Below are 110,018 nucleotides of genomic sequence, written 5' to 3'. Positions count from 1 at the left end.
GCTCACCCTGAGCATCTGCCTGGTGATCGCGATCCTGCCGGTGATCATCCTCAGTATCTTGCTGGTTCAAGAAGGGGCCGCGCTGTACAAGAGCATCGAAAGCGGCGAACTGGACATCGCCGGGTATGTGACGCATTTCAAACACAGCCTGCCGCCGTACTTTCAGCACGTGCTCGATCGGGCCGGGGTTGGCGAGCTGGACGGGTTGCGGGAGAAAATCATCAAGAGTGCAGTGTCGGGCAATGAGTTCATCGCCAACAAAGCCTTCAGTTTTGGTCAGGGTACGTTCGAATTCGTGGTGGGGTTTTTCATCATGCTGTACCTGCTGTTCTTCTTTCTGCGGGACGGCGCCGAACTGGCGCGAAAAGTTCGTGCCGCTGTGCCGCTGCAGGAGCACCAGAAACGTCGCTTGCAACTCAAGTTCAATCGCGTGGTGCGGGCGACAGTGAAGGGCAACCTGCTGGTGGCAATCACGCAAGGCGCGTTGGGCGGTTTGATTTTTTGGTTTCTGGACGTCCCAAGCGCGTTGCTCTGGGCGGTATTGATGGCGTTTCTATCCCTGTTGCCAGCGGTGGGGGCGGGGATCGTCTGGGCACCGGTGGCGGCCATTTTCCTGTTCGCCGGGGCGATCTGGCAGGGCGTGGTGCTGGGGCTGTTCGGGATTTTTGTGATCGGTCTGGTGGATAACGTGCTGCGACCGATCCTGGTGGGCAAGGATACAAAGATGCCGGACTATCTGATCCTCATCTCGACCCTTGGCGGTCTGGCGGTCTTCGGCCTCAATGGCTTTGTGATCGGGCCGCTGATCGCCGCGCTGTTTATGTCGAGCTGGTCAATCTTCATTGAAACCAAGCCGCGGGTGCAGCTGCCTTAAGCGCTGAGTTGGCCTTGGCCGATACGTTGCGACAATGCCTGGGCGGCCGGCAGCGAGGTGAGCGGGCCGCTGATCGGTTCGCCGTCCTGCACCAGGTACCAACAGGCGAGCAATCCCAGCTCTCTGAGCGGTGCGGGAACGGCACTGCCGATAACGGACATGATCTGAACCTGGGACATAAGTACCTCCATCAATCTGTGGAGCTACCTTACGGACCGGACGCTTGAACGGACAATCAACGCTTTCGATAGTCGTCATTGATGCCAGTGAGGCTTCGCTTCAGTCGACCACCAGATCCAGCATATGGACCACTTCCTGCTCGTTGAGCAGGCCTTTTCGCACCAGGTTTTCTGCCAGCAGCGAAAGAAACTTGGCGCTGCGATGGCCTTCCAGGTGCTTGAGTTCGGTCAGTGCGTTGTACACCTTGCTGGAAGTGCACAAGCCGACAATGCGGTGCGGGTTTTGCGTGGGCATGAGGTCGTCCTTGTTTTTATCAACCTGTTGTTTACGGACAGATCCAAGATTGCGGACCCGACATGACATAAATATGACCGTTTTCCCCAGCGCGGGGGAAGGATGGCGAGTCAATCTTGCCAACTTGCCCCGCAAAGACTGTCCCGACAGCGACCTTGGCGAGATTTATCCAGACCTCTGCCGACGGACGGTCACAAAAAAGGCCCCGCTGTTGAGGCGGGGCCTGATGATTCCGTTACCAGCGACCATAGCCGTGGGGAGGGCCGTAGTAACCGCGCGGTGGACCGTAATAACCACGTGGCGGGCCATAGTAAACTGGCGGCGGGCCGTAATAGACCGGTTGCTGCACGTAGACCGGTGCCGGCTGGTAATAAACCGGGGGCGGGCCGTAGTAAACCGGTTGTGGCTGAGCGTAAACCGGTTGCTGTACATAGACCGGCCGGTTGCTGTTGATGATGGCCGAACCGACGATGGCCGAGCCAACGATCGCGCCAAATACCGCCGGCCCTTCCCAACCGTGACCGCCGTGACCGCCGTGACCGCCGCCAGCCTCTGCCTGCCCTGCGATAGCAAGAGCACCGATCAGCAAGGCTACTGTGGGGATTTTACGGATCATGATAGTTCCTCGGTTCTTCGCCCCGGCGCTTGTGTCTGCAATAGACCCAAGGATTGTCGCGGGAATACTTCTAGGACAGCGTTTTTCTCAAAATCAGCACAGCCGTTGGGTAAATGTTGTGTAAGGTCTGTACTGGCTTCTTTACGGTTCAGTGAGGCCGCGTGCAGACACGCCGTTATGATCGATCAGACCCGATGGAATGGCTAATCCCGTCCATCTGAAAGTGCTATTCAAGGAGATTTTTCATGCAGATGAACCCCAACAGAGACACCCAGCTGTGCATGTCGCTTTCCGCACGTCCCGGGAACTTCGGCCTGCGGTTTCACAATCATCTGTATGAGCAACTGGACCTGAATTTTTACTACAAGGCCTTCAGCAGCCAGGATCTGCCAGGCGCCGTTGGCGGTATTCGCGCCTTGGGGATTCGTGGTTGCGGCGTGTCGATGCCGTTCAAGGAGGCCTGCATAGCCCTGGTCGATGAACTGGACGCCTCCGCCGCGGCCATTCAATCGATCAACACCATCGTCAACACTAACGGCCATCTCAAGGCTTACAACACCGACTACATCGCGATCGCCCAGTTGCTTGACACCCACCAGGTGCCGAAGGAATTGACCTTTGCCCTGCGCGGCAGCGGCGGCATGGCCAAGGCTGTGGCCAGTGCCTTGCGCGATGGTGGCTACAAAAATGGCCTGATCGTTGCCCGTAACGAGCGTTCCGGACGTGCGTTGGCCGAATCGCTGGGCTATCGATGGCAAGCGGAGCTGGGCTCGGAGCGGCCGCAGTTGCTGATCAACGTCACACCGATTGGCATGTCCGGCCCCGAGGCCGATCAGCTGGCGTTCGATGTTGAAACCATCGCTGCTGCCGAGACTGTCTTCGATGTAGTGGCAGTCCCCTCGGAAACACCGTTGATTGTGCGCGCTCGTGCTGAAGGCAAGCGAGTGATCACCGGACTGGAGGTGATCGCGATCCAGGCGCTGGAGCAGTTCGTGCTGTACACCGGCGTGCGGCCGACCGATGAGCAGTTTCACAAAGCCGTGGATTTTGCCCGCAGTGGCCTTGGCTATCCTGCTGCCCAGCAAGCGAAACCGTGACTGAGGTGACTCATGCATCCTGCCATTCTTAATCTGGATCAGGCCGAGCTTGAACCGCTGCCCGAAGCGTTTGCCCCGACGGGAGACACCGCCGACCGCTATCAGCAACGGCAGGCGCGCATCGGCCAGCAACTTGGCGCGCAGAAGCTGGGTTATCGCCTGTACGCATTGGAACCAGGGATGCGTGGCAGCCCGTTTCACAGTCATCGGGTCAACGAGGAGATGTTTTACATCGTGGCCGGGGAAGGGGAGATTCGCTTGGGCGCCGAGCGCTTTCCCGTTCGCGCCGGTGATGTCATTGCCTGCCCGCCGGGCGGCCCTGAAACCGCGCACCAGATCATCAACACCAGCAACGCTGAACTGCGGTACCTGGCGGTCAGCACCCAACAATCACCCGAGATTTGCGAGTACCCCGATTCCGGCAAGTACGCGGTGATGGACGACTTCAAGGTCGATGCCGAGGGCAATACCTCGGGCTTCGTCGCCGTCGCCAGACCGGCGGATGGCGTGGATTACTGGGACGGTGAATAACCGCAGCCTGTGTAGCAGCTGCCGAGCCTGCGAGGCTGCGTCCGGCTGCGCAGCAGTCGTAAACCCTATATGTAAGGTTTTCCTGAAACACCGCATCGCTTATTTAACGACTGCTGCGCAGCCGGACGCAGCCTCGCAGGCTCGGCAGCTGCTACACAGGTCGCGTTGTTTATTCGAGGCGGGCCAGACGCTCTTCCAGCGCCGCAATTCGCGCCTCAAGCTCTTCGATCCGCTCAACCGATACGCCCCCACCCGCGCCACGCTCGGTCGGGTTCTGCCGTGCCGCCAGGATCACCTCGATGTCCGCCGGGTCGCCCAAGGCGTGCATGTATCGGTCTTCACGCTGACCGGCCTGGCGCGGAATCAACAGCGCCAGACCGCGAGCGATCAAGCGTTCCAGTTGATGCACCACCTGTTCGGCATCTTCGAAGTCATGCATGCGGCCGCTGCGGGTCAGCAGTTCATTGACTGTTTGCGGGCCGCGCAGGAACAGCAGCCCCGCAAGAATAACCTGAGCCGGCACCAGTTCCAGTGCCTTGTCGACTTTGTGTTCCCAGCGATCCGCACGACTGCCCATCACCAGTTTGGTAAAGCCGCGTCCTTCGAGGGCGCGCAGGCTTTGGCCGACCTGACCCTGGGTGAGGCTCGTCACCGGCTCGCGGCTGGTTTTCTGGTTGCAGGCAATCACCAGCGCATTGAGGGTCAGCGGATAGGTTTCCGGGCTGGTGGCCTGTTTTTCGATCAACGAACCCAGAATGCGGATTTCGGTGCTGTTGAGTCGCGGCTCGTCGAAGGTCGTTTCTTGCTCAGTGCTCATGATTATGCATTCCTTCCCGGGGTCATGATTTTCTCCTGCTGGCATGCACTTTAAATTGACGTGTGCCAATGGCAACTGAATTCGTCGCCGTACTTTGGCAATGGTCACAAAACTTAAATCAACCTGTTACGCCATCTTAACAATCAGACGTGCACCGTATGCATGGCTGCAGAGGACTGCGGTTCATCACGGGTACGGCGAAAACTCCCATCGACGACGTCACCGGCCTTATTAATTGTGCAGTGGAGCAAGGCATGAAGCTGACGTGGGTATCGACCCGCAATAATGCGCTGATTGGCGCGCGCCCGCTATGACCGTACTGGTCACCGGCGCCGCCGGTTTCATCGGGTATCACACGGTCAAGCGCTTGTGTCAGGAAGGTCTTGAGGTGGTCGGTATCGATAATCTCAACGACTACTACAGCGTGGAACTCAAACACGCACGGCTCAAAGAACTGAAGCCCTTGTCGGGTTTTCATTTCCAGATACTGGATATCGTCGACAAACCGGCCTTGATGGCATTGTTCAAGGATCACGGCTTCACAGAGGTTATTCATCTGGCTGCCCAGGCGGGCGTTCGCTACTCGCTGGACAACCCGGACGTTTATGCGCAATCGAACCTGGTGGGTTTTCTGAATGTGCTCGAAACCTGCCGGCACTATCGACCCGAGCATCTGATTTATGCATCGAGCAGCTCAGTGTACGGCACCAACAGCAAAATGCCGTTCAGCGTCGAAGACGCCGTCGATCATCCGATTTCGTTGTATGCCGCCAGTAAGCGTGCCAACGAGCTGATGGCCCACAGCTATTGCCATCTGTATGGACTGAAGGCCAGCGGCCTGCGTTTTTTTACCGTTTACGGACCTTGGGGGCGCCCCGACATGGCGCTGTTCAAATTTACCGAAGCGATCCTTAACGAAAGGCCGATTGACCTCTACAACCAAGGCCAGATGTCGCGCGACTTCACCTACATCGACGACATCGTCGAAAGCATTGCGCGCCTGCGCCCAAGACCGCCGTTATCGGACGGGCCTGGCGATGGCGCCCACCGGATCTTCAACATCGGGCGCGGCACGCCGGTGGCGCTGCTGGATTTCGTCGAGTGTCTGGAGTCGGCACTGGATAGGGAAGCCCGGCGCAACTTCCTGCCGCTGCAGGCTGGCGATGTGGTCAAGACCTGGGCGGATGTGTCGGCATTGGCGCAGTGGGTCAATTTCCGTCCTCAAGTGACGGTCGAAGCCGGCGTAGCGGAATTTGTGAAGTGGTACCGCCACTTTTATCAGAGATGAAACGTTGGCCCTTGATCATAAAAATCCAGGGTAATAGGGGCCTCTATGAGCCAAGACATATTTGTATCCGTCCTGATTCCGGCAAAGAACGAGGCGAGCAATCTCAAATCACTGCTCGAAGAAATCCGTATCGCACTGGCCGATGAGGCGTATGAAATCATCGTCGTGGACGATGGCAGTACTGACGCTTCCTTGCAGGAACTGCGGCAGACCCGGCACAGCGGCCTGAGCACGTTGCGCATCCTGCGCCATGAGCGTTCGCTGGGGCAGAGCACTTCGCTCTACCATGCGGCGCTCGCTGCCCGGGGCCAATGGCTGGCCACGCTCGATGGCGACGGTCAGAACGACCCGGCGGATATCCCCGGCATGCTGGCATTAGTGCGCAGTGAGCAAGGTCCCGCCGACCTTCAGTTGGTGGCTGGACACCGGATTAACCGGCGCGATACCGCGAGCAAGCGCTGGGCCTCGCGTTTTGCCAACGGGTTGCGCAGCCGGATGCTCAAGGACCAGACGCCGGACACCGGCTGCGGGCTGAAACTGATCGAGCGGGCGGCGTTTCTGCGCTTGCCTTACTTTGACCACATGCACCGGTTCATCCCTGCGCTGATCCAGCGTCATAACGGCCGAATGATCACCCATCCGGTCAACCATCGGCCTCGCACGGCCGGGGTATCCAAATACGGAAACATCGACCGCGCCCTGGTGGGCATTCTCGATCTGATCGGCGTTTGGTGGCTGATCAGGCGCACGCGTCTGCATACCCATGCGCAGGAGATCGAAGGATGAACCTCTCCCGCGAAACCCTGTGGCTGGTGGTCGGTTTCAGCGGCCAGATCGCCTTCACCGGTCGCTTTGTCCTGCAGTGGCTGTACAGCGAATACAAGAAACGCAGCGTGATTCCGGTGAGCTTCTGGTACCTGAGCATCGTCGGCAGTGCGCTGCTGTTCGCTTACGCCGTTTACCGACAGGACCCGGTTTTCATCGCCGGTCAGGCGTTCGGCTCCATCGTCTATTTGCGCAACCTGCAATTGATTGCCCGCAGCAGAACCTTGAAGGACTGAACCGTGCGCCGAACCCTGTCACCCAGCGTCGAATGCCTGGGGCTGATGTTGCTTGCTCTTTTATTGGTTGGCGCCGGGTTCGGGCTGCGTCAGCCGCAGAATGTCGACGAGGAGCGATTCCTCGGCGTTGCGCTGGAGATGCTGCACAACGGTTCCTGGCTGATTCCGCACCGAGCCGCCGAGATATACGGCGATAAACCCCCGATTTTCATGTGGACGGTTGCATTTTTCACCTGGCTCACCGGGATGCCCGCCCTTGCCCTTTATATTCCGGGGCTTTTGTCTGCCACATCGGTCACGGCCATGCTCTACGACCTGGGTCGCCGGTTGTGGAATCCGCGGGCCGGACGAACAGCAGCGCTGTTGTACCTGGCCACGTATCAGACGTACAGCATTCTGCGGACCGGTCAGATCGACAGTTTTCTGATTTTGTTCACCTCTCTGGGTATGTACGGCCTGGCTCGTCACCTGCTGCTCGGGCCCGCGTGGCGGTGGTTTTACGCGGGATGCGCGGCCATGGGCATTGGCGTGATCACCAAAGGGGTCGGCTTCGTCCCTGCGTTGATGCTGATTCCGTATGCCTACGCGGTGCGCAAAGGCTGGCCTGGCGTGGTGGCCATGCCGGGCGAGGCGCGCAAGTGGTGCCTGGGCTTTTTGGTGGTGCTTGGCGCCGTCGCGATCTGGCTGCTGCCCTTGGCGGTGTCCATCGCATTCAATGGCGCCGCTGACGAAATCGCCTACGCACGGGAAATCCTGCTGCGCCAGACAGCGGGGCGCTATGCCGCCGCGTGGGATCACCGAGAACCGTTCTGGTACTTCTTCGTCAACGTCATCCCGCAATACTGGTTGCCGTTGGTGCTGGCCTTGCCGTGGCTCGTGCCCGCCTGGCGCAGGCAGCTGCAAAAGCGCGACGGTCGAGTGCTGGTGCTGCTGGGGTGGGTCGTACTGGTGGTACTGTTCTTTTGCCTGAGCAGCGGCAAACGCAAGTTGTACATCTATCCGGCGTTGCCGGGGCTGGTGCTGGTTGCAGCGCCGTTGATTCCGTGGCTGCTCAAGCGCTGGTTCGGCAAGCGTCCGCGCGGTCGGCGGGTATTCCAGGTGTTGGCCGTCACGTGGTTCACGCTGTGGTTCGCTCGCGGTTTCATCGACCCGGTCAAGGACGGACCCAATCCCCACGAGGCGCTGATGGCGCAAGCAGCGGCAATGACCCAGGGCGCAGACCTGGTGCTGGTCAACTGGCGTGAGGGCCATTGGTTGTTCGCCCGACAGCCGATCGTGCATTTCGGGATGATCGGCTCCACGGTCGAGCAGGCCGCTCAATGGCTGCGCGAACACCGTCAGGCGTACGCCTTGGTACCGGATGAACTGTTGAGCCGGTGTTTTAACCCTCAGGCCGCCCATGAGCTGGGCGAAACCTCGCGCGCTCAATGGTCGATTGTCGGTGCCGATGCCGATAACGGCCGTTGTCATCCCGGACAGCCAGCCAATATCTATCGCTTCACCTGGGACCGTGCATGGCTATAATCGCCCCACGTTTCCCTCCTGTCACAACACGAGACTGCCATGACTATTTCCCTGTACGCCGCTTCCGTTCCGGTTTTCAAACAAATGCTCAACGCCCTGAGCGATGTTTTGAACAAGGCCGAAGCCCACGCCACCGCCAAGAACATCGACCCGAATGCTTTCTTGCAAGCCCGTCTGTACCCGGACATGTTCCCGCTGGTCCGCCAAGTGCAGATCGCCGTTGATTTCGCCAAGGGCGTTTCCGCGCGTCTGGCCGAAGTTGAACTGCCGAAATACGACGACACCGAAACCACCTTCGCCGAGCTGCAAGCGCTGATTGCCAAGGTGCTGGCCTTCATCGGCGAGATCAAACCGGAACAGATCGACGGCAAGGAAGGCATCGAAATCATCACCCGTCAGGGCACGCCGAAAGAGAAGCGCTTCACCGGCCAGGCTTACCTGCTGAGCTACGGCCTGCCGCAATTCTTCTTCCACGTCACCACCACCTACGCGCTGCTGCGTCACAACGGTGTGGAAGTAGGCAAGCGCGATTACATGGGCGCGTTCTAAACCTCCCTGCCAATAAAAAGCCCGCCAAGGTGTGAACCTTGGCGGGCTTTTTAATGCGCCGGATTTAAGCCAGGCGTTGTGCTTTCTCGTCTTCGCCCAGGCACGCCGCCGCGGTGAACAGCACGTCGGTGGAGGAGTTCAGCGCGGTCTCCGCCGAGTCCTGCAGCACACCGATGATGAACCCGACCGCCACCACCTGCATGGCGATTTCACTGGGGATGCCAAACAGGCTGCACGCCAGTGGAATCAGCAGCAACGAACCGCCCGCCACACCCGAAGCGCCACAGGCACAGATCGCCGCGACGACGCTCAGCAGGATGGCGGTCGGAATGTCCACGGCGATGCCCAGCGTATGCACGGCGGCCAGGGTCAGCACGGTAATGGTGATCGCCGCGCCCGCCATGTTGATGGTCGCGCCGAGCGGAATCGAAACCGAGTAGGTGTCTTCGTGCAGGCCCAGGCGCTTGCTCAATTCCAGGTTGACCGGAATGTTCGCCGCCGAGCTGCGGGTGAAAAAAGCAGTGATGCCGCTTTCGCGCAAGCACATGATCACCAGCGGATACGGGTTGCGCCGCAGCTTCCAGAACACGATGACCGGGTTCATCACCAGCGCTACAAACAGCATGCAGCCCAACAACACCGCCAGCAGATGCACATAGCCGATCAAGGCACCGAAACCGGAGGTGGCGAGGGTCGAAGCCACCAGGCCGAAGATGCCCAGCGGCGCGAAACGAATCACCAAACGTACGATCAGGGTCACGCCGTTAGACAAGTCGCCGAGCACCTCGCGAGTGGTGTCACCGGCATGGCGAATGGCAACGCCCATACCAATCGCCCACGCCAGAATGCCGATGAAATTGGCATTCATCAGCGCGCTGACCGGGTTGTCGACCACGCTCAACAGCAGACTTTGCAGCACTTCACTGATCCCGCCCGGCGCGGTGACCGCAACGTCTTGAGTTGCCAATACCAGGCTCGAGGGGAACAACGTACTGGCGACAACGGCCACCACCGCCGCCGCAAACGTTCCCAGCAGATACAGAAACAGAATCGGCCGGATGTGGGTTTCCTGGCCGTGCTTATGGTTGGCAATCGAGGCCATGACCAGCACGAACACCAGAATCGGCGCGACAGCTTTAAGCGCCGATACGAAGACTTTGCCGATGAACGCGGTGGACTTCGCCACCTCCGGCGCGAACAGGGCCAGGGCAATCCCGGCGATCAGGCCAATGATGATTTGTGTGACCAGGCTTAAGCGTTTCAGGCGTAACCATAGCGAAGGGGATGAAGCGGTCATAAAACGGCATCTCTGATTTTTTTAGGTGCGGGGTATCGCGACATCAATGCCAATCAATGGCCGATGAATAGGGTGTACGTATCGCAGGGCGCGGACTTTATCACAGCGAGGTCTTCATCCTTCAGACCTGTGACGATCTGCCGCCCGAAGGGGCAACGAGATCGGCAGGTTCGTGCAACCCTGATCGGAAACACTCTGTTAAGATTCGCCATCCTCATTTTCAAGTCATGCCAGTGGGCCTTCGGGCTATCGCTGGTGTCGTCGTTTTCTGGAGTTCTGCATGCTGTTGCCCATCCTTCTGTTGTCTGCCGCCGGTTTCACGGTGCTGACCACGGAATTCATCATCGTCGGCCTGTTGCCGGCGATCGCTCGAGACCTTGAAGTCACCATCCCGCAAGCGGGTTTGCTGGTGACCTTGTTCGCCTTCACGGTCGCCGCATTCGGGCCGTTCCTGACCGCCTATTTCGCAAGGTTCGAGCGCCGCAAATTGTTCATCTCGGTGCTGATCATGTTCGGCCTGGCCAACACCCTTGCGGCGTTTGCCCCGAACATCGGGGTGATGGCCATTGCCCGGTTGATTCCGGCGCTGGGCTTGCCAGTGTTCTGGGCGCTGGCCAGTGAAACCGCGGTGGACATTGTCGGCCCGGACTACGCCGGTCGCGCCATCGCCAAGATCGGATTCGGGATTGTCTGCGCCACCGTGTTCGGCATTCCGGTGGGCACACTGATCTCCGATGCGTTCGGCTGGCGCAGTGCCTTCGGCATTCTGGCGGTGATCGCGTTTGCCAAGGCGTTGCTGCTGTTTATCTACCTGCCGAAAACCAATCTGCATCAGCATCAGGTCAGCTTTCGCTCGCAGTTCATGATCTTGCGCAGCCCGCTGATGCTGGGCCATGTGCTGCTGTCGATCCTGGTGTTTAGCGGCATGTTTACCGCTTACACCTATCTGGCGGACATTCTTGAGCGACTGGCCGGTTTCAGCGGCACGGTCGTCGGCTGGTGCCTGATGGGCTTCGGCGCGGTCGGGTTGATCGGCAACTCACTGGGCGGCCGCGCGGTGGATCGTCATCCGTTGATCGCCTCGATGATGTTCTGCGCGTTCATGATCGCCGGCCTGGTGGCGTTGGTGCCGAACATTCATTCGCCGCTGGGTCTGGCAGCGGCGATGGCGATTTGGGGCGTGACTCAGGCGGCGTTGTTCCTGGTCAGCCATGTGCGATTGATGAAGGCTGCACCCGAAGCGCCGGCGTTCGCGGCATCGCTGAACATTGCCGGGGCTAACCTCGGAATCGGCCTGGGCGCCATGATCGGCGGTAGGGTCATCGACGGTGTAGGCCTGCAAGGTCTTGGTTTTGCGGCGGCCGCTTTTATCCTCGCCTCGATCCTCTTGGCCATCGCGCTGATGACCTTCAAGCCCCGCGAAGTCTGCGCCTGACACCTCACATCTCGGTGAACAGCTCGCGTCGGGCACCTTCGGTAATGGCGACAATGCCGGGGTGCTTGACCTTGCGTTCCACCGAAATGGCGTAGAACGACTCGGACACCGCGTCGGTCTGACCAATCAATTCCACGCCGTATTGGCGTATTACCTCATCGGCAATCACGCTCGGGCCGATGAAGATCCCGCTGCCGGATTGGCCGAAAGCCTGCATCAAGGCGCTGTCGTCGAACTCGCCGACGATGCGCGGCTGGACCTGCTGCTCGGCAAACCAGCGCTGCAAGCGACTGCGCACCACGGTCTCCGGCCCTGGAATCAGCAGCGGTGCGCCGTGCAGGCTGCGGGGGAAATCCTGACCGTATTGCGCCGCCAGTTCAGCAGTGGCGAAGAAGCTGATCCCGCATTCTCCGAGTTTCTGGCTGTAGCCCTTGATGTCCAGGTGCGAGGGCATCGGGCTGTCGGAAATCACCAGGTCGAGCCGCTGGATCGCCAGGTCGGCGAGCAGGCGTTCGAGTTTGTCTTCACGACAGGTGATGCGCAGCGGCTCGCTCAATTCCATGGTCGGCGCAATCAGGCGATAGACGATGGATTTGGGCACCACATCTGCCACGCCAACCCGAAACAGAATCTGCTGTTCATTGGGCTGTGCTCGCAGCATCAGCTCCAGTTCGCCGCCCAGCTGAAACATTTGCTCGGCGTAGGGCAGGGTCTGACGCCCGGCTTCGGTGAGTTCCAGCTGCCGGCCGACCCGGCGAAACAGCTCGATGCCATAGGTGTGTTCGAGCAGGGAAATCTGCCCGCTGATGGTCTGTGGCGTCAGGTTCAGCTGCTCGCAGGCGCGCACGATGCTGCCGGTTTTGGCCACTACCCAGAAGTAATGCAATTGCCGATAATTGAGCATGTCGATCTACAGTTCGTAAAAACCGAAGTATAACCGCTAAAAATACGAATTTTCCTGAAGTGTTTGCCTCCTTAGAATGCCCCGCTATCGACGGGTGGCCTTTTCGCCCTGTCTGTTCTATCGAGGAAAGCATCATGAAGCTTAAAACCACGGCACTGTTGATCACGTCTTTACTGGTATTGGCCGGTTGTGACCAGGCCGAAAAAAGCGCTCAGCAACTGATGGGCAAGGCTGCCGAAACCGCCAAACAAGCGATCGACGACACCCATAAAGCCGCAGAGCAGGCAATCAGTGACGCCACTGGCGGGCTGATCAGCAAGAAAGAACAACCGGCCAAAGAAACGGACAAAACCGAATCTTCGTCCCAGGAAATCTAAACCGTCTTAAAAGAGTCTGGACTGACCCATGGAATACCTTTTAGAACTTGCTTCAAGCCCCACCGCCTGGGTCGCCCTGGCTACGTTGATCGTTATGGAAATCGTGCTCGGCATCGATAACCTGATCTTCATTTCGATCCTGACCAATAAACTGCCCGAGCAGCACCGGCAGAAGGCGCGGCGCATCGGTATCGGCATGGCGCTGATCCTGCGACTGGCGCTCTTGAGTACCATCGCGTTCATCGTCCAGTTGACTGAGCCTGTGATCGACATTCTCGGCCATGCGTTCTCCTGGAAAGACATGATCCTGATCGCCGGTGGCTTGTTCCTGTTGTGGAAGGCGACCACCGAGATCCATCACAGCATGGACCCGGCACCGGATGATCCGAAGTCGGCTACTTCGGCCGTGACCCTGGGCTTCGCTGCCGCTATCGGTCAGATCCTGCTGCTGGACATGGTGTTCTCCATCGACAGCATCATTACCGCTGTCGGCATGACCGAGCATTTGCCGATCATGATCATCGCGGTGGTGGTGTCGGTACTGGTGATGTTGCTGGCGGCTGATCCTCTGGCCAAGTTCATCAACGACAACCCAACGGTGGTGATGTTGGCGCTGGGCTTCCTGATCATGATCGGCATGACGCTGATCGCCGAAGGTTTCGGCGCCCATGTACCGAAAGGCTACGTCTACGCGGCCATGGCGTTCTCGGCGACGATCGAGGGTTTGAACATGATGTCGCGGCGGTCAAAGCAAAAGCGTGTAGCTACTGAAGCTTAACGGGCGATAAACGAAACGGCCGCCTGCGCTCGAAAGAGGGCAGGCGGCCGTTTTTTTGCTGTTAAAAAAAGTGCCAGTCAGTGCGCGCTGGCGTGGTGTGCAGTGGTTTCATCCGTTTTCACCACCGGCGCCGATTGAGCAGGGTGGTGATGGTGCCGACGGGTAATGCGCAGGACCCCCCATAACATGGCGGCGGCAACGGCCAGCCAGCCAGAAATCAACATCACAATGGTCATTGTCAGGCTCATCAGTGCCTCCTCTTCGCCCTGCTGCGGGCACACACTCTTTGCACATGACAGTCTAGTCGCTGCTGTGTTTCAGGCTATTGACCAAAGGTCGGCTGTGACCAATCAGTTCGCTCTATCGAATGCCATCATCTGCCGGTTAAGGCTATACCGCTGCCGCGCGGCGTCCTATGATCGACGGCCAAGCCGGGAGCGCGAATGCCTGGCGTCTAAATCAAGAGAGTGATGATGGTGCGGGTATTTTCTCGAATTCGATCGTTAGTGCTGGTCGTTGGCTGCGTAGCAGGTCTGGCTGGCTGCGCGGGGAGTGTGGCACCTGAAATCAAGCGCCTGCCGGAGCGAGTCGAGCTCAGTGGCACGTTCTACCGTGGCGTAGCGAATCAGAGTGGGCCGCAAGTGCTGGCCAGCATGTTGTCCCAGCAAGGCATTGTGATTACGCCAGGTTTGCTCGAAAAACCGTTGCATTTGCCGGGTGCCGAAGCCCAGTTGCAACAGAACATGCAGAACCTCGCTCGCGAGTACGGCATGGTCGTCTATCCCCTCGACAGCAATCTGCCTGCACTGTTGATCCAGGTGGCGGCCGGTTACCCGGTAATGGTGCGTTTCACGGAAGGCTCGGCGTTCTGGGCTGAACCGCGTTACGCCATTCTTGCCGGGTACAATCGTCAGAAGCAGACAGTGCTGCTGCGCTCGGGCATGAATCGTCGAGAGTTGATGGGCTTCGGTTCGTTTGAATCGGCGCTCAAGGATGCCGGTGGCTGGGCCGTGCTGATTCAGAAGCCGAATCAGCTGCCGGCCAATGTCGATCAACAGCGATGGCTCAAGGCTGCGAGCGATCTTGCCCAGGCAGGTCAGGAGCAAGCGGCAGCCAGGGCGAAGAAAGCGCTGAGCGCGCAATAAGTCCGTTCGTCATCTGTCGGGCACCCCTGCACTTTGTCGACCTCTAACGAAGTAGGGCCTGGATTTCTCCGGGCCAGACTCAAAGGAGGTGCCCATGGCACATTCCACTACCCCCGTCGGCCCGCACTCGTCTGAGCATTCTTCGGGTGATGAGTTGGGCTTCGATCCCGATTCGCCGGACCTCGCCGATCCTCAGGTCGACCCCATCGGACCTGCCAAGGCGCCCAGGGATGTGAAGCCGGGCGACAATTCCAAGGCTCCCGCGAAGCCTTACGATCCACTCGCCGATCTAAAACCCTGAGCCTGAGTGAGGTGCGTATGTCTACCGATTCGAGTTTCAACGACAAACGTCCGGACAGCGTTCCAACTACCCCCGAAAAAGACATCGACCCCGTGATGGATCCGAACGATCCGTTAAGGGATCCCTTGGCGCGTCCGATGGTAGTGCCAACGGAACATCCTCACGGCACGAGAGATCCGAGTGCCGGGGACGGCATTCCAAATGACGACCAGATGCCGTTGCCCAATGATTAACGCTGGACGAAAAAAAGCCCCGAATAGTCGCAATGCTGTTCACTTAAGGATTGTTGACTAATCCTCAGGCAGCCGGAAAATCCGGAATCTGATAAGGATTCCGGATTTTTTATGTCTGTTGCTCAGGATTTAAGCGCGGTTTTGGATTTTGCTAAGCAACCGCTCTCTCGCCTTGAGGTGTTCACCGATCATATTCCTCATGATTGGATCACCGCAGCGGCCGCTCTGGCGGATAAAGCCACGATCCGACGTCGGCGCTTGCCTTCGGACATAGTCCTTTGGCTGGTAGTCGGGATGGCACTTTTCAGAGGTGAGCCAATAGTCGAGGTCGCTCGCCGACTGAATATTTGTGCCGACGGTCTTGCTAATGAGGTGCTGTTAGCCAAAAGCGGGTTGTCGCAGGCGCGCCAGCGTCTGGGGAATCAGCCTGTCGCTTGGTTATTTCAACAGTGCGCCAATGTCTGGGGATACGAGCGCTACCCGCAAGATGACTGGCACGGTCTTCAAGTCTTTGCCGTCGACGGTGCCTTGTTTCGAACCCCGGAAACGTCGTCATTGCGGGACCATTTTGGCTCCGGCAATACCTCCTCCGATCGTCAAACCCCTTATCCGGTGCTGCGCCTTGTTGCGTTGATGAACGCCCGTTCTCATATCATCGCCAACGCGGCCATCAGCCCTTACCGCAAAGGGGAGATCCCGCTGGCCAAGGACTTCATCGAGAGCATACCCAACCACTCAGTGACCCTGCTGGACAAAGGGTTTTTCAGTGCGGACCTATTGTTGAGTATCCAAAGTACTGAAAAAAACCGGCATTGGATGATCCCGGAGCGTAAGGGTACTGTTCGCACGGAAATTGAACACTACGGCGATGGTGATTACCTAGTCCAGATGAAGGTCTCGCAGCAAGCGCGTAAAAAGAACCCACTGTTGCCTGAGTACTGGCAAGTACGGGCGGTCACCTACGAGGTCGCCGGGAAAGAAAAAACCGTCTTCACCTCCCTGCCAGCCTCGCACTTTAGCGCTGAGCAGGTCGCCACCCTTTATCACGAGCGATGGGAAATCGAACTGGGTTTCAGGGATATCAAAAGCTCAATGCAAGACAATGCCTTGACCCTTCGCAGCAAGACTGTAGACCTGGTGTATCAAGAATTATGGGGGCTGTTACTGGCTTATAACGTAGTGCGTCGAGAAGCCAGTCAGGCGGCTGTAGCTCATAAGCGGGCTCCCAGCGAGGTGAGTTTCAAGTTTGCCTGTCAGCACATCGCCAGCCATCTGGTGGTCATGGCCGGAGCGGTCTCGCCCTCACACACGCCAAGACGCCTGGACGAGCTTCGCGGCAGCATTGGTGTGCTCTTCATAGCAAAACGCCCCAGGCCTGCGAGGCCTAGGGCGGTGAAGATGTCAAAAACCCGGTATCCGGTTAACCGCAAGGCTGCTCCGCTTAAGTGAACAGCATTGCCCGAATAGTCGGGGCTTTCCTTTACCTGTCATTTACTTATTTCGACGCTTCAACCACGCCGCTCTGACGATGCTTGAGGTTCTTGTCGGATTTGTACTGCAAGGCTACAGATGGCACGTTCGTGCCCTTGCCGGTTTCCACCCAGCTGCGAATGCGACTGGCATCGGCAAAGTGCGTGTACTTGCCGAAAGCATCAAGAATCACCAGCGCAACCTGGCGATTACCCATGCTGGTGACCAGCACCAGGCAGTGACCGGCCTCATTGGTGAATCCGGTTTTCGTCAGTTTGATGTCCCAGTTCGGCTTTCTGACCAGATGGTCGGTATTACGGAAACCCAGGCTGTAGTTGGGTTTGCGGAACGAGACGGTTTTTTCCTTGGTCGTGCTCAGCTCAGTCAAAAGTGGATACTTGTGCGCGGCGATCAACAGTTTGCTCAGGTCGCGGGCGGTGGACACGTTGCGAGGGGAGAGACCGGTCGGCTCGACGAAGTGGGTGCTGGTCATGCCCAGTGCCTTGGCTTTGGCATTCATCGCTGCAATGAACGCGACATAGCCGCCACGGTAGTGATGGGCAAGGCTCGCGGCAGCCCGGTTTTCCGAGGACATCAGGGCAATCAGCAGCATTTCCCGGCGCGGCAATTCGCTTTTGAGTTTGACTCGGGAAAACACGCCTTTCATTTCCGGCGTGTCACTGATGTTGATGGAAAGGTATTCGTCCATGTTCTGATTGGCTTCGACGACGATCAGGCCAGCCATCAGTTTGCTGACGGAAGCGATCGGCATTACCACGTCAGGGTTGCTGGCATAGATGACTTTGTTGGTCTGCATATCCAGCAGCAATGCGCTGCCGGACGCGATCTTGAGTTGTGAGGTGTCGCGGGGCGCCGAGATCGTTTCGGCGGCGTTGGCCATTGGCGTGATGAACGTCCCTGTAAATGCAAAAAATAGGCTCAGGATGGAAAGACGGATTTTCACGCTGGCAGACTCGTTAGGTGTGGATAAGCCGTTCTGTAACGGGTTGTTTCTTTAAAACCGACGCATTTTAGAAGTATGAGCCACGAAAGCGCTAGGCGCCCGTATGGCGAGAGCATTATATGAAAAAAAATTTAATGTTTTAGATGCCTGCCCTTGGTGAGCAGGCGCAGGATTGACTTACTTTTGATCGTTGCGCCGTGGGTCGGGTTTGCGTTTGGTCAGAGGCACCAGCATTGCGACGTTTTGCTGATAGCGTCGGTATTGTTCCCCAAACAGATCCACCAGATCTTTCTCTTCAAAATGCACCCCAATCAGGATGTAGAGAGTGTTGAACAGCGCAAACAGTAGATGTCCGGCTGTCATGTCGGGTGTCGCCCAGAACACCATCACAAACCCCAAGTACATCGGGTGGCGAACCAGCTTGTAGAGTAAAGGGGTTTTAAAGGCGGGGTTCTCGGGTCTGGCGGGGTAAAAGGCGTTGAGTGCCTGCTTTATGCCGAACAGTTCGAAATGGCTGATCAGGAACGTCGCGAGCACGACCAGGCCCAGGCCCAGCCAGAATAAAGCCATGATTAATCCGTGGCCCCATACAGACGTTACGCGCCAGATGGACGTTTCCATGGGTTGCCATAGCCAGAACAGTAGCGCCAGCGGCAGGCACGTCGACAATACGTAGGTCGCGCGCTCGATGGGGGGTGGGACGAACCGGGTCCACCAGCGCTTGAAGCGTTTTCGCGCCATGCCGCTGTGCTGTACGGCAAACAGCGTAATCAGCAGGGTGTCGACGAGGGCAGCCACGGGCCAGTCGAGGCTGGAGCCGGAGTTAATGTCTTTGGGCACTCCGATGCCTGAGAGAAAACCCGTCAGGTAAAGCGCGGTGAGCAGAAAACACAGGTAACAGAAGAGGCTGTAAATCAGACCAGCGAGTTTTCCAGTGAAAACGAAAAAGCGATGTTGAGTCAGGCCGGGGGGGTTCATAAATGATGCCTTTTCAGCGTCGCGCGTACTTCCCGATTCGCGTCTACGGTTTATGGGGTGTTTCGATAATCAGTCTAGGACGACTTAAGGTTTTCGCCGTTGCCCTGTCTGGCAGTCCTCCAGGGGTATTACTTGTTCCATGGCTGAAAACAAGAAACCCCACCAGCGGCGGGGTTATTTGTGTGTTTGGCGTAACCGGTGGAATCAGCTGTGCAGTGTTTCGGCTGCGTACAGCGTGTTTTCCAGCAGGCAAGCACGGGTCATCGGGCCAACACCACCCGGCACTGGAGTGATCCAGCCGGCGCGGGGCAGGGCGGTGTCGTAGATCACGTCACCGACCAGTTTGCCGTCTTCCTGGCGGTTGATGCCGACGTCGATCACGATCGCGCCTTCCTTGATCCACTCACCCTTTACCAGCCCCGGCTTGCCGGCGGCGACCACCACCAGATCGGCGCGACCGACGTGGCCTGCCAGATCCTTGGTGAAGCGGTGGGTGACGGTCACGGTGCAGCCGGCCAGCAGTAATTCCATCGCCATCGGGCGGCCAACAATGTTGGAGGCCCCGACAACCACTGCGTCCATCCCGTAGAGATCGACACCGGTGCTTTCCAGCAACGTCATGATGCCTTTAGGGGTGCACGGACGCAGCAGCGGAATACGCTGGGCGAGGCGGCCGACGTTATAAGGGTGGAAACCGTCGACATCCTTGTCTGGACGAATGCGTTCCAGCAATTTGGAGGCGTCCAGGTGTTCAGGTAAAGGAAGCTGAAGCAGAACGCCATCAATCGCCGGGTCGTCGTTCAGGCGATCGATCAGATCGGTCAGCGCTTCTTGAGTGGTTTCGGAAGGCAGGTCGTAGGCTTGGGAAATGAAGCCGACCTCTTCACAGTCTTTACGCTTGTGCGAGACATAAACCTGAGAGGCGGGATCGCTGCCGACCAGGATCACCGCGAGACCGGGCGTGCGCAGACCTTGCTGGCGACGCTCGTTGACGCGTTTGGCGATCTGCTGGCGCAGGCTGGCGGCGATCGATTTGCCGTCGATTAGTTGTGCAGTCATTGCGCGTGATTAACCATCGAGAGGGGAAAAAAAGAGAACGCATTCTCGCATGTCATGAGGTGAGGGCAAAGGCGCTTGGTCTGCAAATTCCCCTAACCCCTTTAATTAAATGAATTTTTTTTAAAAAAGAGTTGACGACCTTCAGGGTCACCTATAACATTCGTCGCACTTGTCGGGCACAGCCTAGCACTGGTTAAGAAGGTCGAGCAGAGTTGATGTTTAATTCGGCGAGACTGAAAGCACTTAGTTTGTAATCGTCCAAGAATACAGATTAACAAGGCGCCCGTAGCTCAGCTGGATAGAGCATCCGCCTTCTAAGCGGATGGTCGCAGGTTCGAGTCCTGCCGGGTGCGCCATTAGGCAGCTTTGGCACAAGTAACGCAACATGGCAATATGGTGGGCGTAGCTCAGTTGGTAGAGCACGGGATTGTGACTCCCGTTGTCGAGGGTTCGATCCCCTTCGTCCACCCCATATTTAGAAAGGCGCCAGATTAACAGTCTGGCGCCTTTGCTTTAAAAGCTTGATGCGGATGTGGTGGAATTGGTAGACACACTGGATTTAGGTTCCAGCGCCGCAAGGTGTGAGAGTTCGAGTCTCTCCGTCCGCACCATTACAAGTAGCTATTTAATAGCAGAAAACGGCGCAGCACCTGAAAAGGGCTGCGCCGTTTTTGTTTTAGAAGTCTGAATTTTCAAAGCGGCCGCAGGTTCTGGGTCGAGAGGGTGGCTCGGATCGTCGGATTTATGTTTCTCGATGATGCTGGCTCGCCCGTTGGTCCCCTCGTGGGGTCGACGGTCAGGGATGGATTGCCGATGACTTATATATATAGAAGGATTGGTGCAGAGCCCTGGCATGATTGGCTGTATTTGCTAACAGGGCGAGGCACAACCGTTTGTCCCCGCCTATAAATTGCCTGCTGCTTTTTTACCCGTTTTCAGTAGGGTGACTTCTTGAGTTTGACCCACTAGAATGCATGCCCTTGATTCTGGGGTCGGAAACGGCCGGCTAACGTCTGTGCAACGAGGAATATCCATGCAAGTTTCTGTTGAAAATACTTCTGCTCTTGAGCGCCGCATGAGCATCACCGTGCCGGCTGAGCGTATTGAGAGCCAGGTCAACAAGCGTCTGCAGCAGACTGCCCAAAAGGCCAAGATTGCTGGCTTCCGTCCAGGCAAAGTGCCAATGAGTGAAATCAAGCGCCGTTTTGGTGCTGATGCACGTCAGGAAGCGGTTGGCGACGTGATCCAGTCTTCTTTCTACGAAGCTGTTGTTGAGCAAAAGCTGAACCCGGCTGGCGCTCCTTCGATCGAGCCGAAATCGCTGGAAGCCGGCAAAGACCTGGAATACGTCGCGATTTTCGAAGTGTTCCCTGAGTTCACCGTTGCCGGTTTCGAAGGTATCGCGGTTGAGCGCCTGAGCGCTGACGTGGCTGATGCCGATCTGGACAAAATGCTGGAAGTGCTGCGCAAGCAGAACACCCGTTTCGAAGTGGCCGATCGCGCTGCTCAAAACGAAGACCAACTGAACATCGATTTCGTTGGCAAGGTCGACGGTGAAGTGTTCGCTGGCGGTTCCGCCAAAGGTACTCAGCTGGTTCTGGGTTCCGGCCGCATGATTCCTGGTTTTGAAGATGGTCTGGTTGGCGCTAAAGCCGGCGAAGAGCGCGTTCTGAACCTGACCTTCCCAGAGGACTATCAGAACCTCGACCTGGCAGGCAAAACCGCTGAGTTCACCGTGACCGTGAACACTGTTTCCGAGCCAAAACTGCCAGAACTGACCGAAGAATTCTTCGCTCAATTCGGCATCAAGGAAACGGGTCTGGAAGGCTTCCGCACCGAAGTTCGCAAGAACATGGAGCGTGAACTGCGTCAGGCGATCAAATCCAAGGTCAAGAATCAGGTAATGGACGGTCTGCTGGCCACCAACCCGATCGAAGTGCCTAAGGCTCTGCTGTCCAACGAAGTTGACCGTCTGCGCGTGCAGGCTGTTCAGCAGTTCGGTGGCAACATCAAGCCTGAGCAACTGCCGGCCGAGCTGTTCGAAGAGCAAGCCAAGCGCCGCGTTGTGCTGGGTCTGATCGTGGCTGAAGTGGTCAAGCAATTCGACCTCAAGCCTGACGAAGCCCGCGTTCGTGAAATGATTCAGGAAATGGCTTCGGCTTACCAGGAGCCTGAGCAGGTTGTGTCTTGGTACTACAAGAACGACCAGCAACTGAACGAAGTCCGTTCGGTTGTGCTGGAAGAACAAGTTGTGGATACTGTTCTGCAGAAAGCTAGCGTGACCGACAAATCGGTCTCTTACGAAGAAGCAGTCAAGCCGGTAGAAGCTCCACAAGCCGACTGATCGTTTTTGCGGTAAGAAGTACACACCATAAGCCAGCCTTCGTGCTGGCTTATGCGTATTCAAGACATAACTATTTGGGAGTGACTGCAGAGCATGTTCCGTAATTCGTATATTCAGCAGAACTCTGATATCCAGGCCGCAGGCGGCCTGGTCCCGATGGTTGTCGAGCAGTCTGCTCGTGGCGAGCGCGCCTATGACATCTACTCGCGCCTTCTCAAGGAGCGAGTGATCTTTCTGGTTGGTCCGGTAGAGGACTACATGGCCAACCTGATCTGTGCGCAACTGCTGTTCCTTGAAGCGGAAAACCCGGACAAGGACATCCATCTCTATATCAACTCCCCGGGCGGTTCGGTGACGGCGGGCATGTCGATCTATGACACCATGCAGTTCATCAAGCCAAACGTGTCGACCACCTGTATCGGTCAAGCGTGCAGCATGGGTGCGTTTCTATTGACGGCCGGTGCCCCTGGCAAGCGTTACTGCCTGCCGAACTCGCGTGTGATGATTCACCAGCCTCTGGGCGGTTTCCAGGGCCAGGCTTCGGATATCGAAATCCATGCCAAGGAAATCCTCTTCATTCGTGAGCGTCTCAACACGCTGATGGCCAAGCATAGCGGGCACACTCTTGAAGAAATCGAGCGCGATACCAACCGCGATAATTTCATGAGTGCAGAAGCAGCGCGTGAATACGGGTTGATCGATGAAGTGATCAGCCAGCGCCCCGCTTAAAATAAGCAGCTCAAAATAGGGTTGGTCGGCGCGTCCGATCACTAGCGGGCTTGAAAAAGCCCGCAATAGCCTTCATCTTGTGTTGCAAGCCTATCGGATTTGGATCGAACGAATGACTGACACCCGCAACGGCGAGGACAACGGCAAGCTGCTCTATTGCTCCTTCTGTGGCAAAAGCCAGCATGAAGTGCGCAAATTGATTGCCGGCCCCTCGGTCTTTATCTGCGACGAGTGCGTCGACCTGTGCAATGACATCATCCGTGAGGAGGTGCAGGAAGCCCAGGCCGAAAGCAGCGCGCATAAATTGCCTTCGCCTAAAGAAATCAGCGGCATCCTTGATCAGTACGTGATTGGTCAGGAGCGTGCGAAAAAGGTTCTGGCCGTAGCGGTGTACAACCACTACAAGCGCCTGAACCAGCGTGACAAAAAGAATGACGATGTCGAACTCGGCAAGAGCAACATCTTGCTGATCGGCCCGACAGGCTCGGGTAAAACCCTGCTTGCCGAAACACTGGCCCGCTTGCTGAACGTTCCGTTCACCATCGCCGACGCAACCACCCTCACCGAGGCAGGTTACGTGGGTGAAGATGTCGAAAACATCATTCAGAAGCTGCTGCAGAAGTGCGATTACGATGTAGAAAAGGCTCAAATGGGCATTGTCTACATCGATGAGATCGACAAGATCTCGCGCAAATCTGACAACCCGTCGATCACCCGGGACGTTTCCGGTGAAGGCGTGCAGCAGGCCCTGCTCAAGTTGATCGAAGGCACGGTCGCTTCCGTTCCACCTCAAGGTGGTCGCAAGCATCCGCAGCAGGAATTCCTTCAGGTCGACACCCGTAACATCCTGTTCATCTGCGGTGGTGCGTTTTCCGGTCTGGAAAAGGTTATTCAAAACCGTTCCACCAAGGGCGGCATCGGTTTCAACGCGGAAGTGCGCAGCAAGGAAGAAGGCAAGAAAGTCGGTGAGTCCCTGCGTGAAGTCGAGCCTGACGATCTGGTCAAGTTCGGTCTGATCCCGGAATTCGTCGGTCGTCTGCCGGTACTTGCCACGCTGGACGAGCTTGATGAGGCTGCGCTGATGCAGATTCTCACCGAGCCGAAAAATGCGCTGACCAAACAGTATGCCAAGCTGTTCGAGATGGAAGGTGTGGACCTGGAATTCCGGGCCGACGCTCTGAAATCGGTCGCCAAACGTGCCCTGGAACGCAAAACCGGTGCCCGTGGACTGCGTTCGATTCTCGAAGGTGTATTGCTCGACACTATGTATGAAATCCCCTCGCAGTCCGAGGTGAGTAAAGTGGTGATCGACGAAAGCGTTATAGAAGGCAAGTCCAAGCCACTGTATATCTACGAAAACAGTGAGCCGGCTGCCAAGGCAGCGCCAGACGCCTAAGCGTCACGCTGCTGGAATAAAGAAGGGGCCTTCGGGCCCCTTTGCTTTTTGCGCGTTTTAACACCTTCTTTAAGCTTGTTTTTTTTGAAGGTAGCCCCCATCTTGGTTTCAAGCTCACTTCCATCTGTTTACGGCCTTATGGCCGCCGTAGAGGCGAAATCATGAAGACAACCATCGAATTGCCTCTCCTGCCATTGCGTGATGTTGTGGTTTATCCGCACATGGTTATCCCGCTGTTCGTGGGGCGCGAGAAATCCATCGAAGCCCTCGAGGCAGCGATGACGGGCGACAAGCAGATCCTTCTGCTGGCTCAGAGAAACCCTGCTGACGACGATCCCGGTGAAGATGCACTTTATCGCGTAGGTACCATTGCTACCGTTCTACAGCTGCTCAAGCTGCCGGACGGTACGGTCAAGGTTTTGGTCGAAGGTGAGCAGCGGGGCGCCGTTGAGCGTTTCAGCGAAGTGGACGGCCACTGCCGTGCCGAAGTCTCATTGATCGACGAAGTCGACGCGCCAGAGCGCGAGTCGGAAGTGTTCGTACGCAGCCTGCTGGCTCAGTTCGAACAATATGTGCAGTTGGGCAAGAAAGTCCCGGCTGAAGTCCTGTCGTCGCTCAACAGCATCGACGAACCAGGCCGCCTGGTCGACACCATGGCCGCACACATGGCCCTGAAGATCGAGCAGAAGCAGGAAATCCTCGAAATCATTGATTTGTCGGCCCGGGTCGAGCACGTTCTGGCGTTGCTGGATGCCGAGATCGACCTGCTGCAAGTCGAAAAACGCATTCGCGGTCGCGTCAAAAAACAAATGGAGCGCAGCCAGCGCGAGTACTACCTGAATGAGCAGATGAAGGCCATTCAGAAAGAGCTCGGCGACAGCGACGAAGGCCATAACGAAATCGAAGAGCTGAAAAAACGCATCGATGCCGCCGGTCTGCCGAAAGACGCCTTGGCCAAAGCCCAGGGCGAACTGAACAAGTTAAAACAAATGTCGCCAATGTCTGCGGAAGCGACCGTGGTGCGCTCGTATATTGACTGGCTGGTTCAGGTGCCGTGGAAGGCGCAGAGCAAAGTGCGTCTGGATCTGGCGCGCGCTGAAGACATTCTCGATGCAGACCACTATGGTCTGGAAGAAGTCAAAGAACGGATCCTCGAATATCTCGCCGTGCAAAAACGCGTGAAGAAAATTCGTGGTCCGGTGTTGTGCCTGGTCGGTCCTCCTGGGGTGGGTAAAACCTCTCTGGCGGAGTCGATTGCTCACGCCACCAACCGCAAATTCGTGCGCATGGCCCTCGGTGGTGTGCGTGATGAAGCGGAAATTCGTGGTCATCGCCGTACTTATATCGGTTCGATGCCGGGAAGATTGATTCAAAAGATGACAAAAGTGGGTGTCCGCAACCCGCTGTTCCTGCTCGATGAAATCGACAAAATGGGCAGCGACATGCGTGGCGATCCGGCGTCGGCGTTGCTGGAAGTGCTCGACCCTGAGCAGAACCACAACTTCAACGATCACTATCTGGAAGTCGACTACGACCTGTCCGATGTGATGTTCCTTTGCACCTCGAACTCCATGAACATTCCACCAGCCCTGCTGGACCGGATGGAAGTGATTCGTCTGCCGGGTTACACCGAAGACGAAAAGATCAACATCGCCGTCAAATACCTTTCACCAAAGCAGATTACTGCCAACGGTTTGAAAAAAGGCGAGCTGGAATTCGACGCCGAAGCGATCCGTGACATCATCCGCTACTACACTCGCGAAGCCGGTGTGCGTGGGCTGGAGCGCCAGATTGCCAAGGTTTGCCGCAAGGCGGTCAAAGAGCATGCAATGGAAAAACGCTTCTCGGTGAAGGTCACTGCCGAGATGCTGGAACACTTCCTGGGCGTGCGCAAATTCCGTTACGGTCTGGCTGAATCGCAGGATCAGATCGGTCAGGTCACCGGGCTGGCGTGGACTCAGGTGGGTGGCGAATTGCTGACTATCGAAGCCGCAGTCGTGCCGGGTAAAGGCCAGTTGATCAAAACCGGTTCTTTGGGTGACGTCATGGTCGAATCGATCACTGCGGCCCTGACCGTTGTTCGCAGTCGCGCGAAGAGCCTGGGGATTCCCCTGGACTTCCATGAGAAGCGCGACACGCACATCCATATGCCGGAAGGGGCGACCCCGAAGGACGGCCCTAGTGCCGGGGTGGGCATGTGCACGGCTCTGGTGTCGGCATTGACCGGGATCCCTGTGCGTGCGGACGTTGCGATGACTGGCGAAATTACGCTGCGTGGTCAGGTGCTGGCGATTGGCGGTTTGAAAGAAAAACTGCTCGCTGCTCACCGCGGCGGAATCAAGACCGTGATCATTCCTGAAGAGAACGTACGCGATCTGAAGGAAATTCCTGACAATATCAAGCAAGATCTTCAGATTAAACCGGTTAAATGGATTGACGAGGTCCTGCAAATTGCGCTGCAATACGCGCCGGAGCCCTTGCCAGATGTAGCTCCAGAGATAGTTGCAAAGGATGAAAAACGCGAGTCTGACTCTAAGGAAAGAATTAGCACGCATTAATACGCATTTGCCTGGGTGGCTTGTTGACAGCTTTTTAGAGCCCTTGTTATAAAGCGGCTCTTAAGTGTCTGTAGGCCATTCAGCACTCGTTTTTGCTTTCACCAAAAAACTTAGAATCATACTCAAATAGATATAAGGGGACTTAGAGTGAACAAGTCGGAACTGATTGATGCTATCGCTGCATCCGCTGATATCCCGAAAGCTGCTGCTGGCCGTGCGCTGGACGCTGTAATCGAATCCGTCACTGGCGCTCTCAAGGCTGGCGACTCTGTTGTTCTGGTTGGTTTCGGTACTTTCTCCGTCACCGATCGTCCAGCTCGCATTGGTCGTAACCCACAGACCGGTAAGACGCTGGAAATTGCAGCCGCTAAAAAACCAGGTTTCAAAGCCGGTAAAGCGCTGAAAGAAGCTGTTAACTAAGTTCGATTCAGGTTTTTGCCTATCCGGGTCGGGGTCATGCCTGACCTGGCAGCGGAGCGGTAGTCCAGTCGGCGAGTCGCCGATCCGAGACGCCGAGGCTCGCAAGTTCGAGTCATCGGTCCGCTCCGCCAGTTACGAGAAGGCGCATCCTCGGATGCGCCTTTCTTCTATCCGGATTCTACCCACGCTCCACGGTTGCCTAATTTTGAAGTTCAACCGTTTCTGGGGGACGCATGCTGCAGAATATCAGGGACAATTCACAAGGCTGGATTGCCAAGACCATTATCGGGATCATCGTTGTACTGATGGCTTTCACCGGTATCGAGGCCATTTTCCAGGCGACGACCAACAGCCAGGACGCGGCCAAGGTCAATGGTGAAGAAATCAGTCAAAACGAGCTGAGCCAGGCGGTTGATATGCAACGCCGTCAGCTCATGCAACAGCTTGGCAAGGATTTCGATGCTTCCTTGCTCGATGAAAAAATGCTGCGCGAATCGGCCCTCAAAGGCCTGATCGACCGCAAGTTGCTGCTGCAAGGCGCAGAAAATTCGAAGTTCGCTTTTTCCGAAGCTGCTTTGGACCAGGTGATCCTTCAAACACCTGAATTCCAGGTTGATGGCAAGTTCAGCCCAGAGCGTTTCGACCAGGTTATTCGCCAACTCGGCTACAGCCGCATGCAATTCCGCCAGATGCTGGCTCAGGAAATGTTGATCGGTCAGCTGCGCGCTGGTCTGGCAGGTAGCGGTTTCGTCACCGACGCACAGGTTCTGGCATTCGCCCGTCTGGAAAAACAGACCCGCGATTTCGCTTCGCTGAACGTCAAGGCTGACCCGGCGGCTGTGAAGCTGGCCGACGATGAAGTCAAAGCCTACTACGACGAACACGCCAAGGAATTCATGACGCCGGATCAGGTGGTCATTGATTACCTGGAGTTGAAGAAGGCTTCCTTCTTTGATCAGGTCAGCGTCAAGGACGAGGACCTGCAAGCGGCGTATCAGAAAGAAACCGCGAACCTGTCTGAACAACGCCGGGCCGCGCACATTCTGATCGAAGTGAACGACAAGGTGACCGAAGCGCAAGCCAAGGCCAGGATCGAAGAGGTCCAGGCACGCCTGGCAAAAGGCGAGAAGTTCGAGGCTCTGGCCAAGGAATTCTCCCAGGACCCGGGTTCGGCCAACAACGGCGGCGACCTCGGATACGCAGGTCCTGGTGTCTACGATCCAGCCTTCGAAACAGCGCTGTATGCGTTGGCCAAGGATCAGGTTTCGGCGCCGGTTCGCACCGACTTCGGTTTCCACCTGATCAAGCTGTTGGGTGTCGAAGCGCCTGAAGTGCCGACGCTCGCCAGCCTGAAAGACAAGCTGACCCGTGAGCTGAAAACCCAGCAGGTCGAGCAGCGTTTCGTCGAGGCGACCAAGCAACTGGAAGACTCGTCGTTCGAAGCCTCCGATCTGGCTCAGCCGGCGCAGGACCTGAAGCTCACTGTTCATACGTCCAAACCGTTCGGCCGTGAAGGTGGCGAAGGTGTTGCGGCCAACCGTGCCGTGGTCACTGCTGCGTTCAGCCCTGAAGTGCTGGATGAGGGTGCCAACAGTACCGCCATCGAGCTCGATCCGGAAACCGTGATCGTGCTGCGCGCCAAGGAACACCTGAAGCCTGCGCAACTACCGCTGGAAAGCGTGGCTGCCAGCATTCGCGTGCAATTGGCCAAGGAGCACGCCAGTGCTGCCGCCAAGACCAAGGCTGAAGAGCTGATTGTCAGCCTGCGCGATGGCAAGACTGCGCTGGACAAGGCGATCGACGGTCAGAGCTGGAAAGTGACCCAGGCAGCTACTCGTGGCCAGGAAGGGGTTGACCCAACCGTGCTGCAGGCGCTGTTCCGCATGCCCAAGCCTGTCGCCAAGGACAAGCCGACCTTCAGCAGCGTGACCCTGGCCGATGGTAGCCTGGTGATTGTGCGTCTGAACAGCGTGAACGAAGCGGCTGCGCCGACCGAAGAAGAGAAGGCTCAATACCGTCGCTTCCTCGCCTCGCGTATCGGCCAGCAAGACTTTGCTGCTTACCGCAAGCTGCTTGAAAGCGAGGCTGAGATCAAGCGCTTCTGATGCCTGACTGAGCTTGTCGCGACACAAAGACCCCAGCCGAAAGGCTGGGGTTTTTTATGGGCGAAACAAATGCAGGGCGGGTTACCCGTCGGCTGAGTATTTACCGTGCGACTTTTTCCTGTAAATGACAGTCAGTACACTTGTAACTGTTTTAAGACACTAATCGATACTCCGCTAAGCATCGATCTGTTGCACAATACGCCCCGGACCGTTTTCCTCAGGATGTTCAATGTTTAAATCATTTCCCATGCGTGTTGCCGGGCTGGCATTGGTGCTGGCCGCCGCTGCCGGCTGCTCGTCGAAGAAAGCCCCTATCTATGAGCATGAGAATTTCGATGACTCCGGAACGTTTTCGCGCAGCTACCCGGTGACGGATGCGCAGACGTGCGAAGCCGCCCGTCGGGCGTTGCTCAGCCAAGGCTACATCATCACCAGCTCCGACCCGAAACTGGTCAGCGGACACAAAAGCTTCCAGCAGACCGGCGAGAGCCACTTGGAGATCAGCTTCAGTGTGGTCTGTGCCGATGATGGTAGTGAGGGGCTCCACGCGACGATGTTCGCCAACGCCCTGCAGGACCGTTATGCGCTGAAGAAGACCAACAACTCCGCCAGCGTTGGTGTAGGCGTGCTGGGTTCTGTGTCGATGCCGATCGGCTCGTCCGACGACTCGATGGTCAAGGTTGCCAGCGAAACCGTATCGTCGCCCAAGTTCTACGAGCGTTTCTTCACCCTGGTCGAGTTGTTCCTGCCGCCGGAAGCGAAAAAGGCCGCGCACATCAAGGAGAAGCCGAAACCTGATCTCGGCGTGCCTGAAGCCAAGGCCGCACCGGCTCCGTTGGTGCCGACCCCGGCACCTGCGGCAGAACCTGCGCCGGCGCCTGCCGAAGCTGCTCCAGCAGCCTCTGAGCCGGTTGCACCGCCGCCTGAAGCCGCTCCGATTGCTCCGGCCGAGAACGGCGAGCCGGCATCGACCACGGAAACGGTCACTCCGCCGCCCCAATCAAGCCTGCCTCCACCCACCGAGCCTATTTCGGCCATTCCTGTATCAGGACAGTAATCGTACTCTGACGCTGCGGGATCAGGTCAGACGACACCGATCCCGCAGCGGCGCTTTTAAATTGATCCGCGTCAACCCAGCCCGTTGTCCTACGGCCTGTATCGAAAAAATCCTGTGATAAATTCCTGACGGCCTGCTACGTTTTATTAAGTAGCTGCTGAGCGGCGTGCCTGCGTCATTTTTCTTTCACGTGGGCACTTTATGCTCGGAGCGCTGGTCATTTATTCAGGCGTTTTTTTCAACGAGCTGTGGGGGATTCAAAATGGACGATTATCAAGAAGAGCTGCTCGAGTATCAGGCGTTTGAACTGGACCCGCTGGAACCGGCCGAAGACGCTACCGAGCTGTAAGCGTCAAGCGGATTGGCGATGACTGCGGCGAAACTCGCCGGGAGTCTGGCCGCTCCAGCGTTTGAAGGCCCGTTGAAAGGCTTCGGCTGAGGCAAAGCCCAGCAGGTAGGCGATTTCTCCGAACGCCAGTTCGGTATCGCGGATGTAGGTCATGGCCAGGTCGCGACGCGTGTCATTGAGGATCGCGCGAAACTGCGTGCCTTCCTCGGCGAGTTTGCGCCGCAAGGTCCAGGTCGGCAGCTTCAGGCGTGCCGCCACTTCTTCCAGGTCGGGTTCCCGGCCACCATTGAGCAATGGCCCCAGTAACTGAGTGATGCGTTCACGCAGGCTGCGGGTACGTGTCAGCTGCTCCAGTTCCCGCTCACACAGTTGCAGCAAGTGTCGCCAGGTGCTCGGGCAGTGTTCCGGGTTGCGCTGGGCGAGGCTGGCAAGGCTCAAGCGCAGTTGATTGTGCTCGCAGCCAAACTGGATCGGGCAGTCGCCCAGCACTTCATAAGCCGTGCGGTAATTTGGCTCTTCGAACTCGATCTCGATGCGTTCGGCCCGCAACCGGGCAGGGCTTATGCTGGACAATTGCTGCAACCAGCCCGCGATGATCGAATCCACCACGAAGCGGTTGTAGGCGTTGTAAGGGCTGATGGAATAAAACCGCAGCCAGGCGCCTTGTGCGTCTTCGTGAAAGCTCGATTGACCGCGATAGTTGGAGCCATACAAGGCTTCGAAGCGAATCAGGCACCGCGCGGCTTCTCGCACCGTTGGCGCCTGAGCGGCGGTGACCCCGGCCAGGCCGACCTGGCTCAGGCGACTGAGCTGACCCATGCGCAAGCCAAGTGCCGGGTTGTCGGTCAGTTGAATGGCGCTGTGGCCCAGGCGCATGTAGCGCGGGATCGAGAGCCGGGCGCTCGCTTCGCTCAGGCGAGCCGCGTCGAGGCCGTATTGTTCGAGCAGTGGCTGAGGGTCTACACCGTGGCTGCGCACGGCGTCGGCCAGGCTATGAACAAAGCCCACCGACAGATCGCCGAGGCGCATCGGCAACGGTTTCATGGGTTACAACCAGAGGTTCAGCAAACGCGCGCCACGTGCATTGCCGTCGGCGAACTGCTGCCCATTGCTGCTGAGAAAACTTTGACCGGCGCTGCCCTGATCCCAGAACTGACCGCGCAGGAACACGCTCATGCCGGCGATTGCCTGGCTGCTGGGCGGTTGAGCGGTAAGTGTCAGACGATGCCAGGCCTGGCCTTCGCTGAGCTCGCCGGCCTTGAGACTGACCGAGCCAGGCGTCGACAGCCCCTTGTAACCGCGCCACGGTTTGTCCCAGGTGCCGCGCCCGACCACAAACGCCGGGACTGCGACGAACTGCGCACCCTGGTCGTCGAGCTTGCGGTAATTGTCCGGGTACCAGCTGTCGCTGCCGATCAGCACGCCCAGGCGTCCGGCCGGGGTGTCGACGACGTTGAGCGTATGCTCGCCATTGGCGGCGATGACATCATGTTCAGCGAAAATCGGGTGCATCTGGCGCTGGGGTTGGCCGATCGGCAGGCCATCGCGACCGAACACCACGCTGCTGTTGTACAACGCGCCGCGGCCGATTTTCAGGGTGCCGTCGATGACGCTGGGGTCGGGTAGCACGATGGAGCCCGCCACCAACGTCACGTGGAATTCTTTCGCCAGACCACCAAACAGCGCCTGGTAGTCCTTGGCCATGCCTTTGGCCTTCATGCGCAGGTGCGCATCGTCCAGACGTTTTTCGCCCTTGGCGCTGATCAGTGCGCGGACGAACTTCAGTGGGTTACTGACCGCCAGCCAGTTCATGGCTTCCTTGAGCGTGGTCGCCTGGTACAGCTCATCTTTCTCGCCGCTGACCATCAACCAGGTGCCGACATGTTCGGGCAGGACGACGATGGTTTTTTCGTTCAGCAGGCCCTGGTCCTGGGCCTTCTGCAAATAGGCCGCCAGCTTGCGGTGCAAGCGCTCGGGGCTTTGATAGTCGGTGGGAAACAGCTCGGGCTGGATGCCCAGCAAGTTGCCGCGATCGGCGGGTGTGCCTTGGTCGACCGCGAGGTTGATGCGCAGGTCCGACAGGTAATGACCCACCGGACGGTCCGCGGCCCACATGGCGTAGGTCGTAAGGGCGGCAATCAATGCCATGGAGAAGGTCAAATACAGAAGTTTGCGCATGGGGAAACAGTCAATGGCCGTGTGCAGGATTCGCGACTAGGGTAGGGCGCACGCCGGCACTTGCCAAGGGGCGCTGCACATTTGGATCAATAAGTTGTCAGTTACGGTCATTGAGTGACAGCGGCGCGACTCTTAGTCTGTCCAACATGACTGACGGGGGCCGAAGAGCTCCTGCACTTTTTCCGTGATCGCTCGATGTGGAGTTACCGATGGCCGCCGCTCATTACCCGCACCTGTTGGCCCCGCTGGACCTGGGTTTTACCACGCTGCGCAATCGTACCCTGATGGGTTCGATGCACACCGGTCTTGAGGAAAAGCCCGGCGGTTTCGAGCGCATGGCGGCGTACTTCGCCGAACGTGCCCGTGGCGGCGTTGGCCTGATGGTCACCGGCGGTATTGGCCCGAACGACGAGGGTGGGGTGTACTCCGGCGCGGCCAAACTGACCACCGAGGAAGAAGCGCTCAAGCACCGCATCGTCACCCGCGCAGTGCACGAGGCGGGCGGCAAGATCTGCATGCAGATCCTTCACGCCGGGCGTTATGCCTACAGCCCGAAACAGGTCGCGCCAAGCGCCATTCAGGCCCCCATCAACCCGTTCAAGCCTAAAGAGCTGGACGAGGAAGGCATCGAGAAGCAGATCAGCGATTTCGTCACCTGTTCGACCCTGGCGCAACAGGCCGAGTACGACGGCGTCGAGATCATGGGCTCCGAAGGTTATTTCATTAACCAGTTCCTCGCCGCCCATACCAACCACCGTACTGACCGCTGGGGCGGCAGCTATGAAAACCGCATGCGCCTGCCGGTGGAAATCGTCCGCCGGGTGCGCGAAGCGGTAGGCCCGAATTTCATTATTATCTTCCGCCTGTCGATGCTCGATCTGGTGGAAGGTGGTAGCAGCTGGGAAGAAATCGTGACGCTGGCCAAGGCCATCGAGCAGGCCGGCGCGACCATCATCAACACCGGCATCGGCTGGCACGAAGCGCGGATCCCGACCATTGCCACCAAAGTGCCGCGCGGTGCGTTCAGCAAAGTCACGGCCAAGCTGCGTGGCTCGGTGAACATTCCGCTGATCACCACCAACCGTATCAACACCCCGGAAGTGGCCGAGCAGATTCTGGCCGAAGGCGATGCCGACATGGTCTCCATGGCGCGGCCGTTCCTCGCCGACCCGGACTTCGTCAACAAGGCCGCTGAAGGTCGTGCCGATGAAATCAACACCTGCATCGGTTGCAACCAGGCCTGCCTGGACCACACCTTCGGCGGCAAGTTGACCAGTTGCCTGGTGAACCCGCGCGCCTGTCACGAAACCGAACTCAATTACCTGCCGGTGCAGCAGATCAAGAAAATCGCGGTGGTCGGTGCCGGTCCAGCAGGTTTGTCCGCGGCGACCGTGGCGGCTGAGCGTGGTCATCAGGTGACGCTGTTTGATTCGGCGAGTGAAATCGGTGGTCAGTTCAACATCGCCAAGCGTGTGCCGGGCAAGGAAGAGTTCTTCGAAACCCTGCGCTACTTCAACCGTAAACTGCAGACCACACACGTTGAGGTGTGCCTGAACACCCGTGTCGACGTGGCGAAACTGGTTGAGGGCGGTTACGACGAGATCATTCTCGCGACCGGCATCGCTCCAAGAACCCCGGCGATTCCGGGTGTCGAGAACGCCAAGGTGCTGAGCTACCTGGACGTGATCCTTGAGCGCAAACCGGTGGGCAAACGCGTCGCGGTGATTGGTGCCGGTGGTATCGGATTCGATGTCTCGGAGTTCCTGGTTCATCAGGGCGTGGCCACCAGCCAGAATCGCGAGGCGTTCTGGAAGGAGTGGGGCATCGATACGCATCTGGAAGCGCGCGGCGGTGTCGCCGGCATCAAGGCTGAGCCTCATGCACCGGCGCGTGAAGTGTTCCTGCTGCAGCGCAAGAAATCCAAGGTCGGTGATGGCCTCGGTAAAACCACGGGCTGGATTCACCGCACCGGTCTGAAAAACAAGCAGGTGCAGATGCTCAACAGCGTCGAGTACCTGAAGATCGACGACGAAGGTTTGCACATCCGCATCGGTGAAACCGGCGAGCCGCAAGTGCTGCCGGTGGACAACATCGTGATCTGCGCCGGGCAGGATCCGCTGCGTGAATTGCACGAGGGTCTGGTGGCGGCCGGGCAGAACGTGCATTTGATTGGCGGCGCGGATGTAGCGGCTGAATTGGATGCCAAGCGCGCGATCAACCAAGGGTCCCGGTTGGCTGCTGAGTTGTAATAAGCAGGCTCAGCGTGCCAATGGCTTTCGCGAGCAGGCTCGCTCCCACAGTAGATCTTCGGTGCGACATGGATCGAGTGTGGGAGCGAGCCTGCTCGCGAAGGCGTCCTCAGAGCGACTAGAATGCTGGCTCTTCACCCAGAGCCGGCATCGATGCTTCTCCCGCCCAACGACTGGCTACCCCAAGCCCCGCTGCAACCCCTGCAATTCGACTGGCTCACCTCAGCCGGCATCGAAGTCGGGATCCTGCGCCTCGACCAGATCGACCCTCTGATCAGCGGCAACAAGTGGTTCAAACTCATCGAGCACCTGAAAGCCGCTGACCTGATTGGTGCCAAAGGCATCATCAGTCTGGGCGGTGCCCACTCCAATCATCTGCATGCACTGGCCGCCGCGGGCAAACGTTTCGGTTTTCGCACCGTTGGCCTGCTGCGTGGTCATCCGCAAGAAACGCCAACGGTAAAAGACTTGCAGGCGTTCGGTATGCAGCTGCATTGGCTCGGTTATGGCGGTTATCGAGCGCGGCACGAGCCGGGTTTCTGGTTGCCATGGCAGGCGCAGTATCCCGATCTGCATCCGGTGCCGGAAGGTGGCGGTGGTTTACAGGGCGCCAGGGGCTGCATGCCGCTGAGGGCAATGGTCAGCGAGCAACTGAACGGTCTTGGCTGGAGTGACTACGAAGGTTGGTGGCTGGCCTGCGGAACGGGCACCACCCTGGCTGGTCTGGTGCTGGCCGAAGCAGGTGAACATCCGGTGTATGGCGCGCTGGCGGTGCCCGACGATCATGGGGTTGCGCAGCACGTCGATTCGATCGTGCGGGAGGCGGGTTTACACAATCGCGCTTATGAATTGTTCGACGCCAGCCGTGGCGGCTTTGCCAAAGTCGATCCGCTGTTGCTCGAGTTCATCGATCAGACCGAACAGGCCTGCGGCATTCCCCTTGAACCGCTGTATACCGGCAAAGCCCTGTTGGCGCTCAAGCAGCAAGTAGAAGCGGGAAGATTGGAAAAGGGCACGCGCCTGATCTTCATCCATACCGGCGGTTTGCAGGGCCGCCGGGGTTTCCAGTGAGCGGCTGGATTCACCCGCGCTTGGGCATCATCCGCAGCAAGGTGTTATCACCCACGACATAGTGGTGATAAATCCCCGCCACGGCGTGCAGGCCGATCAGCCAGTATCCAATGGTGCCGCCGAGTTCATGCCAGCCCTCGATCTGCTTGGCCAACGCCTTGTCCTCCGCGATCAGCAGCGGCAGGTCGAAGCCGTAGAACATCACTTGGTGCCCTTTTGCGCTAGTGACCAGCCAGCCCAGAATCGGCATGGCGACCATGAAAATGTACAGCGCCCAGTGCATCAGTTTGGCCAACACGGTCTGCCAGTGAGGCGAGGCCGGGAAGATTTGCGGTGCCGGGCCCAGGCTGCGCGCGAACAGCCGCAGCCAAACCAATACAAACACCGTCAAGCCCAGCATAAAGTGCGATTCGGTGATCAGCGTCCGCCCGCCACTGCCTTTTGGAAAGATCCCGCGAAATTCAATACAGGCGTAAACCAGCGCCAGCAGGACCAGCATCAACCAATGCAGCGTGATCGACACGGTGCTGTAGCGTGAGTCGGAGTTCTTCCAGGGCATACGGTGTTCCTCACAGGTCAGGTCGAGCCACCGTTCTTGTTCGACGGTGTGCTTTAACTGTAATCCGCTTTGGTGGATTTGCCTGTGGCTATTTGGGCGTTCAATGCTCTGGATCAAGTGATTGGCCACAAAAAAGCGCCCGTTCCGTTAAGGAGCTGGCGCTTTTTTTATGCAGCGATAGGCGCAATCAGTTGGTTTGCGGCATCTCGCCCTTGGCCAGGCGCTGGTTGATATCGGCGATCACTTCCGGCAATTCGGTGATGGTGTCGATCATGTAGTGGGGACGCGAGCCTTCGAACATCCCGTGGATGCGCTTGCGTTCGCTGGCCAGTTGGTCGCTGCCGAGGGCGCGGTAAGCTTCGTAGTCCAGGCCCAGCGCGTTGCCCGAGCAGATCAGCGCCACGGTCCACATTCCGGCACGGCGACCTTCAAGAATGCCCGGCACGGTGTCGTCGATCTTCACGCAGGCTGCGACATCATCGATGCCCAGCGCAATCACGTTGGCCAGCGCCTGGGCCGGCCATGGGCGGCCATTGGGCACTTCATCGGTGGCGACCACGTGGTCGGCAACGTAACCGTTGGTGGCGGCCAGTTCGACAACTTTGTCCATGACCTGTTTTGGATAGCCGGAGCAGGAACCGATCTTGATCCCTTGCTGGCGCAGGTTGGCGATGGTGTCCAATGCGCCCGGAATCAGCGCCGAGTGCTCGGCGATTTTCTCGATTTGTAGCGGCATGAAGCGTTTGTAGATGACGGTGACGTCATCGTCGGTCGGCGTACGGCCGAACACCGTGCGATAACGCTCGGCGACTTGCGGTTGATCGCACAGGGTGCGGATGTGGTCCCACTTGCCCATGCCCATCGGGCCGCGGGCTTCTTCGATGGAAACCTGGACGTCGAACTCGGCGAAAGCTTCGACAAAAATCTGTGTCGGTGCGAAGGAGCCGAAGTCGACCACGGTGCCGGCCCAGTCGAGGATGGCGGCTTGCAGCTTGGTTGGGTTTGCGTAGTTCATGTCTCAAATCCTGTATTGGGGAATGAAGAGCCCTGTAGCAGCTGTCGAGCCCCAGCGAGGCTGCGTTCGGCTGCGCAGCAGTCGTTAACTCTGGCGACTCGGTTCATCTAAAAACACCGAGGTGGATGGTTTACGACTGCTGCGCAGTCGAACGCAGCCTCGCTAGGGCTCGACAGCTGCTACAAGTCGTCGTGAATTAGATGTCGAGGACTTCCATCTCGCGCAGCACTTCGGCGATCGCCGATACGGCCGCGTGCATCTCGTCCTGGTTGACGTGGCCGATACAGCCGACGCGGAAGGTTTCGACCTGGGTCAATTTGCCGGGGTAGAGGATGAAACCCTTGGCCTTGACGCGTTCGTAGAATTCCTTGAACTGGTAGCGCGGATCTTTCGGCGCATGAAAGGTGACGATGATCGGCGCCTGAATCTCGGCGGGCAGGAAGCTGCGTAGCCCCAATTTGGCCATGTCATCGAGCAGCATTTTGCAGTTGTTGGCATAGCGCTGATGCCGGGCTGGCAAACCACCTTCTTCGTTGTATTGCAGCAGGGCTTCGTGCAGCGCGGCGACCACGTGGGTCGGCGGGGTGAAGCGCCATTGGCCGGTCTTGGCCATATAGGTGTGCTGATCGAAAAGGTCCATCGCCAGCGAGTGCGAGTTACCGGCGGCATTGGCCAGCGCTTCTTTGCGAGCGAAGACAAAGCCCATTCCCGGCACGCCTTCCAGGCATTTGCCCGAGGCGGCGATCAGCGCGTCGAACGGCACCTGTTGCGCGTCAATCGGCAGCGCGCCGAAGGAGCTCATGGCGTCGATGATCAGGCGTTTGCCGTGTTGCGCGATGACGTGAGCAATTTCCGGCAGCGGGTTGAGGATCCCGGTGCTGGTTTCGCAGTGAATCAGCGCGACGTGGGTGATGCTGGCGTCGGCGCGCAGCAGGCGGTCGACGTCGGCGGCGGTGGTCGGTTCGTCTTCGGCGGTTTCAAAGGTGCTGAAGGAGCGGCCGAGCACTTCGCAGATTTTCGCCAGGCGTTTGCCGTAGGCGCCGTTGATCAGCACCAGGACTTTGCCGTCACGAGGCACCAGCGTGCCGATCGCCGCTTCGACCGCGAAGGTGCCGCTGCCTTGCAGGGGCACGCAGTGGTGGCTGTCGCCGCCGTTGATGATCGCCAGCAGCTGTTCGCACAGGCTCGCGGTCAGTTGATTGAAGCGGTCATCCCATGAACCCCAGTCGAGCATCATCGCCTGACGGGTGCGGGCCGATGTGGTCAGTGGGCCGGGGGTGAGCAGGATGGGTTCGGCAGTACTCATTCTCGTGTCCTCGCAATCGATGGGATGAAGCTACGGGGCTTAAATTGCAATTTGCCGTGCTATCAATCAAATTGTTTGTTGTTATGCCAGCCATCAGTGAGGGTTATTCATGAACCTGTTCCAGCTCCGCGCATTCGATGCGGTGGCCCGCGAGGGCAGCTTCACCCGGGCCGCCGCGCGACTGTTCATCAGCCAACCGGCGGTCACCGGGCACATCAAGGCGCTGGAGGAGCATTACCAGATCACCCTGTTGCGGCGCACCGCACGACGGGTGGAGCTGACGGAGGAGGGCACCAAACTGGCCGCGATCACCCGGGCGATGTTCGGTCTGGCCGAAGAGGCGCAGGTGATGCTCGAGGCCAACCGGCAGTTGCTGACCGGGCGTCTGGAGGTTGCGGCGGACGGGCCGCACATGGTCATGCCGATGCTCGCCAGCCTGCGCGCGCGGTATCCCGGCATTACCGTGAATCTGCGGCTGGGCAATGCTCAGGAAACCCTGGCGGCGTTATTGTCGGAGCATGCCGACGTGGCGGTGCTGACCGAGGTCGAACCGCGCAAGGGGCTGCATTTGCAAGACTTAAGCGAATCACGGATTTGTGCGCTGGTGCCCGACGGTCATCCCTGGGCGCAGATGTCCAAGGGGGTGCCGCTCAAGGCGCTGGATCAGGTGATCATGGTGTTGCGCGAGCCAAGTTCGATCACCCGGCGCACCTTCGACGAGGCGTGCGCGGCGGCGTTGGTCAGTCCACGGGTGTTACTGGAGCTGGACAGTCGCGAGGCGGTGACCGAAGCCGTCGCCGCAGAGTTGGGGGTTGGCGTGGTGTCGTCGGTGGAGGTCAGCCATGACCCGCGGGTGGCGGCGGTGCCGATTCTTGGTGAAGGGTTGGTTAACCGACACATGATTGGGTGCATGGAACGGCGGCGGAATTTGCGCTTGATACAGGCGTTTTTCGAGTTGGCGCCCGCCTTGTAATCGAGGTGCGCCCTTCGCGAGCAGGCTCGCTCCCACATTGGAACGCATTCCCCTGTGGGAGCGAGCTTGGTCCGGGCGGCGTTCCGACGATGGGGCCGGACCGGCTTACACAAGACTCTCGCGAACCATCTCCAGAAACGTCGCCACCACCCGCCGCGAACTCTGCTCGCGCAAGCACACCAGCGTCTCGGTCAATCGTCGTTTGCAGTCGGTAATCGGCAACGCGCACACCCTCGAATCTGCACCGAATTCGGCAGCTGAAACAACGCCAACACCAATCCCCACGACCACCGCCTCACGCGCCGCTTCCCGGCCTTCAACCTGAATCGCCGGGCGAATGCGAAAGCCTGCCTGAGCCATTTCTTCTTCCAGCGTCTGGCGCGTTACCGAACCGATTTCCCGCAACACCAATGGCGTGTCATCCAGATCCGCTAGGCAAATCGACTCGCGGTCGGCCCACGGATGATTGCGCGAAACGAACGCCACCATCGGGTCGTTGCGCAGCGGCAACGAGATCAGACGTTCGTCACTCACCTCCCGACCCAGCAATGCCAGGTCGGCCTGATAGTTGAACAGCCGAAACAGCGATTCGTCGGTGTTGCCGGTTTCGATCTTCACGCTGATGCCGGGGTAGCGCTCACAAAAGCGAGCAATCTGCGGCAACACGTGCACTGGCGCATCCACCGCGAGAATCAGGCTGCCGGTCTGCAAGGCCCTGGAGTCATGCAAGAGTTCCTGCGCCTCGGCCTCGATAACGAACAATCGCTGGGTAATGCTCAGCAACCGCTCGCCCAGATCGGTCAGGCGTACCGAACGTTTGTTGCGGTGGAACAGCAGCACACTGAAACGCTCTTCGAGCTTGCGCACTTGGTCGGAAATCGCCGGTTGCGTGAGGAATAGCCGCTCGGCCGCTTTGGTAAAGCTTCCGTGCACGGCCACGGCGTGGAAGGCTTTGAGCTGGGCGTGGGAAACCGACATCGAAACCTCCAGTAACAAGCTGAGCTTATATTGGAAATACGATAAATCGATTTCACTTATTAATCAGTAATTGTTTTTATCCACCTCAGCCCCGGTGACTGGTCAGTCAAACAGCGTTGGCGGCCATGAGCCTGTGCGTGCAACAGCAGGACTCATCTGACCGATATCGCCTCAGGGAAGCTGCGATATCGAAGTGCTCAACAATAAAAAAACAGGCGTTATTTCTCAATTTCTGCCGGCACACTCACACCCTGAGGTCAGAACCACAATGGACAAGCACATCGGCACCATCAAGCGTTGGCGCGTGCAGATCTTCGCGATCACCTGGCTCGCTTACGCCGCTTTCTACTTCACCCGCAAAGCTTTTTCCGTGGCAAAACTGGGGATCGCCGAAGACCCCACCTTCATGCTCGACAAAATGGCCATGGCCAACCTCGACGCCATCTACCTCACGGCTTACGCCATCGGGCAATTCACCTGGGGCATCCTGGCCGACCGCTTTGGCCCAAGGGTCGTAGTGTTTGGCGGGTTGTTGATTTCAGCGGCGGCAGCCTTGGTGATGGGCAGTTTCGCGACGTTGCCAATCTTCGCTACCTGCATGTTGATTCAAGGGTTTGCCCAGTCCACCGGCTGGTCCGGGCTGTGCAAGAACCTCGGTAGTTTCTTTCCCTCCGAGCAGCGTGGGCGGGTGCTGGGGTTGTGGAGTTCCTGTTACGCCTTTGGTGGGTTGGTGGCTTCGCCGTTTGCAGGCTGGTGGGCGTATACGCTGATCGGCACTTGGCATGCGGCGTTCTTTTCCAGTGCGGCGGTAGTTGGGCTGGTCGCCGTGCTGTTTTTTATTTTTCAGCGCAACAAACCCGAAGATGTTGGCTTGCCGGCGGTGGAGCCAGAGCCGCAACTGACGGCGCAAGAGGCCGACGCGCAAAGCAAGATCAGCATGCTGGAACCGTTAAAAGACATTCTGCGCAACCGCACCGTGCTGGTTCTGGGCCTCGCGTATTTTCTGCTGAAACCGGCGCGCTACGCGATTCTGCTCTGGGGACCGGTGATCGTCTTCGAGCAGATGCCCTCGGTGGGCAAGGTCGGCGCGGCAATCATTCCGACCGCGTTTGAACTGGCCGGGTTGCTCGGGCCGATTCTGCTGGGGCTCGCTTCGGACAAACTGTTCGGCGCCCGACGCATGCCGGCGTGTGTGCTCAGTCTGTTGGCGTTGACCGTCACCCTGGCCTTGTTCATGGGCGCCCTGCAAACCGGCAGCGTGATGCTGGTGGTGGCCCTGCTGTTCGTCATGGGCCTGACCCTGTATGGACCGGACTCGATGATCAGCGGCGCGGCCGCGATCGATTTCGGCACCGCCAAGGCGGGCGCCACCGCGGCCGGTTTCGTCAATGGTTGCGGCTCGGTTGGGGCGATTCTCGGCGGCTTGCTGCCGGGCTACTTTGACTCGGTCACCGTGTTCATCGTCTTCGCCGGCTGCGCGTTGTTTTCGGCCCTGGTGCTGATCCCGCACTGGAACAGCCGCCCGGCTGGCCTGCGTTCCGAAAGCGTTTTCGTCCCTAACCAACCGATCACCGTAAAACCTCTGCGTACTTAAGGATTGACCCATGAGACCTTTCTGGCTCGAACAGGCGCTGGCGACCGAGTCCTGCGCGCCATGCGAACCCTTGACGGGCGATACCCGCGCCGACGTCTGCATCGTCGGCGGTGGCTACACCGGACTGTGGACCGCGATCATGCTCAAGGAACAGAACCCCGAACTGGATGTGCTGCTGATCGAGGCCGATATCTGCGGCGCCGGTGCCAGTGGTCGCAACGGTGGTTGTGCACTGTCGTGGTCGGCCAAGTACTTCACCCTTGAGCGGCTGTTCGGCGTCGAAGAAGCCGTGCGACTGGTCAAGGAATCGGAGCGCAGCATCCATGCCATCGGCGCCTTTTGCGAGCAGTACGCGGTGGACGCCGATTACCGCCTCGACGGCACGCTCTACACCGCCACCAACCGCGCCCAATGCGGCTCGACCGACGCCGTCATCGCGGCGCTGGAGCGCAATGGCATCAACTCCTTCACCCAACGGCCGGTGGCCGATGTGCAACGCATGGCCGGTTCCAGCAAACATCTGGAAGGCTGGTTTTCCCCGGCGGCGGCCAGTGTGCAGCCGGGCAAACTGGTGCGCGGCTTGCGCCGGGTCGCCTTGCAACTCGGCGTGAGGATTCATGAGCACACCGCCATGACCGGGTTGCAGGAGGGCAAGCCTGCGGGGATTCAAACCCCCAACGGCACCGTTCGCGCGGATCGCGTGGTGCTGGCGATGAACGCCTGGATGGCCCGGGCGTTTCCACAGTTCGAGCGCAGTGTGGCGATTGTTTCCAGCGACATGCTGATCACCGAGCCGCGGCCCGATCTGCTCAACGAGATCGGTTTGACCAGCGGCGTCACCGTGCTCGATTCGCGGATTTTCGTGCACTACTACCACAACACGCCGGACGGCCGAATCATGCTCGGCAAGGGCGGCAACACCTTTGCTTACGGCGGGCGAATGTTGCCGGTGTTCGATCAGCCATCGCCCTATGCCGGTTTGTTGCAGCACAGCCTGAGCGAGTTCTTTCCGGCGTTTGCCCAGGTCAAGGTCGAGGCGACCTGGAACGGTCCGTCTGATCGCTCCGTCACCGGTTTGCCGTTCTTCGGTCAGATGAGCGCCAGTGGCAACGTGTTTTATGGTTTCGGATATTCCGGCAGCGGGGTTGGCCCGTGTCACATGGGCGGGCAGATTCTCGCCTCGATGGTCCAGGGGCTGGACAACGCCTGGACTCGTTCGCCTCTGGTCAACGGTCCGTTGGGCTTGTTTCCGCCGGAACCGATTCGTTACCTCGGCTCCCTGATGGTGCGCAACGCCATCCGCCGCAAGGAGCGCGCCGAGGATCATGGGCATCGGCCACGGCATCTGGATGTGCGTCTGGCGAAGTTCGCGGCGGCGGCAGGCAAGGCCGACAAGGGCTGAGTGTCAGGGCGTGAGGTCCGAGCGATTGACCAGCCAATCGAGCAGCAAGTGGCTATCGCGGCGTGGCGCGGGAACAGGCCGAGTGCGCGGGTGATGGCCCATGCCGACGCACAGCACCGGCCGATCCGGGTCACTGTCGAGAAAACTGATGAGGACGTCGCTGCCTGCCTTGGGCAGGCTGGAGGGGTCAATCCGACCGTCCGGCGCTGCAAGGGCCATCGGTAGCCAGAGACCGGCAGATTCAAGCGGATCCGCTTCCGCTGTTGGCCACAGTCTGACCTGTATTCGACCTCGATCATCCAGCGCCGCCGGCTGCCCGACCGGCCCCAACACCCGGGCGGGCTGATAGCCCGGGATGCTCGGCCTGGTCTGTCTGAGCGCCGGCCTGAAAACCGTTGACCAGGGAATGGCGGTGAACTGATTGCGGTAATGGCGGACAGTGACGGGTGTGTCGGTGGCAAGAATCGAAGGTTGTTGCCCCTGATGTCGGGTTTCGGTGAGCAGCCATTGATCGTTGAAATTCGACAGTGGATGCTCCGACACCTGCACAATCCGTGCGCTGCGCAGTGCGCTCTGGTTGCTTTGACCGTGGATCTGCAGGTGCTGGCAACGCAGACGTTCCAGTTGTCGACGGCTTAGTTGATCGCGATGGATGTGCTCGGGAGCGGGGCGGACCATCACGGGCAATGGTTTGCTGAAAGCATGGTTGGCCGCGCCGTCGTCGGGTTTTTGCGAGCCACGGTTCCTGGCCTCCAGTCGCGAGGGAAAGGGCGGCGAGTCATGGCGCTGGAACAACTCACTGATCACCGGCACGTCACTGTCGTCGGGCGAGTTGCCCTGGAAAGGCGTAAGGACGGGGTCCTGGGGGAAACTCAGGCTGTCATCCGCCAGGACCAGCACATGCCCGTCGCGCTGATGTTCGAAGTGATAGTGAATGCCTTCTTCTTCGCACAGCCGTTGTAGCAATGCCAGATCGCTCTCCTCGTACTGAATGCAAAAAGGCCGGACGGGATAGTGTCCGTTGGATAATTCGAAGCGATAGCTCCCCTCGGGTACATCATGTTCCTCCAGCAGTTGGCGCAGGATCATCGGTACGCTGAGGTGATGAAAGACCCGGCGTGAACGCTGCCGGTCGAGCCATTGAAGGTAGGGCACCAGCACCAGTTTGTAGCCGATCCGGTGTGGGCCGCGATGCTCGCGACTGGCACTGTGAAGGACGCCGTGAACACCCTGGCCCTCCATCAGGCTGAGGAACACCGGCTGTTGCAGCAATTGGTCGAGGTTCATGGCCGGTGCGAGGCCGATCACTTCGATGTCGAATCGATAGGGTTGGTTGAGGGCTTCTCGGCCACTGAACTGCAACACCTGCAAACTCAAATCGCCGTCGAGAAGTGTCAGGGTGAAGGGACTTTCCTTGTCGTTGTGCATCGAACGCGCTTCTGCCATGGGATACGGGCGCAGAGGGTACGAAACCACAGCCCTTTATGGTCACCGCAAATCGAAGTTTCAGAATCGCCCTACAACTGCCGGTGAAGATGTCGATTGGTCATGCGGGTGAACAGGGCGGATTTTTTGGTCGATTGCCAACTTTAGGGCGTATAAACTTGCGCCATGCGTCGGCCAATAGATGTCTCGGCGCCACAGATCAAGAGAGTAAGTAATGGGCGCACAGTGGAAGGTTAAACACAAAGAAGCGGCATCTAACGCCAAGGGCAAGATCTTCGGCAAACTGGTAAAAGAAATCACTATTGCTGCCCGCAACGGTGCCGATACTGCCACCAACGCACACCTGCGTCTGGTGGTCGAGCAGGCCAAGAAAGCCTCGATGCCCAAGGAAACCCTGGATCGCGCGATCAAGAAAGGTGCGGGCCTGTTGGGCGAAACCGTGCAATACCATCGCGTAACCTATGAAGGCTTCGCACCGCATCAGGTACCGCTGATCGTTGAATGCGTGACCGACAACATCAACCGCACCGTTGCTGAAATCCGCGTTGCGTTCCGCAAGGGCCAATTGGGCGCTTCCGGTTCGGTAGCGTGGGACTTCAATCATGTCGGCATGATCGAGGCGTCCCCGGACAGCCCTGACGCCGATCCGGAAATGGCCGCCATCGAAGCCGGCGCCCAGGATTTCGAGCCGGGCGAAGAAGAGGGCACCACCCTGTTCCTGACCGAGCCTGCGGACCTGGACGCCGTGCAGAAAGCCCTGCCAGAGCAAGGTTTCACCGTGTTGTCGGCCAAGTTGGGTTATCAGCCGAAAAACCCGGTCAGTAGTCTGAGCGACGAGCAGATGGCTGAAGTCGAAGCCTTCCTCGAAGGCCTCGATAACCACGATGACGTGCAGGACATGTTTGTCGGGTTGGCGGGTTAAACCGCTTCGAGCGTGTGATGACCTGTGGGGAGGTCCCTCGCCACAGGTTTGTATTGGCTTCCAGTGGTTGAAGCCAATACCGCCAGCGCCTGAATAATTTCGCTGAACCCCGGTCGCTCCAGCACCTGCGGCTGACAGCAGCGCTGCTGCAATTGCTCCAGCTGCACACAGTCCTCATCGCTCAACCCTGAGTCGATCCGCTCCAACAATTCTCCCAGCAAAACACCAAACGCCCGTACCTCGATCCGTTGCAGCGCACGGCTTTCAAGGCTGTCCGAGGTGGCATGGAAAGATGCGGCGCCAAAATCCCCCAGCAGGCAATCACCGTGCTCGTTCCACAAAATGTTGTGGCCGTAGAGGTCGCCGTGGGTGATGCCATGCTGGTGCAAATGTTCGGCTGCCGAGGCGATGCCACAGGCGATGCGCAATGCCACGCCAGCGCTGAACCGGGTGTCGTTGGCGTAAACGTCGCGGGTGCACGACGCCAGGCTCGGCAGCCCGGACAGATTGCGATAGCTCGGATCGATCAGCTGCATCACCAGCCCGGCCTGGGCTTCTGGATGCCCGACGACGCGCCCTTCAACCCGGATCAGGTTGGGGTGACTACCGGCGGTGATGCAGGCGTTCATCTCGTGCAACGGCGAGCCATCGCTGGTCATTTCGCCTTTGTAGAGTTTGACGGCGACCTGTGTGGCCGGTTGGCCCGGTCGATCCCACATTGCGCGATGAATCACCCCTGACGCGCCTTCGCCCAGTTGCTGCTCCAGACACAGTTCGGACCAGGGAATGCGGGGCGTGGCTTCGACAGCGGCCGCATCGGCTTCGGTCTCCAGCGGGTTACCGGCGTACGCCAGCCAGGTCAGGCTCGGCAGGGACAGCAGCCACTCGGGCAACTCGGTCAACCGATTGGCGGCGACGCGGATCAGTTCGAGTCGATGGCAATGACGCAAGCTCTCCGGCAAGCGTTGCAAGCGGTTGCCAGCAAGCATGAGTTTTTGCAGGTGCGGGCGTTCACCCAGCTCGGCGGGCAGTTCAGTGATGCAGTTATCGGTCAGGATCAGCCAGCGCAGCAACGGTGGCAGGGCCGCGCCTGGCACGTGTTCGATGCGGTTGGCCTTGAAGCCGACCATCGTCAGAGCGGCGCATTGGCCCAGGCAGTCGGGCAGTTCGGTGAACAGATTGTCCGAGCAGAACAGCACGCGCAAACGGGTCAGACGGTGCAAGTCGTCCGGCAGACTGCTCAAGGCATTGCCACTGAGGTCGAGGACTTCCAGCGAGTCCGCCAGGTCGAAGACTTCTCGCGGAAACTCCGTCAGGCCGCCGGTGAGGTCCAGGCGGGTAACGCCCGACAGTTGGCCGGCGCGCAGTTGGGCAAGGGTATCCATGAACAGATTCACTATTGATCGAGAGGAGGGCGCGGAGGCCAGAAAATGGGCGCCATGATAGCCGGAAAAGTGTGGTGCAGCTCATGCCGCTATCGCGAGCATGAGCTACGCCACAAAACCTACGGGTCCCTGATTTCGACCAACTGCCCCAAGCGGCTGCGCGTGCGCGCCAGACGGTCGAACGGCCACTGTGATTTCACCCCGTAATCGGCAGGCAGCTCCCCGAGCTGCCGCGCCGTAGTGTAACCAAAGGGGGAATTTCCATTCCAGTTGTGTCGACCTGTAGCAGCTGCCGAGCCTGCGAGGCTGCGTTCGGCTGCAGAGCAGTCGTAAAACCAAACACCGCGGTCATTCAAGAAAACCGCAGAGAATGGATTGGCGACTGCTCCGTCCGAACGCGGCCCGAACCGAACGCAGCCTCGCAGGCTCGGCAGCTGCTACATAGATAGCGCTATGCCGGAAGTTACCGCTCGATACTGCGATTCCACCGCGCATTCCATGCCGGGCGCTGTTCGTTGACCTGATCCCAATCGATCGCAATGGCAGTGGTCAGGTACTGCTTCATCGCCTCCACCTGGCCGCGAGTCTTGTCGGTGGTCGGGGTATTGGGGTTGGACGGGATCTGGTCGCCGTCTTCAAGCGCGGCGGCCTGCGCTTGCGGCGTCAGCAAGAAGGCCGCGAGCTTCTGCGCCAGTTCCGGTTGGGTGTTGTTGGCGATGGCACATTCGGCCACGTTGAGCACCACGGCGCCTTCCTTCGGTTGCGCATATTCCACCGGCATGCCCTTGAGTTTCAGGGCGGTGACCTGGGTCGGCGTCAGTGGGAACAGCGCGGCTTCGTCGGTCTGAAGCATTTCGGAAATCTTCGCCGAACTCGGGATGTACTCCAGCACGTTGCGCCCGACGGTGTTCGGCCACGCCTTGAAGCCTGGCTCGACGTCGGTTTCGCTGCCGCCCTGAATCCGGTTGAACATCAGGAATCCGTGCAGGCCAAAGGTTGAGGAGGCCATCGACTGGAACACCAGTTTGTCCTTGAAGCGCGGGTCGGCCATGTCCATCCACGAGGTCGGCGCGGTCCAGCCGTTCTCCTTGAACAGACGCGTGTTGTACGCCAGCCCGGTCACGCCGAGGCTGACCGCCACCGCTTGATCCTTGATGCGGCCCTTGGCCGGAATCTGCGCCAGCGGTGCGCTGTCTTCGAGTTTGTCGCACAGCCCCATGGCGATGGCGCGGTACATGATGCCGTCGTCGAGGAACATCACGTGCATCTGCGGGTTGCCTTTGCTGGCCTGGACCTTGGCCAGAATATCGGCGGAGGTGCCGGGCACGATCACCACTTTGACGTTATTGGCCTTCTCGAAAACCGGCAGCACCTTGTCGGCGTATAGCCGCTCCATAGTCCCGCCGTTCATGCCCAGGTAAAGCGTCGGTTCGGCCTGGGCCTGGGTGACCGTGAGCAGGGCGGTCAGACAGGAGAAACCGAGCAGTGCACTGCGTTTGACGTTATTCATTGGCGCGACCTTCCTCTATCAAGCAACGGAGATGGAGTGAAACCGGGTGATGGAAAACGCATCCAGTGGCGTCTTTGAGGCGCCGCTGCAGATGATTTCGGTGAGCGCCTGGCCCACCGCGGGGGCGATCTGGAAACCTGCGCCGGCAAAGCCGAACGCGTGCAACAGACCGGGTTGAGTGCCACTGTGGCCGATCACCGGTTGGTGATCGGGCAGGTAACCTTCGGTGCCGCTCCAGGTGCGAATCGCCTGGGCGCCTTCAAGAAACGGATAAAGCTCGACGGCCTGACGCAGGATCTCGATCACGGCGTGCTGGCCCGGCCGGGCGCGGGCGTCGTCGAGGGCAAAACCCTGACCGCCACCCAACACGCAATTGCCGCGAGCGACCTGACGGGCATAGATACCGCCGCCCTCGACCCCGGTGCTGGCATTCATCACCAGCGGCAATGGCTCGGTGACCAGCATCGCCGGGTGCCCGGCGCGCATCGGCACCCCCTCACCGAACTGTTCTGCCAGGGTGCCGGCCCAGGCTCCGGCGCAATTCAGCAGCCAGGGCGTCTGTAGCTCCAGACCGGTTTGCGTACTGATGCGAAAGCGTTGACCGTCGTGTTCCACCGCCGTCACCGGGCATTGTTCATGGACCTGTGCGCCATGTCGCCGCGCCGCCCGGGCAAACGCCGGGGAGACCAGTCGCGGGTTGGCATGACCGTCATCGGGGCAAAACGAGGCGCCGACCGCGACCTCGCCGACCCACGGAAAACGTGCGCGTAATTCACTGCGCTCGAATACCTGCAAATCGAGGCCAAAGCCCCGACTGCTGGCGGCATAGTCTTGCAAGGCGTGCAGGTCGCTGAGGCTGCGGGCCAGTTTCAGGTGGCCGCTGCGCTGATACTCACCGTCGATGCCAATCAGCTGCGGCAGTTGCCCCCAGATGTCGTGGGCCCGCTGCGACAGCGGCAGTTGCGACAACGGTCGCCCCTGACGCCGCACGCCGCCGTAGTTCACGCCGCTGGAATGCGAGCCACAGAAGTCCCGCTCCAGCAGCGCGACACGCCGGCCGGCCTTGCTCAGAAAAAGCGCGGCGGAGGCGCCGACAATACCGCCGCCAATGATGACGGCATCGACTTCGATCATGACTCGACCTCCAAACCAAACGGCAGGGGTTTGATGGGGGCCTGAGCCCGAAGCCTGCCGATGTCGGACACGCAGCGCTGACTTTCGCAGGCAATGATTTCCGCAGCGGCGGCGCCACACATCCGGCCCTGACAGCGGCCCATGCCGACCCGGCAATGGGCCTTGACTCGGTTGATCTCCCAATAGCCCTCGCGCACGACTTGGCGGATGTCACCGGCCGGCACTTCTTCGCAGCGGCAGATCATCAACTCATTCGGGGCATCGGCGGCCCAATTCTCGGGAAAGACGAAGGCCCGTTCCAGGCCTTGGCGGAAGGTATCGATCCGTCCCAGCGCCTGCTCCAATTGCGCACCACGCTGCGGCGGGATCAGGCAACCGATGTCTTCGAGCAACGCCAGAGCCGCGCGTTCGCCGGCCATTTCCGCCGCGTCGGCGCCCATGATGCCGGCGCCGTCACCGGCCAGGTAAACCTCGGCGACACTGCTGCGACCGGCGCTGTCACGTTGCGGCAGCCAGGCGCGGTTGAGCGGGTTCCAGGCGAACTCACAGCCGAGCAGATCGGCGAGTTGGGTTTCACTGCGCAGGCCGTGGGCGAAGGCGACGGCGTCGCAATTAAGATGCTGATAGCCCTTCGCGTTGCGCCAGGTCAGCGATTGCACACGCTGATCGCCATTGATGCCTGTGAGGCTGGCACCTTGATGCACCGGGATGCCGTGGGCGGTCAACCAACTGCGGTAATAGATGCCTTTGGCCAGGGTGGCCGGTTGCGAGAGCAGACCGGGCAGGGCGCGGGCCTGAGTGCTGAAAGGCGAACTGTCGAGCACAGCGACCACCTTGGCGCCGGCCTTGGCGTATTGATACGCCACCAGGTACAGCAACGGCCCGCTGCCGGCGAACACCACGCGTTCACCGATAGCGCAGCCTTGAAACTTGAGGGCGATCTGCGCTGCGCCGAGGCTGTAGACCCCCGGAAGGGTCCAGCCCGGTACCGGCAGAATCCGGTCGGTGGCGCCCGTGGCGACGATCACGCGGGAGAACGCCAGCCGCGCGGCGCGGCCTTCATGCAAGGTGTCAAGCGCACCGTCCTCGGCGTTCCATACCAACGTCTCGGGACGGTAGTCGAGTTGCTCGTGCAACTCATCAATCGTCTGATGCAGCGCGTTGGCCTTGCCGGCTTCGAAGCCATACAGCTTGACCGGCGAGCGCTTGAAGTTTGCCGGTTGTCGACGATAAATCTGCCCGCCACCGCGTGCTGCTTCGTCCAGCAGCACCGGGCGAACGCCGTGGGCGACCAATGTTTGCGCTGCACGAATCCCGGCCGGACCGGCGCCGATGATGACCACCGAGGGTGTGCTCATAAGTGTCGCCCCGGTTCGCGGCTGATCTGCTGCCCGGCTTCGAGCAACGTCGAACAGGCGCGCACGCGTCGACCATCGCCCAGTCTTACCCAGCAGTCCTGACACGCACCCATCATGCAAAACCCGGCGCGGGGTTCGGCGCTGAAGTCGCTGCCGCGCAAGTGTTCGCTGCAGGTCAGCACCGCCGTCAGCAAGGTGTCGCCGAGCAGGCCGGTGGCCGGCGTGCCGTCGAGGGTAAAGTCCAAGGCCGGGCGGTCGCCTTCGGCCAGTCGTTTCAGCAGAGCCATGGCGCCCTCATTGTTTGCCCACCAGAACCCGATCCAGGCCGTAAACCCGGTCGAGCAAAATCATCGTCAGCGCGGTCAGCCCAATCACCAGTGCCGACACCGCCGCCATCATCGGATCGATGGATTCAGTGGCGTACACGTACATCCGCACCGGCAGGGTTTGCGTGGCCGGCGAGGTGACGAAAATTGACAAAGTGACCTCATCGAAACTGTTGATGAACGCCAGCAGCCAGCCACCGGCGACCCCCGGCAGAATCATCGGCAAGGTGATTTCCCTGAACAACGTGAAGCGCCCGGCACCGAGCGATTGCGCGGCGTGTTCGGCGCTGCGATCCAGGCCGATGGCCGACGCCAGCACCAGTCGCAACACGTACGGTGTGATCACCAGCACATGGGCGAAGATCAGCCAGGCGAAGCTGCCATTGACGCCCATCAGCGCAAACAAGCGCAGCAATGCGACACCCAGCACCAAGTGCGGAATGATGATCGGCGACAGGAACAGACCGTTGAAAAAGTCGCGGCCGGGGAACTCGAAGCGCGTGATCGCCAGCGCCGCCGGCACCGCAATCAGCGTCGCCAGACTGGCAGCGCAGAACGCGAGGATCAGGCTGTTGTAGAACGCATCGACAAAGTCTGCGCGCTCGAACACCGCGCGAAACCAGCGCAGGGAAAACTCAGTGGTCGGCAGGCTCAGGGTGTTTTCCGGTGTGAAGGCCACGAGGCAAACCACCACCAGCGGTGCCAGCATGAACAGCACCACCAGGGTATGGAACAGCAGGGCGAAAGGACCGTTCTTGGACATGACGAGTTATCCCAATGACTTCTTGTAGCGGCCTTCGATCATCCGGTTCCACGACAGCATGATCAGCAGGTTGAGCAACAGCAGGGCCACGGCGATGGCCGCGCCCATCGGCCAGTTGAGCTCCGACAGGTACTGGTCATAGATCAGCGTGGCGACCATTTTTATCCGGCGTCCGCCGAGCAGGCCAGGGATGGCAAACGAACTGGCGGCGAGACCGAACACGATCAAGGTGCCCGAGAGCACGCCGGGCATGATCTGTGGCAGCACCACCTGGCGCAACACGGTGAAGTGCCTGGCACCGAGGGACATCGCGGCCTGCTCGGCGGCGGGGTCGAGTTTCTGCAGCGAGGTCCAGACCGGAATGATCATAAACGGCAGCATCACGTGGACCAGTGCAATCACCACCGCGAACGGTGTGTAGAGCAGCTTCATCGGCGAGCCGCCGAAGGCTTGCAGGGTCTGGTTGACCAGGCCGTCGGCACCGAGCAACAGGCTCCAGCCGAAGGCGCGCACCACCACCGAAATCAGCAACGGGGTGAGGATCAGAATCAGGAAAATCGAGCGCCACGGCGTGCCCATGCGGCTGAGGATGTAGGCCTCGGGCACGCCGATTACCACGCAGAGCAGGGTGGTCAGGGCGCTGATCCACATCGTGCGCAGAAAGATTTCGTAGAAGTACGGATCGCCGAGCAGGCTGCTGTAGTGATCGAGGGTGTAGGCGTCGCCGTTGATCCCCGAGCTGTAGTCGAAGACGTTGAACGACAGCACCAAGGTCAGCAGCAGCGGGATAACCAGCAGGCCCAGGTATAAGGCCAGGGCCGGTGCCGACAGCCAGTAACCCTGGCGTCCCTGGCGAATGGCGACAAGCGTACTCATGCCGGCACCTCGTCGACACTGAGCACCCGCAGCAACGCTGCGTCCCAATCGAGGCCGACCGCCGTGCCTTCGGTCAGCGGTGCCGAACCGTCGTTGCGGCGAACCACGCTGAGTTCGCCCAGGGTCGTCGATACGCCGTACAGCCATTGGCTGCCGAGAAAGAAGCGGCTGACGATGTTGCCTTGCAGACGGCCCTGACCTTTGTCCCGCAGATCGATTTTTTCCGGACGCAGGCTCAAGGTCAGTTCGCCGCCACTGCGAACCTGGACCACACCCGCGCCATCACGCTCGCCGGGTAGCAAATTGGCCTTGCCGACGAAGCCGGAAATGAACTCGGTGCGCGGGTGTTCGTAGAGGGTGTAAGGCGCGTCGATCTGGGTGATGCGCCCGGCCTGCATCACCACCACCCGGTCGCTGATGGACAGCGCTTCGGACTGGTCATGGGTGACCATCAATGTGGTGATCCCGACTTCGCGCTGGATGCGGCGGATCTCGAATTGCATCTCTTCGCGCAGGTTGGCGTCGAGGTTGGACAGCGGCTCATCGAGCAACAGCACCGGCGGCTCGATCACCAGGGCGCGGGCCAATGCAACGCGTTGACGCTGGCCACCGGAAAGCTCCCGGGGGTAACGCTCGGCATGCTGGTTGAGGCGTACCAGTTTCAGCACCCGGTCCACTCGCTGCTGCAACTCGCCGTTGGCCACTTTGCGCATGCGCAGGCCGAAGGCGACGTTGTCTTTCACGGTCATGTGCGGGAACAGCGCGTAACTCTGGAACACCACGCCCAGACCACGGCTGGCGGGTTTGGCGTGGGTGATGTCGCGACCGTCCAGCAGGATGCGGCCGCTGCTGACTTCGACGAAGCCGGCGATCATTTGCAGGGTGGTGGTTTTGCCGCATCCGGAGGGGCCGAGCAGCGAGACGAACTCGCCTTTGTCGACCGAGAGGTTGGTAGCAACGACGGCGTCGATCTCACCGTAACGTTTGCCGAGTCCTTCAAGTTGCACAAAAGCCATAACTGCGCTCCACCTGAGATTGTTATGCGTCGCCCGAAGGCGCGCTTTTTTGTATGGGCAGATACGAAAAGGTCTTGCTGGGTGCGTTGGCGCTCGACTCTAGTCGGCTGCCGCTGTTGTTCGAATCGCCCCTGTCTGGACGCAGAGTAGGACGAAGAATAGGATGGGCTCAATGGCCTATTTCACTGAAGCGATGACTATTTTCAGTTTCATTCGGTGAGTAAATTAATACTCGAGAAAACCCATGACAGATTCCATTGAGCGGAATGAAAGCAAAAGTGATGTCGGTGTAGGCGCGGTCTCCAGACTGTTTGCCGTGCTGCGCAGTCTGGGTGAAACCGTCGAGGGCGGGGAGCGGGTGACGCAACTGGCCCAGCGCATTGGTTTGTCCCAACCGACCACGCACCGATTGCTGCGCAGCCTGATGGATGAGGGCATGGTCGAGCAGGATGCGCGCAGCAAACGCTATCGCTTGAGTCTGGAGTTTTTCGCCCTGGCGGCTCGTGCCGGGAACACTGGAAACCTGCGCGAACTGGTGCGTCCGGCGTTGCTGCGGCTGTCGGCATCGTTGGGGGATTCGTTGTTCTTGCTGGCGCGCAGTGGTTTTGATGCGATCTGCCTGGACCGCAGTGAAGGTCCGTTTCCGATCCGCACCTTTACCGGTGACATTGGTGGGCGCGTAGCACTGGGTGTGGGGCAGGGCAGCCTGGCGATTCTGGCGTTCCTGCCAGAAGAGGAACGCGACACAGTGATTCACTACAACTTGCCGAGGCTCAAGGATTTCCACCTGTACGACGAGGTGTTTCTGCGCTCGGAAGTCGAGAACGTGCGCAAGCTGGGTTATGCCGGACGCAACACGGGCGTGTTGCAGGGCATGGCCGGGGTGGCGGTGCCGATTCTGGATCGTGAAGGGCGGGCCGTGGCAGCACTGAGTGTGGCGACCGTGAGTGATCGGCTGGGGCCGGATCGCTTGCCGACAGTGGTGGAAATGCTCAAGCGCGAAGCGGCGCTGATCGGACCACGGATCAATCCGTTCGATCCGCTGCTGCGGCGGCCTTCCCAAGTCTTCGGGCAGGGTTGATCCCCACGTCGATCGTTCCCACGCTCTGCGTGGGAATGCAGCCCGTGACGCTCCGCGTCACTGGACGCAGAGCGTCCCTAGAGGCATTCCCACGCAGAGCGTGGGAACGATCGGTAGCAAGGTCAGAACCGGACGGTCTGCTTGAGCATCTGCGCCGCCGGCGTATCGCTCGGGCTGACCATTGCATAGTTATATCCGCCCCCTGACCAGTACTCGGCCTGCAACTCGCCATCGCTGCGACTGCCCCTCGGCAACAGGTAGTTTTTCGGACCCGGTGGGCGGACGTAGAAGCTGACTTTATGGCCGCGTTGATCCTCGTAAACCACCATCGCCGCCGGCCCTTGCTCGGTGCTCAGCAAGCGTCCGCTGACCGGTTTGAAACCGGCGCCCGAGAGGTCAGGCAAGCGATTGGCCTGAGTGAAATAGCGGTCGAGCCAACCCTGCATGTCACCGTCGTCGCTGACTTTGTAATCGGCCGGCAGGATGCCTTGCTGGGCAATCAGGCGATAGGCCTGCAGGGCATCGGTCATCGGCAGTTGGGCACTGATGAACGTCATCTCCCGGGCTTTCCAACCGCTGAACCCGCCGACGCTGACCGCGATCAGCAACACGGCGGCGCTGGCCAGGTGACGGCGAGATTGTCGTTTGAGGCGTTGGCGAATCAGCGCCGGGTCGAGGTCCGGGTTGGCCGGTTGCTGCAGGGCGCCGCTCAATGCCGCGCGCAGTTGCTGGGCATCCTGCTGCCAGGCGCGCACTTGTGCAGCCACTTCAACGTTGCTGGCCAGAAAAGTTTCCACCAGACGTCGGTCGGCATCGCTGAGTTGCTGGTCGACATAGGCGTGCAGGTCACGCTCGCTTGGGGGCAGGCTGATCATTTGAGTCTCCGCAGAGAAGGGCGGGTGATTTCGCCGTCGCTCAACTGGCGCAAGGCCTGGCGGGCACGGGACAGGCGGGACATTACGGTGCCGGTGGGGACGTCGAGAATCTCGGCGACGTCTTTATAACTCAAGCCTTCGACCGAGACCCAGAGCAGCAGGGCGCGTTGTTCGGTGGTGAGCTGGTCGAAGGCTTTCAGGGTCGATTGGGCGATCACGGTGCGTTCCACCGACGGCTGTGAATCGTCACGCCCGGTAAAGAACTCGAGCATTCGCGCATAACGCCGGGAGCGCCGGTGAGCATCGAGAAACTGTCGATACAGAATCGAAAACAACCAGGCGCGCAAGTCGCCCTCGGGGCGTTTGTCGCCCCAACTCGACAGCGCGCGCTCAAGGCAAGACTGCACCAGGTCGTCTGCGCTGCTGGGATTGCGCGTCAACGACACGGCAAACCGGCGCAATCTGGGAATGATTTCTCTCAGTTGTTCGTCGATATCGTTCATGAAGTTCTGGCTAGTCACTACGCTAGGGGGTGTCCGGTCTCACAAATACGTTTCCTTTTTGGCGGCGTCTGTTGTCGCCATACTGCGTTGCCGCTCCTTGCCATAGCGAGCTATGACGCGTCGCGGCGCCTTGCCTGGCAACAACAGCCACTCGCCAAAAAAGGAACGTATTTGTGAGATCGGACACCCGGGAGACGCCCGGCATTGGAGGTTATTCCACGCCTGAAAAAATAAATACCGCGCTATGGAATAAACCACCGTGGGGTTCGTCTGCTTGATCCTTCTCACTTGTGGCCGATGGCCCTGGAGTCTTTCATGGTAGATCGCTCATCACCGCCAACCCGGCCACCCTTGAGTGCCGCGAGCCTGACGTTACGTCTGGCCGGTATCGCTGTGGTGGTTGCCGCCCTGGCCGGGGCTTTTACCTACGTCAACGGCACCTTTGACCCACTGCGCCTGACGCCGAAAAAGCTGATCAATGTGCTGGAGACCAACAACGGCGTGCACCTGGGTTTCCGGCGTAACCACTCCAAAGGCGTGTGCGTGATCGGACATTTCGAGAGCAGCGGTGAGGCGCGCAGCTATTCCAGCGCTCAGGTGTTCAATGTAGCGCGGACCCCGGTGGTCGGGCGTTTTGCATTGCCGGCCGGCAATCCTTATGCGCCGGACAACAGCGTGCCAATCCGCAGCCTGGCCTTGCGATTCAACCAGGCCAACGGCCAGCAGTGGCGCACCGGGATGAACAGCATGCCGGTGTTCCCGGTGGGCACGCCCGAGGCGTTCTATCAATTGCAACAAGCCCAGTCACCGGATCCGGCCACCGGCAAACCGAACCCGGCTGCCGTGCCAGCGTTCTTTGGTTCGCATCCGGAAGCTGCACCGTTCCTGGCCTGGATCAAAACCGCCAAGCCGTCGGCCAGTTACGTGACGGAAACCTACAACAGCGTCAATGCGTTTTACCTGGTGAACGCGGCCGGGCAACGGCAAGCGGTGCGCTGGAGCATGGTGCCCGTCGCTCAGGATACAGCGGGTGCTACGGCGCCTGAAGGGGGTGAGTTCCTGGAGAAAGACCTGGTTCAGCGCATTTCCGCAGGGCCGCTGCGTTGGCAGCTGAACATCACCCTGGCCAACCCTGGCGATCCGGTCAACGACGCCAGCAAAGCCTGGCCCGAGGGTCGCAAAGTGTTGAACGCCGGCACCCTGGTGCTCGAAAGCACTCAGCCGCAACTCAATGGCGAATGCCGTGACATCAACTACGACCCACTGGTACTGCCCGCCGGCATAGAAAGTTCCGACGACCCATTGCTCGTCGCTCGTTCAGCGGGGTACGCCACTTCCTACTTGCGTCGTACCAGCGAAGTCAGCCAGTTGCCCGCTGCGAATAAACAGGAGTCTCGTCAATGAGCGCTCAACCGAACCACTTCGCGCCTTTAGCGCGATTGCTGCACTGGCTGATGGCGCTGATGATCATTGCCATGCTGTTTATCGGCGCGGGCATGGCCGCTTCGGTGTCCGAGCGTCATGAGTGGCTGATTCATCTGCACAAACCCTTGGGCGTCGCGATTCTGCTGCTGGTGATCGTGCGCCTGGCCGTGCGTTTTTCCACGCAACAGCCACCGCTGCCGGCGGATCTGCCGGGTTGGCAAGCGCTGGCGGCCAAGGCTTCGCATGTGTTGCTGTACGCCTTGATGCTGATTTTGCCGCTGCTGGGCTGGGCGATGATTTCGGCGGCGGGGGATCCGGTGATGCTCAGCAGCTCATTGCAGTTGCCGTCGATCGTACCGGCGAATGCGCAGGTGTTTGCGTTCCTGCGCAAGGCTCACGGGTATCTGGCGTATTTGTTGTTCTTGACGGTGCTGCTGCATTTGGCGGCGGCGTTGTTTCACGGTTGGGTGCGCCGCGATGACGTGCTGGACAGCATGTTGCGGGGCAAGGATCGCGGCTGATCCCCTGTAGCGGCTGGCGAAGCCTGCGTTCGGCTGCGAAGCAGTCGCAAAATCAAACGCCTCGGTCATTCAGTTAAACCGTGGTGAATGGATTGACGTCTGCTGCGCAGCCGAACGCAGGCTTCGCCAGCTGCTATGTATGGACTCGCCCCCACTGTCTACCCGCTTTTAAAAAAACTGCCGCCCCGTTGCATCTATGTATTAGGCCTACTCGAGGAAGCCGTCGTCGGCTTCTGGCCAAAATTGGAAGAGCTCGTGGCATGCCGATTACAGTCAGGCCTCGAAGGCCACTAGCAGCTTAGGCATCTATCCACGCCGGTCTTACCAGGGGTCAATGTTTTTTCAGCAACAGGTTGGTCAGTAGGTACCTCGGTGGCAGAACTCGGTGGATCAGTGGCTCATCGTCGCTTGCTGGCCGTCGGCGGGCTGGCGACGATAAGTCTGGTCATTCTGTAAAAGCACCCAGACGATGCGCAGGTTGCGATTGGCCAACCTGACCGCTGCGTCCTTGCGGCCCAATCGGCTCATCCAGCGCAACAAACGGCGGTCGTCGGGCTGTTGGGAATCAGGTCGCAACTGCTGCAATACCGCGTGGGCACCCTGGATCATCAGGCTGCGCAAATAGCTATCGCCTCGCTTGGTCATGTCCCCCAGTTGAATCGTCTTCCCGCTGCTGTGCTGATCAGGGACCATGCCGAAGTACGCGGCGAACATGCGAGCATTGGGAAAACGCTCAGGCTTGGTTTCCTTGGCCACCAGCGCCGTAGCGGTGATTGGGCCGATACCGCGCACAGTCATCAACCGTTTGGCTGTCTTGTCGGCGTTCGCGGCCACTTCCAGGCGTCCCGTCAGGACGTTGATGCGCTCGCCCAAATGGCGCCACTCGGCCAACAGTTCGTCGATCAGTTCGCGCAACATGGCAGGCACCGGCTGAGTGGCATCCTCCAATATCCGCGGGATTCTCTGGCTGATCGCGACGTCGCCCTGTGCCAGCGCAATCCCGTGCTCAAGCAGCAGGCCGCGCATCTGATTACTCACGGCGGTGCGGCGACGCACGTAACCTTGACGAGCGCGATGCAGTGCCTGCATGGCCAGCGCTGCGACACTTTTGACCGGCACTGCGCAGATCTTTTCGTCGCGACCGGCACGCAGGATTGCCAGCGCATCGTTACGATCATTTTTAGGGCCGCTGCGATGCTTGGCCACCAGACCGGCAGGAAGGATCCGCGCCAGGTTGCCTTGATCCTGCAACTGCCGGGCCCAAGCTTGAGCGCCCGGGCCGGTCTCCATCAGGACCACGACATGAGGCGGCAGCTGGCGGAGAAACTCGTAGAACGCCTCGCGCGACTTGATCCGCTGCTCATAATGCACCTTGCCGAGGGCGTCTTCGCCGGCGAGCTGGAAAACATGCTTGGCCAGGTCGACCGCCACGGTAGTGCAGGCCGATAAATCGGCAGAAGACAAAGATTGATCAATCGAAGTATGCTTTTTCATGGACTCGCCCTCGCTGTCGTTGGCTGTTTAGACTGCCACCGTGGCGCATTGACGCCTCGGCGTGGGCGAGTCCATTCAATTACATGGATCGGGCCGTCAGCGCAAGGTGTTGACCATATCCGCAACGGTGGTCAGCACATCCTTGCCCAACTGCTTCGAGCGCTTGCCGGACCAGCCGGTCAGGGCGTTCGGCGCATCGTTGTTGTCCTTGAAGGGCATTTCGAGGGTCAGCGACAGGCAGTCGAATATCTCGCCGACGCTGTTGCACGCCAGGGTCATGTTGGCTTTGCCCGGCTCGTCGCGGGTGTAGCCGTGCTTAGTCTGGAAGTCCTTGGTCAGGTGCTTCAGATGACTGCGGAAATGCTCTTCGAGTTTTTCGATCCGTGGCGTGTAGCCTGGGTTGCCTTCGCAACCGGCGGTGAACACGTAGGGGATTTCTTCATCGCCATGGATGTCGAGGAACAGGTCGACGCCGTACTTTTCCATCTGCTGCTGAACGAACAGCACTTCCGGGCTGATTTCCTGGTTGGCGCTCTGCCAGGCGCGGTTCAGGTCCTGGCCCATGGCGTTGGTGCGCAGGTGACCGTGGAAAGCGCCGTCCGGGTTCATGTTCGGCACCAAATACAGATCGGCGCTTGTCAGCAGTTTGTTCAATACCGGATCGTCGTGTTTTTCGAGACGTTCGATCACGCCTTCCATGAACCACTCGGCCATGTGTTCGCCGGGGTGTTGCTGGGCAATGATCCAGACCTTGCGCTGACCTTCGGCGCCCGTGCCTTTACGCAGCAGCTGGATGTCTCGACCTTCGACGCTCTTGCCGGTGGCCAGCAGTTCGGTGCCGGCCTTGGTCAGCGCTTGCTCGATCAACCAGTCATGGCGACCGCGGCTGTAGGGTTCGAAGTAAGCAAACCAGGCGTGGGTGGCGGTGGCTTCAAGGCTGAAGCGCAGGCAGTCACCTTCGAAAATGGTCGGCACCCGGAACCAGTTGACGTGGTCGTAGGACGCCACCGTCTGATAACCATCCCAGGCTTTGTTGTAGGAGGACTTGCTGGCATTGTTCAGACGAAACCAGTGTTCCTGACCGACGTGCAGACCGCTGGCCTTGAAGTGGAACCACTGAAAGTGTTGGCTGCGAGTGTCTGGCTTGATGGCCAGCAGGGCTTGCAATGGATTGCTGATGTCCAGCACTTCAATGTTGCCACTGTCGAAGTTGGCACTGATGTCGAAAGAGGATTTAGCCACGGCCATAGTCGATTCCTGAATATGATTTTTATGGCTGTTACTTTACACGCTGGGAAGGGTAAAACCGGGGGAAATTCTGGCCTGAAGCGGGGGGCGTCCTCCTTGACGCCGACGCAGCTTAGAGACTGTGCGATTGATTCTCAAGCGCTATTTTTGATTGGTTTGGGCCAATGATGCCGGGCTTCTCTTGCCAACGGATATTCTTTTGATATCATCCGCGCCATTCGAATTTGCAGCACCTAAAGACTTCATTAGCCTGAAGGTAAAGCCAGAATAACTGGCAAAAAAAAGACCCGGCAAAAAGCCGGGTCAAAAACCGTGATTAGCCTGATGAGGAGATAGTCCAGGAGACCGACCTAAGGTCACTTGGACAATCGACTGATCTCGCGACCAGCTGCATGCAATAATAATCATTCTCGTTTGCAAGTCAAATGCTTTTATCTGCCTGATTGGAAAAGTCTTTCCTGTCCTCCTCGCAAGCACCCGCGTATCACCCGTTCTGATCGCCCTCCAGGGATCGATCTACCATCGCCCTGGCCATATCGATCATGTGCACCGCCGAAAACGCCAGGTCCCGACTTGCGCCCTGTAAATTGCTGGCTGACTCGTACGCGATGGCGGCGGCACAACGTAGCAAGTCCGTGGCATGGACCAGCGCCTCTTCGCAGCTGATGTTGCGGTTTACGTCAAAGAAACGTTCTTCGACCACTTCCTCTGAAACAGCTGGTTTCAAGTAATAGTCCAGTGCTCGTTGCGCGGCGGCAGAGCCTTTTGGCGAGGTGAGGGAAGTGTCGATTTGCATGTCAGGCAGGTCGTTGCAGGGGATGGACATGGCGATGGCAAACTCCGTGATAGATTCAGATCCGTGAACCAATCCTAGTACGTACTGTATTTATGACGAGAGATTAAATACTACAATTTGTGTTTTGACGGCTGGAGGCGCCCACGTATCGTGCCGCACATGGATAAATGGATTGAGTTGGTCAAGGCCAAGATGAGTGAACTCAAAGTCACTCAAGAAGAACTCGCAGATCGCCTCGGGATGTCCCAGGGCGGCGTCGGCCACTGGCTGAACAAACGCCGCGACCCCGGCGTCGTCAACATGAACCGTGTGTTGAAGGCGCTGGGCATGGACTTTCTCGAAGTGGCGCTGGTGATCCGCGAACCACTCATCTTGGAAGAGGAGGAGATGCCTCTGGCGCTGAAGTACAACCCGTACTTCCGCTACCCGGTCAGTGACTGGAAGGAGCCGGCGCAGCTGCGCGATGGTGAGCTGACGGTGTATCGCAAGGAGGAACGCTTTGAGCTGACCGACTACCACGCCCAAGGCCCGGCCTTCTGGCTGAGTGTGGTGGGCGATGCGATGACCGCGCCCACGGGTATCAGCATTGCCGAAGGCATGATGATCCTGGTGGACCCGGCCATTGTGCCGGAACCCGGAAAGTTGGTGATTGCCCACTGGCCGGACAGCGCCGAGGCGACCTTTCGCAAGCTGATCGAAGAGGGCGGGCAGCGTTACCTGGTCCCGCTCAATCCGACCTATCCGAAGGCTATCTTCACCGAAGAGTGCCGAATTATCGGCGTAGTGGTTCAGGCAACCGCCAAATTCTAATCAGATCGGTCCTCGCAAAGCGTAGGACCGATCTTCATTTCACGCTTCTTCCAACTCCACCAACGCACTGCCTTCACTGACCATCTCGCCTTCCTGGCAATACAGCGCCTTGATCACCCCAGCGTGTGGCGCACGAATGCTGTGCTCCATTTTCATCGCCTCCAGCACCACCAGTTGCGCCCCGGCTTCTACCGTTTGTCCGGCTTCCACCAGTACCCGCACGATGCTGCCATTCATGGGGGCGGTCAGGCCGCCGTGATGGCTGTGACTGGCCTCGACGGCGCTGATTGGGTCGTAGGACTCGATGCGGCGCAATTCACCTTCCCATTGCAGATACAGAACGTCGCTCCGGCGGATTGCCCGATGCTGACGGCGCAGGCCGTTGTGCTCGGTCAGCAGTTGCTCGCCCTTGAGTTGAGCGGTGTGGGCATCAGCGTCGCCCAATGTCAGCGCTCGATCCTGGCCTTCACAACTCAAATGCAGCGTGATTTCTGTCGGCAGTCCGGCACGGAAACCATTGCTGTTGGCCCAAGGCGAAACCGGGTCATCGGCTCGTGGAGAACTCGGCTGACTTTGGGCAAACGCCTGGGCGGCGGCTTGCCAGAATTCGTCACTGAGGTCCGAGGTGACTGGCAGCAGTTCTTCCTGATAACGCGGAATGAACCCGGTATCCAGTTCGGCCGCAGCAAACGCCGGATGGCCGACGATCCGACGCAGGAAGTTGATGTTGGTCTTGAGCCCGCCAATGGCAAACTCATCGAGCATGCTCAGCAGCCGCAGTCGCGCCTGTTCACGATCCTCGCCCCAGGCAATCAGTTTGCCGAGCATCGGGTCGTAGAACGGTGAAATTTCATCGCCTTCTTCGACGCCACTGTCCACCCGCCGTCCCGGACCTTGCGTGGATTCGCGATACAGCTCCAGTCGGCCGGTCGCCGGCAGGAAATCATTGCCCGGGTCTTCGGCATACAACCGCACTTCGATGGCATGGCCTATCAGCGGAACCTCGGCTTGAGTCATCGGCAGCGCTTCGCCACGGGCCACCCGAATCTGCCAGGCCACCAGATCGAGGCCGGTGATGGCTTCGGTGACCGGGTGTTCGACTTGAAGGCGTGTGTTCATCTCCATGAAGAAGAACTCACCGCGAGAGTCCAGCAGAAACTCCACAGTGCCGGCGCCGACATACCCGATGGCCTGTGCCGAACGCACGGCGGCTTCGCCCATGGCGCGACGCAGGTCCGGGCTCAAGCCTGGCGCGGGTGCCTCTTCAACGACTTTTTGGTGCCGACGCTGAATCGAGCAGTCACGTTCGTTGAGGTACAGGCAGTTGCCGTGCTGATCGGCAAAGACCTGGATTTCCACGTGACGCGGTTTGAGCAGGTACTTCTCCACCAGCATCCGCGAATCGCCGAACGAGGATTTCGCTTCACGCTGGGCCGAGGCCAGGGCTTCGGCCAGTTGACTGACGTCCTCGACCACTTTCATGCCTTTGCCGCCACCGCCCGCGGTGGCCTTGAGCAGCACTGGATAACCGATGCGTTCGCAGGCGTCGCGGAAAGTGTCGAGGTCCTGAGCTTCACCGTGATAGCCAGGCACCAGCGGCACGCCGGCGGTTTCCATCAAGGCTTTGGCGGCGGATTTGCTGCCCATCGCGTCGATGGCCGAGGCGGGCGGGCCGAGGAAAATCAGCCCAGCTTCTTCAATCGCGCGGGCGAACCCGGCGTTCTCGGAAAGAAAGCCATAACCCGGATGAATCGCCTGAGCGCCGCTGGCCTTGGCGGCGGCGATCAGTTTGTCGATTTGCAGGTAACTGTCAGCGGCTTTGCTGCCACCGAGGTCGACGCGGATATCCGCTTCGCGGCTGTGTCGGGCTTCACGGTCAGTGGCGCTGTGCACGGCCACGGTGGTCAGGCCCAGGGCTTTGGCGGTGCGCATCACCCGGCAAGCGATTTCGCCGCGGTTGGCCACCAGCAGGGTGGTGAGAACAGGTGCGCTCATCAACGCGGCTCCTTGGTGGTGGTTTCGGCTTGCCAGCTCGGCGGACGTTTTTGCAGAAAGGCCCGCAAGCCTTCCTGACCTTCGGGGCTGACGCGAATTCGGGCGATGGCATTTTCGGTGTAGCGGCGTAGTGCCGGGGTCAGCGCGCCGTGGCCGACTTCGCGCAGCAAGTCCTTGCTGGAGCGCATGGCGGCCGGGCTGTTGAGCAACAGGTTATCGATCCACTGTTCGACTTTCTGTTCCAGTTCAGCGATCGGATAACTCTCCGACAACAGACCGATTTCCCGCGCTCGTTGTCCGCCGAAACGCTCGGCAGTCAGCGCATAGCGACGTGCCGCGCGTTCGCCGATGGCTTGCACCACGAACGGACTGATCACCGCCGGGGCCAGGCCGATGCGCACTTCCGACAGGCAGAACTGCGCGTCATCGGCGCCGATGGCCATGTCGCAGCAACTGATCAGGCCCAGTGCACCGCCGAATGCAGCGCCTTGCACCACCGCCAGCGTCGGGACTTTGAGCTTGGCGAGGTTGTACATCAACTCCGCCAGTTCTCGGGCGTCGTCGAGGTTGGTGTGGTAATCGAGTTCGGCCGATTGCTGCATCCAGGCCAGATCCGCGCCGGCGCTGAAATGCTTGCCGCGTCCACGCACTAACAGGAAACGCAGACTGGCATCGCTCGACACTTTGTCCAGCGCGAGGATCAGTTCGCGGATCATTTCGGCGTTGAAGGCGTTGTTCTTTTCTTCACGGCTGAGCCACAGGGTCGCAAAACCACGCGGGTCGGTCAGCAGTTCGAGGGTGTTGAAGTCGCTCATGATTTTCTCCCGATCACATCCGGAACACGCCGAAGCGGCTCTGTTCGATAGGCGCATTCAGCGACGCCGACAAGGCCAGGGCCAATATATCGCGGGTTTGCGCCGGGTCGATGACACCGTCGTCCCACAACCGGGCGCTGGAATAGTAGGGATGACCCTGTTCTTCATACTGGTCGAGGATCGGTTGCTTGATCTCGGCTTCCTGCTCGGCACTGAAACTGTGACCACTGCGCTCGGCCTGCTCGCGCTTAACCTGCACCAAAACCCCCGCGGCCTGCTCGGCGCCCATCACGCCGATGCGTGCGTTCGGCCACATCCACAGGAAGCGTGGATCGTAAGCCCGGCCGCACATGCCGTAGTTACCGGCACCGAAACTGCCGCCGATGATCACAGTAAACTTCGGCACCTTGGCGCACGCCACGGCGGTCACCAGTTTTGCGCCATGCTTGGCGATGCCGCCGGCCTCGTATTTCTGGCCGACCATGAAACCGGTGATGTTTTGCAGGAACAGCAGCGGGATGCCGCGCTGACAGGCCAGCTCGATGAAGTGAGCGCCTTTCTGCGCGGCTTCGGCGAACAGAATGCCGTTGTTGGCGAGGATCGCGATCGGGTAACCGTGCAAGTGAGCAAAGCCGCACACCAGGGTCGTCCCGAACAGTGCTTTGAATTCGTCGAACACCGAACCGTCCACCAACCGCGCAATCACTTCACGCACATCGAATGGTTGCTTGGCATCCGCCGACACCACGCCGTAGAGCTCGTCGCTGTTGTAGAGCGGGGCGATGGGTGTGCGCTGTTGCAGTTCACCGAGTTTGCGCCAGTTGAGGTTGGCGATGCTGCGCCGCGCAATGGCCAAGGCGTGTTCGTCGCTCTCGGCGTAATGGTCGGCAACTCCGGAAATCTTGCAGTGCACATCGGCCCCGCCGAGGTCTTCGGCGCTGACCACTTCTCCCGTGGCGGCTTTTACCAGTGGCGGGCCGGCGAGGAAAATCGTCGCTTGCTCGCGCACCATGATTGCTTCGTCGGCCATGGCCGGCACGTACGCGCCACCGGCGGTGCAGGAACCCATGACCACCGCGATTTGCGGGATGCCCATGGCGCTCATGTTGGCCTGGTTGAAGAAGATCCGTCCGAAGTGTTCACGGTCCGGGAACACTTCATCCTGGCGTGGCAGGTTGGCGCCGCCAGAGTCCACCAGATAGATGCACGGCAAGCGGTTCTGCTGGGCGATGGTTTGGGCTCGCAGGTGTTTTTTCACGGTCAGCGGGTAATACGAGCCACCTTTTACGGTGGCGTCGTTGGCGACGATCATACATTCGACGCCTTCCACACGGCCGATCCCGGCAATCACGCCAGCGGCCGGAACGTCTTCGCCATAAACCTCGTAGGCCGCCAATTGGCTGATCTCGAGAAACGGCGAACCCGGATCGAGCAGGCGATTGATCCGTTCACGAGGCAGTAGTTTGCCCCGCGAGGTGTGGCGCTCTTGCGCCTTCGGGCCGCCACCTTGCTGCACCTTAGCGAGCAGGGTGTGCAGGTCGTCGACCTGTTTGAGCATCGCCGCGCTGTTGGCCGCGAACTCCGCCGAACGGGGGTTGAGCTGGGTATGCAGGATAGCCATGGACAGCTCCGTTTAGCGGGTTTCGTTGAACAGTTCGCGACCGATCAGCATGCGACGGATCTCACTGGTGCCGGCACCGATTTCGTACAGCTTGGCGTCACGCAGCAGACGACCGGCCGGGAATTCGTTGATGTAGCCATTGCCACCGAGAATCTGGATCGCGTCGAGGGCCATTTGTGTGGCGCGTTCGGCGCTGTAAAGGATCACCCCGGCGGCGTCCTTGCGGGTGGTTTCGCCGCGTTCGCAGGCTTGCGCTACCGCATAGAGGTAGGCGCGGCTGGCGTTGAGTTGGGTGTACATGTCGGCGACCTTGCCCTGGATCAGCTGGAATTCGCCGATGCTTTGGCCGAACTGCTTGCGGTCGTGGATGTACGGCACGATCAAGTCCATGCAGGCCTGCATGATCCCGGTCGGGCCGCCGGACAGGACAACGCGTTCGTAATCGAGGCCGCTCATCAGCACCTTCACGCCGCCGTTGAGCACGCCGAGAATGTTTTCTTCCGGCACTTCAACGTCGTCGAAGAACAGCTCGCAGGTGTTGGAACCGCGCATGCCGAGCTTGTCGAATTTGTTGCTGCGGCTGAAGCCTTTGGAGTCACGTTCTACGATGAACGCGGTGATGCCGTGGGGGCCTTTTTCCAGGTCAGTCTTGGCGTAGATCACGTAGGTGTTGGCGTCCGGGCCGTTGGTGATCCAGGTCTTGCTGCCGTTCAGGACGTAGTGGTCGCCGCGTTTGTCGGCACGCAGTTTCATCGACACTACGTCGGAACCGGCATTCGGTTCGCTCATGGCCAGGGCGCCGATGTGTTCGCCGCTGATCAGCTTCGGCAGGTATTTGGTTTTCTGTTCGTGATTGCCGTTGCGGTTGATCTGGTTGACGCAGAGGTTGGAGTGCGCGCCGTAGGACAGGGCGACCGAGGCCGAACCGCGGCTGATTTCTTCCATGATCACCACGTGGGCCAGGTAACCCAGGCCAGCGCCGCCGTATTCTTCCGGGACGGTCACACCCAGCAGGCCCATGTCGCCGAATTTACGCCACAGGTCGGCGGGGAACAGGTTATCGATGTCGATCTGAGCAGCGCGTGGTGCGATCTCTTTGGCGACGAAGGACTGAACCTGATCGCGCAGCATGTCGATGGTTTCACCGAGGGCAAAGTTCAGGGATGGGTAGCTCATGGGTCACCTTTTGGCTTTTTTGTAGGGTAGGGAGGGCCGTGATGTGGTTCTCACCTTTACGTTAACGTAAGCCTGTGACGAATGGCTGTCAATCACCCTTTACGTTAACGTCAACTTGAGCGAGAGTAGATCCAGTTCTGAATGATCGGGGCTCGCCATGCCTCGTTCCAACAACCCACTAAAAAAGACAATAGGGGTCGTCATGGATCAACCCAGTGCAAGCCCGCAGCGCAGTTATACCCGTGGTTCCCAGGACAAAGCCTTGCTGGCGATGACCATCGGCCAGGCGTTCGATAACACTGTCGCTCAGTACCCGACCGGGGAGGCGCTGGTCGTGCGCCATCAGCAGTTGCGTTACACCTGGCAGCAACTGGCCGAAGCCGTGGATCTGCACGCCAGAGCATTGTTGGCGCTGGGCTTGCAGGCCGGTGACCGTCTCGGTATCTGGGCACCGAACTGCGCCCAATGGTGTATCAGTCAGTTCGCCAGCGCGAAAATCGGCGTGATTCTGGTCAATATCAACCCGGCCTACCGCAGCTCCGAACTCGAATATGTGTTGAAGCAATCCGGTTGCCAATGGCTGGTCTGCGCAGGCGCCTTCAAGACCTCCGACTATCACGGGATGCTGCAAGGCCTCGTTCCCGAGCTGGCCGAGCAATCCATCGGAAAATTGCTGAGCGAACGACTACCGGAGCTGCGCGGTGTCATCAGCCTTGATGCTCAGCCGCCCTCGGGTTTCCTGCCGTGGTCACAATTGACCGATCTCGCGGGGAGCGTGTCGGCCGAGCAGTTGAGCGAACGTCAACACAGCCTGCATTTCGACCAGGCGGTAAACATCCAGTACACCTCCGGTACCACCGGTTTCCCGAAGGGTGCGACCCTCAGTCACTACAATATTCTGAACAACGGTTACATGGTCGGCGAAAGCCTCGGCCTGACCGCGAGTGATCGCCTGGTCATCCCGGTGCCGCTGTATCACTGCTTCGGCATGGTCATGGGCAACCTCGGCTGCATGACCCACGGCAGCACCATGATTTACCCCAACGATGCGTTCGATCCATTGCTGACCCTGACCACCGTCGCCGAAGAAAAGGCCACCGCGCTTTACGGCGTACCGACCATGTTCATTGCTATGCTCGATCAGCCAAAACGTGCGGAGTTCGATCTGTCGAGCCTGCGCACCGGGATCATGGCCGGGGCGACCTGTCCGATCGAAGTGATGCGTCGGGTCATCAGTGACATGCACATGAGCGAAGTGCAGATTGCCTACGGCATGACGGAAACAAGTCCGGTGTCGTTGCAGACCGGTCCGTCAGACGAACTGGAATTGCGCGTCACCACCGTCGGCCGCACCCAGCCGCAACTGGAAAGCAAAATCATCGACGAGGCGGGCAATCTCGTGCCGCGCGGCACTATCGGTGAACTGTGCACCCGCGGCTACAGCGTGATGCTCGGTTACTGGAACAACCCGCAAGGCACCGCCGAAGCCATCGACCAGGCTGGCTGGATGCACACCGGTGATCTGGCGAGCATGAACGACGAAGGCTACGTATGCATTGCCGGACGTAACAAGGACATGATCATTCGCGGTGGTGAGAATATTTACCCGCGGGAGCTGGAAGAGTTCTTCTTTACCCATCCGGCGGTGGCGGATGTGCAAGTGATCGGGATTCCGTGCTCGCGGTATGGCGAAGAAATTGTCGCGTGGATCAAATTCCATCCGGGCCACAGTGCTACCGAGCAGGAGCTGCAAGCGTGGTGCAAGGAGCGCATCGCGCACTTCAAGACACCGCGTTACTTCAAATTCGTGGAGGAGTTTCCGATGACGGTGACCGGGAAGATTCAGAAGTTTCGGATGCGCGAGATCAGTATCGAGGAGCTGAAGAACATTAACATCTGACGATAATCCCCTGTGAGAAGCGAACTCGCTCCCACAGGGGATGGCGCTGGAAATTACAAACGCCAGAAAGCACAAAGGGGAGCCGAGGCTCCCCTTTAATTTTGTCGTTGCGCGTGCTCTTTTTTTATTATTGAGGGGCGGTCTGTTGTTGTTTTTGGAAACCGTGACCCTTTACCGCTGTTTTTGTCGATCCCCATCCGGGATCAAGAGCAAACGTATTTTTTTGAGCGCTGATCTACTTTTTCGCTAAGCGATCCAACCAGTTCGGGAGCTACCTGAAGGTAGTTTTATTGTTCTCTGCCCGGTTGCGGGTTACTCCGAAAAGCACCCTGAAAAGCACATCCTCTCCAAAAAAATCTGTTAGCTGCGTCTCTGCCGTGTTGTTTTTGTTATGTCAGAGTCGTTACGTCTTATTTTTATTAGGTTTGCCGCTTTTTTTGTTCTTGTTATGCAATAGAGATAGCAGAAGGCGTGCCAACTTTTTAAAAGCCTTTAAAATCAACATCTTAAGTTTTTGTCGGATTTTTCGTTCAGTCAAAACCCGACAATTTGTTTCCGTGTTACTCGCTTGCGCCCCACGTTTCAGACACAGCGGTAACACCGGGATACATCCGCGCACTTACTGTGCGCTACGAGCCTTGGCCACGCGCGAACCGGTCGCTCGCCCCAGCACCGTGCAAATCTGCTGGCCGGCCAGAATCAAGGCGTCCAGGTCGATACCGGTTTCGATACCCAGGCCGTTGAGCAGGTAAACCACGTCTTCGGTCGCGACGTTACCGCTGGCGCCCTTGGCGTACGGGCAGCCGCCGAGGCCGGCGATGGAGCTGTCAAACACCGAGATGCCTTCCAGCAGACTGGCGTAGATGTTGGCCATGGCCTGGCCATAAGTGTCGTGGAAGTGCCCGGCCAGTTTTTCACGGGGTACGTCGGCCGACACCACGTCGAACATCTTGCGGGTCGCGCCAGCGGTGCCTGTGCCGATGGTGTCGCCTAGGGAAACTTCATAGCAGCCCATCGCATAGAGCTCGCGAGCGACCCGAGCGACTTGCGCAGGCGCAACGTTACCTTCGTAAGGGCAGCCCAGCACGCAGGACACGTAACCGCGCACGCTGACACCGTGTTGCCTGGCCGCGTCCATGATCGGCACGAAACGTTCCAGGCTTTCGCTGATCGAGCAATTGATGTTGCGTTGGGAAAACGATTCCGACGCGGCGGCGAAGACCGCGACTTCCTTGACCCCGGCCGCGATGGCGTCTTCAAACCCGCGCAGGTTGGGGGCGAGTGCCCCATAAGTCACGCCAGGCTTGCGCTGGATCTGCGCGAAGACGTCGGCGGAACCGGCCATTTGCGGTACCCATTTGGGCGACACGAAACTGCCGACTTCTATATAGCCGAGACCGGCGGCGGTCAGCGCGTCGACCAGTTGCACCTTGTCCGCAACGCTGATGGGTTGGGCTTCGTTTTGCAGACCGTCGCGTGGGCCGACTTCGACCAGGCGTACGTGAGTGGGTAGGGACATGGCAATGGACCTGTTGAAATTGTATGAATGTTCACAGAACCCTGTAGGAGCTCAGCTCCTACACGAGCTGCTGGCTCTTGATGGTCTGTTCCAGCGCCTGGGTGCAACGCTCTTGCGCGGTGTCCAGTTCCAGCTTCATCTGTTCGATGTCAAGCATTTGCTGCTCTAGCTGTTCACGACGTTCGGCGATTTTGGTCAGCATGGTTTGCAGCTGTTTCTGATTGCCGCCGGTGGGGTCGTAGAGTTCGATCAACTCGCGGCATTCGGCCAGGGAGAAACCAATGCGCTTGCCCCGCAGGATCAGCTTCAGGCTGACCTTGTCACGGGGCGAGTAGATGCGTTCCTGACCGCGTCGCTCGGGGCTGAGCAGGCCTTGCTCTTCATAAAAGCGAATGGCCCGGGTGGTGATGTCGAGCTCGCGGGCGAGGTCGGAAATGCTATAGGTCTGGCTGCTCATGGAAGCGCTCGAAAAAGGTCATGGCGCTAAGCTAATGGCAGGTTGACGTTTACGTCAAGCATCGCGCCCTGATCCTTCGTCTATCAGGTGTTTCCTACATCTTATCGAGCTTCTTCTCATGTGCCGTCACTTGCTGGCACAACTCGATCATCTGCTCGCGCATCCAGCGGTTGGCCGGGTCCTGGTCGGTGCTTTCGTGCCAGTAGAGGTGGGTTTCCACCGGCGGCACATCGTTGACCGGCAGGTTCACCGAGTACAGGTCATGGCGACGGGCGAAGCGTTCCGGCACGGTCATCACCATGTCGGTCTGCTGCAACACTTGGGAAGCCATCAAGTAGTGCTGGGAACGCAGGGCGATCTTGCGCTGGATGCCCATTTTGCCCAGGGCCAGGTCGACATGGCCCAGACCGCTGCGGCGGCTGGAAATATGAATGTGGGTTAGCGACAGATAATCATCGAGGGTGAATTTCTCTTTGCCCGCCAGCGGATGGCCCTTGCGCATGGCGCACACGTAACGGTCTTCCATCAACTTGACGTGGCGCACTTGCGGATCAGTGTTAAGTGGCGCGTCGACAGCGAAATCGAGACGCCCGGCCGCCAGCTCCTTGGTGGTTTCGCGGCGCTTGGACAGAAAGCTTTCGATGATCACCGTCGGCGCCAGGCGCCGCAGGCGCTGGAACAGTGCCGGCAGGATCACCGCTTCGGTGAGGTCGGTCATGCTGATGCGATACGTCTTGACCGCCTGCAACGGGTTGAAAATACGGCTTTCCTGCACCGACACCCGCAGCAAGGAGAGGGCGTTGCGCACCGGTCCGATAATGTTCTGCGCCATGGGCGTCGGGACCATGCCCTGAGCGGTACGCACGAACAACGGGTCATTGAAGGTCTCGCGCAGACGGGCCAGAGCGTTCGAGACCGCCGGTTGAGTAATGCCGACAATCTGCCCGGCGCGGGTCAGGTTGGCTTCGGTGTAGATCGCGTCGAAGACGATGAAAAGGTTGAGGTCGACCTTGCTCAGATTCATTGCGCTGCACTCTTATTGTTGGGCTCTCGATCAGCCGATCATATATCGGTGATGAATGTTAATACACGCCGAGAATAGGCTAGGTAAATTTTCGTAGCTGTTCTAGCATCGATTGCATGACCTGAACAACTCATCAAAACCCTCCGTTAAAAGGTAGAGCTGCCCATGGATTTCGCTTATTCGCCCAAGGTGCAAGAACTGCGTGAGCGCGTGACCGCGTTCATGGACACCTACGTTTATCCCGCCGAAGCGGTGTTTGAGCGCCAGGTCGCCGAGGGCGATCGCTGGCAGCCGACCGCAATCATGGAGGAGCTCAAACTCAAGGCCAAGGCTGAAGGTTTGTGGAATTTGTTTCTGCCTGAGTCCGAACTCGGCGCCGGCCTGACCAACCTCGAATACGCGCCGTTGGCGGAAATCATGGGCCGCTCGCTGCTGGGCCCCGAGCCGTTCAACTGCTCCGCGCCAGACACGGGCAACATGGAAGTGCTGGTGCGCTACGCCAACGAAGAACAGAAGCAACGCTGGCTCGAACCGCTGCTGCGCGGCGAGATCCGCTCGGCGTTCGCCATGACTGAACCGGACGTGGCTTCCTCCGACGCCACCAATATGGCCGCCCGCGCCGTGCGTGATGGCGACGAGTGGGTGATCAACGGCAAAAAATGGTGGACCTCAGGCGCGTGCGATCCACGCTGCAAGATTCTGATCTTCATGGGGCTGAGCGATCCTGATGCGCCGCGTCATGCGCAGCACTCGATGATTCTGGTGCCGGTGGATGCCCCGGGCGTGAAGATCGTTCGTCCGCTGCCAGTGTTCGGTTATGACGATGCACCTCATGGCCATGCCGAAGTGTTGTTCGAAAACGTCCGTGTGCCGTACGAAAACGTCCTGTTGGGTGAAGGACGCGGCTTCGAAATCGCTCAGGGTCGCCTTGGCCCGGGTCGGATTCACCACTGCATGCGTTCAATCGGCATGGCCGAACGTGCATTGGAACTGATGTGCAAACGGGCGGTAACCCGTACTGCGTTCGGTAAACCTTTGGCACGTCTGGGCGGGAACATCGACAAAATCGCCGACTCGCGGATGGAAATCGACATGGCGCGCCTGCTGACATTGAAAGCGGCTTACATGATGGACACCGTCGGCAACAAGATTGCGAAGAGCGAAATCGCTCAGATCAAGGTTGTCGCACCGAACGTGGCCTTGCGGGTGATCGACCGGGCGATCCAGATCCATGGCGGGGCAGGGGTTTCCAACGATTTCCCACTGGCCTACATGTATGCGATGCAACGCACCCTGCGCCTGGCCGATGGCCCGGACGAAGTGCACCGTGCGGCAATCGGCAAGTTCGAGATCGGCAAGTACGTGCCCAAAGAAATGATGCGCAGCAGTCACTGATAATGGGGGAGCGAGCTTGCTCGCTCCCCCAGATTCGGTTCGTCAGTCGACCATTGGCAAGCCGTAGAACGCTCGCGCACACGCCGTGCTGTGAGCGGCCAGGTCTTCCTCGCTCTCCCCGCGATGCAACGCCACTTCCCGCAACACTTCTGTCAGATACGCCGGTTCGTTGCGACCATTCTTCGGCTTGGGTCGCAGACTGCGCGGCAACAGATACGGCGCATCGCTCTCCAGCATTAACCGTCCCCGCTTGATCTCTTTCACCAACGGATGCAGGTGCGTGCCCCGGCGCTCATCACAAATCCAGCCGGTGATACCGATGTGCAAATCCAGATCGAGGTAACTGAACAGCGCCTTCTTTTCGCCCGTGAAGCAATGCACCACGGCGCCCGGCAACTGATCACGGTAATCGCGAAGGATCTCCAGCAAGCGCTGACTGGCATCGCGCTCGTGGAGGAACACCGGCAATTGCAGCTCGACTGCCATCGCCAGATGCTCTTCGAGGACTTTTTCCTGCTGCGGACGCGGCGAGAAATCACGATTGAAATCCAGCCCGCATTCACCCACCGCCACGACGTTCGGCTCCTTGAGCAAACTGCGCAGACGCTGGGCGCTGTCGGCGTTCCAGTCGCTGGCGCAGTGGGGATGAATGCCTGCGGTGGCGAACAGCCGTTGAGCTGTTTCGTCCAGTTGTCGGCACAGTTCCAGCGCCTGTTCGCTGCCCTCGACACTGGTGCCGGTGAGCACCAATTGGCAGACCCCGGCAGCGTAGGCGCGGTCGAGTACAGCCTGGTGTTTGTCGGCAAAACTGGGGTTGGTCAGGTTGACGCCGATATCGATGAGTTGCATGGTGCTACCTCGGACCAAAGGCCGGAAAGCATATCAGAGCTGTAGATTTATAAGAAAAGCCAAGAACTACAACGAGTTATAGCTGTCTCTTGATGCCGCGAGACAGGTCAGGGTGGCTTGGGTGCCATCACTGTGCCAGTCTTTCGCACTTTGCCAGCGCTCACGGCGCTCTGTTTCTGTCGTTCGATGTCATGAAAATTCTTGAGATCGGCCCAGTATTCTTTCTGGAGAGTGGATGATACGTCCCTCGGTTTTGCTACTGCTGTGTTGCTCGTTGCTGCTGCCGATGCCGGCGGTTGCGCGTCTGGCCGGGCCGCTGCAAGCCGTGCCTTCGACCAAAGTGCGCGACTTGGCGGAAATCCGCAGCAGTCGCGTGCTGCGCGTGTTGGTCAACCAGAGCCGCAACAGCTCCGGCGAAGTCCAGGGCCAGGCCATCGGTGTTGAATACCACCGCTTGCGTGCCTTCGAGCAATACCTCAACGGTCACGCCCGTGACGGTCAGGAAATTACCCTCAAGATCATTCCCAAGGGCAAGGATCAACTGATCGGCGCTTTGCAGCGCGGCGAGGGTGATCTGGTCGCGCCGGGGGAACTGCTGGACCTGCAACCGGGCCACGCGGTCAGCACCAGTGAACCGATTGCCAGCAACATCCCGTTGATATTGGTCGGGATCAAAGGCGAGCGACGTTACACCCGTTTCGAACAACTCTCCGGCAAAACCCTGGCGTTGCCCACCGGCAGTGCCGCCGGGGACGCGGTCAGTCAGATCAATCAAAAGCTCGCGCTGCTTAAACTGCCACCGGTGATCATCGAGTGGGTCGATCCCAGTCTGGCGGTCGAGGATGTGCTGGAGATGGTCCAGGGCGGAATCTTTCACCTGACGATCGTCGAACAACCCATTGCCGAGCGCTGGGGCAAGATCCTGCCCAAGTTGCGTTTCGATCGGCAGGTACTCATCAGTGAGCCGGGCGAAGAATTCTGGTTCGTGCGCCGCGACGCCTCAATGTTGCGGGCGAGCATTGATCGCTTCCTGACCGGTTACAAAAAACCATCGGATCAGGATGCCGCGTTCCTGCGGATCTATCGACGTCTGTATCAAGTGCACTATCCATTGGCCAAGGCTGATCGGCAGCGCCTCGAGAAACTTCGACCGGTGCTGCAGAAACACGCCGAAGCCCAAGGCATGGACTGGTTGAATCTGGCTGCCCTGGCGTTCAAGGAATCGGCCCTGCAACCCAATGCCCGCAGTGGCAGCGGCCCTACCGGCCTGATGCAGATTACCCCGTCCGCCGCCCAGCGGGTGGGGGTCAACAACATTCAGAATCTCGACGCCAATGTGCAGGCCGGGGCGAAGTATCTGGCGATGATTCGTCGCAAGTTCTTTGCCAGCCCCAAACTCAACGAGCGCGAGCGCATGGCGTTCGTGCTGGCGGCCTACAACATGGGGCCGGAGCGGGTTCAGGGCATGCGTGCCGAGGCTCGTCGGCGCGGTTTGAATCCCAATCAGTGGTTCTTCCAGGTCGAACGCATTGCCATGGAGCAGGTGGGAATGGGCGCCGTCAGCTATGTTAATAGCGTGAACAAGTATTACCTGGCGTTCGATCGGGAGCGGGAGTCGTTGGAGCCCCAGGGACAGAAAGTTGCCTCACGTAAATAATCGAATAAACTGATTGTCATGACGAATTTATTGCGCTTTTAACATGAGTTTTACTGATTAATATAGCGGCCAACCAACACACACTGACAACGGATGACACAGCATGAGCACACTGATCAACAAGGTACTGTTTACCCGCGCTGGCTACGGCCTGACTGTCTTGCGGATTTTCGTCGGCATCATCTTCGCTGCCCACGGCTCGCAGAAACTCTTTGGGGCGTTCGGTGGTTACGGCCTGGCGGGCACCGCGCAGTACATGGAAAGCATCGGCCTGGCGCCGGGCTATCTGATGGCGACGCTGGCGGGCGGTACCGAGTTCTTCGCCGGTCTGGCCTTGATCATCGGTTTGTTGGTTCGCCCGGCAGCCCTCGGCCTGACCTTCCTTTCGCTGGTGGCAATCTTCTCGGTGCACCTTCCTAACGGTCTGTTCATGGCCAACAACGGTTATGAGTTCGCCCTGGCGCTGCTCGGTGGCAGCATCGCGGTGCTGATCGAAGGCGCCGGCAAGCTCTCGGCTGACCGCGCTATCGCTGGCTGACCGCTCTGACTCAATGAAAAGGCCCGCATTGCGCGCGCATTGCGCGGGCCTTTTTTGTTCTCGTCATTCTTGACACTGTCCGGTCAGCTTCTCTAGGATGCTGCCCATGCGCCGATTTAAACAGCTACTTGCGGGGCGCCTGGTGACTCATTCAGTTGCCGATAGAAGCTTGAAACAGGCTTCGAAATACCGCTAAAGCGCTGGTTCGGTGTTGCCTCTCACCTGCCATGCAGACTTTTGAGGCAGAGACACGACACAATGAATGCACTAAGCCCCGTTATACGCCCCGCGCCGATCACGGCACACCTCACCCAGCGCAATCCAAAAATCCTGCTTGGCGGCAAACATCAGCCAACACTATTGCGTTATCTCGATGGCTGGCCACGTCGCACTGGTGGGCCTGCGGCCTTCCTGATCCAGTTTGTCGAAGTGGGTGAATCGCTGGCTCGATTTGCCAGCGACAGTTTCGATCTGGCGGTGATTCAATCGCCCAGCCTCGAGGACGCCCCCGAAGTGATCAAGCAATTGATTCGCGTTGCCCGACAGGGGCTGATTACCCGCCGTTGAGGCTTTGAACGCTGCGGTTCAAAGATAGTCGATCGCCACGATATACACGCATTGCTCACCGGTCGGTGTCTGGACCCGAACCTCGGCGTCCAGCGCCTTGCCGATCAGGGCGCGGGCCAGCGGTGAGTCGATGCTGATCAGGCCCTGTTTCAAGTCCAGTTCATCCGGCCCGACGATACGATAGCGTGACTCTTTGCCGTCCTCGTCTTCAATCGTGACCCAGGCGCCAAAATAGACTTTGTTCGGATCGCTCGGTTTTTCGCTGACGACTTTGAGCGCTTCCAGCCGCTTGGTGAGAAAGCGTACGCGACTGTCGATCTCGCGCAGCATCTTTTTGCCGTAGGTGTATTCGGCGTTTTCCGAGCGATCGCCCTGTGCCGCGGCCTCGCTGACCGACTGTGTCACCTGCGGCCGTCGAATATGCCAGAGCTCATGAAACTCGGCCCGCATCCGCGCTTCACCCTCGGGGGTGATCAGCGCGGTGCCAGCGGTGCGGGGAGGGCGATAACGGCTCATGGCAACTTCTTGTGGTAGAGAGAGCTTGAGTCTATCAACCCTCGCGCAAGACTGTCAGGGGGCTGGCGTTCAGCGCACGGCGCGTACCAAACACACCGGCTCCCCCGATCAGCACCGCACCGATCAGTGGCAGCACCAACAACCACGGATGCGGGTGCCACGGCAGGTCGAAGGCGTAGCGGTAGAGCACCATACTCACCAGTTCCGAACCCAGCGCTGCCAACAATCCGCTGACCGCTCCAAGCAAACCGAACTCGATCCGTCGAGCCTTGACCAACAATTGCCGCTCGGCCCCCAGTGCTCTCAACAAGGCACCTTGGCGGATGCGTTCATCGAGCGTCGCCTGCAAGCCTGAAAACAACACTGCCATCCCCGCAGCCAATACGAACAGCAGCACGTATTCCACCGCCAGGGTGACTTGGGCGAGGATGCTGCGCAGCTGTTCGAGCAAGGCTTCGACTTGCAAGATGGTCACCGCCGGAAACGCCCGGGACAGATCCACGATCTGCTGATCATGACCGGCCGCCAGATAAAAACTGGTCAGGTAGGTCGCCGGCAGATCCTTCAGTGTGCCGGGCTGGAAGATCATGAAGAAGTTAGGCTGGAAGTTGTCCCAGTTGACCTCCCGCAGGTTGGTGACTTTCGCTTCGCGATTGACGCCGCCCACGGTAAACACCATGTGATCGCCGAGCTTGAGCTTCAGGCTTTCGGCGACTTTGCCTTCCACCGATACGCCGGGAATTTCGTCCGGCGTCTGTTCGGCCCACCAGTTACCCGCAGTGAGTTTGTTGCCCGCCGGCAAATCCGCCGCCCAGGTCAGGCTCAGGTCGCGCTGGATTGCTCGATCACCAGCCGAATCCTTGCTGACGATTTCCTGCACCGGCTCGCCGTTGACGCTGATCAGCCGTCCAGGTACCACCGGGTATAGCGGCGCCGATTGCGCCGACAGTTTGATCAGGCGATCGATGAACGCCTGTTTGTCCGCCGGCAGAATGTTAAGCGCGAAATAGTTGGGCGCGTTTTTCGGTAGCTGGTTCTGCCAGGTGTCCAGCAACTCGCCGCGCAGCAATGCGATCAGCGCCATGGACAGCAGAATCAAACCGAAGGCCAGGGATTGCCCCGCGGCCGCCAGTGGATGACGCAGCAATTGGCCCAGCCCGAGGCGCCATGGCAAAGAGGCGCGCGCCAGCATTCGGCGCAGGCTCTTCAGAAGCAGCAACAGCAAGCCGCCAAGCACCAGCGCCGCGATCACGCCGCCACCGAGCAGGGCGAAGGTCAATATCAGGTCCAGGCTCAAGCGCCACATGATCAGCCCGAGGGCGCCCAATGCCGCGCCGTAGACCATCCAGGTGCTGGAAGGAATCGGCAGCATGTCCCGACGCAATACCCGCAATGGCGGAACCCGGCCCAGTGCCGCCAGTGGTGGCAAGGCAAAACCGGCCAGCGCCACCAGCCCGGTGCCGATCCCGGCGATGGCTGGAAACAGACCGCCCGGTGGAACGTCGGTCGGCAATAAGTCATGCAGCAGCGCGAACAGTCCCAGCTGCGCGAACCAGCCGATAAGGGCGCCGCTGATACTGGCGAGCAGTCCGAGCACCGTCAGCTGCAAACTGAACAGCACCATGGTTTCCCGTCGGGACAGCCCGAGGCAACGCAGCAATGCACTGGCATCGAATCGGCGGGTGGCGAAGCGCGTGGCCGACAGCGCCACTGCCACACCGGACAACAGAACCGCCACCAGACTGGCCATGTTCAAGTAACGCTCGGCCTTGCCCAAGGCGCCGCCGATCTGTCGGTTGCCATCACGGGCATCCTGAATACGCTGGTTGGCGGCCAGGCCGGGTTTGATCAATTGACGATAGGTTTCCAGCGCCTCGGCTTTACCGCGCCAGAGTTCGCGGTAACTGACCCGGCTGCCGGGTTGCACCACGCCGGTCGCGGCGAGGTCGCTGAGGTTTATCAGCACCCGCGGCGTGAGGCTATAGAAGTTGCCGGCACGGTCCGGTTCGTAGGTCAGCACTCGCGCCAGTTTGAGGGTTTGCATGCCGACGTCGATGCTGTCGCCGATCTTCAGATCCAGCGCAGTCAGCAGTCGCGCTTCGACCCAGGCTTCACCGGGTTTTGGTCCGCCACCGGGTTCTTCCGGGGCGAAGGGCGCCGGGGCACTTTTCAGTTCGCTGCGCAGTGGGTAGACGTCGTCGGCAGCTTTGATGCTGGACAGCTGAATGCCATTGTCAGTGGCGATGACGCTGGAGAATTCCACCACTTGAGCGTGTTCGAGGCCCAGCGCCGTGCCGCTTGTAATTTGTTCGGGCCGTGCCGGTGAACTGCCTTCGAGCAACAGGTCGGCACCGAGGAATTCGGTGGCGCGCAGCATCATGGCGCCGTTCAGGCGGGCGCCGAAGTAGCCGATGGCGGTACTCGCCGCCACGGCCACCAGCAAGGCAAAAAACAACACGCGCAACTCACCGGCGCGGGCGTCGCGCAGCAGTTGGCGGATGGCAAGACTGAACAGTCGTAACAGCGGCAGGCGTGCCATTAAACCTCCAGAGGCGGGACGAGCAGGCCGGCGTCGAGGCGGATCAGGCGTCGGCAGCGATGTGCCAGGCGTTCATCGTGGGTTACCAGCACCAGGGTCGTACCGCGTTCCTGGTTGAGTTCGAACAGCAGATCGCTGATGCGCTCGCCGGTGTGGCTGTCGAGGTTGCCGGTGGGTTCGTCGGCGAACAGCACATCGGGTTCTGCGGCAAACGCACGGGCAATCGCCACGCGCTGTTGTTCGCCGCCCGAAAGCTGGCGTGGCGAATGGGTCAGTCGCTGGCCCAGGCCGACCCTTCGCAGCAGCTCGGTGGCGCGTTCCCGGGCGTCTTTGCGGCCATCGAGTTCCAACGGCAGCATCACGTTTTCCAAGGCGTTGAGGCTGTCGAGCAGCTGAAAGGACTGAAACACAAACCCAACATGCTCAGCCCGAATACGGGCGCGCTGGTCTTCATCGAGATTGCTCAGGGCTTGCCCGGCGAGGGTGACGTCGCCGCTGCTCGGCAGATCGAGGCCGGCGAGCAGACCAAGGAGGGTGGATTTTCCGGAACCGGAGGCGCCGACAATGGCCAGGCTGTCGCCCTTGTTCAGTTCCAGGCTGAGTTCGTGCAGGATAGTCAGTTCACCTTCCGCGCTGGGAACCACTTTGCTGAGGTTCTTCGCGGTGAGAATGCTTGCGCCCATGGAGAATCCGATGCGTGTGTGGTTTTTGAGTGCTGGCCTGGCCTTGATGTGCATGGCCCAGAACGCAGCGGCGGGTACAGTCCTGATCGTTGGCGATAGTATCAGCGCGGGTTTCGGGCTGGATACCCGGTTGGGGTGGGTCTCCCTGCTCGAGCAACGGCTCAAGCGCGAAGGTTTCGACGATAAGGTGGTCAATGCGTCCATCAGCGGCGACACCAGTGCCGGAGGCCTGGCGCGCCTGCCTGCGCTGCTTGCAGAGCATAAGCCTGAGCTGGTGATCCTCGAGTTGGGCGGTAACGACGGGCTGCGTGGATTGCTGCCAACGCAATTGCAACAAAACCTTGCAGCAATGATCGACAGCTCCCGCGCGAGTGGCGCCAAGGTGCTGTTGCTCGGCATGCAATTGCCACCCAACTACGGCGTTCGTTATACCGAGGCCTTCGCGAACGTCTACAGCACACTGGCCGAGGAGAAAAAGATCCCGCTGGTACCGTTTTTTCTCGACGGCGTGGGCGGTCATCCGGACTTGATGCAAGCCGACGGCCTGCACCCGGCTGCCGGGGCTCAGGACAAGTTGCTGGAAAATGTCTGGCCGACACTGAAACCGCTGCTTTGACGCTTTTCTAGTGGCGGTGTTTCGGCTAAGGTGGCGCCCCCGATTTGGAGCCCCCGATGCCGCGTCCTGCCTGGTCACTTTTTGCCTACCAACTGATCGAGCCTGACGAACAGCTGGATCTGTTCGCCTGCCAGGAAGTGCGGGTACATCTGGTGACCCGTCAACTGGAGCTGGGCGGCTCGGCGGACCGGACCTTGTGCGGCAGCCTGTTGCCAGCACAACCGCGCTGGTCGAGCGTCGATCGCCGTGTGTTCCAGGATCAGCGCCTGTGCTCGCTGTGCCGGGCCATTCTGGAATCGCAAAAACGCGGCACATCGCCGATCTGGCCGGAACTGCGTTTCGAGCTTTAGAACCCGATAGTTGCTTGCTATCGGTCAACTCCCCGATTTTCCAGGCGCCGGTGTACAATCCCGTTTTTATACCCTTGTCGATCATGCGAAGGATTTTCCGGATGTTGCCGCGCTTTCCTGCCGTCACCCGCTACCTGTCTCTCGCCGCCCTCTGTGTGGCGGGTCCCGTAGCAGCATTGGAGCTGCCCCTGCCACCGCCCGGTGAAGACATCATCGGTCAGGTCCAGGTGATCAAGGCCAAGTACGAAGATACCTTCGCCGACCTTGGCACCACCTACGATCTGGGCTATTCGGAAATGGTCGCGGCCAACCCTGGCGTCGATCCATGGCTGCCGGGCGCAGGCACCGAAGTGGTGCTGCCGACGCGTTTCATCCTGCCGCCGGGCCCGCGTGAAGGCATCGTCATCAACCTGGCCGAGTACCGCCTCTATTACTTCCCGAAAGGCCGGAACGTGGTGTACACCTTCCCGTTGGGTATCGGCCGTGAAGGCTGGGGCTCGCCGATTGCCCATACCAGCATCACCGCCAAGACGCCGAACCCGACCTGGACCCCTCCAGCGTCGATCAAGGCCGAGCACGCCGCCGATGGCGATCCATTGCCGAACGTGGTGCCGGCCGGCCCGGACAACCCGCTGGGGCCGTTCAAGTTCACGCTGGGCACGCCGGGCTACCTGATCCACGGTTCGAACAAGAAGTTCGGCATCGGCATGCGCACCAGTCATGGTTGCTTCCGCATGTTCAACAACAACGTGCTGGAGATGGCGGGCATGGTGCCGGTAGGCACGTCGGTACGTATTATCAGCGACCCGTACAAGTTCGGTGTCAGTGGCGGTAAGGTGTATCTGGAAGCGCACACGCCGCTGGACGACAAGGGCAACCCTTCGGTGGTCGACAAACACACCGCGGTGATCAACGCGATGCTCAAGCGTGAGGACATCACCAACAACCTGCGCATGAACTGGGATGTGGTCCGCGACGTGGTTGCCGCCGAAGATGGTCTGCCGGTGGAAATCGGAGTGCCGAACTCCTCGGCGCCGATGGTGACGAGTGCGCCGATCGACCCGTTGCAGTAATGCTTGAAAGGAACCCGCCGATGCTGACCGCGTCGGCGGGTTTTTTATTGCCGGTACGAAATAGCGGGCAATAAAAAAGCCGACCCAAAAAATGGGTCGGCTTGATAACAATCCCGAAAGATTATTACTTGCGGCTAGCTTTGTCCAGCATGCGCAGAGCACGCTCGTTAGCTTCGTCAGCAGTCTGTTGTGCTTTTTGAGCAGCAGCCAGAGCTTCATCAGCTTTACGGTAAGCTTCGTCTGCACGAGCCTGGGAGCGAGCTGCTGCGTCTTCAGTAGCGGTCAGACGTGCTTCGGTTTCTTTCGATACGCTGCTGCAACCGGTAGCCAGAACTGCGGCCAGAGCCAGAGCAGAGAATTTCAGAACGTTGTTCATCGTGTTCCCCTTCAAGGACTTTCTATTAAGTTAGCTGTCTCCTCAGAGTGAGGAAATAGCCGGCGTACATACTACCCATTACTTGTCGTAAGTAAACTGACGTAAAGCAAGAAGCCAAAAAAATTGTAGGCGTTGATTCTTTTTCGAGCAACTTTTAACTGCATTGTTTAAAAAATATCCAGCTGGGAGGCCCGAGCTGAGCGAGCCGCCGAAGAAAAGTTCCGCGCGCTCACCGCTCTTTTCCGAGTCTTGGCTAAAGTCTGTCTAGATGGATTCGTCCACACTTTTGTTCGGATTTTGCGTGGCGCCTCTCATATCTTTCTCCATGTTCAGGTGACTTTAACAAAGGGCGCTCGTCTTAAGTCTCAACATCCGGCAATGTTCAGGCTGTCGACCTTCAGAGATCTTGGTCGAGCCGTCTCTGCGTAACCCGGAGCAGCACCCCCGCCCCCAGCGTGATGACGAGCGTACCTTGAGCATTTCTGCCAATAGTGCCTACTATTTGATACGTGCTCGGTTGCGCGAGATTGGTGCAGCTCTTCTCGGTGTCCATTCAGGCACGGGGTGGCGTAGATGTTCCTTCGCCGGAAAAACATCGGTAAGGTAGGGGTCAGAATTCCAGACCCGCGAGGAGTAGTGATGAGCGAGGCGTTGTCCATCCACCATGACCAGGCTGGTCATCAGTTCGAGACCAATGTGGACGGTCATCGTGCCTACCTGACCTATATGGATCTGGGGAAACAGACCCTGGATATCTATCGCACCTTTGTGCCCAACGCGCTACGTGGTCGCGGCATTGCGGCAGCCTTGACCGAGAAGGCGTTGGAGTACGCTGAAGAAATGGGTTACACCGTCATTCCATCGTGTTCCTACGTGGAACGCTACATGGAGCGCCACCAGCGGCACGCGGCCAAGCTGAGCCAGTAGCTTTTAAAGAATCGAACACATAAAAAAACGCCGGGTTAAGCCCGGCGTTTTTTTGTGCAGCGAAAAGCGATCAGCTGCGATCGCGTTTCGGCAGCACGTCCTTGAGCTTGGCATGCATGCTGCGCAAGGTGTTTTCGGTGGCGGACCAGTCGATGCAGGCATCGGTGATCGACACGCCGTATTGCAGGTCGGCGAGGTCTTTCGGGATCGCCTGGCAGCCCCAGTTCAGGTGACTTTCGACCATCAGGCCGATGATCGACTGGTTGCCTTCGAGGATCTGGTTGGCGACGTTCTCCATCACCAGCGGTTGCAAGGCCGGGTCCTTGTTGGAGTTGGCGTGGCTGCAATCGACCATGATGTTCGGCTTGATCTTCGCTTTGTTCAGGGCTTGCTCGCAGAGCGCGACGCTGACCGAATCGTAGTTCGGCTTGCCGTTGCCGCCGCGCAGTACCACGTGACCGTAGGCATTGCCCTTGGTGGTGACGATCGACACGCCACCTTCCTGGTTGATACCCAGGAAGCGGTGAGGGCTGGAAACCGATTGCAGGGCGTTGATCGCGACCGTCAAGCCGCCGTCGGTGCCGTTCTTGAAGCCGACGGCCGAGGACAGGCCGGAGGCCATTTCACGGTGAGTCTGGGATTCGGTGGTGCGCGCACCAATGGCCGACCAACTGATCAGGTCCTGCAAGTACTGTGGGGAGATCGGGTCTAGGGCTTCAGTTGCGGTCGGCAGGCCCATCTCGGCCAGGTCCAGCAACAATTGACGACCGATATGCAGACCGTCCTGAATCTTGAAGGAGTCGTCCAGGTACGGATCGTTGATCAAACCTTTCCAGCCGACGGTGGTGCGTGGCTTCTCGAAATACACGCGCATGACCAGATACAGGGTATCGGACACTTCGGCCGCAAGCGTCTTCAGGCGCTCGGCGTATTCGTGGGCCGCCTTGATGTCGTGGATCGAGCAAGGCCCGATGACAACAAACAGGCGGTGGTCGGTGCCATCAAGAATGTTGCGAATGACTTCGCGGCCCTTGGTGACGGTGCGCAGGGCAGCGTCGCTCAGAGGGATATCACGCTTGAGCTGATCGGGAGTGATCAGCGTCTCGTTGGAAGCGACGTTTAGGTCGTTGATCGGTAAATCAGCCATCGTTTACTCGTCAGGTCACGGGTGCCGGCCGCCAGCGAACCCGCGCGGCGGAGCACAGCAAATTAAGCGCGTCGGGGAGCAGAACCTTAGCGCGTTACACCGTGGCTCGACAATGGGCAGACACCGGTTTAACGGGCATTCTCAATTAGTTTCCGCGGGTAAACCCATTGAGGATGCCCCTCCTAATCCAGCACAACCTGCGCAAATGCCCTGCGAACCGTCTCGTGAGAGAACTCGTCGGCATGCTCCTGGACCCATTCGAGGGCCAGGGCCTGAGTTTCCTGCAGATCGTCATGCGCGTCATGCAGGCGGCAGTAACGTTCGATCTGGCACACCTGCTCGCCCATTCGGGCACTGAACATCATCTGTTCGTCAACGAAGGCAATGCCTACCAGATAGCCGCGCTTGCGTCGCAGGCACCAGGCTACATAGCCCAGAAAACGCATGTCGGGGTTCAAGGTCGGCATGCGAATTTCCAGCGCCGTACCGTGGCGCCACGCCCGGTGATAATTGCAAGCCATGCCCCCGAGGCTGATAGTGTGCAGCTGTTGCCGTGAAATACACTCAGGTTTGAGCAACGTTAATTCGACGGGCACATCGTCAGGGTGAGGAATAAAACGTCCCATGAACACGGACTCCATGTGTCGGCCATCTGACATTGTTTCACCCAGTATAGTGGTCGAATTGGAACTGACTGATTTCGACGCCGACCAACGGCTGCTGGCGATGAGCGGTGTGTCGCTGGTTATTTTCACCAGCGTCGGCTGCGCCAGTTGCCGTTTTGCCCGTGAGCAATTGCCACGACTCGACCTGGACGTCGATCGGTTGTGCTGGATCGATGCCGGGAACAATGGCGGGGTGGTCGAGCGTTATCAGGTTTTTTATTTGCCGGCGCTGTTTGTGGTGCGCGACGGTGAATTCTTCGGGGCACTAAAATCGCGCCTGACCGGCACCGAGCTCAATGCTGCCGTGGGTCAGGCGTTGAGTCGAATTGCAGAGGAGTTGCCATGATGGGGGCAGTGACCAAACCGACAATCGGTATTATCGGAACCGGCGCGATCGGCGGTTTCTACGGATTGATGCTGGCGCGTGTCGGTTTCGATGTGCATTTTCTGTTGCGCAGTGAGTTTTCGGCGGTGGCCGAGCGCGGGTTGAAGCTCGACAGTGCGGTGCACGGCGCGCTGACGTTGAATCCGGTTCAGGTCTATTCGAGTGCCGAAGACATGCCGCCTTGTGACTGGTTGCTCGTGGGCGCGAAAACCACCAGTAACGCGGATCTGGCGCCAGCGATCATTCAAGCCGCCGCCCCCGATGCGAAAGTACTGCTGATGCAAAATGGCCTGGACGTTGAAGACAGTCTGCGAGCGTTGCTCCCCGATTCGCTGCACGTGCTCGGTGGGCTCTGCTATATCTGCGTTCATCGTGAAGGACCAGGCGTCATCACCCATCAGGCGCTCGGCGCTGTGAATGTTGGCTATCACAGTGGCCCTGCAGCTGATGAGCAGGCGCGCATGGCGATTGTCGAGGAAGGCGCCGGGCTGTTCCGCGCCGCCGGCATCGATTCCCAGGCCATGGCGAACCTGCATCAGGCGCGCTGGCAAAAACTGGTCTGGAATATCCCCTACAACGGTCTGTCGGTTCTGCTCGGGGCAAGCACCACGCCGTTGATGGCCGATGCCGACAGTCGGGAACTGATCAAGGCTCTGATGGCTGAAGTGGTTCAGGGAGCAATCGCCTGCGGTCACGACGTACCGGCCGGTTATGCCGATCATCTGTTCATGGTGACCGAGAAAATGCCGGACTATTGGCCGAGCATGTACCACGATTTTCTGCACAAACGACCGCTTGAGCTGGATGCGATTTACGCCCGGCCACTGGCGGCAGCCAAGGCCGCAGGATGCGAGTTGCCGCGAATCGAAGCCTTGTATCGCAGTTTGAGTTTTATCGATCGACGTAACACTTGAGTCGATCAACCTTGGGAGAAGGGCATGGCAAAAACTATCGACGACAAACTGGTGCTAGCGATTTCTTCGCGTGCGCTGTTCGACCTGAGCGAAAGCCACAAGGTCTATCTGTCGAGCGGCGTCGAAGCCTATCGGCAATATCAGATCGAACACGAAGACGAAATCCTCGAGCCCGGTGATGCATTTCCGTTGGTACAAAAACTCCTCAACTTGAACACCAACCTTGGCCGCGCCCGGGTCGAGGTGATCCTGGTGTCGCGCAACAGTGCCGACACCGGCCTGCGGGTTTTCAATTCGATCCACCACTATGGCCTGGCGATTTCCCGCGCGGCGTTTGTCGGCGGGCGCAGTCCTTATCCGTACCTCAAGGCGTTTGGCTGCGACCTGTTTCTCTCGACGCATGCCGAAGACGTGCGCAGTGCACTGGATGCCGGGTTCGCCGCGGCGACCATTCTGTCGGGCGGCGCCAGCCGTGCGGCCAGTGATGAATTGCGCATTGCCTTCGATGGTGACGCGGTGCTGTTTTCCGACGAATCGGAGCGGGTCTATCAATCCGGTGGTCTGGAAGCGTTTCAGGCCAGCGAGCGTGAAGCCGCCCGCGAGCCATTGCGCGGTGGGCCGTTCAAAGGCTTCCTCGCGGCCCTCAATCTGTTGCAACGCGAGTTCCCGGAAGACGCCTGTCCGATCCGCACCGCGCTGGTGACCGCGCGATCGGCGCCCGCCCATGAGCGAGTGATCCGTACCTTGCGCGAATGGGACATTCGTCTGGACGAGTCGCTGTTTCTCGGCGGCCTGACCAAGTCAGCGTTTCTTGAAGCCTTTGCCGCCGACGTGTTTTTCGACGATCAGGCCGGTCATTGCGAGTTGGCCCGCGAGGTGGTCGCCACCGGCCACGTGCCGCACGGCATAAGCAACGAGCAAAAGGTTTAAGCCCACGGTTCAACGCGTTACCCGAAACGTCGTACTCGCCAAGGCACTGCTAAGCTGAATCAATCTCCGCCATGTCGGCACTCGAGGAGGTCATATGATTCGTTCTATGTTGTACGCCACTGACCTCGGCCTGTATGCACCTTTGGTAATGCAGCATGCCTTGGCGCTGGCGCGCACATTCAATGCCGATCTCTACGTGGTGCACGCCGTTGAGCCGATGGGGCTGTTCGCCGAATCGGTGCTTCAGAGTTACCTCGATGAGCAAGCGTTGAACGAGTTTCACAGTCAGGGCCTGAATACGGTGATTGCCAATATCGAGCAGCGGGTGCTCGACAGCTTTCGTGAAGAATTGGGGGATGAAGGGGCGCAGGATCTGGAGCGGATTCAAGCGGTGCGGGTGCTTCAAGGCGATCCGTCACAGGTGATTCTCGACCAGGCGCAGAAACTCTCCGTGGATTTGTTGATCGTAGGTAGTCATAGCCATGGTGCTGGCGCGGAAACACCTTTGGGCCGGACTGCAGCGCGGGTGCTGCAACTGTCTCGGGTGCCGGTCTATCTGGTGCCGCTGGTGGAACGTCGTCGCCAAGGGGATCGTTAGTGTCCTGCCTCGCGTATTCACGAGGCAGGACACCAGAAGACGAATAGTGGCAGTTTGATAAAAAAGTTCTAGATTTATTCTTCAAGCCATTAATATAGTTATATACCGTCGCTGATGCCCGTGGCGTCTACCTGCTTTGAGGGATTCATATGAAGCTTCAACAATTGCGCTACATCTGGGAAGTGGCGCACCACGACCTCAACGTTTCCGCTACAGCCCAAAGCCTTTACACGTCGCAACCGGGCATCAGTAAGCAGATCCGTTTGCTGGAAGACGAATTGGGGGTTGAGGTTTTCGCTCGCAGCGGCAAGCACCTGACCCGCGTCACCCCGGCCGGCGAGCGAATTATCACCACCGCCGGCGAGATCCTGCGCAAGGTTGAAAGCATCAAGCAGATCGCCCAGGAATTCTCCAACGAGAAAAAAGGTACCCTGTCGATCGCCACCACGCACACCCAGGCGCGTTATGCGTTGCCACCGGTGATCAGCAATTTTATCAAGCAATACCCGGACGTTGCCCTGCACATGCACCAGGGTTCGCCGATGCAGATCGCTGAAATGGCCGCTGACGGCACCGTGGATTTCGCCATCGCCACCGAAGCGCTGGAGCTGTTCGGTGATCTGGTGATGATGCCGTGCTATCGCTGGAACCGCTGCGTGGTCGTACCTCAGGGCCACCCGCTGACCAAGCTGTCGAAGCTGTCCCTGGAAGCGCTGGCTGAATACCCGATCGTGACGTACGTCTTTGGTTTCACCGGCCGTTCGAAACTCGACGAAGCGTTCAGCCATCGCGGCCTGACGCCGAAAGTGGTGTTCACCGCCGCCGACGCCGACGTGATCAAGACTTATGTTCGCCTGGGGCTGGGCGTGGGCATCGTGGCGAAAATGGCGGTCGATGCCAAACTCGACAGCGACCTGGTCATGCTTGATGCCAGCGACTTGTTCGAATCCAGCATTACTAAAATCGGTTTCCGTCGCGGCACGTTCCTGCGTGGCTTCATGTGCGACTTCATCGAGAAGTTCGCCCCGCACCTGACCCGCGAGGTCATGGCCAAGGCCATCCAGTGCCACAACAAGCAGGAACTGGAAGAGCTGTTCGACGGTGTCGAACTGCCGGTGCATTAATCTTCCTTTCTATACCACCTCGGTGACAGAAAACTGTTGCCGAGCACCCGCCACTAGAATCTCCACCTCATCCCCTTCGAACTTGCCCAGCAGGCTTTTGCCCAGCGGTGAGCGAGGGGTGATGACGGTAATCCATTGCCCCACCAGGTCGACCTTCAAACCCGCCGCGTCGGGGGCCAGAAACAACCATTGCTCACGACCCTTTTCGTCTTCCAGGCCGAGCAAGGCGCCGACTTCGATGCCGCGCTGATCGTCGTAAGGCCGCAGCGTCAGGTTCTGGCAAAGCGTCAGTGAATGCCTGATTTCTTCCACCCGTCTGGCCTGCCCTGCTGCCAGGTAAGACGCCTCCAGACCTAGCGTGTCGTACTTGTTCTCGGCGATGTTTTCTTCGTGGGTCGCGGTTTCGTAAGCGGTTTGTGCGGCACGCTCGGCGATGTCGAGGTCGATCCGCAGCTTGTCGAGAATCAGTTGGTGGACGGTCGGCTTGTGCATAGAAAGCTTCTTGATCAATCGCAAAATTGCAGGACGTTGGCGCGGCTTTTTTCGCTCGGCGCAGTCTGGTCCTGTTGCAGCCAGAACTGGCATTTCGGGTTGGACAGATTGCGGCCGGTGCTGCGGGCCTGATCCATTCGTTGCTGCTGCTCGTTTTTGCGCAGGTTCTCTTCGTACTGTTCGAACAACGGGCTCTGCGGCGGAATGTCCGGCACCGGTTGTGCCACCACCGGTGGTTTGGCCAGTTGCTGCACGGCCTCAGCCACGGGCGCCAGCTGCTCGCTGAACAACAGTCGAGAGGCGAGCCAGCACGTCAGCGCGATCGCGATAAACCCCAGCCACACACCCAGGGCAATGCTGCCGGTCAGTTGCAAGGCGCTGAGCTGGATCGGCAACGGGCGGCGCGGATTGGGACGGTAGGGCATGGCTGCCTCCTGGCGGGTGGTCGCGGGCGAGTGGCGATTGTCGCATGAAGATTAATCGCCGTCGGCTCTTCTGCACGGGGTAATTTATGAGGACAATCGGCACCTTTGCCAACGGGAGCCTGGAATGCCTGAAATGAAAGCCCGCTGGGATATTTTCTGCGCGGTGGTCGACAACTTTGGCGACATCGGCGTGACCTGGCGTCTGGCCCGACAACTGGTGGCCGAACATTCGGTGGCGGTGCGTCTGTGGGTCGATGATCTGCGGGCCTTCGAGCGCTTGTGCCCGGAAGTTGACATCAACGCCTCACAGCAATGGCAGCAGGGCGTCGAAGTGCGTCAGTGGACGGCCGACTGGCAGCCCACTGAAGCCGCTGATGTGGTGATCGCCGCGTTCGCCTGCCAATTGCCGAGTGCTTACATGGAGGCCATGGCCGAGCGGGAAAAACCGCCGCTGTGGATGAATCTCGACTATCTGAGTGCCGAGGACTGGATCGTCGGCTGCCACGGCTTGCCGTCGGTGAAGTACAAGAGCGTACAGAAATTCTTTTTCTTTCCGGGGTTTCAGAAGGGCACCGGTGGCTTGCTGCGTGAAAGCGGATTGCTTGAGCGTCGTCAGCAGTTTCAGCAAAACCCCGAGGCGCAGCGAGAATTCCTGCAAGGTTTGGGGATTGATCGCGCGCAAGGTGCGCAGTTGATCTCGCTGTTTGCCTACGAAAATAACGGGCTGGCCAGTTGGCTCGAGGCAATGGCTGCCGACTCGACGCCCACTCATCTGCTAGTGCCCGAAGGCAGGATTCTTGGGGACGTCGAACGTTGGCTCGGTGTGGAGGGTCTGGTGGCCGGCGCGGTGCATGTGCGCGGTGAATTGACCGTGCAAGTGCTGCCGTTTGTCCGACAGGATCAATACGATCACCTGCTCTGGTGCTGCGATTTCAATGCCGTGCGCGGTGAAGATTCCTTTGTCCGCGCCCAATGGGCGGGGCGGCCGCTGCTCTGGCACATTTATCAGCAGGACGAAGACATCCACCTGGAAAAGCTCGACGCCTTCCTCGCTCTGTACACCAAAGGCCTGTCCGAGCCTGCCCGCGAGGCGATCAGTGGTCTTTGGCGCGTGTGGAATGCGGGTGACAATATGACCGGGCACTGGCAATCGACCCGAAAACACTGGCCAGAACTGCAAAAACACGCCGAAGCGTGGTGTCTGGAACAGGCTTTGCAGGCAGATCTTGCCGCGGCGCTGGTACAGTTTTATGTAAATTGGATATGATACGCGGCCTAGATTTTTGTAAATCCCATCCAAATTCGGATATTCGCAATGAAAACTGGTAAAGAACTGAAACCCGGTACCGTGATCCGTCTCGAAAACGATCCTTGGCTGGTTCAGAAAGCTGAATTCACCAAGTCTGGTCGTAACAGCGCGATCATGAAGACCAAGCTGAAAAACCTGCTGACCGGTTACAAGACCGAGATCGTTTACAGCGCCGACGACAAGCTGGACGACGTAATCCTCGACCGCAAAGAAGCGACCCTGTCCTTCATCAGCGGCGACACCTACACGTTCATGGACACCACCGACTACACCATGTACGAGCTGAACGCTGAAGACATCGAAGCTGTTCTGCCTTTCGTTGAAGAAGGCATGACCGATGTTTGCGAAGCGATCTTCTTCGAAGAGCGTCTGGTTTCCGTAGAACTGCCGACCACCATCGTGCGCGTAGTTGACTACACCGAAGGTTCGGCTCGCGGCGACACTTCCGGCAAGGTGATGAAGCCTGCCAAGCTGAGCAACGGAACTGAGCTGCAAGTTGCTGACTTCATCGAAATCGGTGACAAGATCGAGATCGATACCCGCGAAGGCGGTTCCTACAAAGGCCGTGCTAAATAAGCACTGCTTCAGGAATGAAAAAGCCCGACCATTGAGTCGGGCTTTTTTGTACCTGCGATTTACCGCTTATTTGAGGTGTTGCTTGAGTTCTTCGGACGCCTGCAACATCGCCGAGCGCACCGCCGGCACCTGGCTCACCACGTTAAGCAAACCATAGTCGTGGATCATGCCGTTGTAGCGCACGGCGGTGACCGGCACCCCAGCCTCGTCGAGTTTGCGGGCGTAGGCTTCACCTTCATCGCGCAACACGTCGGCGCTGGCGGTCTGCACCAGGGCAGGTGGCAGGCCCTTGAGTTGCGCAGTGGTCGCCCGCAGCGGCGACGCGTAGATTTCGTTACGCTGTTTGGCGTCGGTGGTGTAGTTGTCCCAGAACCACTTCATCATGTTTTTGGTGAGGAAGTGCCCCTCGGCAAACTGGTTGTAGGACGCCGTCTCGAAGCTGGCGTCAGTCACCGGCCACAGCAGAACTTGGAATTTGATCGCCGGCGTGCCCTTGTCTTTGGCCATCAGCGCAACCACTGCCGCCATGTTGCCGCCGACGCTGTTGCCGGCCACGGCCAGACGTTTGCCGTCGACGTTGATCTCTTTACCGTGCTCGGCCACCCATTTGGTTGCGGCGTAAGCCTGGTTGATCGCCACCGGGTAATGCGCTTCCGGTGACGGGGTGTAATTGACGAACACCGCCGCCGCCCCCGAACCGGTAACCAAGTCCCGAACCAGACGTTCGTGGGTCGGGAAATCCCCCAGCACCCAGCCACCGCCGTGGAAAAACATGAACACTGGCAGCGGACCTTTGACCCCGGCCGGCCGGACGATCGTCAGGCTGAGCGGTTGGCCGTCGACTTGAATGGTCTTCTCACTGACGTCCGCTTTGGGCAGCGTCAGTTTCACCCCGGCCTGCGCGCCGACCAGCACGGCGCGGGCATCGGCAGGGCTGAGTTGTTCCATCGGTGTGCCGGTGCCAGCGTTCAGAACGTCGAGGAACGCTTGGGTGTTGTGTTCAACACCCTCACCAGCGAACGCGCTGTTAATGGACAAGGTGAGGAGGGTGCCGGTCAAGGCTTTACTGAAAGTGATCATGTTCGTTTCCTGGTTCGGGCCTGGGAATCAGCGGTTAGACGGTGACGTGCAGGCGCACATCGACGTTGCCACGGGTGGCGTTGGAGTACGGGCAGACCTGATGTGCGGCGTCGACCAGGCTTTGTGCGTCGGCCTGTTCAAGCCCCGGCAAGCTTATGTGCAGGTCGATGTCGAGGCCGAAACCACCAGGGATCTGGCCGATGCCGACATGGGCGGTGATCGAAGCGTCGTCCGGAATTTTGCGTTTGGTCTGGCTGGCCACGAATTTCAGCGCTCCGATGAAGCAGGCGGAGTAACCGGCTGCGAACAGTTGCTCAGGGTTGGTCGCTGCGCCGCCAGCGCCGCCAAGTTCTTTTGGGGTGGCGAGTTTGACGTCGAGGATGTTGTCGCTGGAAACCGCACGACCGTCACGGCCGCCAGTGGAAGTTGCGATAGCGGTGTAGAGAGTTTGCATGGTGTGAGCCTCATTCGGAATTGGGTGTTTTGCGCTAAATGTTTGCGCGCTAAGTAAGTGCGAGGTAAATGTATCTCGCTAATATTTAGCGCGCAATATAAATTTTCTTAAAAAGCTTTGGCCGGGTTTTTGGCGGGCGATGCGAAGGGCTGAGCTAGAGCTGTCGAGGCGGGATTTTCAGGACTAAAAATTTTTCGGAGAGGGGCGAACGTGGCTGGAAGGGGCACCACAAAACCAATGTGGGAGCGAGCCTGCTCGCGATAGCGGTGTATCAGTCGACATCAATGTTTGAATGTCAGACGGCTATCGCGAGCAGGCTCGCTCCCACAGGGGATCTAGGTTGATTTGAATATCAGAGGCTACCTTGCAGGTTGCTACGCAGCGTTTGCAGTTCAGCTTGCAGTTTCTGCAGCCTCTCCAGCGTCATCCCGCTGGCGCCGAGAATGCACTGGGGAATACCGCGCGCCCGTTCCCGCAATGCACGACCCTGTTCGGTGAGTTCGACAATCACCACTCGCTCGTCTTCACGGCTGCGGGTGCGGCTGAGTAAACCTTCGACTTCCAGGCGTTTAAGCAACGGCGTCAATGAGCCAGGATCAGTCAGCAGGCGCGTGCTGATTTCGCCTACGGTCAAACCGTCCTGTTCCCACAACACCATCATCGCCAGGTATTGCGGATAGGTCAGGCCCAGCGCTTGCAAGAGCGGCTTATAAACCTTGGTCATCAGCAGCGAGGTGGAGTGCAGGGCGAAGCAGGCCTGATTATCCAGCAGCAGGTCATCGCAGTTATCGGGGGTGTTGCGCTCGGTGGTCATTTCGAAGCCTTGATCAGTGATCGTCATAAATCTAGCGGGCGAATCTTTAATGCACCAGACAATTCTAGCCTAGTGCCGGTCGAGGGTACTTTGCAGCGCCAGATCCCACGGCGGGATTGGGCTGAAGCGGGTTTTCAGGTATTCCAGCAACAAGCGACTGCGGGGATTGGGTTGTTGCTCAAGGCGCAAGGCATAAATGCCGGTCGTTTCCGGTGGTGGCAGGCCGTGTTCGCAGAACAGCGGATGCAGTTCACCGCGTAACAGGTATTCGCTGGTCAACCAGGTTGGCAAGTGGGCGATACCCAGCCCGGCCAATGCACCGCAGACCAGCGCCTCGGCATTGTTGGCACTCATGCGGATGCGCGCCGGGCGGTGCAAGTGCATCTGCCCGTCCCGCTCGAAACGCCAGGCGAACGGCGGGGCCAGGCCATCCCAGTCGAGGCCATCATGCTCAATCAGCTGTGCCGGATCGGTCGGCACACCACGCCGTTGCAAATACTCAGGGCTGGCACAGGCAATGCGCACCATGCTCGCCAGCGGCGTGGCCACCAGCCGGGTATCGGCCATTTGCCCGGCGCGCAGCACCAGATCGACCTTGCCCAGATTCAAACCCTGCATGTCGACGAAGCTGTCGATCAGGTGCAGTTGCACGTCGAGGCCGGGGTAGAGCATCAGAAAGTCGGCAATCACTGGCGCCAGATGCCGCCGTCCGAACGCTGCCGGTGCATCGATCCGAATCAAGCCTTCCGGTGCGCTGCTCAAGGATACCGCCTCAGCCCGAGCCAGCCGCAGTTCAGCCACGATACGCCGTGCGCGTTCGGCAAAAGCCAGACCTGCCGGGGTTGCGCGCACCGCGTGGGTGCTGCGAATAAACAATTGGCTGCCGACGGCGTTTTCCAGGCTGTCGATGCGCCGCGCCACTGCCGAAGGAGTCAGCGGGTGTCGGCGGGACGCGGCGGAAAAACTTCCGGTTTCCAGCACGTCGAGGAACAGATCCAGTTGTTCGGTCAATTGATTGGGGTTCATGGTGTTGTCAGCGCTTGTGCGAAGTTGGCAAAGCCATTGTGCGTTGCTGTGCGTTTCCCCGCCAGCGTCGACTGCGTAGGATGAATAGCCTGACGTGAAGGGAAAATCGCCTGTGATTGAGTTTTTGATGTACCTGGTGTTTGGCGCCGCCCTGGGAACCCTCGGTGGGTTATTCGGCATTGGCGGTGGTTTGATTGCGATCCCGCTGTTGGGCCTGTTGTTCGGCCTTGATCAGCAAATTGCCCAGGGCACGGCGCTGGTCATGGTGGTACCCAACGTGATGCTGGCGCTGTGGCGTTATCACCAGCGTAATCGCATTGAATTGCGCCACGCGCTGCCATTGGCCTCGATGGGGTTCTGTTTTGCCTGGATCGGTTCGATCTGGGCGGTGGGCATTGATGCGCAAACCATGCGCGTGGGATTTGTCGCGTTCCTGATTGCCCTGTCGGCCTACAACCTGGTGCGAATGTTCGCCGCCAACGCGCCGGCATCTGCGCAGATGAATTACTCATGGCCATGGCTGGGCGTGCTCGGTGCTGCCTCCGGCACCATGGGCGGGTTATTTGGCGTGGGCGGGGCGGTGGTGGCAACGCCGGTGCTGACCAGTCTGTTCGGCACCAGTCAGGTGGTTGCGCAGGGTTTGTCGCTGGCGCTGGCACTGCCGAGCACGGGTGTCACGCTGGTGACTTACGCGGTGCACCATCAGGTGGACTGGATGATCGGCCTGCCCTTGGCGGTCGGTGGCCTGATGAGCATCAGCTGGGGCGTGAGGATCGCTCACGCACTGCCGGAGCGACTGTTGCGCGGGTTGTTCTGTGGGTTCCTGGTGCTCTGCGCGGTGATGCTCGCCCTTAAAGTTTGAAGCCTTCGACGATGTGTTCGGCCAGGCACTCAGTGATCGGCGACGGGTTGTGCAGGTTGCGCACCAGCATGATGCTAGCCTCTGGCAGAATCGGCAGGTCCTCGGCCTCACCGAGAATGCGCATGTCGGGCGTGATCAGGCTTTCGAGTTGCGCGGTGACAGCCAGTCCGGCGCTGACCACCGCCATGATCGCCGACAGGCTGTCGCTGTTGTACGCCACGCGGTAATCGCGCCCCATGGCGTCCAGCGCATTACAGGCCCATAAGCGGCAGAAACAATCACTGTTGAACATCGCCAGTGGCAGCGGCGTTTGCTCATGGGCGCTGAAGCATTGCGCCTCGGCCCAGACAAAATGCTCCTTGCGCAATAATTGGCCGATCTCGTTGCCCGGTTCGCGGGTGACGATGGTCAAGTCCAGGTCCTGGCGCAGCAGCAATTGTTTTGATGATTCGCAGTGCACTTCGATCTGGATCAGCGGATACGTCTGGGCAAATCGCCGCAGAATCCCCGGCAAAAAACGCATCACGTAATCGTCCGGCGTGCCAATGCGGACCATGCCGACCATGTGCGGCTCGCGCAACGTATTGAACACCTCACTGTGCAGCTTGAGGATGCGCCGGGCATAGCCGAGCAACACCTGACCCTCAGCCGTCAACCGCACCTGCCGTCCGTCGCGCTGGAACAATTGACGCTGCAACACATCCTCTTCCAGCCGCTTCATCTGCATGCTCACGGCGGACTGAGTGCGGTTGACCAACTCGCCAGCGCGGGTAAAACCGCCCTGGTCGGCGATGGCGACAAAGGTACGCAGCACTTCGGTATCGATACTCGGGTAGGCAGACATTCATCAATCTCCGAGATGTATTACATAAGAAACATTCGTTGGATTGATCTTAGCCCCGGCGCGACACTTGAGCCACCCAAACGGAGGGCAACAAGATGAAAGGTCAAAAAGGTTATGTCGACGTAGAAAAACACTCGGTGCACCTGATCTCCGATTTGCTGCACAAATTCAATCGCTGGTACGAACTGCACCGTGAACGTGAAATGTTGGCGGGCATGAGTGATGAAGCGTTGAAGGACATCGGACTCAGTCGTGCGGATGTCGAGCACGAAGCCATCCGCCCATTCTGGGATGACCCGATGCACAAATGAGTCATACACAACTACACAAACCGTCTCCCGGTGAGGTAGGTTGCGAGCAGACAAGGAGATGCTCATGCCCGCAACACTGTCCTTTTCCATCAAACAGGCTCGGCGTCTGGCGCTGGCCGCCCAAGGGTTCAACGGGCGCCAGCCGCCAGCGGCGATCAAACCGGTTCAGCTCAATCGTCTGATTGAACGGCTGGGCATTCTGCAGATCGATTCGGTCAATGCATTGGTGCGTTCGCACTACCTTCCCTTGTTTTCCCGCCTCGGCAATTACTCATCCGACTTGCTCGACCAGGCTGCCTGGAGTTCGGGTCGGCGACGTACGCTCTTCGAATATTGGGGGCATGAAGCCTCGTTGCTGCCCTTGTCGATGTACCCGTTGATGCGCTGGCGCATGCTGCGCGCGACCCGTGGTGAAGATATCTACCAGCAATTGGCACGTTTCGGTCAGGAGCGGCAGGACACGATACGCCGGGTGCTGGCCTCGGTTCAGGAACTGGGCGCGCTGGGTGCCGGAAGTCTGTCGACCCGTCAGGAACGGGCAGGTCCCTGGTGGGACTGGAGCGCGGAAAAGCATGCGCTGGAATGGTTGTTCGCCGCCGGTGAAGTGACCGTGGCCGGGCGACGCGGGTTCGAGCGGCTTTATGATCTGCCGGAGCGGGTGATTCCTTCGGCGATTCTTGCGCAGCCGTTGCTGAGTGAGGCCGAGGCCCTGCGCGGCCTGTTGCTGCATGCCGCGAGTGCCTTGGGTGTGGCGACTGAAAAGGATCTGCGGGATTATTTTCGTCTGAGTCCCGGTGATGCCCGTCCGCGCTTGGCGGAACTGGTGGAGGCGGGTGAATTGTTTAGCTGTGAAGTCCAGGGCTGGCGGCAGCCCGCTTACTGTCTGCCTGAGCCCAAAGTGCCGCGCAAGGTCGAAGCCAGCGCCTTGCTTTCACCCTTCGACTCACTGATCTGGGAGCGCAGTCGCACCGAGCGCCTGTTCGATTTCCGCTATCGGCTGGAGATTTATACGCCGCAGGACAAGCGGGTCTACGGCTATTACGTGTTGCCGTTTTTACACAATGAGCGGATTGCCGCGCGGGTGGATCTGCGCGCCGAGCGGGCGTTGGGCAGGCTGGCGGTGCACGCTGTGCATGAGGAAGAGCCGGGGCTGGATGAGGAGGGGATGCTGGCGTTGGCGGTCAATCTGCGGCGAATGGCGGATTGGTTGGGGCTTGAGCGGGTTCAGTTGAATTGCCCGCGGGCGAGTGCGGGGCGGTTGCGGGTGGCATTGGCCAGTATTGGCGGTGACTGAGCTGACGCCTTCGCGAGCAGGCTCGCTCCCACAGGATTAGCGCCAGACACATAATGTGTGATCGACGCCGGCCATTGTGGGAGCGAGCCTGCTCGCGAAGGGCGCGACGCGGTTTAGCGCCGAACCTGCTTCAGGGTCTCGGCAATCAAAAACGCCAACTCCAGCGACTGATCAGCATTCATCCGCGGATCGCAATGGGTGTGATACCGATCCGACAACCCGTCTTCGGTAATCGGTCGCGCGCCACCAATGCACTCGGTGACATTCTGCCCGGTCATCTCGATGTGGATGCCGCCGGCATACGTGCCTTCCGCTTCGTGAACCTGGAAGAACTGCTTCACTTCGCCAAGGATCTGCGCAAAATCGCGGGTCTTGTAGCCGCTGCTGGCCTTGATGGTGTTGCCGTGCATCGGGTCGGAACTCCAGAGCACCTGCTTGCCTTCGCGTTGCACGGCACGGATCAGTTGCGGCAGATGATCGCCGACCTTGTTCGCACCCATCCGCGCAATCAGGTTCAGACGACCCGGATCGTTGTCCGGGTTGAGCACGTCGATCAGGCGAATCAGGTCTTCGGGGTTCATGCTCGGGCCGACTTTGACCCCGATCGGATTGTTCACGCCACGCAGGAACTCGACGTGAGCACCGTCGAGCTGACGGGTACGGTCGCCGATCCACAGCATGTGCGCCGAGCAATCGTAGTAATCGTTGGTCAGGCTGTCGCGACGTACGAAGGCTTCTTCGTAGTTCAGCAGGAGCGCTTCGTGGGCGGTGAAGAAACTGGTTTCGCGCAGTTGCGGCGAGCTGTCCATGCCGCAGGCGCGCATGAATGCCAGGGTTTCATCAATGCGATCCGCGAGGTGGCTGTATTTTTCCGCCAGCGCCGAGTTGGCGATGAAGTCCAGGTTCCACTTGTGCACCTGATGCAGGTCGGCAAAACCGCCTTGGGCGAAGGCGCGCAGCAGGTTCAGGGTCGCGGTGGACTGGTGGTAGGACTGGAGCAAGCGCTCCGGGTCCGGCACACGGCTTTTTTCATCGAAACCGATGCCGTTGACGATATCGCCACGGTAGGCCGGCAGGGTGACGCCGTCGATGGTTTCGTCGTTGGCCGAACGCGGTTTGGCGAACTGCCCGGCCATGCGCCCGACCTTGACCACCGGGCAACCGGCAGCGAAGGTCATGACGATCGCCATTTGCAGCAGGACTTTAAAGGTGTCGCGAATTTTCGCGGCGGAGAACTCGGCGAAGCTTTCGGCGCAGTCGCCGCCCTGCAGCAGAAACGCGCGGCCCTGGGTCACTTCGGCAAACTGACGGCGCAACTCCCGGGCTTCACCGGCAAACACCAGCGGCGGATAACTGGCCAGCGTTTGCTCGACGTGCAGCAAATGCGCCGCGTCGGGGTAATGGGGTTGTTGCTGGATCGGCAGGGCGCGCCAGCTGTCAGGGCTCCAGGGTTGGCTCATCACGGTCTCTAGTGTTTTACGCTCGGACTGTCATGTTATCAGCAATTAGTGCGTGACCTGTTCCCGTCGCTTCGCGGACAATCGCGCTTTTGCCGCGCCACTCCGCGGTTTTAGTACGTTGCCGGGCACGGCGACGATCAGGAGACGAAATGACTGAGGAGCGCGTCGAGCATCTGCTCGCCGAGGTACAGGATGAGTTCGGCGTGATTCGCGTGCTGGAAGTGGCCGATTACCGTTTTCTCGAGTTCGGTGATGCCATCGAGCAGAGCTGCGTGTTCACGGCTGACCCGAGCTGGCTCGAATACGATTACACCCGGGCGATGCTGATTGGCGCGTTGTGCCACGAGCAGCCGGAAAGCGCGCTGTTCCTCGGCCTCGGAGCCGGCACCTTGACTCAGGCCTGCCTCAAGTTCCTGCCGCTGGAAGACGTCGAAGCCATCGAGCTGCGTCCCGACGTACCGCGCCTGGCCATTGAATACCTTGGGCTGGATGACGATCCGCGGCTGTATATCCGGGTGGGTGATGCGCTGGAACTGCTCGATACCGCTGAGCCGGCGGATCTGATTTTCGTCGACCTCTATACCGATGTCGGGCCGGGTGTCGGGCATCTGGCGTGGAATTTCCTGGAAAACTGTCAAAAACGCCTGAATCCGGGTGGTTGGCTGGTGATCAATCAGTGGGCCACCGATGATGGCAAACCGTTGGGCGCCGCATTGTTTCGCGGGCTCTATCACCGGCATTACTGGGAACTGCCGGTGAAGGAGGGCAATGTGATTCTGCTCGTGCCTTCGGAGCTGGATCAGGAACTGGACATGGACGGCTTGATCGCCCGCGCTGAAGGGCTGGCGCCGCGCTTGGGGTATTCGTTGCAGTCGTTGATCAAGGCAATCCGCCCGGCTACATAAGTCGTTGTCTGTGCGGGCCTCTTCGCGAGCAGGCTCGCTCCCACATGGAATCGCGGTTCAAATGTGGGAGCGAGCCTGCTCGCGAAGAGGCCCTAACAGCCAATACATCCCTCAAAGCCCTTTGAAAACGCCGGGCCGCTTCTCGATCATCGACCGCACACCTTCCTTGGCATCCTCACTGGCCAGCAACTTCTTTACCAGCGACGGCAAACCCCGCGCCGCCGCTGTTTCCCCTTCATAACGCGCCTGCCTTGCAGACATGAGCGTCGCCTGAACCCCAAGCGGCGCCTGCCGGGCAATCCGCTCGGCCAACTCCATCGCCCGTGGCAGCAGATCCTCGCTGGCCATGACTTCCTGCACCAACCCCAAGTGCAACGCCTCATGGGCATCGAACTCATCGCCGGTCAGCAGCCAGCGCATGGCATTGCCCCAGCCAGCGATCTGATGCAGGCGCAACGTGGCGCCGCCGAACGGGAAGATCCCGCGTTGCACTTCTTTCTGGGCGAAGCGGGTGTTGCTGGCGCACAGGTTGATATCGGCGGCCAGCATCAATTCGATCCCGATGGTCAGGCAGTAGCCTTGTGCGGCGACAATCACCGGTTTGCTCACTCTGGGGCCGGCGAAAACACCCCATGGATCGCAGCCGCCGGGCGGTGCCTGCCAGCCTTCGGCCAGGGCCGCACTGGCACTGACCAGATCCAGCCCTGCGGTGAAATGCTCACCATGGCCGAATACCACCGCCACCCGCGCCTCGCTGTCGGCCTCGAACTCGCCATAAGCCAGGCTCAGTTCGTTGAGCAGGTCGAGATCGAAGGCGTTGCGTTTGGCCACCCGATCCAGGCCAATCATCAGGACATGACCGTGCCGTTCACGGCTCACACGACTGGAGAAGGGCTGATTCATGGTGCATTTCCTCGGGCGGGAAGGGGCGGGAAGGGGTATGTGAGACGGCAGGTCTGCGTCACAAGGGTGAACCGTTTTAGCGCGATCGTCAGCAGGGCTGGGCCTTGGAAAAATAGACCGTTGCCCGATTATCCGCAAAGCGTGTGACAGAACGCTGTACACGGCAGTTTTCCGACAAATAAAGCTCCCTTTTTGAGCGAATTCCGGTATAGTGCGCGCCGGCCTTTAACCGGGCCGCGTTTAGGTAGCGCAATTCCCCGAAGTCAGCTTCGGCTGCACGTCCGCACAGCGGACTCTCCCTTGACGAATCTTTTTCATTCATTCGTTTTCGCAAATCCCCGCCGACAAAGCAGCCAGGGCGACTCTTGAGTCTTACACGGCATGCGCAGCTTTGGAGCATGGGTCTTTGCGGATGCACTTAGAGGCAGACCCATGACCCAGGAAACCGGCGGCTTCGCCGCTTTTAATCTTAATCCGAATATTCTTGCAGCCGTCATCGCGACTGGCTACGAAGAGCCTTCGGCTATTCAGCATCAATCGATCCCGATCATCATGGCCGGTCACGACATGATTGGTCAGGCGCAAACCGGTACGGGTAAAACCGCTGCGTTCGCCCTGCCTATCCTGCATCGCATCGATCCTGCTAAGCGCGAGCCGCAAGCCCTGATCCTGGCGCCAACCCGTGAGTTGGCGCTGCAAGTAGCAACCGCTTTCGAAACCTACGCCAAGCAAATGCCGGGCGTTACCGTTGTGGCCGTTTACGGCGGCGCCCCTATGGGTCCACAACTGAAAGCAATCCGTAATGGCGCACAGATCGTTGTCGCCACTCCGGGCCGTCTGTGCGACCACCTGCGTCGCGACGAAAAAGTTCTGTCGACCGTGAACCACCTGGTTCTCGACGAAGCGGACGAAATGCTCAAACTGGGTTTCATGGACGACCTCGAAGTTATCTTCAAGGCCTTGCCTCCAACCCGTCAGACCGTATTGTTCTCGGCCACCTTGCCGCAGTCGATCCGTGCCATTGCCGAACGCCATCTGCGCGATCCGCAACACGTGAAGATCCAGACCAAGACTCAGACCGTTACCGCGATCGAACAGGCTCACCTGTTGGTTCACGCTGACCAGAAGACCTCGGCTGTATTGAGCCTGCTGGAAGTTGAAGACTTCGATGCCCTGATCATGTTCGTGCGCACCAAGCAAGCGACCCTGGACCTGGCCAGTGCCCTGGAAGCCAAAGGCTACAAAGCCGCTGCGCTGAACGGTGACATTGCTCAGAACCAACGTGAGCGCGTGATCGAATCCCTCAAGGATGGCCGTCTGGACATCGTTGTGGCGACCGACGTTGCTGCTCGTGGTCTGGACGTTCCGCGTATCACTCACGTGTTCAACGTTGACATGCCGTACGACCCAGAGTCCTACGTTCACCGAATCGGCCGTACCGGCCGTGCCGGTCGCGAAGGTCGTGCACTGCTGCTGGTGACTCCGCGTGAGCGCCGCATGCTGCAAGTGATCGAGCGTGTAACCGGTCAGAAAGTTGCCGAAGTTCGCCTGCCGGACGCTCAGGCCGTTCTCGATGCCCGCATCAAGAAACTGACCAACAGCCTGTCGCCGCTGGTGGCTGATGCCGAATCGACTCATGGTGAGCTGCTGGATCGCCTGACCGCTGACATCGGTTGCACTCCGCGTGCACTGGCCGCTGCTCTGCTACGCAAGGCTACCAACGCTCAGGCGTTGACCCTGGCTGCCATCGAGAAAGAACGTCCACTGGTGCCGAATAACGCACCGCGTGGCGATCGTCCAGAGCGTACCGGTGATCGTCCGGACCGTGGTGATCGTGAGCGTCGTGCTCCGGTTGCATTGGCTGAAGGTCGTGCTCGTTGCCGTACCGCGCTGGGCGCGCGTGATGGTATCGCTGCCAAGAACCTGCTGGGCGCTATCCTCAATGAGGGTGGCCTGGCTCGTGAAGCAATCGGTCGCATCCAGGTACGTGACAGCTTCAGCCTCGTTGAGCTGCCGGAAGATGGTCTGGAAAAACTCCTGACCAAACTGAAGGACACTCGCGTTGCCGGTAAGCAGTTGAAGCTGCGTCGCTATCGCGAAGATTGATCCGCTCTCGGGCTGATTGATCAAACATAAAAAATCCCCGACAGGTTCGGGGATTTTTTTTGCCTGCCGTTTGTAGCAGCTGTCGAGCCTGCGAGGCTGCGTTCGGCGGCGTAGCCGTCGTGAAATCAGACACCGCGGTGTTTCAGGCACACTGTGCTTGCAGGTTTTACGACTGCTTCGCAGCCGAACGCAGCCTCGCAGGCTCGGCAGCTGCTACAGATTTAGTCCGTCACTTGGCCGCCACCCGCCGTGATCACTTGCACGCTCATGCGTGGCGTCGCCAGATCGAGCCCGGCTTCGTCCAGGTGTCGCTTGAGGGACAGGTTGAACGCTCGGGACACTTCCCACTGCTTGATCGGCGCGGTCTTGAACCGGGCGCGAAGAATTGCGTTGCCCGACTCGAAACTCTCGACACCCTGAATCTCCAGTGGCGACCAGATGTTGCGCCGTTGCAGTGGATCAGTGCGCATCTTCTGGCCGACGTCGCGCATCAGTTTGATCGCGTTATCGATGTCCATGTTGGAAGGTATCGCCACCCGGAAAATCGCGTAGCCGAATTCCCGGGAGTAGTTCTTGATGCTTTTGATTTCGCTGAACGGAATGGTGTGGACGATGCCGTCAATGTCCCGCAGGCGCACGGTACGAATGGTCAGCCCTTCGACGGTGCCCAGGTGGCCGCCAACGTCCACGTAGTCGTCGATGGCCAGCGAGTCTTCGATGATGATGAACAGCCCGGTGATCAGGTCCGCCACCAGTGACTGTGCACCGAAACCGATGGCCAGACCGATCACGCCGGCACCGGCCAGCAATGGCGTGACGTTCATGCCCATGTTTGCCAGGGCGACGATCAGCGCAACGATGAAGATCGCCACGAACAATACGTTGCGGATCAGCGGCATCATCGTCTGTGCGCGGGCATTTGCCAGGCCTTTGCGCGAGCGGGTGAGGGCGTGGTGCACGGCGGTGTCGCTGAGAATCCAGATCAGCCAGGCAAAAATCAGCGTGCCGCCGAGGCTGAACAGTTTGACGCTGACTTCATGGCCTTCGCCTTCGGTGAAGCGGATCAGCGACATGCCCCAGACCCGCAGGCCGAGTTCGATGAACGCCAGCCACACCACCAAGTGGGCGAGTGTGTAGAAGAAGCTTTTCAGGCGATCCGAATACAGTGCATGACGCTTCACGCTGCGCTGTGGCTTGAGTGAATGGCGGCGCACCAAGCCGTTGATGACCATGCACAACACCAGCAGCACGGTGCAGATCAGCGACTGACGCAGTGCGGTGCTGGTATCGCCGGCCGAGACGAACGTGGCGAACAGGGAGATACCCACCAGCACCAGCGCCGGCATGTACCAGAAGGTCCCGAGAATCTCGATCGTGTCGCTGAGGGCGCGGCGGGTCAGGCGTCGGGACAGCGGTTGGTTGCGGATCAAGTGGGCGATGGGGCGACGGAACCGCAGGATGAACAGCCCGGTGGACAATGCCGCCAGTACATTGGCGACAGTTGCGGCGGTGTGCGCCAGATGACTGCCAAGGCTTTCGACCAGTCGCGGATCGCTCAAGGCTTCACCGAAGGCGGCGAAACTGCCGATCAGCCACAGCGGCCGAAAGGCTTGGTGCCGCAGGATGTACAAAGCGCGGTGGCGGTGTGGGCCGTCGAGCAGCGAAAAGGCGATCACGCAGATCGCCGAAAAACAGGTGCCAACCACCAGTGCATAAGCCAGCACCATGGCCAGGCTTTTGCCCAGTGACGAGGGCAGGGCGTAGCTCATGTAGACCGTCATGACCAAAGCAATCAGCCACGGCCCGAGTTTGCGCAGGGCGAAGCGCAACATGTCCAGGGCCTTGGGGTGCTGCGGCAGTTCTTCGGTCAGGCCAAAGCGCATCCGCACCCGGTGGCTGACCCAGATCAGCGCGGCGGCCAGCAAGCTCCAGACCATCAGGATCATGGCAAAGGCAAAGATGATCGGCAGCCATTCATTGGCCGGCAGCACCAGCGCTGTCAGTTCATCCTCAGCCAGTTTGAACTCTTCGGACCAGCGAGTGAGAGGGCTGTCCGCGCCTGAAAATTGTTTTTCGAAACTGGCCAGGGTGCCACCGATCAGTCCCAGGACGCCTACTTCGGTGACCGGCTGGGCCTTTTTGGTGACATCGCGCAGCTTCTTCAAATCCGCCAGCAATTGGGTGCGTTGCTGATCGTTCTCCAGCGACTTGATGACTTCGTCCAGGGATTGCCCCAAGGGCTCTTGCGCCTCTGGCTGTTTTGCCGAGCTGTTGAGCAGGCCAGGCAAGCCGGCCGCTTGGGCGGGCGCCATCGGCAGCAGCGTCACGAGGCAGACAAGGAACAAACACGGCAGGGCAAAAAGACGAGCGAACACTAGGCGGTCAACCTCGGGATGAGCGGATCGACCGAGTGTACGAGCCCGTCAAAATCAATGCGAGCCAGGGGGGAGGATTTATTCGTTGAGTTTGGCGAGGATCTTGAAAATCACGGTGGCGAGGATCGTCAACATGCCGATCCACATCGCGAATACGCCGACGTTCTTGTCACGAAAATTGAAGCCGATTGCCAGCATGGTCATCCCGGCAAGAATCGGAATCAGCATGGCGTGGAACGAAGACAACGAGATCATGAGCGACTGCCTTGTCGAAAGGGGTAGTTGAAGTCTAGGTGGCTTTTGGGCGATGGGTGGTGAACACCTGTTGGAGCATGACTTGCCAGCGATGGCGTCCTTAAGACCTCTATCGCTGGCAAGCCATGCTCCTACACGGATTACGGCAGCTCGCTGCAGGCGTAAAACGCGCTCAGCACTTTGACCAAGTGCGCCAGATCATGGCTGCCGCACAGTTCACGGATCGAGTGCATGGCGAAGGTTGGCAGGCCGATGTCTACGGTGCGCACGCCCAGGTGGCTGGCGGTGATCGGGCCGATGGTCGAGCCGCAACCCATGTCGCTGCGCACCACGAAGCTCTGCACCGGCACTTCTTCGGCCATGCACAGGTGGCGGAAGAACCCGGCGGTTTCGCTGTTGGTGGCGTAGCGCTGGTTGCTGTTGACCTTGATCACCGGGCCGGCGTTGAGTTTCGGGCCGTGATTGGCATCGTGCTTGTCGGCGTAGTTGGGGTGCACCCCGTGGGCGTTGTCAGCCGAGACCAGCAGGGATTTCTGAATGGTGCGCACGAACTCATCACCTTCAGGCAGCAGGCGACGCAGCGTCTGCTCCAGCATCGGGCCGTCGGCGCCGCAGGCCGAGCAGGAA

General features: G+C 59.3%; 108 protein-coding genes, 3 tRNA genes and 1 pseudogene (2 of these 112 running past the window's edge). 56 read left to right on the top strand and 56 right to left on the bottom strand.

The window, feature by feature from the left end:
• On the top strand, positions 1-874 hold the 3' portion of the coding sequence (locus tag QFX16_RS19660; RefSeq protein WP_283180992.1) for an AI-2E family transporter. The gene continues 188 nt to the left of window position 1, outside the view; 874 of the gene's 1,062 nt are visible here — the last part of the coding sequence; its start codon lies off the left edge, out of view; it ends in the stop codon at positions 872-874.
• On the opposite strand, the gene QFX16_RS19655 is transcribed toward QFX16_RS19660, so the two are convergent.
• From QFX16_RS19655 to QFX16_RS19645, 3 genes are all read right to left on the bottom strand, one after another.
• Positions 871-1,053: a hypothetical protein gene (locus QFX16_RS19655; RefSeq protein ID WP_095128871.1), complete on the bottom strand. Its 183-nt coding sequence runs from the start codon at positions 1,051-1,053 to the stop codon at positions 871-873. The two genes, QFX16_RS19660 and QFX16_RS19655, sit on opposite strands and share 4 nt — an antisense overlap.
• Before the next feature lie 100 nt (positions 1,054-1,153).
• The gene (locus tag QFX16_RS19650; RefSeq protein ID WP_003179723.1) at positions 1,154-1,348 is read right to left on the bottom strand and encodes a hypothetical protein; all 195 of its coding nucleotides are present in this window, start codon (positions 1,346-1,348) and stop codon (positions 1,154-1,156) included.
• 235 nt (positions 1,349-1,583) lie between these two features.
• A complete protein-coding gene (locus QFX16_RS19645) occupies positions 1,584-1,964 on the bottom strand; it encodes a hypothetical protein (RefSeq protein ID WP_283180991.1) in 381 nt (126 codons plus the stop codon).
• 245 nt (positions 1,965-2,209) lie between these two features.
• Here QFX16_RS19645 and QFX16_RS19640 point away from each other — a divergent pair, with 245 nt between their 5' ends.
• Both QFX16_RS19640 and QFX16_RS19635 read left to right on the top strand, forming a co-directional pair.
• Positions 2,210-3,061 carry a shikimate 5-dehydrogenase gene (locus QFX16_RS19640; RefSeq protein ID WP_283180990.1) on the top strand — a complete coding sequence of 284 codons (852 nt, stop codon included), beginning with the start codon at positions 2,210-2,212 and terminating at the stop codon, positions 3,059-3,061.
• A gap of 12 nt (positions 3,062-3,073) precedes the next feature.
• Complete coding sequence (locus QFX16_RS19635) at positions 3,074-3,592, top strand: cupin domain-containing protein (RefSeq protein WP_283180989.1); 519 nt, start codon at positions 3,074-3,076, stop codon at positions 3,590-3,592.
• A gap of 169 nt (positions 3,593-3,761) precedes the next feature.
• On the opposite strand, the gene QFX16_RS19630 is transcribed toward QFX16_RS19635, so the two are convergent.
• Positions 3,762-4,409, bottom strand: coding sequence for a YceH family protein (locus tag QFX16_RS19630; RefSeq protein WP_283180988.1), 648 nt, complete (start codon positions 4,407-4,409; stop codon positions 3,762-3,764).
• A gap of 310 nt (positions 4,410-4,719) precedes the next feature.
• Here QFX16_RS19630 and QFX16_RS19625 point away from each other — a divergent pair, with 310 nt between their 5' ends.
• Genes QFX16_RS19625 through QFX16_RS19605 form a run of 5 tightly spaced genes read left to right on the top strand, consistent with a single transcriptional unit; the run spans position 4,720 to position 8,831 of the window.
• On the top strand, positions 4,720-5,697 hold the full coding sequence (locus QFX16_RS19625; protein ID WP_283180987.1) for an NAD-dependent epimerase: 978 nt from the start codon (positions 4,720-4,722) through the stop codon (positions 5,695-5,697).
• 45 nt (positions 5,698-5,742) lie between these two features.
• Positions 5,743-6,483, top strand: a complete 741-nt coding sequence (locus tag QFX16_RS19620; RefSeq protein WP_283180986.1) for a glycosyltransferase family 2 protein — start codon at positions 5,743-5,745, stop codon at positions 6,481-6,483.
• Positions 6,480-6,758 carry a lipid-A-disaccharide synthase N-terminal domain-containing protein gene (locus QFX16_RS19615; RefSeq protein WP_283180985.1) on the top strand — a complete coding sequence of 93 codons (279 nt, stop codon included), beginning with the start codon at positions 6,480-6,482 and terminating at the stop codon, positions 6,756-6,758. The genes QFX16_RS19620 and QFX16_RS19615 overlap by 4 nt, the downstream gene beginning before the upstream one ends.
• Before the next feature lie 3 nt (positions 6,759-6,761).
• Positions 6,762-8,282: an ArnT family glycosyltransferase gene (locus QFX16_RS19610; RefSeq protein WP_283180984.1), complete on the top strand. Its 1,521-nt coding sequence runs from the start codon at positions 6,762-6,764 to the stop codon at positions 8,280-8,282.
• 39 nt (positions 8,283-8,321) lie between these two features.
• On the top strand, positions 8,322-8,831 hold the full coding sequence (locus QFX16_RS19605) for a DUF1993 domain-containing protein (RefSeq protein ID WP_008148402.1): 510 nt from the start codon (positions 8,322-8,324) through the stop codon (positions 8,829-8,831).
• Positions 8,832-8,895: 64 nt separating this feature from the next.
• Here QFX16_RS19605 and sstT read toward each other — a convergent pair whose 3' ends face one another.
• Positions 8,896-10,128, bottom strand: a complete 1,233-nt coding sequence (gene sstT, locus QFX16_RS19600; RefSeq protein WP_283180983.1) for a serine/threonine transporter SstT — start codon at positions 10,126-10,128, stop codon at positions 8,896-8,898.
• Between the two features lie 280 nt (positions 10,129-10,408).
• Between sstT and QFX16_RS19595 the strand changes: the two genes are divergently transcribed.
• Entirely contained in the window at positions 10,409-11,563 is a 1,155-nt protein-coding gene (locus QFX16_RS19595) for an MFS transporter (protein WP_283180982.1), read from the top strand.
• Positions 11,564-11,567: 4 nt separating this feature from the next.
• Here QFX16_RS19595 and nhaR read toward each other — a convergent pair whose 3' ends face one another.
• The gene (gene nhaR / locus QFX16_RS19590; protein ID WP_283180981.1) at positions 11,568-12,467 is read right to left on the bottom strand and encodes a transcriptional activator NhaR; all 900 of its coding nucleotides are present in this window, start codon (positions 12,465-12,467) and stop codon (positions 11,568-11,570) included.
• A gap of 134 nt (positions 12,468-12,601) precedes the next feature.
• Here nhaR and QFX16_RS19585 point away from each other — a divergent pair, with 134 nt between their 5' ends.
• Both QFX16_RS19585 and QFX16_RS19580 read left to right on the top strand, forming a co-directional pair.
• Positions 12,602-12,844: a hypothetical protein gene (locus QFX16_RS19585; protein ID WP_008148410.1), complete on the top strand. Its 243-nt coding sequence runs from the start codon at positions 12,602-12,604 to the stop codon at positions 12,842-12,844.
• 28 nt (positions 12,845-12,872) lie between these two features.
• Positions 12,873-13,622, top strand: a complete 750-nt coding sequence (locus QFX16_RS19580; RefSeq protein WP_283180980.1) for a TerC family protein — start codon at positions 12,873-12,875, stop codon at positions 13,620-13,622.
• A 77-nt stretch (positions 13,623-13,699) separates the two neighbouring features.
• On the opposite strand, the gene QFX16_RS19575 is transcribed toward QFX16_RS19580, so the two are convergent.
• Positions 13,700-13,870, bottom strand: coding sequence for a hypothetical protein (locus QFX16_RS19575; protein ID WP_283180979.1), 171 nt, complete (start codon positions 13,868-13,870; stop codon positions 13,700-13,702).
• A 167-nt stretch (positions 13,871-14,037) separates the two neighbouring features.
• Here QFX16_RS19575 and QFX16_RS19570 point away from each other — a divergent pair.
• From QFX16_RS19570 to QFX16_RS19555, 4 genes and pseudogenes are all read left to right on the top strand, one after another.
• Positions 14,038-14,767 (top strand): annotated as a pseudogene (locus QFX16_RS19570) (peptidase C39 family protein).
• Between the two features lie 94 nt (positions 14,768-14,861).
• Complete coding sequence (locus tag QFX16_RS19565) at positions 14,862-15,068, top strand: DUF6021 family protein (protein ID WP_283180977.1); 207 nt, start codon at positions 14,862-14,864, stop codon at positions 15,066-15,068.
• A gap of 17 nt (positions 15,069-15,085) precedes the next feature.
• Complete coding sequence (locus QFX16_RS19560; RefSeq protein WP_283180976.1) at positions 15,086-15,301, top strand: hypothetical protein; 216 nt, start codon at positions 15,086-15,088, stop codon at positions 15,299-15,301.
• A 111-nt stretch (positions 15,302-15,412) separates the two neighbouring features.
• Entirely contained in the window at positions 15,413-16,750 is a 1,338-nt protein-coding gene (locus tag QFX16_RS19555; RefSeq protein WP_283180397.1) for an IS4 family transposase, read from the top strand.
• Between the two features lie 46 nt (positions 16,751-16,796).
• On the opposite strand, the gene pbpG is transcribed toward QFX16_RS19555, so the two are convergent.
• From pbpG to folD, 3 genes are all read right to left on the bottom strand, one after another.
• Positions 16,797-17,735: a D-alanyl-D-alanine endopeptidase gene (gene pbpG, locus QFX16_RS19550; protein WP_283180975.1), complete on the bottom strand. Its 939-nt coding sequence runs from the start codon at positions 17,733-17,735 to the stop codon at positions 16,797-16,799.
• Positions 17,736-17,912: 177 nt separating this feature from the next.
• Positions 17,913-18,713, bottom strand: a complete 801-nt coding sequence (gene mddA, locus QFX16_RS19545; RefSeq protein WP_283180974.1) for a methanethiol S-methyltransferase — start codon at positions 18,711-18,713, stop codon at positions 17,913-17,915.
• A gap of 204 nt (positions 18,714-18,917) precedes the next feature.
• Positions 18,918-19,772 (bottom strand): bifunctional methylenetetrahydrofolate dehydrogenase/methenyltetrahydrofolate cyclohydrolase FolD, encoded by an 855-nt coding sequence (folD, locus tag QFX16_RS19540; protein WP_008148421.1) that lies wholly within the window; start codon positions 19,770-19,772, stop codon positions 18,918-18,920.
• Positions 19,773-20,051: 279 nt separating this feature from the next.
• Here folD and QFX16_RS19535 point away from each other — a divergent pair.
• The 10 genes from QFX16_RS19535 to QFX16_RS19490 all read left to right on the top strand — a co-directional run bounded on the left by QFX16_RS19535 (position 20,052) and on the right by QFX16_RS19490 (position 30,381).
• Positions 20,052-20,128, top strand: a tRNA-Arg gene (locus tag QFX16_RS19535).
• A 40-nt stretch (positions 20,129-20,168) separates the two neighbouring features.
• Positions 20,169-20,244: transfer RNA gene (locus QFX16_RS19530), tRNA-His, on the top strand.
• A 54-nt stretch (positions 20,245-20,298) separates the two neighbouring features.
• Positions 20,299-20,383 (top strand) — tRNA-Leu (locus QFX16_RS19525).
• Between the two features lie 422 nt (positions 20,384-20,805).
• The gene (tig, locus tag QFX16_RS19520; RefSeq protein WP_283180973.1) at positions 20,806-22,116 is read left to right on the top strand and encodes a trigger factor; all 1,311 of its coding nucleotides are present in this window, start codon (positions 20,806-20,808) and stop codon (positions 22,114-22,116) included.
• Between the two features lie 93 nt (positions 22,117-22,209).
• Positions 22,210-22,845 (top strand): ATP-dependent Clp endopeptidase proteolytic subunit ClpP, encoded by a 636-nt coding sequence (clpP, locus tag QFX16_RS19515; protein WP_046047575.1) that lies wholly within the window; start codon positions 22,210-22,212, stop codon positions 22,843-22,845.
• 112 nt (positions 22,846-22,957) lie between these two features.
• Positions 22,958-24,241: an ATP-dependent Clp protease ATP-binding subunit ClpX gene (gene clpX / locus QFX16_RS19510; protein WP_007946893.1), complete on the top strand. Its 1,284-nt coding sequence runs from the start codon at positions 22,958-22,960 to the stop codon at positions 24,239-24,241.
• A gap of 161 nt (positions 24,242-24,402) precedes the next feature.
• Positions 24,403-26,799 carry an endopeptidase La gene (gene lon, locus QFX16_RS19505; RefSeq protein ID WP_027926069.1) on the top strand — a complete coding sequence of 799 codons (2,397 nt, stop codon included), beginning with the start codon at positions 24,403-24,405 and terminating at the stop codon, positions 26,797-26,799.
• 147 nt (positions 26,800-26,946) lie between these two features.
• The gene (locus QFX16_RS19500; protein WP_002552737.1) at positions 26,947-27,219 is read left to right on the top strand and encodes an HU family DNA-binding protein; all 273 of its coding nucleotides are present in this window, start codon (positions 26,947-26,949) and stop codon (positions 27,217-27,219) included.
• A gap of 233 nt (positions 27,220-27,452) precedes the next feature.
• Positions 27,453-29,324 carry a SurA N-terminal domain-containing protein gene (locus tag QFX16_RS19495; RefSeq protein ID WP_283180972.1) on the top strand — a complete coding sequence of 624 codons (1,872 nt, stop codon included), beginning with the start codon at positions 27,453-27,455 and terminating at the stop codon, positions 29,322-29,324.
• Positions 29,325-29,553: 229 nt separating this feature from the next.
• Complete coding sequence (locus QFX16_RS19490) at positions 29,554-30,381, top strand: DUF2242 domain-containing protein (RefSeq protein WP_283180971.1); 828 nt, start codon at positions 29,554-29,556, stop codon at positions 30,379-30,381.
• 352 nt (positions 30,382-30,733) lie between these two features.
• Here QFX16_RS19490 and QFX16_RS19485 read toward each other — a convergent pair whose 3' ends face one another.
• Positions 30,734-31,774 (bottom strand): AraC family transcriptional regulator, encoded by a 1,041-nt coding sequence (locus QFX16_RS19485; protein ID WP_283180970.1) that lies wholly within the window; start codon positions 31,772-31,774, stop codon positions 30,734-30,736.
• A gap of 3 nt (positions 31,775-31,777) precedes the next feature.
• Positions 31,778-32,908 carry a carbon-nitrogen hydrolase family protein gene (locus QFX16_RS19480; protein WP_283180969.1) on the bottom strand — a complete coding sequence of 377 codons (1,131 nt, stop codon included), beginning with the start codon at positions 32,906-32,908 and terminating at the stop codon, positions 31,778-31,780.
• Positions 32,909-33,117: 209 nt separating this feature from the next.
• Here QFX16_RS19480 and QFX16_RS19475 point away from each other — a divergent pair, with 209 nt between their 5' ends.
• Together QFX16_RS19475 and QFX16_RS19470 are read left to right on the top strand one after the other, a co-directional pair.
• A complete protein-coding gene (locus QFX16_RS19475) occupies positions 33,118-35,157 on the top strand; it encodes an oxidoreductase (RefSeq protein WP_283180968.1) in 2,040 nt (679 codons plus the stop codon).
• A 153-nt stretch (positions 35,158-35,310) separates the two neighbouring features.
• On the top strand, positions 35,311-36,228 hold the full coding sequence (locus QFX16_RS19470) for a 1-aminocyclopropane-1-carboxylate deaminase/D-cysteine desulfhydrase (protein WP_283180967.1): 918 nt from the start codon (positions 35,311-35,313) through the stop codon (positions 36,226-36,228).
• A 10-nt stretch (positions 36,229-36,238) separates the two neighbouring features.
• Here QFX16_RS19470 and QFX16_RS19465 read toward each other — a convergent pair whose 3' ends face one another.
• The 3 genes from QFX16_RS19465 to QFX16_RS19455 form a co-directional block, all read right to left on the bottom strand.
• A complete protein-coding gene (locus QFX16_RS19465) occupies positions 36,239-36,787 on the bottom strand; it encodes a cytochrome b (protein ID WP_283180966.1) in 549 nt (182 codons plus the stop codon).
• A 187-nt stretch (positions 36,788-36,974) separates the two neighbouring features.
• Complete coding sequence (gene phnX, locus QFX16_RS19460; RefSeq protein WP_283180965.1) at positions 36,975-37,802, bottom strand: phosphonoacetaldehyde hydrolase; 828 nt, start codon at positions 37,800-37,802, stop codon at positions 36,975-36,977.
• A gap of 196 nt (positions 37,803-37,998) precedes the next feature.
• Positions 37,999-39,108 (bottom strand): 2-aminoethylphosphonate--pyruvate transaminase, encoded by a 1,110-nt coding sequence (locus QFX16_RS19455; protein WP_283180964.1) that lies wholly within the window; start codon positions 39,106-39,108, stop codon positions 37,999-38,001.
• A 109-nt stretch (positions 39,109-39,217) separates the two neighbouring features.
• Between QFX16_RS19455 and QFX16_RS19450 the strand changes: the two genes are divergently transcribed.
• Positions 39,218-40,081, top strand: a complete 864-nt coding sequence (locus QFX16_RS19450; RefSeq protein ID WP_283180963.1) for a LysR substrate-binding domain-containing protein — start codon at positions 39,218-39,220, stop codon at positions 40,079-40,081.
• 105 nt (positions 40,082-40,186) lie between these two features.
• Here QFX16_RS19450 and QFX16_RS19445 read toward each other — a convergent pair whose 3' ends face one another.
• Positions 40,187-41,059: a LysR family transcriptional regulator gene (locus QFX16_RS19445; protein WP_283180962.1), complete on the bottom strand. Its 873-nt coding sequence runs from the start codon at positions 41,057-41,059 to the stop codon at positions 40,187-40,189.
• A 268-nt stretch (positions 41,060-41,327) separates the two neighbouring features.
• On the opposite strand from QFX16_RS19445, the gene QFX16_RS19440 reads away from it, so the two are divergent.
• Positions 41,328-42,653, top strand: coding sequence for an MFS transporter (locus QFX16_RS19440; RefSeq protein WP_283180961.1), 1,326 nt, complete (start codon positions 41,328-41,330; stop codon positions 42,651-42,653).
• Positions 42,654-42,663: 10 nt separating this feature from the next.
• On the top strand, positions 42,664-44,055 hold the full coding sequence (locus QFX16_RS19435) for an FAD-dependent oxidoreductase (protein WP_283180960.1): 1,392 nt from the start codon (positions 42,664-42,666) through the stop codon (positions 44,053-44,055).
• 3 nt (positions 44,056-44,058) lie between these two features.
• Here QFX16_RS19435 and QFX16_RS19430 read toward each other — a convergent pair whose 3' ends face one another.
• The gene (locus tag QFX16_RS19430; protein ID WP_283180959.1) at positions 44,059-45,483 is read right to left on the bottom strand and encodes a type VI secretion system Vgr family protein; all 1,425 of its coding nucleotides are present in this window, start codon (positions 45,481-45,483) and stop codon (positions 44,059-44,061) included.
• 232 nt (positions 45,484-45,715) lie between these two features.
• Between QFX16_RS19430 and QFX16_RS19425 the strand changes: the two genes are divergently transcribed.
• A complete protein-coding gene (locus tag QFX16_RS19425) occupies positions 45,716-46,423 on the top strand; it encodes a YebC/PmpR family DNA-binding transcriptional regulator (protein WP_283180958.1) in 708 nt (235 codons plus the stop codon).
• Here the strand turns inward: QFX16_RS19425 and QFX16_RS19420 are convergent.
• The 8 genes from QFX16_RS19420 to QFX16_RS19385 form a co-directional block, all read right to left on the bottom strand.
• Complete coding sequence (locus QFX16_RS19420; protein WP_283180957.1) at positions 46,420-47,808, bottom strand: protein kinase; 1,389 nt, start codon at positions 47,806-47,808, stop codon at positions 46,420-46,422. The two genes, QFX16_RS19425 and QFX16_RS19420, sit on opposite strands and share 4 nt — an antisense overlap.
• Positions 47,809-48,271: 463 nt before the next feature.
• Positions 48,272-49,318, bottom strand: a complete 1,047-nt coding sequence (locus QFX16_RS19415) for an ABC transporter substrate-binding protein (RefSeq protein ID WP_283180956.1) — start codon at positions 49,316-49,318, stop codon at positions 48,272-48,274.
• Between the two features lie 18 nt (positions 49,319-49,336).
• Positions 49,337-50,452, bottom strand: a complete 1,116-nt coding sequence (locus QFX16_RS19410; RefSeq protein ID WP_283180955.1) for an NAD(P)/FAD-dependent oxidoreductase — start codon at positions 50,450-50,452, stop codon at positions 49,337-49,339.
• A complete protein-coding gene (locus QFX16_RS19405) occupies positions 50,449-51,810 on the bottom strand; it encodes an FAD/NAD(P)-dependent oxidoreductase (RefSeq protein WP_283180954.1) in 1,362 nt (453 codons plus the stop codon). The genes QFX16_RS19410 and QFX16_RS19405 overlap by 4 nt, the downstream gene beginning before the upstream one ends.
• On the bottom strand, positions 51,807-52,097 hold the full coding sequence (locus QFX16_RS19400) for a (2Fe-2S)-binding protein (RefSeq protein WP_123366184.1): 291 nt from the start codon (positions 52,095-52,097) through the stop codon (positions 51,807-51,809). The genes QFX16_RS19405 and QFX16_RS19400 overlap by 4 nt, the downstream gene beginning before the upstream one ends.
• Positions 52,098-52,104: 7 nt before the next feature.
• Positions 52,105-52,899, bottom strand: a complete 795-nt coding sequence (locus tag QFX16_RS19395) for an ABC transporter permease (protein ID WP_033057243.1) — start codon at positions 52,897-52,899, stop codon at positions 52,105-52,107.
• A gap of 6 nt (positions 52,900-52,905) precedes the next feature.
• Positions 52,906-53,775, bottom strand: a complete 870-nt coding sequence (locus tag QFX16_RS19390; RefSeq protein WP_283180953.1) for an ABC transporter permease — start codon at positions 53,773-53,775, stop codon at positions 52,906-52,908.
• A complete protein-coding gene (locus QFX16_RS19385; protein WP_283180952.1) occupies positions 53,772-54,791 on the bottom strand; it encodes an ABC transporter ATP-binding protein in 1,020 nt (339 codons plus the stop codon). The genes QFX16_RS19390 and QFX16_RS19385 overlap by 4 nt, the downstream gene beginning before the upstream one ends.
• Positions 54,792-55,035: 244 nt before the next feature.
• On the opposite strand from QFX16_RS19385, the gene QFX16_RS19380 reads away from it, so the two are divergent.
• On the top strand, positions 55,036-55,872 hold the full coding sequence (locus QFX16_RS19380; protein WP_283180951.1) for an IclR family transcriptional regulator: 837 nt from the start codon (positions 55,036-55,038) through the stop codon (positions 55,870-55,872).
• 122 nt (positions 55,873-55,994) lie between these two features.
• Here the strand turns inward: QFX16_RS19380 and QFX16_RS19375 are convergent, their stop codons facing one another.
• Both QFX16_RS19375 and QFX16_RS19370 read right to left on the bottom strand, forming a co-directional pair.
• Positions 55,995-56,747: an anti-sigma factor family protein gene (locus tag QFX16_RS19375; protein WP_283180950.1), complete on the bottom strand. Its 753-nt coding sequence runs from the start codon at positions 56,745-56,747 to the stop codon at positions 55,995-55,997.
• Positions 56,744-57,250, bottom strand: a complete 507-nt coding sequence (locus QFX16_RS19370; protein ID WP_283180949.1) for an RNA polymerase sigma factor — start codon at positions 57,248-57,250, stop codon at positions 56,744-56,746. Before QFX16_RS19370 ends, QFX16_RS19375 begins: the two co-directional genes overlap by 4 nt.
• Positions 57,251-57,565: 315 nt before the next feature.
• Here QFX16_RS19370 and QFX16_RS19365 point away from each other — a divergent pair, with 315 nt between their 5' ends.
• Positions 57,566-58,654, top strand: coding sequence for a catalase family peroxidase (locus QFX16_RS19365; protein WP_283180948.1), 1,089 nt, complete (start codon positions 57,566-57,568; stop codon positions 58,652-58,654).
• A complete protein-coding gene (locus QFX16_RS19360) occupies positions 58,651-59,196 on the top strand; it encodes a cytochrome b (protein ID WP_056740290.1) in 546 nt (181 codons plus the stop codon). Before QFX16_RS19365 ends, QFX16_RS19360 begins: the two co-directional genes overlap by 4 nt.
• 390 nt (positions 59,197-59,586) lie before the next feature.
• On the opposite strand, the gene QFX16_RS19355 is transcribed toward QFX16_RS19360, so the two are convergent.
• The 3 genes from QFX16_RS19355 to QFX16_RS19345 all read right to left on the bottom strand — a co-directional run bounded on the left by QFX16_RS19355 (position 59,587) and on the right by QFX16_RS19345 (position 62,764).
• Complete coding sequence (locus QFX16_RS19355; RefSeq protein ID WP_283180771.1) at positions 59,587-60,690, bottom strand: IS110 family RNA-guided transposase; 1,104 nt, start codon at positions 60,688-60,690, stop codon at positions 59,587-59,589.
• A 96-nt stretch (positions 60,691-60,786) separates the two neighbouring features.
• Positions 60,787-61,938: a M14 family metallopeptidase gene (locus tag QFX16_RS19350; protein ID WP_283180947.1), complete on the bottom strand. Its 1,152-nt coding sequence runs from the start codon at positions 61,936-61,938 to the stop codon at positions 60,787-60,789.
• A 484-nt stretch (positions 61,939-62,422) separates the two neighbouring features.
• Entirely contained in the window at positions 62,423-62,764 is a 342-nt protein-coding gene (locus QFX16_RS19345) for a DUF6124 family protein (protein WP_046047549.1), read from the bottom strand.
• A gap of 129 nt (positions 62,765-62,893) precedes the next feature.
• On the opposite strand from QFX16_RS19345, the gene QFX16_RS19340 reads away from it, so the two are divergent.
• Complete coding sequence (locus tag QFX16_RS19340) at positions 62,894-63,544, top strand: LexA family protein (protein ID WP_283180946.1); 651 nt, start codon at positions 62,894-62,896, stop codon at positions 63,542-63,544.
• 39 nt (positions 63,545-63,583) lie between these two features.
• Here QFX16_RS19340 and QFX16_RS19335 read toward each other — a convergent pair whose 3' ends face one another.
• The 4 genes from QFX16_RS19335 to QFX16_RS19320 are packed head-to-tail and all read right to left on the bottom strand — an operon-like array spanning position 63,584 to position 69,151.
• Positions 63,584-65,539, bottom strand: coding sequence for an acetyl/propionyl/methylcrotonyl-CoA carboxylase subunit alpha (locus tag QFX16_RS19335; protein WP_283180945.1), 1,956 nt, complete (start codon positions 65,537-65,539; stop codon positions 63,584-63,586).
• The gene (locus QFX16_RS19330; protein WP_056740299.1) at positions 65,539-66,354 is read right to left on the bottom strand and encodes a gamma-carboxygeranoyl-CoA hydratase; all 816 of its coding nucleotides are present in this window, start codon (positions 66,352-66,354) and stop codon (positions 65,539-65,541) included. The genes QFX16_RS19335 and QFX16_RS19330 overlap by 1 nt, the downstream gene beginning before the upstream one ends.
• Before the next feature lie 13 nt (positions 66,355-66,367).
• Positions 66,368-67,975, bottom strand: coding sequence for a carboxyl transferase domain-containing protein (locus QFX16_RS19325; RefSeq protein WP_283180944.1), 1,608 nt, complete (start codon positions 67,973-67,975; stop codon positions 66,368-66,370).
• A 12-nt stretch (positions 67,976-67,987) separates the two neighbouring features.
• Positions 67,988-69,151, bottom strand: a complete 1,164-nt coding sequence (locus tag QFX16_RS19320) for an isovaleryl-CoA dehydrogenase (RefSeq protein ID WP_129436997.1) — start codon at positions 69,149-69,151, stop codon at positions 67,988-67,990.
• Between the two features lie 202 nt (positions 69,152-69,353).
• Between QFX16_RS19320 and QFX16_RS19315 the strand changes: the two genes are divergently transcribed.
• Positions 69,354-71,051, top strand: coding sequence for an AMP-binding protein (locus tag QFX16_RS19315; RefSeq protein WP_283180943.1), 1,698 nt, complete (start codon positions 69,354-69,356; stop codon positions 71,049-71,051).
• A 619-nt stretch (positions 71,052-71,670) separates the two neighbouring features.
• Here QFX16_RS19315 and QFX16_RS19310 read toward each other — a convergent pair.
• The 3 genes from QFX16_RS19310 to QFX16_RS19300 form a co-directional block, all read right to left on the bottom strand.
• On the bottom strand, positions 71,671-72,570 hold the full coding sequence (locus QFX16_RS19310) for a hydroxymethylglutaryl-CoA lyase (RefSeq protein WP_283180942.1): 900 nt from the start codon (positions 72,568-72,570) through the stop codon (positions 71,671-71,673).
• A 58-nt stretch (positions 72,571-72,628) separates the two neighbouring features.
• Positions 72,629-73,027 (bottom strand): MerR family transcriptional regulator, encoded by a 399-nt coding sequence (locus QFX16_RS19305; protein WP_283180941.1) that lies wholly within the window; start codon positions 73,025-73,027, stop codon positions 72,629-72,631.
• 94 nt (positions 73,028-73,121) lie between these two features.
• The gene (locus tag QFX16_RS19300) at positions 73,122-74,051 is read right to left on the bottom strand and encodes a LysR family transcriptional regulator (protein ID WP_283180940.1); all 930 of its coding nucleotides are present in this window, start codon (positions 74,049-74,051) and stop codon (positions 73,122-73,124) included.
• Positions 74,052-74,216: 165 nt separating this feature from the next.
• Between QFX16_RS19300 and QFX16_RS19295 the strand changes: the two genes are divergently transcribed.
• The gene (locus QFX16_RS19295) at positions 74,217-75,446 is read left to right on the top strand and encodes an acyl-CoA dehydrogenase (RefSeq protein WP_033057213.1); all 1,230 of its coding nucleotides are present in this window, start codon (positions 74,217-74,219) and stop codon (positions 75,444-75,446) included.
• 42 nt (positions 75,447-75,488) lie between these two features.
• Here the strand turns inward: QFX16_RS19295 and QFX16_RS19290 are convergent, their stop codons facing one another.
• Positions 75,489-76,295 carry a TatD family hydrolase gene (locus QFX16_RS19290; RefSeq protein WP_283180939.1) on the bottom strand — a complete coding sequence of 269 codons (807 nt, stop codon included), beginning with the start codon at positions 76,293-76,295 and terminating at the stop codon, positions 75,489-75,491.
• Between the two features lie 235 nt (positions 76,296-76,530).
• Here QFX16_RS19290 and QFX16_RS19285 point away from each other — a divergent pair, with 235 nt between their 5' ends.
• From QFX16_RS19285 to QFX16_RS19275, 3 genes are all read left to right on the top strand, one after another.
• Positions 76,531-77,952: an MltF family protein gene (locus tag QFX16_RS19285; protein ID WP_283180938.1), complete on the top strand. Its 1,422-nt coding sequence runs from the start codon at positions 76,531-76,533 to the stop codon at positions 77,950-77,952.
• 103 nt (positions 77,953-78,055) lie between these two features.
• On the top strand, positions 78,056-78,490 hold the full coding sequence (locus QFX16_RS19280) for a DoxX family protein (protein ID WP_095128917.1): 435 nt from the start codon (positions 78,056-78,058) through the stop codon (positions 78,488-78,490).
• A gap of 258 nt (positions 78,491-78,748) precedes the next feature.
• The gene (locus QFX16_RS19275; protein ID WP_283180937.1) at positions 78,749-79,057 is read left to right on the top strand and encodes a class I SAM-dependent methyltransferase; all 309 of its coding nucleotides are present in this window, start codon (positions 78,749-78,751) and stop codon (positions 79,055-79,057) included.
• A gap of 18 nt (positions 79,058-79,075) precedes the next feature.
• Here the strand turns inward: QFX16_RS19275 and greB are convergent, their stop codons facing one another.
• From greB to QFX16_RS19260, 3 genes are read right to left on the bottom strand one after another with little or no spacing between them, the layout of a single operon-like run.
• A complete protein-coding gene (gene greB / locus QFX16_RS19270) occupies positions 79,076-79,573 on the bottom strand; it encodes a transcription elongation factor GreB (protein ID WP_283180936.1) in 498 nt (165 codons plus the stop codon).
• A 34-nt stretch (positions 79,574-79,607) separates the two neighbouring features.
• Positions 79,608-82,112, bottom strand: coding sequence for an ABC transporter permease (locus QFX16_RS19265; protein WP_283180935.1), 2,505 nt, complete (start codon positions 82,110-82,112; stop codon positions 79,608-79,610).
• Positions 82,112-82,795, bottom strand: coding sequence for an ABC transporter ATP-binding protein (locus QFX16_RS19260; RefSeq protein ID WP_283180934.1), 684 nt, complete (start codon positions 82,793-82,795; stop codon positions 82,112-82,114). Before QFX16_RS19260 ends, QFX16_RS19265 begins: the two co-directional genes overlap by 1 nt.
• Positions 82,796-82,805: 10 nt before the next feature.
• Between QFX16_RS19260 and QFX16_RS19255 the strand changes: the two genes are divergently transcribed.
• From QFX16_RS19255 to QFX16_RS19245, 3 genes are all read left to right on the top strand, one after another.
• Complete coding sequence (locus tag QFX16_RS19255) at positions 82,806-83,411, top strand: arylesterase (protein WP_283180933.1); 606 nt, start codon at positions 82,806-82,808, stop codon at positions 83,409-83,411.
• A gap of 56 nt (positions 83,412-83,467) precedes the next feature.
• Entirely contained in the window at positions 83,468-83,761 is a 294-nt protein-coding gene (locus QFX16_RS19250; protein WP_003226812.1) for a hypothetical protein, read from the top strand.
• A gap of 101 nt (positions 83,762-83,862) precedes the next feature.
• Positions 83,863-84,834, top strand: a complete 972-nt coding sequence (locus QFX16_RS19245; RefSeq protein WP_283180932.1) for a L,D-transpeptidase family protein — start codon at positions 83,863-83,865, stop codon at positions 84,832-84,834.
• Between the two features lie 124 nt (positions 84,835-84,958).
• On the opposite strand, the gene oprI is transcribed toward QFX16_RS19245, so the two are convergent.
• Positions 84,959-85,210 carry an outer membrane lipoprotei OprI gene (oprI, locus tag QFX16_RS19240; protein ID WP_002553018.1) on the bottom strand — a complete coding sequence of 84 codons (252 nt, stop codon included), beginning with the start codon at positions 85,208-85,210 and terminating at the stop codon, positions 84,959-84,961.
• A gap of 639 nt (positions 85,211-85,849) precedes the next feature.
• On the opposite strand from oprI, the gene QFX16_RS19235 reads away from it, so the two are divergent.
• Positions 85,850-86,137, top strand: a complete 288-nt coding sequence (locus QFX16_RS19235) for a GNAT family N-acetyltransferase (RefSeq protein WP_008057026.1) — start codon at positions 85,850-85,852, stop codon at positions 86,135-86,137.
• Positions 86,138-86,207: 70 nt separating this feature from the next.
• Here the strand turns inward: QFX16_RS19235 and QFX16_RS19230 are convergent, their stop codons facing one another.
• Positions 86,208-87,284, bottom strand: a complete 1,077-nt coding sequence (locus tag QFX16_RS19230) for a 3-deoxy-7-phosphoheptulonate synthase (RefSeq protein WP_054052004.1) — start codon at positions 87,282-87,284, stop codon at positions 86,208-86,210.
• 182 nt (positions 87,285-87,466) lie between these two features.
• On the bottom strand, positions 87,467-87,910 hold the full coding sequence (locus QFX16_RS19225; RefSeq protein WP_129436984.1) for a PilZ domain-containing protein: 444 nt from the start codon (positions 87,908-87,910) through the stop codon (positions 87,467-87,469).
• Here QFX16_RS19225 and QFX16_RS19220 point away from each other — a divergent pair.
• The 5 genes from QFX16_RS19220 to cysB all read left to right on the top strand — a co-directional run bounded on the left by QFX16_RS19220 (position 87,909) and on the right by cysB (position 91,900).
• Complete coding sequence (locus tag QFX16_RS19220; protein WP_283180931.1) at positions 87,909-88,295, top strand: YbbN family protein; 387 nt, start codon at positions 87,909-87,911, stop codon at positions 88,293-88,295. The two genes, QFX16_RS19225 and QFX16_RS19220, sit on opposite strands and share 2 nt — an antisense overlap.
• Entirely contained in the window at positions 88,292-89,248 is a 957-nt protein-coding gene (locus QFX16_RS19215) for a putative 2-dehydropantoate 2-reductase (RefSeq protein WP_283180930.1), read from the top strand. Before QFX16_RS19220 ends, QFX16_RS19215 begins: the two co-directional genes overlap by 4 nt.
• 24 nt (positions 89,249-89,272) lie before the next feature.
• Positions 89,273-90,178: a 5'-nucleotidase gene (locus tag QFX16_RS19210; RefSeq protein WP_095128924.1), complete on the top strand. Its 906-nt coding sequence runs from the start codon at positions 89,273-89,275 to the stop codon at positions 90,176-90,178.
• 94 nt (positions 90,179-90,272) lie between these two features.
• The gene (locus QFX16_RS19205; RefSeq protein WP_283180929.1) at positions 90,273-90,776 is read left to right on the top strand and encodes a universal stress protein; all 504 of its coding nucleotides are present in this window, start codon (positions 90,273-90,275) and stop codon (positions 90,774-90,776) included.
• 149 nt (positions 90,777-90,925) lie between these two features.
• The gene (gene cysB / locus QFX16_RS19200; protein WP_109633635.1) at positions 90,926-91,900 is read left to right on the top strand and encodes an HTH-type transcriptional regulator CysB; all 975 of its coding nucleotides are present in this window, start codon (positions 90,926-90,928) and stop codon (positions 91,898-91,900) included.
• A 9-nt stretch (positions 91,901-91,909) separates the two neighbouring features.
• Here cysB and QFX16_RS19195 read toward each other — a convergent pair whose 3' ends face one another.
• Entirely contained in the window at positions 91,910-92,392 is a 483-nt protein-coding gene (locus QFX16_RS19195) for a GreA/GreB family elongation factor (RefSeq protein ID WP_283180928.1), read from the bottom strand.
• 14 nt (positions 92,393-92,406) lie between these two features.
• On the bottom strand, positions 92,407-92,817 hold the full coding sequence (locus tag QFX16_RS19190; protein WP_283180927.1) for a hypothetical protein: 411 nt from the start codon (positions 92,815-92,817) through the stop codon (positions 92,407-92,409).
• Positions 92,818-92,941: 124 nt separating this feature from the next.
• On the opposite strand from QFX16_RS19190, the gene earP reads away from it, so the two are divergent.
• Together earP and QFX16_RS19180 are read left to right on the top strand one after the other, a co-directional pair.
• Positions 92,942-94,084 (top strand): elongation factor P maturation arginine rhamnosyltransferase EarP, encoded by a 1,143-nt coding sequence (gene earP, locus QFX16_RS19185; RefSeq protein WP_283180926.1) that lies wholly within the window; start codon positions 92,942-92,944, stop codon positions 94,082-94,084.
• A 48-nt stretch (positions 94,085-94,132) separates the two neighbouring features.
• A complete protein-coding gene (locus QFX16_RS19180) occupies positions 94,133-94,702 on the top strand; it encodes an elongation factor P (protein WP_028619992.1) in 570 nt (189 codons plus the stop codon).
• Between the two features lie 66 nt (positions 94,703-94,768).
• On the opposite strand, the gene QFX16_RS19175 is transcribed toward QFX16_RS19180, so the two are convergent.
• From QFX16_RS19175 to QFX16_RS19160, 4 genes are all read right to left on the bottom strand, one after another.
• Entirely contained in the window at positions 94,769-95,782 is a 1,014-nt protein-coding gene (locus QFX16_RS19175; RefSeq protein WP_283180925.1) for an alpha/beta hydrolase, read from the bottom strand.
• Positions 95,783-95,816: 34 nt separating this feature from the next.
• Positions 95,817-96,236, bottom strand: coding sequence for an organic hydroperoxide resistance protein (locus QFX16_RS19170; RefSeq protein WP_111449024.1), 420 nt, complete (start codon positions 96,234-96,236; stop codon positions 95,817-95,819).
• Between the two features lie 352 nt (positions 96,237-96,588).
• Complete coding sequence (locus QFX16_RS19165; RefSeq protein ID WP_283184604.1) at positions 96,589-97,050, bottom strand: MarR family winged helix-turn-helix transcriptional regulator; 462 nt, start codon at positions 97,048-97,050, stop codon at positions 96,589-96,591.
• 69 nt (positions 97,051-97,119) lie between these two features.
• On the bottom strand, positions 97,120-98,076 hold the full coding sequence (locus tag QFX16_RS19160; protein WP_283180924.1) for a LysR family transcriptional regulator: 957 nt from the start codon (positions 98,074-98,076) through the stop codon (positions 97,120-97,122).
• Between the two features lie 112 nt (positions 98,077-98,188).
• Between QFX16_RS19160 and QFX16_RS19155 the strand changes: the two genes are divergently transcribed.
• The gene (locus QFX16_RS19155) at positions 98,189-98,938 is read left to right on the top strand and encodes a sulfite exporter TauE/SafE family protein (protein WP_283180923.1); all 750 of its coding nucleotides are present in this window, start codon (positions 98,189-98,191) and stop codon (positions 98,936-98,938) included.
• On the opposite strand, the gene QFX16_RS19150 is transcribed toward QFX16_RS19155, so the two are convergent.
• The gene (locus QFX16_RS19150) at positions 98,928-99,782 is read right to left on the bottom strand and encodes a LysR substrate-binding domain-containing protein (protein WP_283180922.1); all 855 of its coding nucleotides are present in this window, start codon (positions 99,780-99,782) and stop codon (positions 98,928-98,930) included. The genes QFX16_RS19155 and QFX16_RS19150 overlap by 11 nt on opposite strands.
• A gap of 95 nt (positions 99,783-99,877) precedes the next feature.
• Here QFX16_RS19150 and QFX16_RS19145 point away from each other — a divergent pair, with 95 nt between their 5' ends.
• Positions 99,878-100,093, top strand: a complete 216-nt coding sequence (locus tag QFX16_RS19145; protein ID WP_074878333.1) for a DUF1127 domain-containing protein — start codon at positions 99,878-99,880, stop codon at positions 100,091-100,093.
• Positions 100,094-100,157: 64 nt separating this feature from the next.
• Positions 100,158-101,387: a winged helix-turn-helix domain-containing protein gene (locus QFX16_RS19140; RefSeq protein ID WP_283180921.1), complete on the top strand. Its 1,230-nt coding sequence runs from the start codon at positions 100,158-100,160 to the stop codon at positions 101,385-101,387.
• Positions 101,388-101,500: 113 nt separating this feature from the next.
• Here the strand turns inward: QFX16_RS19140 and QFX16_RS19135 are convergent, their stop codons facing one another.
• Positions 101,501-102,847 carry a class II 3-deoxy-7-phosphoheptulonate synthase gene (locus QFX16_RS19135; RefSeq protein ID WP_008031425.1) on the bottom strand — a complete coding sequence of 449 codons (1,347 nt, stop codon included), beginning with the start codon at positions 102,845-102,847 and terminating at the stop codon, positions 101,501-101,503.
• A 149-nt stretch (positions 102,848-102,996) separates the two neighbouring features.
• On the opposite strand from QFX16_RS19135, the gene QFX16_RS19130 reads away from it, so the two are divergent.
• Positions 102,997-103,752 carry a spermidine synthase gene (locus tag QFX16_RS19130; protein ID WP_046047519.1) on the top strand — a complete coding sequence of 252 codons (756 nt, stop codon included), beginning with the start codon at positions 102,997-102,999 and terminating at the stop codon, positions 103,750-103,752.
• A 111-nt stretch (positions 103,753-103,863) separates the two neighbouring features.
• On the opposite strand, the gene QFX16_RS19125 is transcribed toward QFX16_RS19130, so the two are convergent.
• Positions 103,864-104,655, bottom strand: a complete 792-nt coding sequence (locus tag QFX16_RS19125) for a crotonase/enoyl-CoA hydratase family protein (RefSeq protein WP_283180920.1) — start codon at positions 104,653-104,655, stop codon at positions 103,864-103,866.
• A gap of 432 nt (positions 104,656-105,087) precedes the next feature.
• Between QFX16_RS19125 and QFX16_RS19120 the strand changes: the two genes are divergently transcribed.
• Positions 105,088-106,761: a DEAD/DEAH box helicase gene (locus tag QFX16_RS19120; protein WP_283180919.1), complete on the top strand. Its 1,674-nt coding sequence runs from the start codon at positions 105,088-105,090 to the stop codon at positions 106,759-106,761.
• Between the two features lie 221 nt (positions 106,762-106,982).
• Here the strand turns inward: QFX16_RS19120 and QFX16_RS19115 are convergent, their stop codons facing one another.
• From QFX16_RS19115 to QFX16_RS19105, 3 genes are all read right to left on the bottom strand, one after another.
• On the bottom strand, positions 106,983-109,136 hold the full coding sequence (locus tag QFX16_RS19115; protein ID WP_283180918.1) for a mechanosensitive ion channel family protein: 2,154 nt from the start codon (positions 109,134-109,136) through the stop codon (positions 106,983-106,985).
• 78 nt (positions 109,137-109,214) lie between these two features.
• Positions 109,215-109,391: a hypothetical protein gene (locus QFX16_RS19110; protein WP_283180917.1), complete on the bottom strand. Its 177-nt coding sequence runs from the start codon at positions 109,389-109,391 to the stop codon at positions 109,215-109,217.
• 140 nt (positions 109,392-109,531) lie between these two features.
• Positions 109,532-110,018, bottom strand: partial view of a M18 family aminopeptidase gene (locus tag QFX16_RS19105; protein WP_283180916.1) — the 3' portion only. The gene runs 803 nt beyond the window's last position; only the last 487 of its 1,290 coding nucleotides appear in the window; the start codon falls outside the window, past its right edge; the stop codon is at positions 109,532-109,534.

The organism is Pseudomonas svalbardensis, assembly GCF_030053115.1.
GTDB classification, from domain to species: Bacteria; Pseudomonadota; Gammaproteobacteria; order Pseudomonadales; family Pseudomonadaceae; genus Aquipseudomonas; species Aquipseudomonas svalbardensis.
This window is presented reverse-complemented; position numbering and strand designations above follow the sequence as displayed.

What these genes read in the sequence shown, in the direction of transcription:
- QFX16_RS19580 (WP_283180980.1), top strand. Translation starts at nt 12,873, where the DNA reads ATGGAATACCTTTTAGAACTTGCTTCAAGCCCCACCGCCTGGGTCGCC.
- QFX16_RS19170 (WP_111449024.1), bottom strand. Translation starts at nt 96,236, where the DNA reads ATGCAAACTCTCTACACCGCTATCGCAACTTCCACTGGCGGCCGTGAC.
- QFX16_RS19440 (WP_283180961.1), top strand. Translation starts at nt 41,328, where the DNA reads ATGGACAAGCACATCGGCACCATCAAGCGTTGGCGCGTGCAGATCTTC.
- QFX16_RS19335 (WP_283180945.1), bottom strand. Translation starts at nt 65,539, where the DNA reads ATGAGCGCACCTGTTCTCACCACCCTGCTGGTGGCCAACCGCGGCGAA.
- QFX16_RS19130 (WP_046047519.1), top strand. Translation starts at nt 102,997, where the DNA reads ATGACTGAGGAGCGCGTCGAGCATCTGCTCGCCGAGGTACAGGATGAG.
- QFX16_RS19315 (WP_283180943.1), top strand. Translation starts at nt 69,354, where the DNA reads ATGGATCAACCCAGTGCAAGCCCGCAGCGCAGTTATACCCGTGGTTCC.
- QFX16_RS19585 (WP_008148410.1), top strand. Translation starts at nt 12,602, where the DNA reads ATGAAGCTTAAAACCACGGCACTGTTGATCACGTCTTTACTGGTATTG.
- QFX16_RS19415 (WP_283180956.1), bottom strand. Translation starts at nt 49,318, where the DNA reads ATGAATAACGTCAAACGCAGTGCACTGCTCGGTTTCTCCTGTCTGACC.
- QFX16_RS19565 (WP_283180977.1), top strand. Translation starts at nt 14,862, where the DNA reads ATGGCACATTCCACTACCCCCGTCGGCCCGCACTCGTCTGAGCATTCT.
- QFX16_RS19230 (WP_054052004.1), bottom strand. Translation starts at nt 87,284, where the DNA reads ATGGCTGATTTACCGATCAACGACCTAAACGTCGCTTCCAACGAGACG.
- QFX16_RS19205 (WP_283180929.1), top strand. Translation starts at nt 90,273, where the DNA reads ATGATTCGTTCTATGTTGTACGCCACTGACCTCGGCCTGTATGCACCT.
- QFX16_RS19400 (WP_123366184.1), bottom strand. Translation starts at nt 52,097, where the DNA reads ATGGCTCTGCTGAAACGACTGGCCGAAGGCGACCGCCCGGCCTTGGAC.
- QFX16_RS19265 (WP_283180935.1), bottom strand. Translation starts at nt 82,112, where the DNA reads ATGGCACGCCTGCCGCTGTTACGACTGTTCAGTCTTGCCATCCGCCAA.
- QFX16_RS19375 (WP_283180950.1), bottom strand. Translation starts at nt 56,747, where the DNA reads ATGATCAGCCTGCCCCCAAGCGAGCGTGACCTGCACGCCTATGTCGAC.
- QFX16_RS19380 (WP_283180951.1), top strand. Translation starts at nt 55,036, where the DNA reads ATGACAGATTCCATTGAGCGGAATGAAAGCAAAAGTGATGTCGGTGTA.
- cysB (WP_109633635.1), top strand. Translation starts at nt 90,926, where the DNA reads ATGAAGCTTCAACAATTGCGCTACATCTGGGAAGTGGCGCACCACGAC.
- QFX16_RS19285 (WP_283180938.1), top strand. Translation starts at nt 76,531, where the DNA reads ATGATACGTCCCTCGGTTTTGCTACTGCTGTGTTGCTCGTTGCTGCTG.
- QFX16_RS19480 (WP_283180969.1), bottom strand. Translation starts at nt 32,908, where the DNA reads ATGCGCAAACTTCTGTATTTGACCTTCTCCATGGCATTGATTGCCGCC.
- QFX16_RS19320 (WP_129436997.1), bottom strand. Translation starts at nt 69,151, where the DNA reads ATGAGCTACCCATCCCTGAACTTTGCCCTCGGTGAAACCATCGACATG.
- QFX16_RS19145 (WP_074878333.1), top strand. Translation starts at nt 99,878, where the DNA reads ATGAAAGGTCAAAAAGGTTATGTCGACGTAGAAAAACACTCGGTGCAC.
- QFX16_RS19290 (WP_283180939.1), bottom strand. Translation starts at nt 76,295, where the DNA reads ATGCAACTCATCGATATCGGCGTCAACCTGACCAACCCCAGTTTTGCC.
- QFX16_RS19555 (WP_283180397.1), top strand. Translation starts at nt 15,413, where the DNA reads ATGTCTGTTGCTCAGGATTTAAGCGCGGTTTTGGATTTTGCTAAGCAA.
- lon (WP_027926069.1), top strand. Translation starts at nt 24,403, where the DNA reads ATGAAGACAACCATCGAATTGCCTCTCCTGCCATTGCGTGATGTTGTG.
- QFX16_RS19300 (WP_283180940.1), bottom strand. Translation starts at nt 74,051, where the DNA reads ATGAATCTGAGCAAGGTCGACCTCAACCTTTTCATCGTCTTCGACGCG.
- QFX16_RS19470 (WP_283180967.1), top strand. Translation starts at nt 35,311, where the DNA reads ATGCTTCTCCCGCCCAACGACTGGCTACCCCAAGCCCCGCTGCAACCC.
- QFX16_RS19475 (WP_283180968.1), top strand. Translation starts at nt 33,118, where the DNA reads ATGGCCGCCGCTCATTACCCGCACCTGTTGGCCCCGCTGGACCTGGGT.
- QFX16_RS19655 (WP_095128871.1), bottom strand. Translation starts at nt 1,053, where the DNA reads ATGTCCCAGGTTCAGATCATGTCCGTTATCGGCAGTGCCGTTCCCGCA.
- tig (WP_283180973.1), top strand. Translation starts at nt 20,806, where the DNA reads ATGCAAGTTTCTGTTGAAAATACTTCTGCTCTTGAGCGCCGCATGAGC.
- QFX16_RS19295 (WP_033057213.1), top strand. Translation starts at nt 74,217, where the DNA reads ATGGATTTCGCTTATTCGCCCAAGGTGCAAGAACTGCGTGAGCGCGTG.
- earP (WP_283180926.1), top strand. Translation starts at nt 92,942, where the DNA reads ATGCCTGAAATGAAAGCCCGCTGGGATATTTTCTGCGCGGTGGTCGAC.
- QFX16_RS19605 (WP_008148402.1), top strand. Translation starts at nt 8,322, where the DNA reads ATGACTATTTCCCTGTACGCCGCTTCCGTTCCGGTTTTCAAACAAATG.
- QFX16_RS19625 (WP_283180987.1), top strand. Translation starts at nt 4,720, where the DNA reads ATGACCGTACTGGTCACCGGCGCCGCCGGTTTCATCGGGTATCACACG.
- QFX16_RS19615 (WP_283180985.1), top strand. Translation starts at nt 6,480, where the DNA reads ATGAACCTCTCCCGCGAAACCCTGTGGCTGGTGGTCGGTTTCAGCGGC.
- QFX16_RS19560 (WP_283180976.1), top strand. Translation starts at nt 15,086, where the DNA reads ATGTCTACCGATTCGAGTTTCAACGACAAACGTCCGGACAGCGTTCCA.
- QFX16_RS19490 (WP_283180971.1), top strand. Translation starts at nt 29,554, where the DNA reads ATGTTTAAATCATTTCCCATGCGTGTTGCCGGGCTGGCATTGGTGCTG.
- clpX (WP_007946893.1), top strand. Translation starts at nt 22,958, where the DNA reads ATGACTGACACCCGCAACGGCGAGGACAACGGCAAGCTGCTCTATTGC.
- QFX16_RS19280 (WP_095128917.1), top strand. Translation starts at nt 78,056, where the DNA reads ATGAGCACACTGATCAACAAGGTACTGTTTACCCGCGCTGGCTACGGC.
- QFX16_RS19495 (WP_283180972.1), top strand. Translation starts at nt 27,453, where the DNA reads ATGCTGCAGAATATCAGGGACAATTCACAAGGCTGGATTGCCAAGACC.
- QFX16_RS19110 (WP_283180917.1), bottom strand. Translation starts at nt 109,391, where the DNA reads ATGATCTCGTTGTCTTCGTTCCACGCCATGCTGATTCCGATTCTTGCC.
- QFX16_RS19410 (WP_283180955.1), bottom strand. Translation starts at nt 50,452, where the DNA reads ATGATCGAAGTCGATGCCGTCATCATTGGCGGCGGTATTGTCGGCGCC.
- QFX16_RS19435 (WP_283180960.1), top strand. Translation starts at nt 42,664, where the DNA reads ATGAGACCTTTCTGGCTCGAACAGGCGCTGGCGACCGAGTCCTGCGCG.
- QFX16_RS19430 (WP_283180959.1), bottom strand. Translation starts at nt 45,483, where the DNA reads ATGCACAACGACAAGGAAAGTCCCTTCACCCTGACACTTCTCGACGGC.
- QFX16_RS19425 (WP_283180958.1), top strand. Translation starts at nt 45,716, where the DNA reads ATGGGCGCACAGTGGAAGGTTAAACACAAAGAAGCGGCATCTAACGCC.
- QFX16_RS19630 (WP_283180988.1), bottom strand. Translation starts at nt 4,409, where the DNA reads ATGAGCACTGAGCAAGAAACGACCTTCGACGAGCCGCGACTCAACAGC.
- QFX16_RS19405 (WP_283180954.1), bottom strand. Translation starts at nt 51,810, where the DNA reads ATGAGCACACCCTCGGTGGTCATCATCGGCGCCGGTCCGGCCGGGATT.
- QFX16_RS19385 (WP_283180952.1), bottom strand. Translation starts at nt 54,791, where the DNA reads ATGGCTTTTGTGCAACTTGAAGGACTCGGCAAACGTTACGGTGAGATC.
- QFX16_RS19125 (WP_283180920.1), bottom strand. Translation starts at nt 104,655, where the DNA reads ATGAATCAGCCCTTCTCCAGTCGTGTGAGCCGTGAACGGCACGGTCAT.
- QFX16_RS19140 (WP_283180921.1), top strand. Translation starts at nt 100,158, where the DNA reads ATGCCCGCAACACTGTCCTTTTCCATCAAACAGGCTCGGCGTCTGGCG.
- QFX16_RS19330 (WP_056740299.1), bottom strand. Translation starts at nt 66,354, where the DNA reads ATGAGCGACTTCAACACCCTCGAACTGCTGACCGACCCGCGTGGTTTT.
- QFX16_RS19445 (WP_283180962.1), bottom strand. Translation starts at nt 41,059, where the DNA reads ATGTCGGTTTCCCACGCCCAGCTCAAAGCCTTCCACGCCGTGGCCGTG.
- QFX16_RS19360 (WP_056740290.1), top strand. Translation starts at nt 58,651, where the DNA reads ATGAGCGCTCAACCGAACCACTTCGCGCCTTTAGCGCGATTGCTGCAC.
- oprI (WP_002553018.1), bottom strand. Translation starts at nt 85,210, where the DNA reads ATGAACAACGTTCTGAAATTCTCTGCTCTGGCTCTGGCCGCAGTTCTG.
- QFX16_RS19210 (WP_095128924.1), top strand. Translation starts at nt 89,273, where the DNA reads ATGGCAAAAACTATCGACGACAAACTGGTGCTAGCGATTTCTTCGCGT.
- QFX16_RS19340 (WP_283180946.1), top strand. Translation starts at nt 62,894, where the DNA reads ATGGATAAATGGATTGAGTTGGTCAAGGCCAAGATGAGTGAACTCAAA.
- QFX16_RS19395 (WP_033057243.1), bottom strand. Translation starts at nt 52,899, where the DNA reads ATGTCCAAGAACGGTCCTTTCGCCCTGCTGTTCCATACCCTGGTGGTG.
- QFX16_RS19165 (WP_283184604.1), bottom strand. Translation starts at nt 97,050, where the DNA reads ATGACCACCGAGCGCAACACCCCCGATAACTGCGATGACCTGCTGCTG.
- QFX16_RS19235 (WP_008057026.1), top strand. Translation starts at nt 85,850, where the DNA reads ATGAGCGAGGCGTTGTCCATCCACCATGACCAGGCTGGTCATCAGTTC.
- QFX16_RS19450 (WP_283180963.1), top strand. Translation starts at nt 39,218, where the DNA reads ATGAACCTGTTCCAGCTCCGCGCATTCGATGCGGTGGCCCGCGAGGGC.
- QFX16_RS19420 (WP_283180957.1), bottom strand. Translation starts at nt 47,808, where the DNA reads ATGGATACCCTTGCCCAACTGCGCGCCGGCCAACTGTCGGGCGTTACC.
- QFX16_RS19635 (WP_283180989.1), top strand. Translation starts at nt 3,074, where the DNA reads ATGCATCCTGCCATTCTTAATCTGGATCAGGCCGAGCTTGAACCGCTG.
- QFX16_RS19645 (WP_283180991.1), bottom strand. Translation starts at nt 1,964, where the DNA reads ATGATCCGTAAAATCCCCACAGTAGCCTTGCTGATCGGTGCTCTTGCT.
- folD (WP_008148421.1), bottom strand. Translation starts at nt 19,772, where the DNA reads ATGACTGCACAACTAATCGACGGCAAATCGATCGCCGCCAGCCTGCGC.
- QFX16_RS19225 (WP_129436984.1), bottom strand. Translation starts at nt 87,910, where the DNA reads ATGGGACGTTTTATTCCTCACCCTGACGATGTGCCCGTCGAATTAACG.
- QFX16_RS19160 (WP_283180924.1), bottom strand. Translation starts at nt 98,076, where the DNA reads ATGAACCCCAATCAATTGACCGAACAACTGGATCTGTTCCTCGACGTG.
- QFX16_RS19370 (WP_283180949.1), bottom strand. Translation starts at nt 57,250, where the DNA reads ATGAACGATATCGACGAACAACTGAGAGAAATCATTCCCAGATTGCGC.
- QFX16_RS19455 (WP_283180964.1), bottom strand. Translation starts at nt 39,108, where the DNA reads ATGAGTACTGCCGAACCCATCCTGCTCACCCCCGGCCCACTGACCACA.
- QFX16_RS19305 (WP_283180941.1), bottom strand. Translation starts at nt 73,027, where the DNA reads ATGAGCAGCCAGACCTATAGCATTTCCGACCTCGCCCGCGAGCTCGAC.
- QFX16_RS19260 (WP_283180934.1), bottom strand. Translation starts at nt 82,795, where the DNA reads ATGGGCGCAAGCATTCTCACCGCGAAGAACCTCAGCAAAGTGGTTCCC.
- QFX16_RS19355 (WP_283180771.1), bottom strand. Translation starts at nt 60,690, where the DNA reads ATGAAAAAGCATACTTCGATTGATCAATCTTTGTCTTCTGCCGATTTA.
- QFX16_RS19325 (WP_283180944.1), bottom strand. Translation starts at nt 67,975, where the DNA reads ATGGCTATCCTGCATACCCAGCTCAACCCCCGTTCGGCGGAGTTCGCG.
- QFX16_RS19640 (WP_283180990.1), top strand. Translation starts at nt 2,210, where the DNA reads ATGCAGATGAACCCCAACAGAGACACCCAGCTGTGCATGTCGCTTTCC.
- QFX16_RS19215 (WP_283180930.1), top strand. Translation starts at nt 88,292, where the DNA reads ATGATGGGGGCAGTGACCAAACCGACAATCGGTATTATCGGAACCGGC.
- sstT (WP_283180983.1), bottom strand. Translation starts at nt 10,128, where the DNA reads ATGACCGCTTCATCCCCTTCGCTATGGTTACGCCTGAAACGCTTAAGC.
- QFX16_RS19255 (WP_283180933.1), top strand. Translation starts at nt 82,806, where the DNA reads ATGCGTGTGTGGTTTTTGAGTGCTGGCCTGGCCTTGATGTGCATGGCC.
- QFX16_RS19175 (WP_283180925.1), bottom strand. Translation starts at nt 95,782, where the DNA reads ATGATCACTTTCAGTAAAGCCTTGACCGGCACCCTCCTCACCTTGTCC.
- QFX16_RS19190 (WP_283180927.1), bottom strand. Translation starts at nt 92,817, where the DNA reads ATGCCCTACCGTCCCAATCCGCGCCGCCCGTTGCCGATCCAGCTCAGC.
- QFX16_RS19310 (WP_283180942.1), bottom strand. Translation starts at nt 72,570, where the DNA reads ATGTCCCTACCCACTCACGTACGCCTGGTCGAAGTCGGCCCACGCGAC.
- QFX16_RS19220 (WP_283180931.1), top strand. Translation starts at nt 87,909, where the DNA reads ATGAACACGGACTCCATGTGTCGGCCATCTGACATTGTTTCACCCAGT.
- QFX16_RS19620 (WP_283180986.1), top strand. Translation starts at nt 5,743, where the DNA reads ATGAGCCAAGACATATTTGTATCCGTCCTGATTCCGGCAAAGAACGAG.
- QFX16_RS19575 (WP_283180979.1), bottom strand. Translation starts at nt 13,870, where the DNA reads ATGAGCCTGACAATGACCATTGTGATGTTGATTTCTGGCTGGCTGGCC.
- QFX16_RS19245 (WP_283180932.1), top strand. Translation starts at nt 83,863, where the DNA reads ATGTTGCCGCGCTTTCCTGCCGTCACCCGCTACCTGTCTCTCGCCGCC.
- clpP (WP_046047575.1), top strand. Translation starts at nt 22,210, where the DNA reads ATGTTCCGTAATTCGTATATTCAGCAGAACTCTGATATCCAGGCCGCA.
- QFX16_RS19365 (WP_283180948.1), top strand. Translation starts at nt 57,566, where the DNA reads ATGGTAGATCGCTCATCACCGCCAACCCGGCCACCCTTGAGTGCCGCG.
- QFX16_RS19650 (WP_003179723.1), bottom strand. Translation starts at nt 1,348, where the DNA reads ATGCCCACGCAAAACCCGCACCGCATTGTCGGCTTGTGCACTTCCAGC.
- QFX16_RS19250 (WP_003226812.1), top strand. Translation starts at nt 83,468, where the DNA reads ATGCCGCGTCCTGCCTGGTCACTTTTTGCCTACCAACTGATCGAGCCT.
- QFX16_RS19150 (WP_283180922.1), bottom strand. Translation starts at nt 99,782, where the DNA reads ATGTCTGCCTACCCGAGTATCGATACCGAAGTGCTGCGTACCTTTGTC.
- QFX16_RS19485 (WP_283180970.1), bottom strand. Translation starts at nt 31,774, where the DNA reads ATGAAACCGTTGCCGATGCGCCTCGGCGATCTGTCGGTGGGCTTTGTT.
- QFX16_RS19135 (WP_008031425.1), bottom strand. Translation starts at nt 102,847, where the DNA reads ATGAGCCAACCCTGGAGCCCTGACAGCTGGCGCGCCCTGCCGATCCAG.
- mddA (WP_283180974.1), bottom strand. Translation starts at nt 18,713, where the DNA reads ATGAACCCCCCCGGCCTGACTCAACATCGCTTTTTCGTTTTCACTGGA.
- QFX16_RS19275 (WP_283180937.1), top strand. Translation starts at nt 78,749, where the DNA reads ATGAATGCACTAAGCCCCGTTATACGCCCCGCGCCGATCACGGCACAC.
- QFX16_RS19120 (WP_283180919.1), top strand. Translation starts at nt 105,088, where the DNA reads ATGACCCAGGAAACCGGCGGCTTCGCCGCTTTTAATCTTAATCCGAAT.
- QFX16_RS19595 (WP_283180982.1), top strand. Translation starts at nt 10,409, where the DNA reads ATGCTGTTGCCCATCCTTCTGTTGTCTGCCGCCGGTTTCACGGTGCTG.
- QFX16_RS19390 (WP_283180953.1), bottom strand. Translation starts at nt 53,775, where the DNA reads ATGAGTACGCTTGTCGCCATTCGCCAGGGACGCCAGGGTTACTGGCTG.
- QFX16_RS19195 (WP_283180928.1), bottom strand. Translation starts at nt 92,392, where the DNA reads ATGCACAAGCCGACCGTCCACCAACTGATTCTCGACAAGCTGCGGATC.
- greB (WP_283180936.1), bottom strand. Translation starts at nt 79,573, where the DNA reads ATGAGCCGTTATCGCCCTCCCCGCACCGCTGGCACCGCGCTGATCACC.
- QFX16_RS19180 (WP_028619992.1), top strand. Translation starts at nt 94,133, where the DNA reads ATGAAAACTGGTAAAGAACTGAAACCCGGTACCGTGATCCGTCTCGAA.
- nhaR (WP_283180981.1), bottom strand. Translation starts at nt 12,467, where the DNA reads ATGCTCAATTATCGGCAATTGCATTACTTCTGGGTAGTGGCCAAAACC.
- QFX16_RS19465 (WP_283180966.1), bottom strand. Translation starts at nt 36,787, where the DNA reads ATGCCCTGGAAGAACTCCGACTCACGCTACAGCACCGTGTCGATCACG.
- phnX (WP_283180965.1), bottom strand. Translation starts at nt 37,802, where the DNA reads ATGAACTACGCAAACCCAACCAAGCTGCAAGCCGCCATCCTCGACTGG.
- QFX16_RS19350 (WP_283180947.1), bottom strand. Translation starts at nt 61,938, where the DNA reads ATGGCCGTGGCTAAATCCTCTTTCGACATCAGTGCCAACTTCGACAGT.
- QFX16_RS19345 (WP_046047549.1), bottom strand. Translation starts at nt 62,764, where the DNA reads ATGTCCATCCCCTGCAACGACCTGCCTGACATGCAAATCGACACTTCC.